The organism is Sphingopyxis sp., assembly GCF_965227415.1.
In the GTDB taxonomy this organism is placed as follows: domain Bacteria; phylum Pseudomonadota; class Alphaproteobacteria; order Sphingomonadales; family Sphingomonadaceae; genus Sphingopyxis.
Genome location: NZ_OZ245749.1, coordinates 2,395,866 through 2,507,150 on the forward strand (window position 1 = coordinate 2,395,866; position 111,285 = coordinate 2,507,150).

General features: G+C 65.3%; 115 protein-coding genes, 1 tRNA gene and 1 riboswitch (1 of these 117 cut by a window edge). Of the genes, 58 read left to right on the forward strand and 58 right to left on the reverse strand.

Features of this window, described 5'->3' with window-relative positions; translation table 11 throughout:
• A protein-coding gene (locus tag ACO055_RS11675) for a thiolase family protein (RefSeq protein ID WP_422059045.1) crosses the window boundary here: on the reverse strand, window positions 1-135 show its beginning. Its footprint begins 1,050 nt before the window's first position; the window shows 135 of its 1,185 coding nt (coding positions 1-135); the start codon lies at window positions 133-135; its stop codon lies beyond the left edge, outside the window.
• Window positions 132-536, reverse strand: a complete 405-nt coding sequence (locus tag ACO055_RS11680) for a Zn-ribbon domain-containing OB-fold protein (RefSeq protein ID WP_422059046.1) — start codon at window positions 534-536, stop codon at window positions 132-134. The genes ACO055_RS11675 and ACO055_RS11680 overlap by 4 nt, the downstream gene beginning before the upstream one ends.
• A gap of 105 nt (window positions 537-641) precedes the next feature.
• On the opposite strand from ACO055_RS11680, the gene ACO055_RS11685 reads away from it, so the two are divergent.
• The 5 genes from ACO055_RS11685 to ACO055_RS11705 are packed head-to-tail and all read left to right on the forward strand — an operon-like array spanning window position 642 to window position 7,102.
• On the forward strand, window positions 642-1,955 hold the full coding sequence (locus tag ACO055_RS11685; RefSeq protein ID WP_422059048.1) for an amidohydrolase family protein: 1,314 nt from the start codon (window positions 642-644) through the stop codon (window positions 1,953-1,955).
• Window positions 1,956-1,968: 13 nt separating this feature from the next.
• A complete protein-coding gene (locus ACO055_RS11690) occupies window positions 1,969-3,246 on the forward strand; it encodes a cytochrome P450 (protein WP_422059049.1) in 1,278 nt (425 codons plus the stop codon).
• Window positions 3,247-3,256: 10 nt separating this feature from the next.
• Complete coding sequence (locus ACO055_RS11695; protein ID WP_422059050.1) at window positions 3,257-4,732, forward strand: aldehyde dehydrogenase family protein; 1,476 nt, start codon at window positions 3,257-3,259, stop codon at window positions 4,730-4,732.
• Between the two features lie 11 nt (window positions 4,733-4,743).
• Window positions 4,744-5,976: a CaiB/BaiF CoA transferase family protein gene (locus ACO055_RS11700; protein ID WP_422059051.1), complete on the forward strand. Its 1,233-nt coding sequence runs from the start codon at window positions 4,744-4,746 to the stop codon at window positions 5,974-5,976.
• A 13-nt stretch (window positions 5,977-5,989) separates the two neighbouring features.
• The gene (locus tag ACO055_RS11705; protein ID WP_422059053.1) at window positions 5,990-7,102 is read left to right on the forward strand and encodes a Gfo/Idh/MocA family protein; all 1,113 of its coding nucleotides are present in this window, start codon (window positions 5,990-5,992) and stop codon (window positions 7,100-7,102) included.
• 17 nt (window positions 7,103-7,119) lie between these two features.
• On the opposite strand, the gene ACO055_RS11710 is transcribed toward ACO055_RS11705, so the two are convergent.
• From ACO055_RS11710 to ACO055_RS11725, 4 genes are read right to left on the reverse strand one after another with little or no spacing between them, the layout of a single operon-like run.
• Window positions 7,120-8,289 carry a thiolase family protein gene (locus tag ACO055_RS11710; RefSeq protein ID WP_422059054.1) on the reverse strand — a complete coding sequence of 390 codons (1,170 nt, stop codon included), beginning with the start codon at window positions 8,287-8,289 and terminating at the stop codon, window positions 7,120-7,122.
• A complete protein-coding gene (locus ACO055_RS11715; protein WP_422059055.1) occupies window positions 8,286-8,681 on the reverse strand; it encodes a Zn-ribbon domain-containing OB-fold protein in 396 nt (131 codons plus the stop codon). Before ACO055_RS11715 ends, ACO055_RS11710 begins: the two co-directional genes overlap by 4 nt.
• Window positions 8,678-10,075: an MFS transporter gene (locus ACO055_RS11720; RefSeq protein WP_422059056.1), complete on the reverse strand. Its 1,398-nt coding sequence runs from the start codon at window positions 10,073-10,075 to the stop codon at window positions 8,678-8,680. The genes ACO055_RS11715 and ACO055_RS11720 overlap by 4 nt, the downstream gene beginning before the upstream one ends.
• Window positions 10,072-10,851, reverse strand: coding sequence for an SDR family oxidoreductase (locus tag ACO055_RS11725; protein ID WP_422059057.1), 780 nt, complete (start codon window positions 10,849-10,851; stop codon window positions 10,072-10,074). The genes ACO055_RS11720 and ACO055_RS11725 overlap by 4 nt, the downstream gene beginning before the upstream one ends.
• A gap of 115 nt (window positions 10,852-10,966) precedes the next feature.
• On the opposite strand from ACO055_RS11725, the gene ACO055_RS11730 reads away from it, so the two are divergent.
• The gene (locus ACO055_RS11730; RefSeq protein ID WP_422059059.1) at window positions 10,967-11,641 is read left to right on the forward strand and encodes a TetR family transcriptional regulator; all 675 of its coding nucleotides are present in this window, start codon (window positions 10,967-10,969) and stop codon (window positions 11,639-11,641) included.
• 41 nt (window positions 11,642-11,682) lie between these two features.
• Here the strand turns inward: ACO055_RS11730 and ACO055_RS11735 are convergent, their stop codons facing one another.
• Both ACO055_RS11735 and ACO055_RS11740 read right to left on the reverse strand, forming a co-directional pair.
• Window positions 11,683-12,507 carry a coniferyl-alcohol dehydrogenase gene (locus ACO055_RS11735; RefSeq protein WP_422059060.1) on the reverse strand — a complete coding sequence of 275 codons (825 nt, stop codon included), beginning with the start codon at window positions 12,505-12,507 and terminating at the stop codon, window positions 11,683-11,685.
• Between the two features lie 276 nt (window positions 12,508-12,783).
• Window positions 12,784-12,857: transfer RNA gene (locus ACO055_RS11740), tRNA-Gln, on the reverse strand.
• Window positions 12,858-13,013: 156 nt separating this feature from the next.
• Between ACO055_RS11740 and ACO055_RS11745 the strand changes: the two genes are divergently transcribed.
• The gene (locus ACO055_RS11745) at window positions 13,014-14,318 is read left to right on the forward strand and encodes an FAD-dependent oxidoreductase (protein ID WP_422059061.1); all 1,305 of its coding nucleotides are present in this window, start codon (window positions 13,014-13,016) and stop codon (window positions 14,316-14,318) included.
• A complete protein-coding gene (locus ACO055_RS11750; protein ID WP_422059062.1) occupies window positions 14,315-14,731 on the forward strand; it encodes a DoxX family protein in 417 nt (138 codons plus the stop codon). Before ACO055_RS11745 ends, ACO055_RS11750 begins: the two co-directional genes overlap by 4 nt.
• A gap of 30 nt (window positions 14,732-14,761) precedes the next feature.
• Here ACO055_RS11750 and ACO055_RS11755 read toward each other — a convergent pair whose 3' ends face one another.
• Window positions 14,762-16,033: a dipeptidase gene (locus tag ACO055_RS11755; protein ID WP_422059063.1), complete on the reverse strand. Its 1,272-nt coding sequence runs from the start codon at window positions 16,031-16,033 to the stop codon at window positions 14,762-14,764.
• A 78-nt stretch (window positions 16,034-16,111) separates the two neighbouring features.
• On the opposite strand from ACO055_RS11755, the gene ACO055_RS11760 reads away from it, so the two are divergent.
• The 3 genes from ACO055_RS11760 to ACO055_RS11770 are packed head-to-tail and all read left to right on the forward strand — an operon-like array spanning window position 16,112 to window position 18,734.
• Window positions 16,112-17,290 (forward strand): acyl-CoA dehydrogenase family protein, encoded by a 1,179-nt coding sequence (locus ACO055_RS11760; protein ID WP_422059064.1) that lies wholly within the window; start codon window positions 16,112-16,114, stop codon window positions 17,288-17,290.
• A complete protein-coding gene (locus ACO055_RS11765; protein ID WP_422059065.1) occupies window positions 17,287-18,492 on the forward strand; it encodes a M20 metallopeptidase family protein in 1,206 nt (401 codons plus the stop codon). The genes ACO055_RS11760 and ACO055_RS11765 overlap by 4 nt, the downstream gene beginning before the upstream one ends.
• Complete coding sequence (locus tag ACO055_RS11770; protein ID WP_422059066.1) at window positions 18,489-18,734, forward strand: GlsB/YeaQ/YmgE family stress response membrane protein; 246 nt, start codon at window positions 18,489-18,491, stop codon at window positions 18,732-18,734. Before ACO055_RS11765 ends, ACO055_RS11770 begins: the two co-directional genes overlap by 4 nt.
• 176 nt (window positions 18,735-18,910) lie before the next feature.
• On the opposite strand, the gene nadB is transcribed toward ACO055_RS11770, so the two are convergent.
• The 3 genes from nadB to ACO055_RS11785 are packed head-to-tail and all read right to left on the reverse strand — an operon-like array spanning window position 18,911 to window position 21,865.
• Window positions 18,911-20,497 (reverse strand): L-aspartate oxidase, encoded by a 1,587-nt coding sequence (gene nadB, locus ACO055_RS11775; protein WP_422059067.1) that lies wholly within the window; start codon window positions 20,495-20,497, stop codon window positions 18,911-18,913.
• A complete protein-coding gene (locus tag ACO055_RS11780; protein ID WP_422059068.1) occupies window positions 20,494-20,949 on the reverse strand; it encodes an endonuclease domain-containing protein in 456 nt (151 codons plus the stop codon). The genes nadB and ACO055_RS11780 overlap by 4 nt, the downstream gene beginning before the upstream one ends.
• Window positions 20,942-21,865 carry an ABC transporter ATP-binding protein gene (locus ACO055_RS11785; protein ID WP_422059069.1) on the reverse strand — a complete coding sequence of 308 codons (924 nt, stop codon included), beginning with the start codon at window positions 21,863-21,865 and terminating at the stop codon, window positions 20,942-20,944. The genes ACO055_RS11780 and ACO055_RS11785 overlap by 8 nt, the downstream gene beginning before the upstream one ends.
• A 111-nt stretch (window positions 21,866-21,976) precedes the next feature.
• Here ACO055_RS11785 and ACO055_RS11790 point away from each other — a divergent pair, with 111 nt between their 5' ends.
• The 12 genes from ACO055_RS11790 to ACO055_RS11845 all read left to right on the forward strand — a co-directional run bounded on the left by ACO055_RS11790 (window position 21,977) and on the right by ACO055_RS11845 (window position 31,239).
• Window positions 21,977-22,537 carry a DUF4402 domain-containing protein gene (locus ACO055_RS11790; protein ID WP_422059070.1) on the forward strand — a complete coding sequence of 187 codons (561 nt, stop codon included), beginning with the start codon at window positions 21,977-21,979 and terminating at the stop codon, window positions 22,535-22,537.
• A 128-nt stretch (window positions 22,538-22,665) separates the two neighbouring features.
• On the forward strand, window positions 22,666-22,863 hold the full coding sequence (locus tag ACO055_RS11795) for a zinc-finger domain-containing protein (RefSeq protein WP_422059071.1): 198 nt from the start codon (window positions 22,666-22,668) through the stop codon (window positions 22,861-22,863).
• Between the two features lie 108 nt (window positions 22,864-22,971).
• On the forward strand, window positions 22,972-23,523 hold the full coding sequence (locus ACO055_RS11800) for a DUF4402 domain-containing protein (RefSeq protein WP_422059072.1): 552 nt from the start codon (window positions 22,972-22,974) through the stop codon (window positions 23,521-23,523).
• 61 nt (window positions 23,524-23,584) lie between these two features.
• The gene (gene tldD / locus ACO055_RS11805) at window positions 23,585-25,027 is read left to right on the forward strand and encodes a metalloprotease TldD (protein ID WP_422059073.1); all 1,443 of its coding nucleotides are present in this window, start codon (window positions 23,585-23,587) and stop codon (window positions 25,025-25,027) included.
• Window positions 25,028-25,232: 205 nt separating this feature from the next.
• Complete coding sequence (locus tag ACO055_RS11810; protein ID WP_422059074.1) at window positions 25,233-26,432, forward strand: hypothetical protein; 1,200 nt, start codon at window positions 25,233-25,235, stop codon at window positions 26,430-26,432.
• A 77-nt stretch (window positions 26,433-26,509) separates the two neighbouring features.
• Window positions 26,510-26,911, forward strand: coding sequence for a hypothetical protein (locus ACO055_RS11815; RefSeq protein WP_422059075.1), 402 nt, complete (start codon window positions 26,510-26,512; stop codon window positions 26,909-26,911).
• 137 nt (window positions 26,912-27,048) lie between these two features.
• Window positions 27,049-27,618 (forward strand): DUF924 family protein, encoded by a 570-nt coding sequence (locus tag ACO055_RS11820; RefSeq protein WP_422059076.1) that lies wholly within the window; start codon window positions 27,049-27,051, stop codon window positions 27,616-27,618.
• Window positions 27,619-27,646: 28 nt separating this feature from the next.
• The gene (locus tag ACO055_RS11825; RefSeq protein WP_422059077.1) at window positions 27,647-28,204 is read left to right on the forward strand and encodes a pyridoxamine 5'-phosphate oxidase family protein; all 558 of its coding nucleotides are present in this window, start codon (window positions 27,647-27,649) and stop codon (window positions 28,202-28,204) included.
• Window positions 28,204-28,416, forward strand: coding sequence for a DUF2007 domain-containing protein (locus ACO055_RS11830; RefSeq protein WP_422059078.1), 213 nt, complete (start codon window positions 28,204-28,206; stop codon window positions 28,414-28,416). The genes ACO055_RS11825 and ACO055_RS11830 overlap by 1 nt, the downstream gene beginning before the upstream one ends.
• A 118-nt stretch (window positions 28,417-28,534) precedes the next feature.
• Window positions 28,535-29,233: an endonuclease/exonuclease/phosphatase family protein gene (locus ACO055_RS11835; RefSeq protein WP_422059079.1), complete on the forward strand. Its 699-nt coding sequence runs from the start codon at window positions 28,535-28,537 to the stop codon at window positions 29,231-29,233.
• Window positions 29,234-29,434: 201 nt separating this feature from the next.
• A complete protein-coding gene (locus tag ACO055_RS11840; RefSeq protein ID WP_003043080.1) occupies window positions 29,435-29,773 on the forward strand; it encodes a P-II family nitrogen regulator in 339 nt (112 codons plus the stop codon).
• Window positions 29,774-29,790: 17 nt separating this feature from the next.
• Entirely contained in the window at window positions 29,791-31,239 is a 1,449-nt protein-coding gene (locus ACO055_RS11845) for an ammonium transporter (RefSeq protein ID WP_422059080.1), read from the forward strand.
• A 491-nt stretch (window positions 31,240-31,730) separates the two neighbouring features.
• On the opposite strand, the gene ACO055_RS11850 is transcribed toward ACO055_RS11845, so the two are convergent.
• From ACO055_RS11850 to ACO055_RS11895, 10 genes are all read right to left on the reverse strand, one after another.
• Complete coding sequence (locus ACO055_RS11850) at window positions 31,731-33,317, reverse strand: GMC family oxidoreductase (protein ID WP_422059081.1); 1,587 nt, start codon at window positions 33,315-33,317, stop codon at window positions 31,731-31,733.
• Between the two features lie 120 nt (window positions 33,318-33,437).
• Complete coding sequence (locus ACO055_RS11855; protein WP_422059082.1) at window positions 33,438-34,352, reverse strand: sterol desaturase family protein; 915 nt, start codon at window positions 34,350-34,352, stop codon at window positions 33,438-33,440.
• A complete protein-coding gene (locus ACO055_RS11860; protein ID WP_422059083.1) occupies window positions 34,345-34,752 on the reverse strand; it encodes a hypothetical protein in 408 nt (135 codons plus the stop codon). The genes ACO055_RS11855 and ACO055_RS11860 overlap by 8 nt, the downstream gene beginning before the upstream one ends.
• The gene (locus ACO055_RS11865; protein ID WP_422059084.1) at window positions 34,749-35,183 is read right to left on the reverse strand and encodes a TIGR01244 family sulfur transferase; all 435 of its coding nucleotides are present in this window, start codon (window positions 35,181-35,183) and stop codon (window positions 34,749-34,751) included. Before ACO055_RS11865 ends, ACO055_RS11860 begins: the two co-directional genes overlap by 4 nt.
• A 159-nt stretch (window positions 35,184-35,342) precedes the next feature.
• The gene (locus tag ACO055_RS11870; RefSeq protein ID WP_422059085.1) at window positions 35,343-35,936 is read right to left on the reverse strand and encodes a hypothetical protein; all 594 of its coding nucleotides are present in this window, start codon (window positions 35,934-35,936) and stop codon (window positions 35,343-35,345) included.
• A gap of 71 nt (window positions 35,937-36,007) precedes the next feature.
• Window positions 36,008-36,820, reverse strand: a complete 813-nt coding sequence (locus ACO055_RS11875) for a sterol desaturase family protein (RefSeq protein ID WP_422059086.1) — start codon at window positions 36,818-36,820, stop codon at window positions 36,008-36,010.
• A 74-nt stretch (window positions 36,821-36,894) separates the two neighbouring features.
• Window positions 36,895-37,953, reverse strand: coding sequence for a helix-turn-helix domain-containing protein (locus ACO055_RS11880; protein ID WP_422059087.1), 1,059 nt, complete (start codon window positions 37,951-37,953; stop codon window positions 36,895-36,897).
• A 50-nt stretch (window positions 37,954-38,003) separates the two neighbouring features.
• Window positions 38,004-38,309: a UrcA family protein gene (locus ACO055_RS11885; RefSeq protein WP_422059088.1), complete on the reverse strand. Its 306-nt coding sequence runs from the start codon at window positions 38,307-38,309 to the stop codon at window positions 38,004-38,006.
• A 143-nt stretch (window positions 38,310-38,452) separates the two neighbouring features.
• Complete coding sequence (recQ, locus tag ACO055_RS11890; RefSeq protein ID WP_422059089.1) at window positions 38,453-40,240, reverse strand: DNA helicase RecQ; 1,788 nt, start codon at window positions 40,238-40,240, stop codon at window positions 38,453-38,455.
• 140 nt (window positions 40,241-40,380) lie between these two features.
• Window positions 40,381-41,145, reverse strand: a complete 765-nt coding sequence (locus tag ACO055_RS11895) for an SDR family oxidoreductase (protein ID WP_422059090.1) — start codon at window positions 41,143-41,145, stop codon at window positions 40,381-40,383.
• Window positions 41,146-41,263: 118 nt separating this feature from the next.
• Here ACO055_RS11895 and ACO055_RS11900 point away from each other — a divergent pair, with 118 nt between their 5' ends.
• The gene (locus ACO055_RS11900; protein ID WP_422059091.1) at window positions 41,264-42,184 is read left to right on the forward strand and encodes a LysR family transcriptional regulator; all 921 of its coding nucleotides are present in this window, start codon (window positions 41,264-41,266) and stop codon (window positions 42,182-42,184) included.
• Between the two features lie 9 nt (window positions 42,185-42,193).
• Here the strand turns inward: ACO055_RS11900 and ACO055_RS11905 are convergent, their stop codons facing one another.
• The 4 genes from ACO055_RS11905 to ACO055_RS11920 form a co-directional block, all read right to left on the reverse strand.
• Entirely contained in the window at window positions 42,194-44,008 is a 1,815-nt protein-coding gene (locus tag ACO055_RS11905; protein WP_422059092.1) for an ABCB family ABC transporter ATP-binding protein/permease, read from the reverse strand.
• A 371-nt stretch (window positions 44,009-44,379) separates the two neighbouring features.
• On the reverse strand, window positions 44,380-44,955 hold the full coding sequence (locus ACO055_RS11910) for an LptA/OstA family protein (RefSeq protein WP_422059093.1): 576 nt from the start codon (window positions 44,953-44,955) through the stop codon (window positions 44,380-44,382).
• A complete protein-coding gene (gene lptC, locus ACO055_RS11915; protein ID WP_422059094.1) occupies window positions 44,952-45,593 on the reverse strand; it encodes an LPS export ABC transporter periplasmic protein LptC in 642 nt (213 codons plus the stop codon). Before lptC ends, ACO055_RS11910 begins: the two co-directional genes overlap by 4 nt.
• A gap of 15 nt (window positions 45,594-45,608) precedes the next feature.
• Complete coding sequence (locus tag ACO055_RS11920; protein WP_422059095.1) at window positions 45,609-46,226, reverse strand: ribonuclease D; 618 nt, start codon at window positions 46,224-46,226, stop codon at window positions 45,609-45,611.
• A 262-nt stretch (window positions 46,227-46,488) separates the two neighbouring features.
• Here ACO055_RS11920 and ACO055_RS11925 point away from each other — a divergent pair, with 262 nt between their 5' ends.
• On the forward strand, window positions 46,489-47,295 hold the full coding sequence (locus ACO055_RS11925; RefSeq protein WP_422059096.1) for a cold-shock protein: 807 nt from the start codon (window positions 46,489-46,491) through the stop codon (window positions 47,293-47,295).
• 100 nt (window positions 47,296-47,395) lie between these two features.
• Here ACO055_RS11925 and ACO055_RS11930 read toward each other — a convergent pair whose 3' ends face one another.
• From ACO055_RS11930 to ACO055_RS11945, 4 genes are all read right to left on the reverse strand, one after another.
• The gene (locus tag ACO055_RS11930; protein WP_422059097.1) at window positions 47,396-47,854 is read right to left on the reverse strand and encodes a Dps family protein; all 459 of its coding nucleotides are present in this window, start codon (window positions 47,852-47,854) and stop codon (window positions 47,396-47,398) included.
• 120 nt (window positions 47,855-47,974) lie between these two features.
• The gene (locus ACO055_RS11935; protein WP_422059098.1) at window positions 47,975-48,535 is read right to left on the reverse strand and encodes a hypothetical protein; all 561 of its coding nucleotides are present in this window, start codon (window positions 48,533-48,535) and stop codon (window positions 47,975-47,977) included.
• Window positions 48,536-48,579: 44 nt separating this feature from the next.
• Window positions 48,580-48,900, reverse strand: coding sequence for a hypothetical protein (locus tag ACO055_RS11940; RefSeq protein ID WP_422059099.1), 321 nt, complete (start codon window positions 48,898-48,900; stop codon window positions 48,580-48,582).
• A 98-nt stretch (window positions 48,901-48,998) separates the two neighbouring features.
• Window positions 48,999-49,643, reverse strand: coding sequence for a diguanylate cyclase (locus tag ACO055_RS11945; protein ID WP_422059100.1), 645 nt, complete (start codon window positions 49,641-49,643; stop codon window positions 48,999-49,001).
• Between the two features lie 190 nt (window positions 49,644-49,833).
• Between ACO055_RS11945 and purE the strand changes: the two genes are divergently transcribed.
• The 10 genes from purE (at window position 49,834) to ACO055_RS11995 (ending at window position 59,703) form a co-directional block, all read left to right on the forward strand.
• On the forward strand, window positions 49,834-50,331 hold the full coding sequence (gene purE / locus ACO055_RS11950; RefSeq protein ID WP_422059101.1) for a 5-(carboxyamino)imidazole ribonucleotide mutase: 498 nt from the start codon (window positions 49,834-49,836) through the stop codon (window positions 50,329-50,331).
• A 5-nt stretch (window positions 50,332-50,336) separates the two neighbouring features.
• Window positions 50,337-51,410, forward strand: a complete 1,074-nt coding sequence (locus tag ACO055_RS11955; protein ID WP_422059102.1) for a 5-(carboxyamino)imidazole ribonucleotide synthase — start codon at window positions 50,337-50,339, stop codon at window positions 51,408-51,410.
• On the forward strand, window positions 51,407-51,901 hold the full coding sequence (locus ACO055_RS11960) for a dihydrofolate reductase (protein ID WP_422059103.1): 495 nt from the start codon (window positions 51,407-51,409) through the stop codon (window positions 51,899-51,901). Before ACO055_RS11955 ends, ACO055_RS11960 begins: the two co-directional genes overlap by 4 nt.
• The gene (locus ACO055_RS11965) at window positions 51,901-53,091 is read left to right on the forward strand and encodes a dipeptidase (RefSeq protein ID WP_422059104.1); all 1,191 of its coding nucleotides are present in this window, start codon (window positions 51,901-51,903) and stop codon (window positions 53,089-53,091) included. The genes ACO055_RS11960 and ACO055_RS11965 overlap by 1 nt, the downstream gene beginning before the upstream one ends.
• Entirely contained in the window at window positions 53,088-54,017 is a 930-nt protein-coding gene (locus ACO055_RS11970) for a bifunctional riboflavin kinase/FAD synthetase (protein ID WP_422059105.1), read from the forward strand. Before ACO055_RS11965 ends, ACO055_RS11970 begins: the two co-directional genes overlap by 4 nt.
• A 91-nt stretch (window positions 54,018-54,108) precedes the next feature.
• Window positions 54,109-55,155: a glycerophosphodiester phosphodiesterase family protein gene (locus ACO055_RS11975; RefSeq protein WP_422059106.1), complete on the forward strand. Its 1,047-nt coding sequence runs from the start codon at window positions 54,109-54,111 to the stop codon at window positions 55,153-55,155.
• 64 nt (window positions 55,156-55,219) lie between these two features.
• The gene (locus ACO055_RS11980; RefSeq protein ID WP_422059107.1) at window positions 55,220-55,507 is read left to right on the forward strand and encodes a GIY-YIG nuclease family protein; all 288 of its coding nucleotides are present in this window, start codon (window positions 55,220-55,222) and stop codon (window positions 55,505-55,507) included.
• 156 nt (window positions 55,508-55,663) lie between these two features.
• Window positions 55,664-58,732 (forward strand): isoleucine--tRNA ligase, encoded by a 3,069-nt coding sequence (ileS, locus tag ACO055_RS11985; RefSeq protein WP_422059108.1) that lies wholly within the window; start codon window positions 55,664-55,666, stop codon window positions 58,730-58,732.
• On the forward strand, window positions 58,729-59,256 hold the full coding sequence (gene lspA, locus ACO055_RS11990) for a signal peptidase II (protein WP_422059109.1): 528 nt from the start codon (window positions 58,729-58,731) through the stop codon (window positions 59,254-59,256). Before ileS ends, lspA begins: the two co-directional genes overlap by 4 nt.
• A 27-nt stretch (window positions 59,257-59,283) precedes the next feature.
• Window positions 59,284-59,703, forward strand: coding sequence for a DUF3035 domain-containing protein (locus tag ACO055_RS11995; RefSeq protein WP_422059110.1), 420 nt, complete (start codon window positions 59,284-59,286; stop codon window positions 59,701-59,703).
• 123 nt (window positions 59,704-59,826) lie between these two features.
• On the opposite strand, the gene ACO055_RS12000 is transcribed toward ACO055_RS11995, so the two are convergent.
• The 3 genes from ACO055_RS12000 to ACO055_RS12010 form a co-directional block, all read right to left on the reverse strand.
• Window positions 59,827-60,495, reverse strand: a complete 669-nt coding sequence (locus ACO055_RS12000) for a hypothetical protein (protein ID WP_422059111.1) — start codon at window positions 60,493-60,495, stop codon at window positions 59,827-59,829.
• Window positions 60,496-60,530: 35 nt separating this feature from the next.
• Window positions 60,531-62,459 carry a 1-deoxy-D-xylulose-5-phosphate synthase gene (gene dxs, locus ACO055_RS12005; protein ID WP_422059112.1) on the reverse strand — a complete coding sequence of 643 codons (1,929 nt, stop codon included), beginning with the start codon at window positions 62,457-62,459 and terminating at the stop codon, window positions 60,531-60,533.
• Window positions 62,460-62,536: 77 nt separating this feature from the next.
• Entirely contained in the window at window positions 62,537-62,761 is a 225-nt protein-coding gene (locus tag ACO055_RS12010) for a hypothetical protein (RefSeq protein ID WP_422059113.1), read from the reverse strand.
• A 161-nt stretch (window positions 62,762-62,922) separates the two neighbouring features.
• Here ACO055_RS12010 and ACO055_RS12015 point away from each other — a divergent pair, with 161 nt between their 5' ends.
• Window positions 62,923-63,927 carry a MipA/OmpV family protein gene (locus tag ACO055_RS12015; RefSeq protein WP_422059114.1) on the forward strand — a complete coding sequence of 335 codons (1,005 nt, stop codon included), beginning with the start codon at window positions 62,923-62,925 and terminating at the stop codon, window positions 63,925-63,927.
• 11 nt (window positions 63,928-63,938) lie between these two features.
• Here the strand turns inward: ACO055_RS12015 and ACO055_RS12020 are convergent, their stop codons facing one another.
• A complete protein-coding gene (locus ACO055_RS12020) occupies window positions 63,939-64,832 on the reverse strand; it encodes a LysR family transcriptional regulator (RefSeq protein WP_422059115.1) in 894 nt (297 codons plus the stop codon).
• 145 nt (window positions 64,833-64,977) lie between these two features.
• Between ACO055_RS12020 and ACO055_RS12025 the strand changes: the two genes are divergently transcribed.
• The gene (locus ACO055_RS12025; protein ID WP_422059116.1) at window positions 64,978-65,604 is read left to right on the forward strand and encodes a pyridoxamine 5'-phosphate oxidase family protein; all 627 of its coding nucleotides are present in this window, start codon (window positions 64,978-64,980) and stop codon (window positions 65,602-65,604) included.
• Window positions 65,601-66,011, forward strand: coding sequence for a VOC family protein (locus ACO055_RS12030; protein ID WP_422059117.1), 411 nt, complete (start codon window positions 65,601-65,603; stop codon window positions 66,009-66,011). The genes ACO055_RS12025 and ACO055_RS12030 overlap by 4 nt, the downstream gene beginning before the upstream one ends.
• A gap of 60 nt (window positions 66,012-66,071) precedes the next feature.
• Here the strand turns inward: ACO055_RS12030 and ACO055_RS12035 are convergent, their stop codons facing one another.
• The 3 genes from ACO055_RS12035 to ACO055_RS12045 all read right to left on the reverse strand — a co-directional run bounded on the left by ACO055_RS12035 (window position 66,072) and on the right by ACO055_RS12045 (window position 69,371).
• On the reverse strand, window positions 66,072-66,530 hold the full coding sequence (locus ACO055_RS12035) for a DUF6265 family protein (RefSeq protein WP_422059118.1): 459 nt from the start codon (window positions 66,528-66,530) through the stop codon (window positions 66,072-66,074).
• Between the two features lie 33 nt (window positions 66,531-66,563).
• Entirely contained in the window at window positions 66,564-67,808 is a 1,245-nt protein-coding gene (locus ACO055_RS12040; protein ID WP_422059119.1) for a cytochrome P450, read from the reverse strand.
• 108 nt (window positions 67,809-67,916) lie between these two features.
• On the reverse strand, window positions 67,917-69,371 hold the full coding sequence (locus ACO055_RS12045) for a hypothetical protein (RefSeq protein WP_422059120.1): 1,455 nt from the start codon (window positions 69,369-69,371) through the stop codon (window positions 67,917-67,919).
• A gap of 78 nt (window positions 69,372-69,449) precedes the next feature.
• Window positions 69,450-69,560: riboswitch (TPP riboswitch) on the forward strand.
• A gap of 44 nt (window positions 69,561-69,604) precedes the next feature.
• On the opposite strand from ACO055_RS12045, the gene thiC reads away from it, so the two are divergent.
• Both thiC and ACO055_RS12055 read left to right on the forward strand, forming a co-directional pair.
• Window positions 69,605-71,509: a phosphomethylpyrimidine synthase ThiC gene (gene thiC, locus ACO055_RS12050; RefSeq protein ID WP_422059121.1), complete on the forward strand. Its 1,905-nt coding sequence runs from the start codon at window positions 69,605-69,607 to the stop codon at window positions 71,507-71,509.
• A 310-nt stretch (window positions 71,510-71,819) separates the two neighbouring features.
• Window positions 71,820-72,542: a hypothetical protein gene (locus ACO055_RS12055; RefSeq protein ID WP_422059122.1), complete on the forward strand. Its 723-nt coding sequence runs from the start codon at window positions 71,820-71,822 to the stop codon at window positions 72,540-72,542.
• Window positions 72,543-72,878: 336 nt separating this feature from the next.
• Here the strand turns inward: ACO055_RS12055 and ACO055_RS12060 are convergent, their stop codons facing one another.
• Both ACO055_RS12060 and ACO055_RS12065 read right to left on the reverse strand, forming a co-directional pair.
• Window positions 72,879-73,049 (reverse strand): hypothetical protein, encoded by a 171-nt coding sequence (locus tag ACO055_RS12060; RefSeq protein WP_422059123.1) that lies wholly within the window; start codon window positions 73,047-73,049, stop codon window positions 72,879-72,881.
• The gene (locus ACO055_RS12065; RefSeq protein ID WP_422059124.1) at window positions 73,046-73,960 is read right to left on the reverse strand and encodes an IS1595 family transposase; all 915 of its coding nucleotides are present in this window, start codon (window positions 73,958-73,960) and stop codon (window positions 73,046-73,048) included. The genes ACO055_RS12060 and ACO055_RS12065 overlap by 4 nt, the downstream gene beginning before the upstream one ends.
• Before the next feature lie 79 nt (window positions 73,961-74,039).
• Between ACO055_RS12065 and ACO055_RS12070 the strand changes: the two genes are divergently transcribed.
• From ACO055_RS12070 to ACO055_RS12080, 3 genes are all read left to right on the forward strand, one after another.
• Window positions 74,040-74,435, forward strand: coding sequence for a hypothetical protein (locus tag ACO055_RS12070; RefSeq protein WP_422059125.1), 396 nt, complete (start codon window positions 74,040-74,042; stop codon window positions 74,433-74,435).
• Window positions 74,432-75,178: a hypothetical protein gene (locus tag ACO055_RS12075; protein WP_422059126.1), complete on the forward strand. Its 747-nt coding sequence runs from the start codon at window positions 74,432-74,434 to the stop codon at window positions 75,176-75,178. Before ACO055_RS12070 ends, ACO055_RS12075 begins: the two co-directional genes overlap by 4 nt.
• 119 nt (window positions 75,179-75,297) lie before the next feature.
• A complete protein-coding gene (locus ACO055_RS12080) occupies window positions 75,298-75,822 on the forward strand; it encodes a 2'-5' RNA ligase family protein (RefSeq protein ID WP_422059127.1) in 525 nt (174 codons plus the stop codon).
• A gap of 182 nt (window positions 75,823-76,004) precedes the next feature.
• On the opposite strand, the gene ACO055_RS12085 is transcribed toward ACO055_RS12080, so the two are convergent.
• Entirely contained in the window at window positions 76,005-76,244 is a 240-nt protein-coding gene (locus ACO055_RS12085; RefSeq protein WP_422059128.1) for a hypothetical protein, read from the reverse strand.
• Between the two features lie 215 nt (window positions 76,245-76,459).
• Here ACO055_RS12085 and ACO055_RS12090 point away from each other — a divergent pair, with 215 nt between their 5' ends.
• From ACO055_RS12090 to arr, 3 genes are all read left to right on the forward strand, one after another.
• Complete coding sequence (locus tag ACO055_RS12090) at window positions 76,460-76,768, forward strand: hypothetical protein (protein ID WP_422059129.1); 309 nt, start codon at window positions 76,460-76,462, stop codon at window positions 76,766-76,768.
• 206 nt (window positions 76,769-76,974) lie between these two features.
• Window positions 76,975-77,541, forward strand: a complete 567-nt coding sequence (locus ACO055_RS12095) for a PEPxxWA-CTERM sorting domain-containing protein (protein WP_422059130.1) — start codon at window positions 76,975-76,977, stop codon at window positions 77,539-77,541.
• A 157-nt stretch (window positions 77,542-77,698) separates the two neighbouring features.
• Complete coding sequence (arr, locus tag ACO055_RS12100; RefSeq protein WP_422059131.1) at window positions 77,699-78,115, forward strand: NAD(+)--rifampin ADP-ribosyltransferase; 417 nt, start codon at window positions 77,699-77,701, stop codon at window positions 78,113-78,115.
• A 47-nt stretch (window positions 78,116-78,162) separates the two neighbouring features.
• On the opposite strand, the gene ACO055_RS12105 is transcribed toward arr, so the two are convergent.
• From ACO055_RS12105 to ACO055_RS12115, 3 genes are all read right to left on the reverse strand, one after another.
• A complete protein-coding gene (locus tag ACO055_RS12105) occupies window positions 78,163-79,044 on the reverse strand; it encodes an arylamine N-acetyltransferase family protein (RefSeq protein WP_422059132.1) in 882 nt (293 codons plus the stop codon).
• Between the two features lie 126 nt (window positions 79,045-79,170).
• Window positions 79,171-79,578, reverse strand: coding sequence for a DUF1801 domain-containing protein (locus ACO055_RS12110; protein ID WP_422059133.1), 408 nt, complete (start codon window positions 79,576-79,578; stop codon window positions 79,171-79,173).
• A 10-nt stretch (window positions 79,579-79,588) separates the two neighbouring features.
• A complete protein-coding gene (locus ACO055_RS12115) occupies window positions 79,589-80,038 on the reverse strand; it encodes a DUF1801 domain-containing protein (RefSeq protein ID WP_422059134.1) in 450 nt (149 codons plus the stop codon).
• Between the two features lie 181 nt (window positions 80,039-80,219).
• On the opposite strand from ACO055_RS12115, the gene ACO055_RS12120 reads away from it, so the two are divergent.
• The 4 genes from ACO055_RS12120 to ACO055_RS12135 all read left to right on the forward strand — a co-directional run bounded on the left by ACO055_RS12120 (window position 80,220) and on the right by ACO055_RS12135 (window position 83,028).
• Window positions 80,220-81,119, forward strand: coding sequence for a hypothetical protein (locus ACO055_RS12120; RefSeq protein ID WP_422059135.1), 900 nt, complete (start codon window positions 80,220-80,222; stop codon window positions 81,117-81,119).
• 21 nt (window positions 81,120-81,140) lie between these two features.
• On the forward strand, window positions 81,141-81,680 hold the full coding sequence (locus ACO055_RS12125; protein ID WP_422059136.1) for a hypothetical protein: 540 nt from the start codon (window positions 81,141-81,143) through the stop codon (window positions 81,678-81,680).
• A 107-nt stretch (window positions 81,681-81,787) separates the two neighbouring features.
• Entirely contained in the window at window positions 81,788-82,375 is a 588-nt protein-coding gene (locus ACO055_RS12130) for a hypothetical protein (RefSeq protein ID WP_422059137.1), read from the forward strand.
• 68 nt (window positions 82,376-82,443) lie between these two features.
• Window positions 82,444-83,028, forward strand: a complete 585-nt coding sequence (locus ACO055_RS12135) for a 2'-5' RNA ligase family protein (protein ID WP_422059138.1) — start codon at window positions 82,444-82,446, stop codon at window positions 83,026-83,028.
• A gap of 27 nt (window positions 83,029-83,055) precedes the next feature.
• Here ACO055_RS12135 and ACO055_RS12140 read toward each other — a convergent pair whose 3' ends face one another.
• Together ACO055_RS12140 and ACO055_RS12145 are read right to left on the reverse strand one after the other, a co-directional pair.
• Window positions 83,056-83,484 carry an OsmC family protein gene (locus ACO055_RS12140; protein WP_422059139.1) on the reverse strand — a complete coding sequence of 143 codons (429 nt, stop codon included), beginning with the start codon at window positions 83,482-83,484 and terminating at the stop codon, window positions 83,056-83,058.
• 148 nt (window positions 83,485-83,632) lie between these two features.
• On the reverse strand, window positions 83,633-83,974 hold the full coding sequence (locus ACO055_RS12145; RefSeq protein WP_422059140.1) for an Mpo1-like protein: 342 nt from the start codon (window positions 83,972-83,974) through the stop codon (window positions 83,633-83,635).
• A gap of 97 nt (window positions 83,975-84,071) precedes the next feature.
• Between ACO055_RS12145 and ACO055_RS12150 the strand changes: the two genes are divergently transcribed.
• On the forward strand, window positions 84,072-84,293 hold the full coding sequence (locus ACO055_RS12150) for a hypothetical protein (RefSeq protein WP_422059141.1): 222 nt from the start codon (window positions 84,072-84,074) through the stop codon (window positions 84,291-84,293).
• A gap of 49 nt (window positions 84,294-84,342) precedes the next feature.
• Here ACO055_RS12150 and ACO055_RS12155 read toward each other — a convergent pair whose 3' ends face one another.
• The 5 genes from ACO055_RS12155 to ung form a co-directional block, all read right to left on the reverse strand.
• Entirely contained in the window at window positions 84,343-84,801 is a 459-nt protein-coding gene (locus ACO055_RS12155) for a YaiI/YqxD family protein (RefSeq protein ID WP_422059143.1), read from the reverse strand.
• Between the two features lie 13 nt (window positions 84,802-84,814).
• Window positions 84,815-85,096, reverse strand: a complete 282-nt coding sequence (locus ACO055_RS12160) for a DUF427 domain-containing protein (protein WP_422059144.1) — start codon at window positions 85,094-85,096, stop codon at window positions 84,815-84,817.
• 34 nt (window positions 85,097-85,130) lie between these two features.
• Window positions 85,131-85,262 (reverse strand): hypothetical protein, encoded by a 132-nt coding sequence (locus tag ACO055_RS12165; RefSeq protein ID WP_274520282.1) that lies wholly within the window; start codon window positions 85,260-85,262, stop codon window positions 85,131-85,133.
• Window positions 85,263-85,621: 359 nt separating this feature from the next.
• Complete coding sequence (locus ACO055_RS12170; protein ID WP_422059145.1) at window positions 85,622-86,380, reverse strand: sulfite exporter TauE/SafE family protein; 759 nt, start codon at window positions 86,378-86,380, stop codon at window positions 85,622-85,624.
• Window positions 86,377-87,093, reverse strand: a complete 717-nt coding sequence (ung, locus tag ACO055_RS12175; protein ID WP_422059146.1) for a uracil-DNA glycosylase — start codon at window positions 87,091-87,093, stop codon at window positions 86,377-86,379. Before ung ends, ACO055_RS12170 begins: the two co-directional genes overlap by 4 nt.
• Window positions 87,094-87,170: 77 nt before the next feature.
• On the opposite strand from ung, the gene ACO055_RS12180 reads away from it, so the two are divergent.
• The 5 genes from ACO055_RS12180 to ACO055_RS12200 all read left to right on the forward strand — a co-directional run bounded on the left by ACO055_RS12180 (window position 87,171) and on the right by ACO055_RS12200 (window position 97,988).
• Window positions 87,171-87,503 (forward strand): phosphoribosyl-ATP diphosphatase, encoded by a 333-nt coding sequence (locus tag ACO055_RS12180; RefSeq protein WP_422059147.1) that lies wholly within the window; start codon window positions 87,171-87,173, stop codon window positions 87,501-87,503.
• An 11-nt stretch (window positions 87,504-87,514) separates the two neighbouring features.
• The gene (locus tag ACO055_RS12185; protein WP_422059148.1) at window positions 87,515-87,892 is read left to right on the forward strand and encodes a histidine triad nucleotide-binding protein; all 378 of its coding nucleotides are present in this window, start codon (window positions 87,515-87,517) and stop codon (window positions 87,890-87,892) included.
• Window positions 87,893-88,027: 135 nt separating this feature from the next.
• Entirely contained in the window at window positions 88,028-93,880 is a 5,853-nt protein-coding gene (locus ACO055_RS12190) for an alpha-2-macroglobulin family protein (protein WP_422059149.1), read from the forward strand.
• A 286-nt stretch (window positions 93,881-94,166) separates the two neighbouring features.
• On the forward strand, window positions 94,167-96,323 hold the full coding sequence (gene pbpC / locus ACO055_RS12195) for a penicillin-binding protein 1C (protein WP_422059150.1): 2,157 nt from the start codon (window positions 94,167-94,169) through the stop codon (window positions 96,321-96,323).
• 123 nt (window positions 96,324-96,446) lie between these two features.
• Complete coding sequence (locus tag ACO055_RS12200) at window positions 96,447-97,988, forward strand: amino acid permease (protein ID WP_422059151.1); 1,542 nt, start codon at window positions 96,447-96,449, stop codon at window positions 97,986-97,988.
• Between the two features lie 66 nt (window positions 97,989-98,054).
• On the opposite strand, the gene ACO055_RS12205 is transcribed toward ACO055_RS12200, so the two are convergent.
• The 4 genes from ACO055_RS12205 to ACO055_RS12220 form a co-directional block, all read right to left on the reverse strand.
• Window positions 98,055-99,266 (reverse strand): multidrug effflux MFS transporter, encoded by a 1,212-nt coding sequence (locus ACO055_RS12205; RefSeq protein WP_422059152.1) that lies wholly within the window; start codon window positions 99,264-99,266, stop codon window positions 98,055-98,057.
• Between the two features lie 157 nt (window positions 99,267-99,423).
• Window positions 99,424-99,726, reverse strand: a complete 303-nt coding sequence (locus ACO055_RS12210; RefSeq protein WP_422059153.1) for a hypothetical protein — start codon at window positions 99,724-99,726, stop codon at window positions 99,424-99,426.
• A gap of 24 nt (window positions 99,727-99,750) precedes the next feature.
• Window positions 99,751-102,636: a M16 family metallopeptidase gene (locus tag ACO055_RS12215; RefSeq protein ID WP_422059154.1), complete on the reverse strand. Its 2,886-nt coding sequence runs from the start codon at window positions 102,634-102,636 to the stop codon at window positions 99,751-99,753.
• Window positions 102,637-102,728: 92 nt separating this feature from the next.
• A complete protein-coding gene (locus ACO055_RS12220; protein ID WP_422059155.1) occupies window positions 102,729-104,882 on the reverse strand; it encodes an acylase in 2,154 nt (717 codons plus the stop codon).
• Between the two features lie 129 nt (window positions 104,883-105,011).
• Here ACO055_RS12220 and clpB point away from each other — a divergent pair, with 129 nt between their 5' ends.
• A complete protein-coding gene (gene clpB / locus ACO055_RS12225) occupies window positions 105,012-107,591 on the forward strand; it encodes an ATP-dependent chaperone ClpB (protein WP_422059156.1) in 2,580 nt (859 codons plus the stop codon).
• Between the two features lie 54 nt (window positions 107,592-107,645).
• Here the strand turns inward: clpB and ACO055_RS12230 are convergent, their stop codons facing one another.
• The 4 genes from ACO055_RS12230 to ACO055_RS12245 form a co-directional block, all read right to left on the reverse strand.
• A complete protein-coding gene (locus ACO055_RS12230; protein WP_422059157.1) occupies window positions 107,646-107,978 on the reverse strand; it encodes a hypothetical protein in 333 nt (110 codons plus the stop codon).
• Window positions 107,979-107,991: 13 nt separating this feature from the next.
• Complete coding sequence (locus tag ACO055_RS12235; RefSeq protein WP_422059158.1) at window positions 107,992-108,348, reverse strand: hypothetical protein; 357 nt, start codon at window positions 108,346-108,348, stop codon at window positions 107,992-107,994.
• Window positions 108,349-108,381: 33 nt separating this feature from the next.
• A complete protein-coding gene (locus tag ACO055_RS12240; RefSeq protein WP_422059159.1) occupies window positions 108,382-108,717 on the reverse strand; it encodes a hypothetical protein in 336 nt (111 codons plus the stop codon).
• Window positions 108,718-108,836: 119 nt separating this feature from the next.
• Window positions 108,837-110,021 carry an aspartyl/asparaginyl beta-hydroxylase domain-containing protein gene (locus ACO055_RS12245; RefSeq protein ID WP_422059160.1) on the reverse strand — a complete coding sequence of 395 codons (1,185 nt, stop codon included), beginning with the start codon at window positions 110,019-110,021 and terminating at the stop codon, window positions 108,837-108,839.
• 43 nt (window positions 110,022-110,064) lie between these two features.
• Between ACO055_RS12245 and ACO055_RS12250 the strand changes: the two genes are divergently transcribed.
• Complete coding sequence (locus ACO055_RS12250) at window positions 110,065-111,090, forward strand: hypothetical protein (protein WP_422059161.1); 1,026 nt, start codon at window positions 110,065-110,067, stop codon at window positions 111,088-111,090.
• Window positions 111,091-111,285: the final 195 nt, after the last annotated feature.

Sequence of the window (111,285 nt, forward strand, 5' to 3'; positions counted from 1 at the left end):
CGCGAGGCCGGCGTCGGCGATCGCTTCGAGCGCCGCGTCGACGGTCAGCGCCAGCGCCGACCGGCTGGCGCCGCGCGACACCTCGGACATGCCGACGCCGGTGATCGCGCAATCCTTCTCGGCGAAACGGGTCACGCGCGCACCGGGCGGAAAAGCGGGACCCACAGATCCTCGGCCGGTTCGAAGACGACCTCGACCGCCATGTCGAAGTCCACCGTCTCGGGCGTGCAGTCGACGATGTTGCAGGGAATCCGCACATCGTCCTGCTCGGCGATCGCGACGAGCGCGAGCACATAGGGCTCGGCCAGATCGGGCACCCACGCCTTGTGATTGACGGTGAACGTCACGACCCTGCCCCGCCCCGACACCGCCTGCGGACCGACGTCGCGGCTTTCGCAGCGCGGGCAGAAGGGAACCGGCGGGTGGACGAAATAGGCGCAGGCGGCGCAACGATGGATCGCCAGCTTCCCCTCGCGGCCCCATGTCCAATACGCCTCATTGTCGCGGTCGATCACCGGCAAAACGCGCGCTACCATTTTTCTCTCCCGACTTATCACACCAGGTCATAATCCAAGAGTTGACACATCGTCAATTTTTGCGATGATGCGCGCAACAATAAGCAAATGGAGAGGAGAGTCGCCATGCAGATGGACGATATGGTCATCATCAGCGTCGACGACCATGCGGTCGAACCCCCCGAGGCCTTTATCCGCCACTATCCCGAGGGGAAAAAAGACCGCGCGCCGCGCATCGTCCAGGACAATGGCAAGGACATCTGGTCGTGGAACGGCCAGCGTTTCCCGACCATCGGGCTCAACGCCGTCGTCGGCCGCCCGCGCAGCGAATATGGCATGGAGCCGAGCGCGTTCGATCAACTCCGTCCCGGCACCTATGACCCGCTCCTGCGCGTCGACGACATGAACGCCAACGGCGTGCTCGCCTCACTCAATTTCCCGACGATGCCGAGCTTCGCCGGTGGCACCTTCGTCGCGATGGCGCAGAAGGATCCCGAAGAATCGCTGCTCGCCTGCCGCGCGTGGAACGACTGGCATGTGCAGGAATGGTGCGCGGCCGCGCCTGGCCGCTTCATCCCGATGTGCCTGATCCCGATGTGGAACATGGACGACACGCTGGCCGAGCTGAAGCGGATGAGCGACCTGGGTGTCCATGCGGTCAGCTTTTCCGACAATCCGTCGAACATCGGCCTGCCGAGCATACACAATGAATATTGGGAGCCGTTCTGGAAGGCGTGCAGCGACTATAAGATGGTGATCAACTGCCATATCGGCACCGGCGCGCGCGCGATGCATCCCTCGCCCGAAAGCCCGATCGACGCGTGGATCACCGCGATGCCGATCTCGATCGCCAATTCGGCCGCCGACTGGACCTTCGCCAAATTCTGGCAGCGCTACCCCGATCTGCGCATGGCGCTCAGCGAAGGCGGCATCGGGTGGATCCCCTATTTCCTCGAACGCGCCGATTTCACGCACGAGCATCATCACGAATGGACCTTCACCGATTTCAAGGGCGAGCGACCGTCGGACCTGTTCAAGCGCCACATCATCTGCTGCTTCATCGACGACCAGTTCGGGGTGAAGAACCTCGAATATATGAATGAGGAGATGGTCTGCTACGAATGCGACTATCCGCATTCGGACACCGTGTGGCCCAATGTTCCCGAATATCTGTGGGCGTCGGTCAACGGCCTGTCGAAGGCGACGATCGACAAGATAACCCACCAGAATGTGATGCGCGAATACAGCTTCGACGCGTTCGCGCTCAACGGCGGGCGCGAGAATTGCACCGTCGCGCACCTGCGCGAACTGGGCAAGGACGTCGATGTCAGCCCGCGCCACAACCTCGGCGGATTGAAGTCCGACAGCATGGACGCGATCGGCCAGGCGCGGCGCCCGGTGACGTCGGGCGACATCGAACGCATGTTCGCTTCGGCCTGAGCGGAGGACGTCGATGACCGAGACTCTCGCGCGCTGCCCGATCGCCCGTGCCCCGGCGGACGCGCCGGCGGTGCCCGCGCATGTCCCGCCCGAACTGGTGCTCGATACACGCTTTGCACAGGGGCAGATCGCATACGACCTGCCCGATCCCTATCAGCCCGCCGAGGTGATGCGTTCGCCCGCGGTGCCGCGCATCCTTTATTATCCCTGGCCGACGAGCGGGCGGCAGCATGGCGCGTGGACGGTGTCGCATTATGACGACATCCGCCGCGTCTATGAGGACAACGACATCTTTTCGACCGAAGGCGCGGCGCAGTTCCAGGTGCTGGCGGGCGAGAGTTTTCCCTCGATCCCGCTCGGCATCGATCCGCCCGACCACGGCCGCTATCGCCGTTTCCTGAACCCCTGGTTCACGCCGGTCGCGATGAACGCGATGGAGCCGAAGATCCGCGCGATCGTCACCGAAATGATCGATGCGGTGGTCCAGGATGGCGAGGTCGACATCGCCTATGACTTCGGGCGCATCTATCCGGTCCGCGTCTTCCTGAACCTGATGGGGTTCCCCTTCAGCATGTTCGACCAGTTCCTCGAGTGGGAATATGCCATCCTGCACAATCCCGACATCGGCGCCAAGGCCGAGGCGGTGAAGGGCATCCTCGCCTATCTGCGCGGGTTCATTGCGGAGAAGCAGGCGAAGCCCGACGAGACGCTGGGCAGCTATATCGCCAATGGCCAGATGGACGGGCAACCGCTGACCCCCGACGAGACGATCGGCATGACCTGGTTCCTGTGGCTCGGCGGGCTCGACACCGTCGCCTCGACGATCAGCCAGATGTTCCGCCGCATGGGCATGGATACCGAACTCCAGGCCCGCATCCGTGCCAACCCGGAGATCATCAACAGCGCGGTCGAGGAATTCCTGCGCGTCCAGCCGCTCGTCAACAGCGGCCGCCGGATCAAGAAGGACTTCACCTGGCACGGCGTCGAGCTGAAGGAAGGCGACTGGATCGCGTGCATCAACAGCGCGGGCAATTTCGACGAGAAACAGTTCGCCTGTCCGCGCGATTTCGATCCCGAGCGCAAGAACAACCGGCATTTCACGCTGATCGGCGGCGTGCATATCTGCCTTGGCGCGCATCTGGCGCGGCGTGAGCTGCGCGTGTTGCTTCAGGAATTCCTGTCGCGCGTGCCGCCCTTCACGATCAAGGCGGGTGCCGATACGACGGTGATCCCCGGGCTGCTGTCGATCCGCAACCTGCCGATCGTCTGGGACGCAAAAGCCGTTTCATAAGGACAAACATATGGCTTTCTTGAAATATGACGACGCCATCTATGTGGGCGGCGAATGGCAAAAGACCGACCAGCGCGAGGCGGTGATCAACCCGGCCGACGAAAGCCTGCTCATCGAGGCTCCCGTCGGCAGCGCAGCGCAGGTCGATGCCGCGATCGGCGCGGCGCGCACCGCATTCGACCAGGGCGACTGGCCCTATATGCCCGTGGCCGAGCGGCAGGCGGTGCTGACGCGCTTCCTCAACGCGCTCGACGCGCGCAAGGGCGCGATCGTCGACATGATCGTCGCGGAAGCGGGTGCGACCCGAATGCTCGCCGAGTTCCTGCAATATGGTATCCCGATGAAGCATGCACGCCGGACGATCGAGGTGGCGTCGCGCCCGGCGGTCTCGTCGCTGCCGGTCGAACTGACCCCCAATGCGCAGGGCCGCACGACGCTGGGCACAGGGGTGGTGAGCCGCGAGCCGGTCGGCGTGGTCGCCGCGATCTCGCCGTATAATTTCCCCTTCTTCCTCAACATCGGCAAAGTCATCCCCGCGCTCGCGGTCGGTTGTACGGTCGTGCTGAAACCCTCGCCCTACACGCCCATGCAGGCGTTGATCCTCGGCGAGATCGCCGACGAGGTCGGGCTGCCCAAGGGCGTGCTCAGCATCGTCACCGGCGATATCGAGACGGGCAAATTGCTCACCACCGACCCGCGCGTCGACCTGGTCCACTTTACCGGTTCGGACAAGGTCGGGGCGATGATTCAGGCGCAGGCCGCGCCGACCTTGAAGCGCATCGTGATGGAACTCGGCGGCAAGTCGGCGCTGATCGTACGCGCGGACGCCGATGTGCAAAAGGCCGCGGCGGCAGGGATCATGGGCTTCACCACCCATGGCGGTCAGGGCTGCGCGCTGACGACGCGCCACCTTGTCCACAACAGCATTCGCCCGCAATTCGTCGCGGCGATGCAGGCGATGCTCGGCCATCTCAAGATCGGCAATCCAGCCGACCCGACGGTCAACTATGGCCCGCTGATCCGCGAAGTCGCGCGCAAGCGCACCGAGGATTATGTGGCGATCGCACAGGATGAGGGCGCGACGCTGGTGGCCGGGGGCAAGCGGCCCGAAGGGCTCGACAAGGGCTATTATTACGAGCCGACGCTGTTCGACAATGTGAAGAACGACAGCCGCCTCGCGCAAGAAGAAGTGTTCGGTCCGATCGGGGCGGTGATCGGCTTCGACGACGACGATGACGCGATCGCGATGGCGAACCACAGCGATTTCGGGCTGTCGGGGGCGATCTATTCGGCGGATGCGGGACAGGCCTATCGCATGGCGCTGAAGCTGCGCACGGGCGGGGTGGCGATCAATGGCGGCGCCGGGACGATGCAGTCCGACGCGCCATTCGGCGGCATCAAACGCTCGGGCTACGGCCGCGAATATGGCGAGGATGGGCTCAACGAGTTCACCTATCAAAAGGTGATCGGCTTCCACGCCGAATAAAGGAAAAGCGCATGACCAAAGTGATGTCCGGCATCCGCGTCCTCGAGGTCGCGCAATTCACCTTCGTTCCCGCGGCCGGCGGCGTGATGACCGACTGGGGCGCCGACGTGATCAAGATCGAGCACCCGGTGCGCGGCGATGCGCAGCGCGGCATCCAGATGCTCCAGCGGCTCGCGGTCAATCCGCAGCGCTCGTCGCTGATGCAGCATCCGAACCGCGGCAAGCGCAGCGTCGGGATCGACATTTCGACCGCGGAAGGGCAACAACTTCTCTATGAAATCGCGGCGACCTGCGATGTCTTTCTCACCAATTACCTGCCGAACCAGCGGCAAAAGCTGAAGATCGACGTCGAGCATATTCGCGCGGCGAACCCGAAGATCATCTATGCGCGCGGATCGGCGTTCGGCGACAAGGGGCCCGAGCGCGACAAGGGCGGGTTCGATTCGACCGCCTATTGGGCGCGCGGCGGTTCCGCCATATTGGTCACGCCAAAGGCGCTCGACGGTCCGCTGACCCAGCCGGGTCCGGCCTATGGCGATACGATCGGCGGCATGAATATCGCGGGCGGCATCGCCGCCGCGCTGTTCCACCGCGAGCGCACCGGCGAGGCGACCGAGGTCGATGTGTCCTTGCTCTCGTCGGGCATCTGGGCAACCGCCTGTTCGGTCGATGTCGCGATGGAGCTGGGCACCGATCCGTTCGAGAATCAGATGCCGGGCGGCAGCCAGGCCGTCGGCACCAACCCGTTCATGGGCGTGTTCAAGACGTCCGATGGCAAGTTCATCAACCTGACCGTGCTGTCGCCCGGCCCCTATATCGAGGATGTGTTCGGCCATCTCGGCATTCCGGAATTTGCCAAGGACGACCGTTTCTCGACCGCCGAGGCGATCATGGCGAATGCGACCGAAGCCTATCCGCTGGTCAAGGACGCCATCGCAGGCCAACCCTATGCCTATTGGATCCAGCATCTCAAGACGATGAAGGGTCAATGGGCCGCCTATCAATCGGTGCACGACGTCGCGAGCGACGAGCAGGTGCTGGCGAACGACCTGATATTCGAGGTCGAAAGCGCCGACGGCGGAGCCCCGATCCGGCTGGTCGCGAACCCGGTGCAGTTCGACCATGCGGGCGTCGAAAACACGCGGGCGCCCGAGGCGTCGGAGCACACCGAATTGTTCCTGATGGAACTCGGGCTCGAGTGGGATCGTATCGAGGATCTGAAGAACAAGAAGGCGATCGCCTGACGGCAGGCGCCGCATGATCGCTCGCCCCCTCCGCGTCGGGATCATCAGCGCCGCCTGGGGTGCGAGGGCGCATCTGCCGGCATGGCGCAGTGTCGACGGGATCGAGGTCACCGCTATCTGTACGTCGCGGCCCGAGACCGCGGCCAAGGCCGCGAAAGACTTCGGCGTCGCGCGCGCCTTTCACGATTTTTGCGACATGGCGGCAGACCCCGATATCGATATCGTCGATTGCGGCACCCGCCCGCCGCTGCGCTATGCGATGGTGATGGCGGCGCTAGGCGCGGGCAAGCATGTCTATAATGGCGTCCCGTTCGCCAAGGATCTGACCGATGCGCGGGCGATGACCGCGGCCTGGCGAGCGGCCGGGACGGTCGCGGTCGTCGATGCCTTCATGCAGGCTGTGCCTGCGATGGTGCAGATGAAAGCGATGGTCGACGCGGGCTGGCTCGGCGGCGTCTTTGGCGCGGACATTGCGTTCGAAGTGCCGCTGTTCAGCGCGGCGCAGACCAATGTGCCGGGCTATGTCTGGTTCGCCGACGCCGCCAACGGCGCGAGCGCGGGGCGCAATCTGGGCAGCCACATGCTGAACCTGCTCGTCCATTTCTTCGGCCCCGTGGCGTCGGTGGCGGCCGATATGTCGCTGGCGCTGAAGGAATGGCCGGCGGACGGCGATCTCATCCGCCCCGAGGTGCCCGATCGCGCGTCGATGCTGCTGCGCCATGCGTCGGGCCTGCCGACGCGGGTCGAGGCAAATTGGTGCAAGATCGGTGGCGACGGGTTTCGCTTTTCGGTGTGGGGATCGAAAGGGCGGCTCGAAGCGCGTGCGCCTGTGTTTCCGATGGCGCATGATACGCAGTTGTTCGGGACGCGAAATGCAGCGCTGGGCAGCGCGCCGATGGACGCCATCACGCTGGAGCCGGACTATCTTCGGATTCCCGGCTGTCGCGCCGTCGCCGACCGGCCCGAGACCGGGCTGTTCGCGCTCGCCTCGATATTCGCCGCGATGCGCGACGCAATCCATGCCAAGGGCGCCGCGTCGCCCGATTTCGCGCAGGGCCTGCATGTACAGGAGGTGGTCGAAGCGGCGGTACGGGCGAGCGACGAGCGAAGCTGGGTTAATGTCTGAACTCCATCGCGCGGCGGTCAATCGCGCCGGATCAGCATCGACCCCGCGATGAATCCGCCGCCCATGCCGCAGACCGCGGTTTTCGCACCCGCGACCTGTCGTCCACCGCCCTGCCCCCACAATTGGGTGCAGGCCTCGTGCAGCAGTCCAAAGCCGTGGAGTCGCCCACCCGACAATTGGCCGCCGCCGGTGTTGACCGGAAAGCGTCCGCCGGGGCCGATATGGCCATCGGCAATGAAATCCTTCGCCTCCCCGTGCCCGCAGAAGCCAAAGGCTTCGAGCCAATAGGGCACGAAGATGCTGAACCCATCGTACAGCGCGAGCATGTCGACATCGGCGGGCTTTATGTCGGTGCGCTTCCACATGTCCGCCGCGGCATCATGCGCGCCCATCGTCGTGAGATCGGCGCGCTGGTCCCAAGTCTCCTGCGAGTCGAGCGCCGCGCCCATCGCTTCGATCGCCAGCGGCGCGCGTGCGCAATCCCTGGCCGCGTCGGCGGCGGAAACGATGATCACGCACGCGCCGTCGATCGGGACGTCGCAGTCGAACAGGCCGAGCGGCGACGAGATCATCCGCGCGCCGAGATAATCTTCCATCGTCAGCGGCGCCTGCATCACGGCCGACGGATTATGTTGGGCAAAAGCGCGCTGGCCCGTCGCAACTAGGCCGAGATGCTCGCGGGTCATGCCGAACTCGTGGAAATAGCGCGTCGCCATCCAGCCGGCCCAGTTCGACGCCGACATCGCATTGGCGGGGACGAGATAGCTGTACCAGCCGCCGAGCCGTGCCCGCCCCGCCCCCGGAATGCTCGCGCGCTGCCCGGCAGTTTGCGAGCTGCTTTCGGTGAGCGCGCGGAAGCAGAGGACGTGCCGCGCCTGCCCCGTCGCGACCGCCATGGCCGCGACCATCAGCGGCGCCATCTGCGACGGACCGTCGGGGACGGCGCTGTGCCAGCGCGTCTTCAGGCCCAGCGCATTGCGCACCTCGCCGGTGCCGAGCGGCGACATGCCGGGCGAATTGTCGGCTTTGCCGGGATAGGTCGAGATGCCGTCGATATCGTCTTTCGTCAGGCCCGCGCATTCGAGCGCGCGCTTCGCCGCTTCGGCGAGATGCGCCATTGCCGGGCGCCCGGTCTTGCGTCCGATGTCGGACATGCCGACGCCGGTGATCGCTGCATTCAGGGTCATCGTGCCGGCTCCCATTGCGGGAACCAGATATCGTCTATGTTGGCGAAGGTTATGCGCATCGCTTGTCCGATCGCGATCGTGTCGGGGTCGGTGCCCACCACTTCGGCGGTGACGCGGACACCTGGGGCGCCGTCGAGATCGACGACGGCGAGCGCGAAGGGAACCTGCATGCCGGGGGCCCATGGCTGGTGGTTGACGGTGTAGCTGTAGACGGTGCCCGTACCCGGAACCGCCTGGCTTTCGACCGCTTCGCTCCAGCACTCCGGACAGATCAGCTGCGGCGGGTGGATGGCGTGCCGGCAGTCGGCGCAGAAGGCGATCATCAGTTTGCCCCCGGCGCCGCCGGTCCAGAAGGCGGTGTTTTCGGGCGTGAGTTCGGGAAGCGGTCTCATGTCTGTTCCTGCGATGGACGTTGTCGGGGGAGCGCGAACGCGACGAGGATCGCCGCGAGGCACAGCGCGATGATGACGGTGACGGTCAGGTCATAGGCAAAGGGCGAGGGATAGGTTTCCGGGCCGCGGCGCACGACGTCCACCGCGAGCAAGGTCGTCACCATCTGCGCGCCGATGCCGAGGAAGAGCTGGCGGATGACGGTGAGCATGCCCGAAATCTCGCTGATCCGTTCGGGCGGCGAGGCCTGCGCGATGATCGTCGGCGCGACCGAGAACAGCATCGTCGCGCCAAAGGAAATCACGATGAGTTCGGCGACGACGATCGTGAAGCTGCTCGCGTCGAGCAGGACCAATATCCAGCCGGTCGTGGTGATAAGCCCGCCGACCACAAGCGCGATACGCCCGCCGCCCCTGCCCGCGAGCCAGCCGCCGAGCGGCCCCGCGAAGGTCGAACTGAGGTTCGAGGGCAGTTTGGCGAGCCCGGCGACGGTGGCCGACAGGCCAAGGCCGGCGACCGTCCATGCCGGCGCCTGTAGCAACAGCGAGAAGAAGACGGTGATCTGAAGCGTGCTCATCGACACAAGCGCCGTGACCGCGCCGCCGACCGCGATGGTGCGATTGGCGAAGCTGCGAACCGCGATCAGCGGATTGGGGCTGACGAGGCTCTGCCGCATCCACCAGGCAATGAGCGCCAGCCCCAGCACGAGCGCAGCCAGCGACCAGCCATTGGCCCAGCCCCAATCCTTGCCGGTGCTGAAATAGACGAGCACGAGCGCGACGCCGGGCGCAAAGGCCAGCCCCGAGAACCAATCGACCGGCGCGGCGGGCGGTTGCCGTTTCGAGAGCGGCACGAACGCCAGCGTTGCGAGCGCCGCGGCGACACACAGCCCCGCGCTGGCGAAGAAAATGCCGTGCCAGCTGAAACTGTCGACGATCAGCCCGCCGACGACCAGCCCGGCAGCGGTCCCGATCGACGCACCCGAGATCATCAGCCCGATCGCCATCGGCGCGCGGTCCTTGCCCAGATTTTCGTGCACGAGCCCAATGCAGAGCGGTAGGATCGCGCCGGTGACGCCCTGCATCAACCGGCCGGCCAGCAGCACGGGGAAATTGGTCGACAGCGCGCTGATCAACGATCCGACGGCGCCGATCGCGAGGACGACGATCAAGGTCTGGCGCCGCCCGAACAGGTCGCCGAGGCGGCCGACCACCGCCGCAATCGCAGCGCCGACGATCAGATAGCCGGTGATCAGCCAGCCGACCATCGCGGGATTGCCGAAATCCTGGATCAGCCGTTTGAGCGCCGCGAGGATCATCGCGGTTTCGAAACTGCCGGTGACCTCGGCGATCCAGAGCGCGCCGATGAGGAGAGGGAGGTTGGGGCGGGAGGTCACCCGGCGGTCTTCGCGCCATCGGGCACGCCGACGTGCGCCGCGCGCACCTCGATCAGGTCGACGCCGATGTCGGCGGGCAGGCCGATGACCGAGAGCAAGGCCTGCGCCATCGATTCGGGAGTCGCGCCCTCGCCCGTCATCGACGCATGGCCGGTCTCGACGATCTTTTTGTAGAAAGCGGCGATCGTATCCGGCGACCAGGCCTTGCCGCCCGAGCCGCCTTTCACCGAACCCGACCGCAAGATGGTGACGCGGATGTCGTCGCTGCGCAGTTCGTCGCGCAGGCCGTTGCAGAGCGTTTCGACGGCGGCTTTCGTCGCGGCGTAGAGCGCGAGCATCGGAAAGGGCATCCGCACCGATTCGCTGCTGATCGCGACGATCTGGCCCTTGCTGGCGCGCAGATGCGGGATGCTCGCGCGGATCAGCCACGCGACGCCGAGGATGTTGATATCGACATGGTTGCGGACGATGTCGTCGCTGCCATGTTCGAACGCAAAGGGGTGATAGACGGCCGCATTAGCAATGACGACGTCGATACGCCCGAAACGCTCGACCGTGTGTGCAACCGCCGCATCGACGGCCTCGGGCGCGGCGACGTCGCAGGGTAAGGCGAGCACGGCATCGCCGAAGTCCGCCGCGAGCGTATCGAGTTCGTCTGACGCCCGCGCCAGACAGGCGACGCGCATCCCGGCCGCCACCAGCGCCGCCACGAAATGCCGCCCCATCCCTTTCGATGCACCGGTCACGACCGCAACCTTGCCCGCCAGCCTCTCCATCCCGAATCCCCAATTTCCGTTGGTTTCTTGTTATTTCTGACGATACGTCAATTTTTTGCCTTATCGCAAGTCTGCTGTTAGGATTGCGACGAATTTTCGGGGCAGGACAGACATTTTGACGCAGCAGCAAGCAGTATTGGACGACCGTGGCGCGGCAGGGGCCGCCCCCGACAACGGCGCACGCAAGCTGGGTGCCAAGGGGCAACGGACGCGCCAGCAATTGATCGACGCGACGGTCGCGCTGCTCGAAACGCACGGCCTGCGCGACGTTTCGGTGGTCGATGTGGCGCGCGCCGCGAACACCTCTCCGGCGACTTTTTACGTCTATTTCAAGGGGGTGCCCGAGGTGGTGCTCGCCGCGCTCGAGAGCGCGACGCAAACCTCGCCCGAGCTGGAAGCGATCGTCGCGCGCGACTGGCTGACGCCGGGCGCCGCACGCGAGGCGCGCGCCTTCGTCGAACATTATACCGACATCTGGAACCGCAACCGGACGATTTTCGTCGTCCGCAACCTGGCCGCCGAAGAAGGCGACGCGCGATTCTATGAGGCGCGGATGAACCTGGCGCGACCGATCATGGGCGCAATCAGCGAACAGGTCGAACGCGCGCAAGCGGCGGGGCGCATCCCCGCCGACCTGTCATCGCGCTCGTGCGCGGGCACGATGCTGATGCTGCTTGAACGGCTGTCGGCCATCGGCCCGATGAGCCGCGACGACGATGGCGTCGGCTATTCCGACCTCAAGGCGGCGGCAGCGCACAGCATCGCGATGATGCTGGGCGTGCGCGATTAGGCCTGTCGATCCTCGCCGTCGCTGCGCGACAGAGAGGAAATCTAGGCGGCGCTCGCTTCGGCAATCATCTGTTGGATATTGAGCACGCCGGTCGCGAGTCCCCCGGCCAGGCCCGCATCGACCGGCAGGCACACGCCGCTGATGAAACGCGCGGCATCGCTGTTGAGCAGGATCAGCGGCAGCGCCTGTTCCTCGGGCGTCGAATAGCGGCCCTTGGCCTTGGCAAAGGCGCCGAGCACCGCATCGCCCGCGATCTTGCGGAATTCGCCGAGCATCGGTGTGTCGATCGGTGACGGCATCGTGCAGTTGATGCGGATGTCGCGGCCGATCAGGTCGGGCGCGCTGACCTGGGTCCAGGTGTTGATGAGTTCCTTCGACAGCGTGTACGGATCGCCCAGATCGGTCGCGTTATCGAGATAATGGCGGCGGGCCGTAGCGAAATCGGGAAGCGCCATGAACGCGCGCAGCAACGGCTGGCGCGCAAGATAGCCCATGCCCGCCAGCGACGAGACAGTGACGATCGCAGCGCCAGGGTTGAGGTGCGGCAACCAGCCCTGGGTCCACGCGCGAATGCCGAGGAAGTTGACGGTAACGACATCCTCACCGGGAAACGTCTGCGGCAGGCCCGACACGTTGAACAGCGCATCGACCTTGCCGCCGATGCTGGCGATCCCTGCGCCGATCGCGGCAGGGTCCTTCAGGTCGACTTGCGTAAAGCTGGCGAGGTCGACCGGTGACGGCTTTATGTCGGCGCCATGCACTTCGGCACCCAGATCGACGAGCGCGCGGGCGCACGCTTCGCCCGTTCCGGAGAAGCAGCCCATCACGACGACACGCTTTCCCCGATAACCCAAGATATCCTTCATCGTCGCATCCTCGATCTTGCTATGTTTTAGGACGCCTCGATAAGCCCGCGGAATGCCGCCCGCAAGAAAAAATTGACACTTCGTCAATAATGGCCAGCCGCTGGCTTCGATATTCGCAAAGCAGCCCTCTCTCGCCCGATCGCAACGGCGGGACAGGCGGTCAACGCCCCGCGATGGACGAGGTTCGGCGTGCACGGCGCATGTGGAGGGGGACCCGGACGGGCCAGCGGACGGCGCGCCAATGCGCCGGCCATTGTGAGATTTCAGGAGATTTTTTGGATGCCCCGCGAGGATTCGAACCTCGATAGGCGGTATCAGAAACCGCAGTCTTACCATTAGACGACGGGGCACCAGAGGCGGGCGCAATATGATTGCGCGCGCTCCGTGTCAAGACCGCTGCGGCCATCTGTAACAGCCCGCTTGCCCTTGCGCATTTCGCCGCTAGCATCGTCCGATAACAAAAGTGGCCGCGCCCCGGCGCAGGCTGCACATATGGAGGTGGGCTGATGCGTCATGTCGCGATCGTCGGGTCGGGCCCGGCGGGATATTATACGGCCGAAACGCTGCAAAAGGCCGAGGATATCGCGATCGACGTCATCGACCGCCTTCCCGTTCCCTATGGCTTGATCCGCACCGGCGTGGCCCCCGATCACCAGTCGATCAAGGCCGTGTCGCGCCGGTATGAAGGTGTCGCGCTAGCCGACAATGTCCGTTTCGTCGGCCATGTGTCGGTCGGCACCGACGTCAGCATCGACGAACTGGTCGAGCTTTACGACGCGGTCATCCTCGCGACCGGCGCCCCCCACGACCGACCGCTCGACATCCCCGGCGGCGATCTGCCCGGCGTGATCGGCAGCGCGGCGTTCGTCGGCTGGTACAATGGCCATCCCGATTTCGCGACGCTCGATCCGCCGCTCGATGCCGCGGGCGTCGTGGTGATCGGCAACGGCAATGTCGCGCTCGACGTGGCGCGCATCCTTGCCAAGACTCCGGCCGAGTTTGCCGGCAGCGACATCGTCGCGCACGCTCGCGCCGCGCTCGCAGAAAGCGCCGTCCGGCACATCCACATCCTCGGCCGCCGCGGCCCGCACCAGATCGCGATGACCCCGAAAGAGCTGGGCGAGCTCGGCCACCTCGAACGCGCGAGCCCGCGCGTCGACCCCGTCGATATGCCGCCCGAAGGCGACGACGCCGTGCTCGAACCCGGCATGCGCAAGTCGGTGACGCATCTGCGCAGCTTTGCCGCCAACCCCGTCGCCAAGCCGGTGACGATCGATTTCGACTTCTTTGCGATGCCCGTCGCGATCGAGGGTGCGAGCGAAGACGGGGGCCGCGTCCAGCGAATCATCGTCGAGCGCACGACGCTCGACGCCGACCTGCGCAGCCATGGCACCGGCGAAACCTATGCGATCGACGCGGGGCTGGTGATCAGCTGCATCGGCTATCAGACGCCGCCGATCCCCGGCGTTCCCTATGAGCATGGCCGCGGCCGTTTCGCGAGCGATGAAGGGCGCGTCCTGCCCGGCCTCTATGCCGTCGGCTGGGCGCGGCGCGGGCCGTCGGGAACCATCGGGACGAACAAGCCCGACGGCGCGCGCATCGGCGAAATGGTGCTCGAGGACATCGGCCGCGGCGCCGGCAAGGCGGGGCGCCCGGCGCTCGACGCGCTGCTTGCGAGCCGCGACGTCGTACCGGTCACCTTCCGCGACTGGCGCAAGATCGAAGCGGCCGAGATTGCTGCGGCGCTGGACGGCAATCCCCGCGAAAAATTCACCAGTGTCGAGGCGATGCTCGCCGCGATCGGCCGTTGAGCGAGCGGGTCCGCACGGCGCTCCGCTGGCTGCTGGCCGCCGCTTACGCTTATGCGGGCTATCGCCACCTTGCCACGCCTGCGCCCTTCCTGGCGATCACGCCGTCGTGGGTGCCGCAGCCCGACGCCGTTGTCGCGGCGACCGGCGTGGCCGAGCTGGCGGGCGCGATCGGCCTGATGATTCCGCGCGTGCGCCAAGCGGCAGGCTGGGGCCTTGCGCTCTATGCACTGTGCGTATGGCCCGCGAACTTCCACCATGCGCTCGCGAACATCGCGATCGGCGGCGAGACGCTGAGCTGGTGGTACCATGGCCCTCGGCTTGCGTTGCAGCCGCTGATCATCTGGTGGGCGCTTTGGGCGAGCGGCGCGGTGGATTGGCCGTTCGGGACGAAAGAACACCCCCCTCTCGCTTGATCGGGAGGGGGCTGTCTCCTTTGCGACCGGCTATTTCGCGACCGGCGTTTCGACCGGCGGCTGGCCCTTCTGGCTTGCCGCATAGGCTTCGACCGCCTTCAGCACGCGCAGCATATTGCCGCTCGCGATCTTCTCGAGCTCGGCCTGGCTGTACCCGCGCTTCGCCAGCTCGGTGAACAGCGCAGGATAGCCCGACACATCCTCCATCCCGACCGGTGCCGAATCCATGCCGTCATAGTCGCCGCCGAGGCCGATATGGTCGACGCCGATCATCTTCTTCAGATGATCGATATGGTCGGCGACCTTCTGGACATTCGTCGTCAGCGCCGGATTCGCCGCATCCCAGGTCTTGAGTGCAGCCTTTTCCGCCGCCGGATCGCCCGGATACAGCGCCTTCAGCCGCGCCTGCTCGGCCGTCCGCGCCAGCCCCTGCGCGCGGACGTCGGCGTCGAGGAAGGTCGGCAGGAACACGATCATGACGATCCCGCCGTTCGCCTTGACCAGCGGCAGCACGCTGTCGGGAACGTTGCGCGGATGCGGGTTCACCGCGCGCACGCCCGAATGGCTGAACATCACCGGCGCCTTCGACACCTCGAGCGCGTCCTTCATCGTCGCTTCGCTGACGTGGCTCAAGTCGACTATCATGCCGATGCGGTTCATTTCGCGAACGACCTGCCGCCCGAAATCATTGAGCCCGTCGAGCGCGGGCGCGTCGGTCGCGCTGTCGGCCCAGGGGATGTTCTTCGAGTGGGTCAGCGTCATGTAGCGCGCGCCGAGGTCGTACATCTGGCGCAGCACCGCCAGCGACGAGCCGATCGACTGGCCGCCTTCCATCCCCATCATGCCTGCGATCTTGCCGGCCTTCATCGCCTTTTCGAGGTCGGCCGAATTGGCCGCGAGAGCGAGGTCGTTCGGGTAGCGCGCGACCAGGCGCTTGGTGACGTCGATCTGTTCGAGCGTCTGTTGCACCGCCTGCTGCTCGTTGGTGTTCGCCGGCACATAGACCGACCAGAATTGCGCGCCGACATGGCCCTTGCGCAGGCGCTGGAGGTCGGTGTGCATCGCGATCACCGGCGGCGTCGCATCGGGCTTGGCAGTGTCGGTCGTGTCGACGAAATCGAAGCTGTTGATGACATTGTCGGCGCGCCCGCGCAGCGCCCAGGGCACGTCGTTATGCCCGTCGAACACCGGCGCTTTCTTGAGCGCGGCTTCGGCGGTCGCCTCGGGCGACTTTTGCGCCATGGCGGGGGTGGACAGGAGGGCGAATGCGGCGAGGCCGGCGAGCAGGGGGGCTTTGTTCATGGCGTGCGACCTTAAGTGGTTGAGCGGGGGGCGCAAGCCTCACTTGACGTTCGCGTCAACGCCGCGCAGCATCGCCGCATGACAGCCTTTGACGACTGGCGCGCCCGATCGCCCTATTATGACGAAACCCACGAAGCGCTGGCGCAAAGCGTCCGCCGCTTCGTCGCGCGCGAGGTCGCGCCGCACATCGACCGGTGGGAAGCCGAAGGCGAGCTGCCGCGCGCGCTGCATAAAAAGGCATCCGACGCCGGGATCCTGGGGCTGCGCTATCCCGAACAATATGGCGGACATTCAGAAGGCTTCGACATTTTCCATGGCCTCGTCCTGACCGAAGAGCTTGCCGCGGTCGGCGCGGGCGGCCTTGGCGCGTCGCTGATGACGCATGGTATCGGCCTGCCGCCGATCCTGGCGCTTGGCACGGAGGAACTGAAGCAGCGCGTCGCGCCGCCCGTGCTTGCGGGCGACAGGATCATCGCACTCGGCATCACCGAAGCGGGCGGCGGCAGCGACGTCGCCAACCTCAAGACGACCGCAGTCCGCGACGGCGACAGCTATGTCGTCAATGGCGGCAAGATGTTCATTACCAGCGGCATGCGCGCCGACTGGCTGACCTGCGCGGTGCGCACCGGCGGCCCCGGCGGCGCGGGCATTTCGCTCCTCCTCATCGACATGGCCAGCCCCGGCGTCGAGCGCACGCGGCTCGACAAGATGGGCTGGCGCTGCAGCGACACCGCCGCGATCCATTTCAGCGACGTGCGCGTCCCCGCATCCAACCTGATCGGCCAGGAAAACGCAGGCTTCATCGGCATCATGCGCAACTTCAACAGCGAGCGGCTCGGCATGGCGATGGGTTGCTGCGCCTATGCCCGTGTTGCGATGGCCGAGGCCGCGGAGTGGGCGCAAAACCGCGAGACCTTCGGCAAGCCGCTCGTCGGCCACCAGTCGATCCGCATCAAGCTCGCCGACATGGAACGCCAGATCGAGGCGACACAGGCGTGGGTCGATCTTTGCGCGTGGCAGGTCAAAGAGGCCAAAGACCGCCCCGCCGACTTCGCGATGCTGAAGGTCCAGGCGACGCGGATGCTGGAAAGCGTCGCGCGTGAAGCCGCGCAGGTGCTCGGCGGCGCAAGCTATATCACCGGCAGCAAGGTCGAACGCATCTACCGCGAAGTCCGCGTCAACGCGATCGGCGGCGGCAGCGAGGAAATCATGCTCGATCTGGCGGGGCGGCAATTGTTCGGCGGAGGAAAGACATGAACGACATTACCCGAAGCTGGCCCGCCGAGGCCGAAACGCTCCTGGGCGACCTGGTCGATCTGCGCCGCGCGATTCATCGCGAGCCCGAACTCGGCCTGCAAAACCCCAAGACGCTGGCCAAGATCAAGGCGGCGCTCGCGGGCTTGCCGCTGGAGTTTCGCGAGGGGCCGTCGACGACCGGGCTGGTCGCGATCCTGCGCGGGCCCGCGAACGGGCGCACCGTGCTGCTGCGCGGCGACATGGATGCGCTGCCGCTGGTCGAGGATACCGGCCTCGATTTCACGTCCGAGACGAGCGGCGCGATGCATGCGTGCGGGCATGATACGCATGTCGCGATGCTCGTCGGCGCCGCGAAGCTGCTGTGTGCCGCGCGCGACCGGCTGCCCGGCACCGTGATGTTCATGTTCCAACCGGGCGAGGAAGGGCATCATGGCGCGCGCTTCATGCTCGACGACGATCTGCTCGACCCGCTGCCCGATGCGGCCTTCGCGCTGCATGTGATGCCCAACGCGCCGCACGGGATTTTCGCCGGGCGGGCGGGGCCGTTGCTCGCCTCGTCCGACGTGCTGTCGATTACCGTCAAGGGCGCGGGCGGGCATGCCTCGATGCCGCACGATGCGATCGATCCGATTCCGGTCGCCTGCTCGATCGTCACTGCGATCCAGACGATGGTAACGCGCCGCATCTCGGTCTTTGATCCCGCGGTCGTCACGATCGCCAGGATCGCCGCAGGGACGACGAACAATATCATCCCGGAAACCGCCGAAATGCTGGGCACGATCCGAACCCTGTCGCCCGAGCGCCGCGGACACGTCGCGCGCGAATTGAAGCGCCTCGCTCCCGCAATCGCCGAAGCGCATGGCTGCACTGCCGAGGTGACGATCGAGGAAGGCTTCCCCGTCACCATTTGCGACGCGCGCGCGGTGGCTTTTGGCCAGTCGGTCGTCGAGGAGACGTTCGGCGAAGCCGCCTGGCTGACGATGGACAATCCGGTGATGGGGGCGGAGGATTTCTCCTATGTCCTGGAGAAGGTGCCCGGCGCGATGTTCTGGCTCGGCGCGAGCGAAGCGGGCAGCGACTGGCGGGCGTGCTGCGGGCTGCACAGCAACCATATGGTGCTCGACGAAAAGGTGATGGCGCGTGGCGCCGCGCTGCACGCCGCGCTGGCCGAGCGCTTCCTGAACGAAGGATTCAACGCATGATCAACATCATCAGCGCCATCATCTCGGGCCTGCTCATCGGCGCGCTGGCGCGCTTCTTTTATCCGGGCGCGGTCCAGATGGGCTGGATCGCCACGATATTGCTCGGTGTAGCAGGCTCGCTGCTCGCCGGCTTCGTCACCTCGCGCGGCCAGCGCGAATTCCACGGCGCGGGCTGCTTTGCGTCGGTGGTGGGCGCGATCGTGCTGATCTTTGTGGGACGGCTGCTGGGGATTGGCGGATAAGAAGAATATCTCACACAAAGACACAAAGAGGTCTGTGATAACGGCAAATGTCGAGCAGCTGGCGAGATTTGTTGTCGATTGCAAGGAAGGTGTACGCCGCAAGCCAATGGCGATTCGGGTCGATAAGCGCGCGCCATCTTTGTGTCTTTGTGTGAGAATATTTCGCTAAACCGCCCTTATGGCACCAGCACCGTATCGACCGCCTTGGGCAGCATGGCCGGATAGTCGAGCGTGTAGTGCAGGCCGCGGCTTTCCTTGCGGTGGAGGGCGCTTTTGACGATCAGGTCGGCGCATTGCAGCAGGTTGCGCAGTTCGATCAGGTCGGTGGTCACGCGGAAATGGCCGTAATAATCCTCGACCTCGCCCGTCATCATCTTGATCCGGTGCTGCGCGCGTTCAAGGCGCTTGGTCGTGCGCACGATGCCGACATAGTTCCACATGAAGCGGCGGATTTCGGTCCAGTTCTGCTTGATCACAACCTCTTCGTCGGAATCGGTGACGCGGCTGGCGTCCCACGGGCGAATGGCCGGGGGCGGTTCGAGCTGGCCCCAGCGCGCGATGATGTCCTTCGCCGCCGCTTCGCCAAAGACGAAGCATTCCAGCAAGCTGTTCGACGCCAGGCGGTTCGCGCCGTGCAGGCCGCTCTCGGTGCATTCGCCCGCAGCGTAAAGTCCCGGCAGGTCGGTGCGCCCGTCGAGGTCGATCAGCACCCCGCCGCAGGTATAATGCTGCGCGGGCACCACCGGGATCGGCTGCTTGGTCATGTCGATGCCGAGCGTCAGCAGCTTTTCATAGATGTTCGGGAAATGGCCCGCGACGAAATCGGGGTCCTTGTGGCTGATGTCGAGGTGGACATAGTCGAGGCCCGAGCGCTTGATCTGATCGTCGTTTGCACGCGCGACGATATCGCGCGGCGCCAGTTCGGCGCGCGGGTCGTAATCGGGCATATAGCGATGCCCGGTGACGGGATGCTTCAGGATGCCGCCCTCGCCGCGCACCGCCTCGGTAATCAGGAAGTTCTTGACCTCCAGATTATAGAGGCAGGTCGGGTGGAACTGCATCATCTCCATGTTCGAGACCCGGCAGCCGGCGCGCCACGCCATCGCGATTCCGTCGCCCGTCGCGCCGCGCGGGGCGGTCGAGAATTGATAGACACGCCCCGCCCCGCCGCTCGCGAGGATCGTCGCGCGGCCGACATGCGCGTGAACCTTGCCGGTCTTCTCGTCGAGCGCATAGACGCCCCAGACGCGGCCCGAACCCGAATAGCGTTGCTCGTGCCGCCCGGTGATCAGGTCGATGCATGCCTGCCCCGGCAGCAGGCTGATGTTCGGATGCGCCTCGGCAGTCTTTAGCAACGCCGCCTGCACCGCCCAGCCGGTCGCGTCGTCGACATGGACGATACGGCGGTGCGAATGCCCGCCCTCGCGCGTCAGGTGCAGCGCTTCGGCATCCTTGTTGAACGGCACGCCCATTTCAACGAGCCGCTCGATCGCGTGCGGTGCATTCTCGACGACGAACTCGACCGTCTCGCGCCGGTTCAATCCCGCGCCCGCGACCATCGTGTCCTCGATATGATTTTCGAACGTGTCGCCCGCGTCGAGCACCGCAGCGATCCCGCCCTGCGCCCATGCGGTCGAGCCGCCGGTCAGTTCGCCCTTTGCGAGCACCAGCACCCTGCAATGATCGGCGAGCGCGATCGCGGCGGTAAGGCCCGCGGCGCCAGAGCCGACGATGATGACATCGTGGGGGGTGGTTTGGGTCACTCTTCTCCCCTCCCGCAGGCGGGAGGGGTTGGGGGTGGGCCTGAATTCAGCGCTTCCACTATCGTCATCAACACACCTTCAAGATTGGACATCACATCGGCGTTGGAAAAACGTAGCGTCCAATAGCCTTGCGCGCGCAGATAGCCATCCCTGCGGCGGTCTTCTTCCTGCCGGTCGTCGTGGGAAATGCCGTCGAATTCAATGACAGGCTTGGCCTCGCGGCAGAGGAAGTCTGTGACGTAAGGGCCGATGGGCATCTGGCGGCTGAACTTCCAGCCTTCGAGCTGGCGTCTTGAAATGGCGCGCCACAAGGTTCGCTCGGGCGGTGTGGCTTCGCGGCGAAGTCGCTGCGCGTTCAGCGTCTCGCGTGGCCGAAATTTACGGACAGGCCCACCCCCGACCCCTCCCGCCTGCGGGAGGGGGGAAAAAGCGTCGGCCTTTTCCTCAGCCATTCGCCGCGCGCGTCAAATTCAGGAATACATCCTCCAGATCGGCCTCGCGCGTTGACACGTCGACGATGCCGTGCCCCATCGCATTGACCGCCGCGAGCACTTCGCCCGCGTTCATCCGGTCCTTGTTATAGCTGATCGCGAGCCCGCGCTCGCCCTCGCGCTCGATCTTCTCGAACGCCGGATGCGTCGGCAGCACGGTGACATCGGCGTCGAGCGTCACGACGACGATCTTCTCGCGCGCCATGTCGACGAGTTCGCGCGTCGGCTTGTTCGCGATCAACCGACCATGGTTGATGATCGCGATCCGGTCGCAAAGCTGCTCGGCCTCCTCCAGATAGTGCGTCGTCAGCACCACGGTGACGCCGCGGTCGTTGAGCGACTGCACATATTCCCAAAGCTGCTGGCGCAGTTCGATGTCGACCCCCGCGGTCGGCTCGTCGAGAACGATGATGGGGGGCGAATGCACCATCGCCTTGGCGACGAGCAGGCGGCGCTTCATGCCCCCCGACAGCGTGCGCGCATAGGCGTCGCGCTTGTCCGACAGATGCACCGCGGCGAGCAGGTCGTCCGAAATGCGCTTGCCTTTCGGCACGCCATAGAGCCCGGCCTGATTCTCCAGCGTCTCGAACGGCGTGAAAAAGGGATCGAAGACGATTTCCTGCGGCACGATGCCGATCGAATATTTGGCGTTTCTGGGATCGGCGTCGATATCGAAGCCCCAGATGCTCGCCGACCCGGCGGTCTTGTTGACCAGCCCCGCGAGGATGTTGATCAAGGTCGACTTGCCGGCGCCGTTCGGCCCCAGCAGCCCGAAGATCTGTCCGCGCGGCACGTCGAAGCTGACGTTGTCGAGCGCCTGCTTCCCCCCGGCATAGGTCTTTGAAACGGCGTCGATGCGGATGGCGGCTTCACTCATGGCCGCTTCCATAGCCGCGCATACTCCTGCGCGAAAGCCCTCTCTCCGGCACCGATCGGCCCGCGCGGCGCGTTAACGGTAAATTGGAAAATCGCCGCTAGGGACGACGGTGTGAGGACCAGACACACCCATCGCCCGCTGCGTTCGCAGCGCGGCCTAGCCATCTTTGCGCTCTTGCTCGCGCCCGTCGCCGTATCGCCGGCGTTCGCGCAGAACAATACGCAGGCCCAGACCGACGCCATCGTGCTTCGGCCGCTCAGCTTCTTCAAGGTCAATGACCTCGATTTCGGGAGCATCATTGCGTCGGGAACGGCCGGAACGGTGCGGATCGCGCCCGACGGCTCGCGCTCGCGCACCGGCGGCGCGACGCTCGCCGGCAATGACGGCGAGCCCGCACGTTTTGCCGGGCTCGGCACCCCGAACCGCCAAGTGAATATCTCGCTGGGGTCGAACACGATCTTCATCACCGGGCCGGGGGTGCGGATGCGCGTGCGCGATTTCGAGATCGGCTCGACGCCGACCGCGATCCTCTCGACGACGCCGACGCGCTTCACCATCGCGAGCGCGCTCGGCAATTATAATTTCCCTGTCGGTGCGACGCTCGAAGTGGGCGCGAACCAGACGCCGGGCGATTACTCCGGGACGTTCACAGTCACGTTGAATTATCTCTAGCCATGGTTCGTCACCCCGGACTTGATCCGGGGTCCAGGACCTCAGCGCCGCAGTAGATGCCGGATCAAGTGCGGGATGACGATCGAGAGCAATTGCCCACTCCGCCCGGCCTTGCTAAAGGCGCGACGATGACCCAGCCCGCTCCCGAAACGATCCGCACGCCCAAAGCCCGCATCGCCTGTGACGGCACCGGCGACGGGCTCGCCAACGCCGCGCTCGGCCATCCGCGCGTGTGGCTGGAGATCGATCCCGACCAGGGCTATGCCGACTGCGGCTATTGCGACCGGCGCTTCATTCTCGCCGGAGGCGTTGCCGACCACAGTTGAGCGCCGGGCCGCCGACCACGCCGAAACGTTAAGCGCCGCTTTACCATCCCCGCGCATCATCGATTCATGCCCTGGCCCTATCACTCTGTTCCAGACAGGAGCAGAATCGTGGGGATTCCAGGGACCAGCTATCCGCGAGCGGCGCTCCGCCGCCTCGCCATCGTCGCTGTTGCGGCGGGCACGCTTGCGTGTGCTCCGGCCTATGCCGCGAACCAGACCGGCACCGCGACGTCGGTGGTCGTACGCCCGAACACGCTCGTCAAAGTCGACGACCTCGATTTCGGCACGCTGACCAGCGGGCCGACTGCGGGCACGGTCACGGTCAACGCCGTCACCGGCGCGCGCACGGCTACCGGCGGCGCGACCCCGATCGGCGTCGGCTTTCAGCGGGCGGTGTTTCAGGGCACGGGCGGCGTCCTGCTGATCACCGTCAGCGGCGATACCAGCGTTACCCTGACCCGCGCGGGCGGCGGCGGGACGATGACCGCCAGCCTCGTCCGTGCCGCGAGCACCAGCGGCGGCGGCATCACCCTGCTCGGCGGCACTCTGCTGCCCAGCGGCGTCCAGACCTATTATATCGGCGGCACGCTCAACGTCGGCGCGAACCAGGCCGCAGGCGATTACAGCGGCACCTTCACGCTCACCGTCAATTATCTCTGACAGTCGCGACTGAGTATAACGCCGGTTTGCGCGTGGACACGCGCGCGCCTATATGACGCTCATGACCAGTCCTACCGATCCCCGCCGCTTCCTCTATCGCGCCGACGCGCTCGACCCCGATCTGGCACAGAAGCTGGCGCGCGAAGCGCTCGCCAAGGCCGACGACGGCGAGCTTTACCTGCAATATCGCGCGACCGAGAGCTTCGGCTTCGACGACGGGCGGCTCAAGACCGCCGACTATTCGACCGACGCCGGCTTTGGCCTGCGCGCGGTATCGGGCGAGATGACGGGCTTCGCGCACGCCAGCGACATCAGCGCGGGAGCGATCCGCCGCGCCGCCGAAACGCTCGCGCTGCTCGATCCGGCGAAGGACGCGCATGCCGCGCCGCCACCGCACACCAACCGCCATCTGTATGACGAAGCGAATCCGCTCGACCTGGTCCCCTTCGCGAAGAAGGTCGCGCTCTGCCAGGAAATCGACGCCGCCGCCCGCGCGCGCGATCCGCGCATCGTTCAGGTCTCGGTCGCGCTGGCAGGAAGCTGGTCGGTGGTCGAAATCGTCCGCGCCGACGGCTTCCTTGCGACCGACATCCGCCCGCTCGTCCGCCTCAACGTCTCGATCGTGGTCGAAGAGAATGGCCGCCGTGAATCCGGCTATTTCGGCCTCGGCGGCCGCTATATGTACGATCATCTGTTCGACGAAGCGCAGTGGAACCGCGCGATCGACGAGGCACTGGCACAGGCGCTCGTCAACCTCCGCGCGGTCGACGCGCCTGCCGGCGAATTCACCGTGCTGCTCGGTCCCGGCTGGCCTGGCGTGCTGCTGCATGAAGCGGTCGGTCACGGGCTCGAGGGCGATTTCAACCGCAAGGGCACCAGCGCCTTTTCGGGCCGCATTGGCGAGCGCGTCGCGGCATCCGGCGTCACGGTGGTCGACGACGGCGCGATGGAAAGCCCGATCGGCGGCGGTCGCCGCGGATCGCTCAGCATCGACGACGAAGGCACGCCGACCGGCGAAACGATCCTGATCGAGGACGGGATCCTAAAGGGCTATATGCAGGACCGCCTGAATGCGCGTCTGATGGGGGTCGAGCCGACGGGCAACGGCCGCCGCGAAAGCTTTGCGCATGCGCCGATGCCGCGGATGACCAACACGTTCATGAAGGGCGGCAACGACGATCCAGCCGAACTGCTGAGCCGCGTCAAGACCGGCATCTTCGCCAAAAGCTTCGGCGGCGGGCAGGTCGACATCGTGTCGGGCAAATTCGTCTTCAGCTGCACCGAGGCGTACAAGATCGAGAATGGCAAGATCGGCGATTCGATCAAGGGCGCGACGCTGATCGGCGATGGGCCGAGCGTGCTCACCAAGGTGATGGGCATCGGGAACGACATGGCGCTCGACGAAGGCATCGGCATCTGCGGCAAGGCAGGCCAGAGCGTGCCCGCCGGGGTCGGCCAGCCAACCTTGCTGGTGAGCGGGTTGACCGTGGGCGGCACGGCGTAACAGTCGTCATCCCGGGCTTTGACCCGGGACCTGCCTGTTTCTTCAAGAAGGCATGCTCCGGATCAAGTCCGGCGTGAAGATGGTTATGAACGCCTGTGACCGCCCTCACTTGGCGCGGCGCCTTTCCGCGCTTATACCCCCTTCAAACACAATAAGAATCGGGTCGCATCATCCGCAGGGACGCCCCTGCAACAGGGAGGATTTCATGCGTTCGAGCCTGCGTTTCGTTTCCGTCACCGTCATCGCCGCAATGCTCGCCGCCGTTCCCGGCTCGGCGCAAAAGACCAGCGGTCCCAAGGAACGGTATGAGATGGACGTCGCGACGATGTCGGGCTTTGCCGCAATGAGCGGCGGGCGCGGCGGCCTCGGCGGTGCGATGAGCATGGCCTTTGGCGGCGACCCGTCGAGCCGCGTCGCCTATATGCTCAGCCTGCGCCTCGGCACCGATCAGGGGCCGACCGCGCCGCCGCCGAAAGCCGACCATTTCTTCCTGCCGCAGGCAAAACTGGGCAAATCGGTGCCGCTGATAGCGCCCGAGCGCAAGGAAGGCAGCTATCCGACCCAGTTCGAGCGCCCCAAGGGCCGCCTGCTCCTCTATTGGGGTTGCGGCGCCAAGGCGGGGCCGGGGCAGCCGGTGATCATCGACTTTGCGAAGGTCGCGGCAGGCCAGGTACCGCCGAACCTGTTTTCCAGCGCGGTGCCGGTCATCCGCGAAGTGTCGCAGCTGAACAGCAAATCCTATGTCGACTGGCCGAATGGCAAGAATGGCAAACAGCCCGGCGGCGGCTCGTCGCTGCTCGGCGCGCATCGTATCGCGAGCAATGTCGGATCGGACATCAACTTCACGTTGGCGCAGGATTATATGCAGGGGCTGTCGGCCTCGACTACGATCCAGGCCGACCAATCGGTGCTGCTGCGCTGGACCCAGGTACCGACCGCGACGGGCTATGCCGCCTGGACGATCGGCGGCATGGACCGGCAGGAAAAGGGTGGCGATATCATCTGGTGGACGAGCAGCACGTCGAAGGAGTTCGGCGGCGGCTTGTGGGACTGGTTGCCCCCCGCGACGGTCGCCAAGCTGATCACGCAGAAGATCGTGATGCCGCCGTCGCAAACGACCTGCCAGATTCCTGCCGAGGTCAAGAAGGCCTCGGGCGACATGATGATCGGCAACCTCAACGCCTTTGGCCCCGAGGCCCATTTCTCCTATCCGCCCAAACCCGCGGGCAATGCCGTGTGGAACATCGACTGGACCGCCAAAGTGCGGTTCCGCTCGCACACGATGCTGCTGATCGGTGCCGATTTCGGCGGAATGGGGGGATCGAGCGGCGGCAGCACGCCGGCCGAGCCCGAAAAGAAGAAAAAGTGCAAAGGCCCGCTCGGGATCCCGCTTCCCACCTGCTGATCGCGAGTCATTCACGGTTCATCGGCTTTCGCGTATAAGGTACGTGGGTAGGGTATGTTGAAGACAGGAGTCTAACCATGCGTCATCTTATCCCCACGCTTCTCGTTGCAGCAGCCGTTGCGGTCAGCCCCGCGGCGTCAGCACGCGAAAGGCTGTCGCCAGAGGATCAGCTCACCAAGCTGCTCGGCAATCGCGTCGCGGGCGAGCCGCAAAATTGCATCTCGCTGGCGAGCCTCGGCAGCAGCCAGGTGATCGACAAGACCGCGATCGTGTACAAGGTGGGCAGCACATATTGGGTCAATCGCCCGCGCAGCGGGGCCGAATCGCTCGACGATGACGATGTTCTCGTCACCAAGACGATCGGCAGCCAGCTGTGCAGCATCGACGCGGTCCAGCTGCACGACCGCACAAGCCATATGTACAGCGGCTTCGTCACGCTCGGCGAGTTTGTGCCCTATCGGCGCCCGAAGGCAGAATAGCCTTCGCGCAGATTTCGCGATGCCTCGCTAGAATCCATTCGTCATCCCGGCGCAGGCCGGGAACTCACCGGCGCGTTATCGCGTCAGGTGGATATCCCGGTCTGCGCCGGGATGACTCTGTATCGGGAATGATTGCCTTGTCCGAAAGGGAACCTCTTTCACCGCCCGCCGACTGGGCGCGACAGCTGCTCGGCTTCTGGTTCGATGGTCATGGGATGGAGGACTGGTACGGCGGCGGCGCGGACTTCGACCGCGACGTCGCGGACCTCGCCGCCGACTGGCACGACGCGTTGCGGTCGCAGCCCGCGAGCAGCTTTCTGACCGATCCCGACACGGCGCTCGCCGCGGCGATCCTGTTCGACCAGGTGCCGCGCAATATCCATCGCCATAACGCCGAAGCCTTTGCGACCGACGATCTGGCGCGGGCCATCGCGCGCGGGATCGTCGCGCACGGGTGGGACCGGGACTGGCCCGACGAGCGGCAGCAATTCGCCTATCTGCCGTTCCAACATAGCGAGGACATGGCCGACCAACGCGAATCGCTGCGGCTGTTCAACCAGCTCGCCGACCCGCTGTTCCATGACTATGCGCAGACGCATTTCGACATGATCGACCGCTATGGCCGCTTCCCGCACCGCAACGCGGCGCTGGGCCGGGCGACGCGCGACGACGAGGAAGCGGCAATAGAAGAGGGCAAGGATTGGTGATAGGGCGCGTGCGATACGGAGAGCAACCATGTCTGAATTCACCGACAGTCTGACCGACAAGCATATCGCCTTCATCGAGAAGCAGCCGGTCTATTTCACCGCGACCGCTTCCGCCGACGGCCGCATCAACCTGTCGCCCAAGGGCTATGCCGACAGCTTCCGGGTCCTGTCCGAAAACCAGGTCGCCTATCTCGATCTTGGCGGGTCGGGCAACGAGACGCACGCGCATCTGGCCGCCGATGGACGCATCACGCTGATGTTTTGTGCCTTCGATCGCACCGCACTGATCCTTCGCATCTATGGCCATGGCCGCCCGGTCCTGCCGCAAGACGATGAATGGGAGGCACTCGCCGCCCATTTCACGCTGATCCCCGGTACGCGTCAGATCTTCGTCATCGACGTCGAGAGCGTCCAGACGAGCTGCGGCTGGGGCGTGCCGATGATGGAGTTGCAGCACGAGCGCGATACGCTGCAGAAATATCACCGTCAGGCCGACCCCGACCGGTGGGTCGAGAAAGTCCGCGGGCGTACGGAAAGCATCGACGGTCTGCCGACGCGCGCCACCGACCGGTTCATCACCGGCTGATGGCGCTCGTCGAACTGGTGCGCCTGCCGAACGGCGCCGAAGCCGAGCTGCTGCGCGGCCGCCTCGAAAGCGCGGGCGTCCATGCCGTCTGCTTCGACGCGGGGATGAACATCGCCGAAAGCGTCGGGCTGCTGATCCCGGTACGGGTGATGGTGCTCGACGAGGATCTGGGCGATGCCAAGGCGCTGCTCGAAGAGTTCGGCGCGGGTTGAATTTGCAACCGAACCCCTCCCCCGTTCGTCCTGATCTTGTCGAAGCGTGTCCCGAGCGCCAACGAGGCAGTCGAGGGGCTCAGCACCAACGGATTAAAGGTCGGTCCAAAACTCACCCATGATCAAGGTCGCCAGCTATAATATGCGCAAGGGCATCGGGCTCGACCGGCGCCGCGACCCCGGTCGCGTGCTGTCCGTTCTGGCCGAGCTCGACGCCGATATCGTCGCGTTGCAAGAGTGCGACCGCCGCTTCGGCACGCGCGCGAGCGCGATTCCGCCGCATATGCTCGCCGAGCACAGCGACTATATCCCGGTCACCTTGACCGATCGGCCGCACAGCATCGGCTGGCACGGCAATGCGCTGCTCGTTCGCAAAGGGACCGAGGTCGAGGAAAGCCACGCGCTGCACCTGCCGACGCTCGAACCGCGCGGCGCGGTGGCGGCCACCTTGCGCATCGGCGACACGCGCCTGCGCGTCGTCGGCATGCATCTCGACATTTCGGGGCTCCGCCGCCGCCAGCAGGCGCGCGCCATCCTGTCGCACGTCGCCGAGGGCGAGGATCTGCCGACGATCCTGATGGGCGATTGCAACGAATGGCGCGCGTCGGGCGGCTGTCTCAGCGATTTCGGCGCGCGGCACCGGCTGGTCGACACCGGCCACAGTTTCCACAGCCGCCGCCCGGTCGCGAAGCTCGACCGCATCTTCGCTTCGCCCGAGCTCGAGGCGATCGAGGCCGGTGTCCACCAGAGTGCGCTCGCCGCACGCGCGTCGGACCATTTGCCGATCTGGGCGAGCTTCCAGGCGGTTTCGGGGTAGGCCCTTATCCGCTCCCGCAGGCGGGAGGGGAACATTTCTGCCCAAATAATAGGCAAATGCCTGCCTCGGCTGCCCACCGAACGAACGATCAGGTGTGCCGTTCGCCCCAAAACCGTCACAAAATGTTAACTTTTGCAGCATTCGCGCAATCTGGCACGGCTGTTGCACTGCACCATGATGCCATAATCAAAAGGGGGCATCATGAAGCTGATCCTGGCTATCATCAAACCGTTCAAGCTCGACGAAGTGCGCGAAGCGCTTACCGGGCTGGGCATCGCCGGCATGACCGTGACCGAGGTCAAGGGTTTCGGTCGCCAAAAAGGGCAGACCGAAATCTACCGCGGCGCCGAATATGCAACCAACATGGTTCCGAAGGTGAAGATCGAGCTCGTCTGCGACGACGCGCTTGCACCGCGGGTCGTGGAAACACTCCAGCAAAGCGCCGGGACCGGGTCGATCGGGGACGGCAAGATTTTCGTCCTCGACGTGGGTCAGGCCGTGCGCATCCGCACCGGCGAGACCGGCGAGGCGGCTCTTTAATGATAAAGGGGGAAGCAATGAAGTTCGCAAACAAGATTGCGGCGGGAGCCGGGGCCACGGGCCTCGCGCTGTTCGCCGCGCTGCCCGTTTGGGCCCAGGACGCTGTCGCGCCGGTTGCCGAAGCGGCGGCGCCCGCGCCTTTCACACCAACCGCCGAGATGGTCAACAAAGGCGACGTGGCATGGATGCTCGTCGCCTCGGCGTTGGTGCTGCTGATGTCGGTGCCCGCGCTGGCGCTTTTCTATGGCGGCCTTGTCCGCGCCAAGAATATGCTTTCGGTGCTGATGCAGGTGCTCACCATCGTCTGCGTCGCCGCGCTCGTCTGGTTCAGCTGGGGCTATTCGATGGCCTTCACCTCCACCGGGTCGCCCTTCCCCAAGCTGGTCGGCGGCCTCGACAAGGCGTTCCTCTCGGGCGTCGATGTGACGACCTTTGCCGCCACCTTCTCGAACGGGGTCTATTTGCCTGAATATGTCTTCGTGATCTTCCAGATGACCTTCGCCTGCATCACGCCGGCACTGATCATCGGGGCGTTCGCGGAGCGCGTGAAGTTCACGCCGCTGATCATCTTCACGGTGCTGTGGCTGACGCTCGCCTATTTCCCGATCGCGCACATGGTCTGGTACTGGCCGGGCCCCGACTTCCTCAATGCCGCGCCCGATGACACGGGCCTGCTGTGGGGCTGGGGTGCGCTCGACTTTGCCGGCGGCACCGTCGTCCATATCAACGCTGGCGTCGCCGGTCTGGTCGGCTGCCTCGTGATCGGCCCGCGCCTTGGCTATAATTCGGAACCGATGCCCCCGCACAACCTGGTCATGACGATGATCGGCGCCTCGTTGCTGTGGATCGGCTGGTTCGGCTTCAACGCGGGTTCGGGCCTCGAAGCCAACGCCTTTGGCGCGCTGGCCTTCATCAACACGCTCGTCGCCACGGCGGCTGCGGGTGCGACCTGGGCGATCATCGAGCAGATCGTGCACAAAAAGCCGTCGTTACTGGGTGGGGTTTCCGGCGTCGTCGCCGGCCTGGTCGCCATCACGCCGGCCGCGGGCTTTGCCCATCCCGGCACCGCGATCCTCCTTGGCGCCGTCGCCTCGCTGGGCTGCTTCTTCTTTGTCACCACGGTCAAGAAGAAACTCAAATATGACGACTCGCTCGACGTGTTCGGCATCCACGCCGTCGGCGGCATCATCGGCGCCATCGGCACTGGCTTCGTCGCCAATCCGGCGTGGGGCGGTCAGGGCTGGATCGATTACACCGCGCCCGTCGCCAAGGCCGGCGAGTTCGACCTGACCGGCCAGGTGATGACCCAAATCTGGGCCGTCGGCACCACCGTCGTGTGGACCGGCGTGGTCAGTGCGGTGCTGTTCCTCGCACTCAAATACACCATCGGCCTGCGCCCGTCGGCGGACATCGAGCAAGAAGGGCTCGACCTCGCCGAACATGGGGAGCGCGCCTACAATTATTGACGAGACAGGATACCCGCCGCCGCTCTCTCTCCTTTCAACGGCGGCGGGGTCCTACCGAGGTTCCTCCTGCGAACCACTGGCCGGGATGCGACAAGCTCCCGGCCATTTTTTTTGATTCGATTCGGGCCTTGCCTGCCGGTGCTCGCACCCCCGCGCAGCGTCGCAAGCCGATCCCCGCGTCGCGGGTTAACGCCGCCCCACCGCCCGAATCCGGCGCCGGATGCTGCACCAAAGGCTGCACAAAATTTAGGCGCACGTGCCGCAATTTTAGCCTTCCCAACATGACATTAATGTGGCATTCATTGCGTCAACAGTTTCAGGAGGGGAGAGCCTGAAAGGCTGGGCCGGGACGCAAGTCCCGGCCCTCTTTTTTTGTGCGCAGCAAACGCGCGCGCGAAAAGCCAAGGATTTCAGCTCGTTTTGCGCCGGTGCCGCGGCGAAGCGACCGGCCGCCAGCGGCCGCGTCGAAGCGCTGGCAGTGGGCGTTCAGATCAGGCCAAAGCCGCCTTCACGAAGTCCGCCGCGCGTTCGCCGATCATGATGCTCGGCGCATTGGTGTTGCCCGAAACGAGCCGCGGCATGATGCTCGCATCGGCAACCCACAGCCCCTCGATCCCGCGGAGCTTCAGGCCGGAGTCGACCACCGCTGCATCGTCGCTTCCCATGCGGCATGTGCCCACCGGGTGATAGACGGTGTCGGCGCGGCTGCGGATCAGCGCGTCGAGCGCGGTATCATCGTCGATACTCACCGGATGCCTGTCGGCGCCCGCATAGTCCGACAACGGCGGCGCGGCGACGACGCGATGCATCATCCGCACCCCCGCGCGCAGCGTTGCCACATCGCGCTCGTCGGTCAGGAAGCCGGGATCGATCACCGGCGCTGCCGCGGCGTCCCGAGACGCCAGCGTCACCGACCCGCGACTTTCGGGCCGCAGCACGCAGGCATGGCACGAAAAGCCGTGCCCCTTCACCTTGGTGCGGCCATGATCCTCGAGCATCGCCGGGACGAAATGATATTGGATGTCGGGCGCGGGCAGGTCGGGGCGCGATTTCCAGAAGCCGCCCGCCTCGGCAAAACAGGTCGTCATGATCCCGCTACGCTTCGTGCGATGCTCGAAGATCGCCTTGACCATCCGCCAGGTCCCGCCGAGGCTGTCGCCGAACGGATCGGTCGAGCGCGTCTCCCAACTCGACACATAGTCGATATGGTCCTGCAGATCGGCGCCGACGCTTGCACGGTCGATCGCGACGTCGATGCCGTGTTCCTTCAGATGCGCTGCGGGTCCGATCCCCGAAAGCATCAAGATCTGCGGGCTGTTGAACGCGCCCGCCGACAGGATCACGCCGCCGCGCGCGCGCAGCGTCTCGCGCTTCGAGCCGCGACGGATCACCACACCGGCCGCCCGGCCATCCTCGATCAGAATCTTCTCGACCAGCGCGCCGGTGCGCACCGCGAAGTTCGCATTTTCGCGGAGCGGCTCGACATAGGCGCGCGCCGCCGACCAGCGCTCGCCGGCCTTTTGCGTGACCTGATAAAGCCCGAAGCCTTCTTGCTCTGCCCCGTTGAAATCCGCGGTGCGCGGCAATTGCAGCGCTGCCGCGCTCTCGATGAAGCGCCGGCTCGTCACATTCGGCCAGCGCTGATCCATCACATTGAGCGGTCCATCGGCGCCGTGGAATTCGTCTGCCCCGCGCTCGTTATGCTCGGCGCGCTTGAAGTAAGGGAGCACATCGGCATAGCTCCAGCCGTTCGCGCCAAGCGACGCCCACTGATCGTAGTCGAAAGCGTGCCCGCGAATATAAACCATCGCATTGATTGCGCTCGACCCGCCAAGCCCGCGCCCGCGCGGCTGATATCCGGTACGGCCGTTCAGCCCCGGCTGCGGAACCGTGTCATATCGATAGTTCGACGACTTTGGGATGAAGGGCATGAAACCCGGCGTCTTGACCCGCACCGTGTCGTTGCGCCCGCCCGCCTCGACCAGGCAGACCGTCCGCGTGCCGTCCTCGGCAAGCCGTCCCGCAGCCGCGCTGCCCGCGCTTCCGCCGCCGATGACGATGATGTCGAACTGATCCATGAAGCGACTCTCCCTCGCGCCGCCTGTCGGCGGTCGTCCGGATGCTTACATGAATGTCATTAGCGGGCGAGGCAAGAGCGAGATCGCATGACCGCTGCGGAGGGCTTCCTGGTCCGCCGGCTACTCCGCCGGTTCCTCGACCGGCCGCCCCGCCGCCCACCGTTCCTTGATCATCGCGCTCGTCGCGCGGCTGCCATCGTGGCTCCAGCCGGGTTCGCGGATCAGATAGTTCAGCTTGTGCCGCCACGGCGCGCTCCACATATCCTTTGCGATCCCGACCCATTCATGCACCGCGGCCCAGAGAATGTTGAAGCTGCCCAGCTGTTTGACGATGCCGTATCGCACCGGCTCGTCGTCGCGTTCGGCGACGAAGCTGCCGAACATCTTGTCCCAGATGATGAACACGCCGGCGTAATTGGCGTCGAGATAGCGCGGGTTCACGCCGTGATGCACGCGATGGTGCGACGGGGTGTTCATCACCGCCTCGAACCAGCGCGGCAGCCGCCCGATCGCCTCGGTATGGATCCAGAACTGGTAGATCAGGTTGAGCCCGGCGCAGAAGAACACCATCGCGGGCGGAAAGCCGATCAGGAACAGCGGCAGGCGGAACAGGAAGGTCAGGCTGAAGAAACCGGTCCATGTCTGCCGCAGCGCGGTCGACAGATTATAATGCTGGCTGCTGTGATGGATGACATGGCTTGCCCAAAACCAGCGCACCCGGTGCGCGCTGCGGTGAAAGGCGTAATAGGCCAGGTCGTCGAGGAAGAAGCAGAGGATCCACGCCCACCACCACTGACGGAACGCCAAGCCGATATCGACGAGGTGGAACTGATAGACCCACACCGATATGCCGACCACCGCCGCACCGACAAGCGCGCCCGCGACCTGGCTCACCGTTCCGAGCATCAGCGAGGTCAGCGTATCGCGCGCTTCGTACCGGCTTTTGTCGCGCCGCAGCGAAAAGACCATCTCGACAATCAGCAACAGGATGAAGGCCGGGACGGCATAAACGACGGGGTCGGGCAACTTATCCACAGTTGAGGTCCCGCATCCGGCTCGCCCACATCCCCGCTTCCTTCCCCAAATGCAGCGTCACCGCACCGAACGTCTTTTCGGGCATCGCGAGCGTCAGAAAATCCTTGTCGAGCCGGCCCACCACCGCAGCGTCGACGGGGCGTGCCGCGAAATGATTGCCGTGCGCGCGCACCAGCATCATCCGTCCTTCGGCATTGCGCACGATCGCCGCAAAGCCCGCGCGGTCGCGCGCGACTTCGGTGCCGCCGAATCCCGCTTCGGCGTCTTCGGCAAGGCGGATCGCATGATCGGCGTCCTCGATGCGCGGATCGGCACCGAGCCCCATTTTGCGGACGAGCCAGGCGACGAAGAAGACCGCGATCAGCGACGCGCCGAGCTGGATCAAATCCTGGACGGTCATTTTTCGCCCGCGAGCGCGTCGAGCATCGGCCGCAGCCCGCTCAAATCATAGCCGGCCTTCGCCGCCGCATCGACGATCGCATCGACATCGTCACCCGCGCGGGCGCGCGTCAGCGCCCAAAGGTGCGTCGAGCGCGTGCCCGAGCGGCAATAGGCCAGGATCGGCCCCGTCGCATCTGCCAACAGCGTGTCGAGCGCGTCGATCTGCGCATGGCTGAAACCCGCGTGGCCGACCGGGATCGCGGCATAGGCGAGCCCTTCGGCCGCCGCGGCGTGCGCGATATCGCCGCCTTGCGGCGCCGCTGGCTCCTCGCCGTCGGGACGATTGTTGACGATCATCGCAAAGCCCTGCGCCTTGGCCTCGGCAACATCCTCGATGCTGATCTGCGGGGCGACGCTGAAGCCGGCGGACAGGGGTCTGAAATCGCTCATGGCTGCGATCTACTCCCGCCGCCGGCATGCTGACAAGCGCGAAGGCCGAATGCGATAGCATTCGTGTTCCGAACAAGCCGGGCATCGAGCTTCCGCCCTCGCCATTTCAATCGGGCAGGAATGGGTTCCCGCCTCTGCGAGAGCACGGCGGGTTTCCTCTCAGCCGTGCGGATATTGGCCGATGCAGTCCTGCATCTCTTCCCAAAGCCCGGTCGCGGCGGAAAGCTGGACCACCGCCGCCTCCTTGCCGAGCAGTTTGACGCGCATCTCCGTGCCCGCCTTGAGCCGGGACCAGACGGCCGACTGGAGATGGCCGAGCTTGTAGCTCGTCTTGCCGTCCGCGGTCTCGCCATAGACGAAGCGCGCGGCGACATGGCCGTCGACGAACAGCGCCGTACCGGGAAAGCTCGCATAAGTGACGCCGGCATCGAGCGCATCGGCAAAATTGCCGTCGGCATCCTCGACCGACCCCGCGCCCTTCTCATGCTTCGCGCCCTCGTCGTCGCCGATCGCGGGAAGCGCCTTGCCCGACAGCCAGACATATCCGTCCTCGAAATTGGTAAAGCCGAGCCGCAGCGTCAGGTCCTCGCCGAGCGTCCGCGTCGCGGTGCAATTGTTGCCGCGCGACTGAAAGGTCCAGCCATCGCCAAAGCTCAGATCTTTCTCGGGGATCGGCGGCGGGACCATCGCCGCCAACGGCGCGGCGGCGAGAAGCAAAGCGAGGGGCAAGAGCCGGAGCGGGGACGCGCGCATGAAATCTCCCAACTTCATCGCGACCCGTCGTTCTGACTATTCCCCTCGCCGCGCCTGTCAAGCGCCCGCCGTCAGGCGGCTGCCCCCGCCCGCTCGCCCGTCTGCACCGGCGCGCGCGAAACCACGTCGTGAAAGCGTTCGGCATAGTGCGGATGCTCGGTCCCCATCCATTTGTCCCACCAGGTGAAATAGAGGCCGTAATTGCGGTTGAAGCCGCCGCTGTGGTGCAGGTCGTGGTGCGTCGTCGTGTTGATCCAGCGCGTCGCCGGAGTCGACAGCCACCAGCGCGGATGCAGTTCGAATCCCGCATGCCCCATCGCGTTGCGGATGATCTGGAAGTTGATCCAAAGGAACATCACCCACACCGGCGTCGCGACGAAGAACAGCCAGAGCGGCACGAACAGGATCATCACGAATGCTTCGGGGATTGCGAAGCTGTACGCCGCCCACGGCGTCGGGGTGATCGATCGGTGGTGCGCGCGGTGAAAGGTCTTGAACAGCTTGGGATGGTGCATCGCGCGGTGCACCCAATAGAAATAGGTGTCGTGCGCCAGAACGATCGCGGCGAGCACCGCGGCGTCGCCCCAAAAGCCATAGCTGCCCTGAAAACGGTGCAGCACGCCGCTGTCGACGCCCCAGACGATGAACAACGCGACGAACAGATAGACGCCGACAGTCTGCAACGATTGCAGGAATTCGCGGCGCTTGTCGGCGGCGGTTGCTTCGCGCGCCTGAATCTTGCGCGCAGCGAGGCTCGATCGGCGCAGGCCCCACACGACCGCGCTCGTGACGCTGGCGGCGATGAGGTAGCGGCCGAAGTCGAAAGCGAACATCGCGGGCCCCTGTTTGAGCAGGATAGCGAGGGGAGGAATGGAGTCGATCATGCGGGCATCCTTTGAATGGCTGCCCCGGCTTCAGCAGATTCGCGCGGCGCCGGCACCGCACTGTCGAAAATCGGCTAGCCGATTCCGGAATCGGCCAGCCGCTCCGCGCGATACTCGCTCGGCGTCATCGCTTCGGCATCGCGAAACGCGCGGTTGAATGGCCCCAGCGAACCGAAACCCGCGTCGATCGCGATCGTCAGGATCGATACCTCGCGCTGGGCCGGGTCAGCGAGGGCGGCGCGGATCTCGTCGAGGCGGAAGCTGTTCAGGAAGGCAGTGAAGTTTCGAAAGCCCATCTCGCCATTGATCGCGCGCCGCACGCGATATTCAGGCTCGCCCAGCCGTGCGGCAAGCGCCGATATCGAAAAGCCTTCGGCGCGATAGGCGCGCTCGTCGGCCATCACCGCGTGGAGCCGCTGCGCAAGCGGCGAGGGTGCGGCGGACCGCCCGGCGCGCTTTGGCGGCGCTCCGGGCGCAGCGAACAGCTCGGCCGAGCGGAACCGATAGAGCCCCATCGAGACGATGAAGGTGGCGATCAGGATCGCGACCAGCGTCACGGATCGCCCAAGGTTGGGAGCCGCACCATGACCGTCGAACATCTCGATAAGGGTCACCAACAGGATGAAAACGCCGATCGCGCAAACGAGCGCGACGCGAAAGCCGCGACGCGCCTCGATCAGGTCGTTCGCACGCCCACGCCACGCGATCCACATTCCCGCCACTGCAAAGGCGAACATGCCGATGCGCACCAGCACCCAGATCTCCATGCTGAACGATCCCCTCGCGGTGATCAGCGCGACCTGGGCCAGCGGCAGGACACCGAACGCGGCGACGAGCATCCAACTGCGCCAGCCGATCCGCTGCTGGTCGTCGAACCACAGACGCACGAACAGCCAGAAAAAGGCCGGCACCATGACCGACAGCGCGTCGCACAGCTCATAGGGAAAGCGTGCCAGCCCATCGGGTTTGAGTATGCGCGTGAGCAGATAGGCAATGATCGCAAGGTTCATCGCGATCGCGACGCGCGCCGGCAACACGTCGCGATGGTCGCGCCACAGGATCGCGATCCACAGCAGGAACAGCGCCATGGCACCGCCACGAATCATCGGGTCAAAGATCAGGAGCGCCACCATCGCGTCCTGCTACTGCAAGCGATGCCGGTACGCCACCGGCAGGCCGCGGGTCATTGCGCCGCCATTTGCTGCGACTGACGGGTGCGCAATTTTTGCGCCGCCAGCTCGCGTATCGTCTGGCGGCACTGGCGCGCCGTACTACGCGCCTTGATAGTCAGATGTTCGACATCGTTGCGGCACGCCGCCTTGGCGGCGCGCGCAATCCGGAGGTGCGCGGTCGTGACGTCGCCGGGGTTCGCAAGGTCGAGCGCGCGCATATCGACGCGGATGGTCGTACTGTCGTCAGATGCCCGCGCCGTCATAGGCAGTATCGCGAGGCAGCAGGCGAGCAGCGTGCTGGTCAGGGGGAAGGCCATGTCATATCCTTTCATCGATCGACACCGCCAAAGAAGCAGGTGCGATGAAAGCGGACGTGACGATGGCGGACGCTCGCGTCGTGCCGCGTTCGGAATATGGCTAGCCGTTTGCGAAATCGATCAGCCGTGCCGACCGAATTGGCTCAATATTGGCGGATCACCGACAGGAAAGCATCGCCCCACGCCTCGAGCTTTTTCGCGCCGACCCCGGGGATCGTCCCCAGGTCGGATCGCGTTGCCGGCCGCTCGCTCGCCATTGCGCGCAGCACCGCGTCGTGGAAGATGACATAGGGCGGCAGCCCCGCCTCGGCGGCCAGCTCGCGCCGCATCGCACGCAGCGCATCGAACAGAGGGTCACCGACCGGGTTCGCTGCGGCACCGCCACCGCGCCCCGACCGTCCGCCTTCGCGCTGGGTGCGCTTGACCGGCGGCTCGGCGATCAGCACCGGCACCTCGCCCTTCATCACTGCGCGCCCGGCGGGGCCGAACATCAGCCCGCCATGATCGGTCGCCGCCAGCACTTCACGCGCCATCAGCGTGCGGACGAGCGGCTTGATCAGCCGCGCCTCTTCGCCCGCGACGATTCCGAACACCGACAATTTGTCGTGCCCGCGCTGCGCGATCCGCTCGTCGCTCTTGCCGGTGAGCACCGCTTCGACATGCCCCGCGCCATAGCTTTGCCCGGTGCGGTACACCGCCGAGAGCAATTTCTGCGCGAGCACCGTCGCGTCGATCTGGCTCGGCGGATCAAGGCAATTGTCGCAATTGCCGCAACGCTCGGGCGGATGTTCGCCGAAGTGGCGCAGAAGCAGGGCGCGGCGGCACTCGACCGTCTCGACCAGCGCGGCGAGCGAATTCAGCCGCGCCCGCTCGCCCGCCATGCGCGCCTCGGGAAGTTCGGACAGTCGCATCCGCGCTTTGGCAAAATCGTCGGCGCCCCACAGCATCAGCGCTTCGGCAGGGTCGCCGTCGCGCCCCGCGCGGCCCGTCTCCTGATAATAGCTCTCGATCGACTTCGGCAGCCCGGCATGCGCGACAAAGCGCACATCGGGCTTGTCGATCCCCATCCCGAACGCGACCGTTGCGGTGACGATGCCGTCTTCGGACGCCACGAAGTCATGCTGCACCTGCGCGCGCCGTTCGGGGTCGAGCCCGGCGTGATAGGCCGCGACCGGCCGCCCCGTCGCGGCGGCAAGCTTGGCCGCAAGCCGCTCGGTCCCGTCGCGCGTCGGACAATAGACGATCCCCGGCCCGGGATTGGCGGCGATAAAATCGGTGAGCTGCTTGGCGACGACGACGCGCGCCGCGACGCGGTACCGGATGTTCGGCCGGTCGAACCCCGCCAGGATCAGCCCCTCGGCCGGAATCCCGAGCTGGAGCAGAATATCCTCGCGCGTGTGCTTGTCGGCGGTCGCGGTCAGCGCCAGCCTTGGCACCGAAGGAAAGGCGTCGAGCAGCGGCCGCAGCAGGCGATAGTCGGGGCGGAAGTCATGCCCCCATTCGGACACGCAATGTGCTTCGTCGATCGCAAACAGCGCGGGCTCGCGCGCCGCCATCAGCGAGCGGAAGGCCTCGCCCGTTGCGCGCTCGGGCGCGATATAGAGCAGGTCGAGCTGCCCGTCGCGATACGCCTGGCGCGTGTCGGCAAAGTCGGCATCGACGCTGGTCAACGAAGCCGCGCGAATCCCCGCCGCGCGCGCACCGCGCAGCTGGTCGTGCATCAGCGCGATCAGCGGTGACACGACGACGACGCAGCCGTTCAGCGCCACCGCCGGCAGCTGATAGGTCAGCGATTTTCCTGCCCCCGTGGGCATCACCGCCAAGCTTCGCTCGCCTGCCATCACCCGGCCCACAACCTCGGCCTGCCGGCCGCGAAAGGCGTCGAAACCGAATGTGGATTTGAGGAGGGGGAGGAGAGCGTCGGCGGTCATTGCGACGGGCGATAGGGAGTTCGGCGGGGCGGGGGAAGCCCAGTCTCAACCAAAACAATCCTTTCCGTGGTTTCGCGAGAGTGGACGACAAGCGGCGGGGGCCGTCGCTGGCCCCCGCCCCCTTGCTGTCGTCGCCGCGATCAGCTGCGCGTGATCGACGCTCCGCCGTCCACCAGCGACGCGGTGCCGGTGACGAAGCTCGCATCGTCGGAGGCGAGATAGAGCACCGAGCGCGCGATCTCGTTGGGCTGCGCGACGCGTTTCAGCGCGTGCAGGTTGGTGACGAAATCCTGCTTTTCGGCGCTGTCGTTGACTGCCTCGAACATGTCGGTCGCGACGCCGCCGGGGAGCAGTGCGTTGACGCGGACATTCTGCGCCCCGAACTCGGCGGCGAGCGCCTGCGTCAGTCCGTTCAGCCCCGACTTGCTCGCCGAGTAAGCGGCGCTGCCCGGGAAAGCGAAGCTGTATCCGACGAAGGTCGAGGTGAAGATCACCGACCCGCCGCCATGCTTCACCATCTCGGCGATCTGGTGTTTCGCGGCGAGGAACGATCCGGTCAGGTTGACCTGCAACGCATCGTTGAAGCCCGCTTCGCTGACGTCGGTGCTCGGCCCGGCTTCGCCGAACACGCCGGCATTGTTGAACGCGACGTCGAGCCGACCGAAGTTGGCGACCGCGGCCGCGACCAGCGCTTCGTGGAAGGCTTCGTCGCGGACATCGCCGGCGACGGCGACGGCCTTGCCGCCCGCCGCTGCGATTTCGGCGACGAGCGTGTCGAGCTCGACCTGACGGCGCGCGCCGACGACGACCGAAGCGCCCTCGGCAGCAAAGAGTTTCGCGGTTTCGCGGCCGATCCCCGAGCTGGCGCCGGTGACGATCGCGACCTTGTTGAGCAAACGATCCATAGTTCATCTCCTGATTCGGCCGGGGCGGATTGCCCGTGTCGATGGTTGGAAGATGGACTTGATCGCTCGTTCGGTTTAGACAGCAAATCTTGGTTCTATAATTCGGGATTACCGAACAATGATCCGGATCGAAGGCATCGCCGCATTCGTCGCCACGGTCGAGCATGGCTCGATCAGCGGCGCCGCGCGGCAGCTTCGCCTGTCGAAATCGGTCGTCAGCGAACGCCTTGCCGAACTCGAACGCTCGCTCGGCAGCGCGCTGCTCCACCGTACTACGCGCAAACTCGGCCTGACCGAGGACGGCGCCGCCTTCCTGCCCCGCGCGCAGCGGATCACCCGCGACATCGCCGAGGCGGCGGCCGACATGGCCGAGCGCCGCGGCACCTTGTCGGGCCCGCTGCGCATCGCCGCGCCGGTGACCTTCGGCCATATGCACCTCGGCCCCGCGCTCTATCCCTTCCTCAAGGCGCATCCCGAGCTGCAACTGACGCTCGACCTCGACGACCGGCGGATCGATGTCGCCTCAAGCGGCCATGACGCGATCATCCGCCAGGGCGTGATCGACGACAACCGCCTGATCGTCTGGAAACTCGCCAAGAGCCGACGTATCCTCGTCGCGTCGTCTGCCTATCTCGCCGAACATGGCACGCCGCAGACGATCGAGGACCTGCGCCATCACCGCGGCATCTTCTACACCAACCGCGGCGTCGCCGACTGGCGCTTCCGCACCATCGATGGTCCGGTCGCGATCCAGGCGACACAGGCGCTCGGCGTCAACAACGGCGACATGATCCGCGACGCGGTGGCCGCCGGCCTCGGCATCGCGATGCTCCCCGCCTTCATCGCGGGACCGGCGATCAAGGCCGGCAAGCTCGTCGGCCTCCCCCTCGACCTCGCCCCCGACGAGGAGTGGATCTATATGGCGCATTCACAGGGGCGGAACCCATCGGCGAAATTGCGCGCGCTGCGGGAGCATCTGGAACAAGCGTTCGGCGAACCGCCTTATTGGGATTCTCCGTCCCCGACGCCGGTCGCCTGACGAAGGGGACTAGACCGTCCCCTCTTCCTTCTCCGCCTGCTGCCGCGCCCACATATCGGCGTAGAGCCCGCGCATCCGCAGCAACTGTTCGTGCGTTCCCGTCTCGGCGACACGGCCCTTGTCGAGCACGACGATGCGGTCGGCGCCCGTCACCGTCGACAGGCGGTGCGCGATCACCAGCGTCGTGCGGCGTGCGGCGATCCGTTCGAGCGTGTCCTGAATCGCCGCCTCGGTGCGGCTGTCGAGCGCGCTCGTCGCTTCGTCGAGGATCAGCACCGGCGGATTCTTGAGCAATGTCCGCGCGATCGCGACGCGCTGTTTCTCGCCCCCCGACAGCTTCAGCCCGCGCTCGCCGACCTCGGTGTCATAGCCTTGCGGCAGGATCGCGATAAAGCCGTCTATCGCCGCGCCGTCGGCCGCGGCCGCAATCTCGTCGGCGCGCGCGCCTTCGCGGCCATAGGCGATATTATATCCGATGCTGTCGTTGAACAGCACCGTATCTTGCGGGACGATGCCGATTTCGGCGCGCAGGCTTTTCTGCGTAACCGTCGATATATCCTGATCGTCGATCGTGATCCGTCCGCCTTGCGGGTCATAGAAACGGAAAAGCAGCCGCGCGATCGTCGACTTGCCCGCCCCCGACGGCCCGACGATCGCCAGCGTCTCGCCCGCGCCGACTGCAAAGCTGACGCCGTTCAGGATCGTGCGGTCGGGCTCATAGCCGAAGACGACATTCTCGAACGCCACCGCGCCGCCGTTCACCACCAGCGGCGGCGCATCGGGCGCATCGCTGATCTCGGGCGGCGTGTCGATCAGGCGGAACATCGCCTCCATGTCGATCAGCCCCTGGCGGATCACGCGATAGACCATGCCGAGCATGTCGAGCGGGCGGAACAGCTGCGCGAGCAACGTGTTCACCAACACCACGTCGCCGACCTTATATTCGCCCTGCGACCAGCCCCACACGGTGTACGCCATCGCCCCCGCCAGCGCGGCATTGGTGACCAGGCTCTGTCCGATGTTCAGCCACGCGAGGCTGTTCTCGCTCTTCACTGCGGCGCGCGCATATTGGTCGGCGACGTCGCGATAGCGCGCTTCCTCGCGGTCTTCGGCGCCGAAATATTTGACCGTCTCGTAATTGAGCAGGCTGTCGACGCTGCGCCCGATCGTCAGCGTGTCGAGGTCGTTCATCCGCGTGCGCAGCGCGTTGCGCCAGTCGGTCACCTTGCGCGTGAAGATGATATAGACGACGACCATCAACGCGGTTGCGCTGGCCAGGCCAAAGCTGAACTTGGTCCAGAAGATGATCAGCACGGCGATCAGCTCGATGATCGTCGGCGCGATGTTGAACAGCAGGAAATAAAGCATCGTGTCGATGCTCTTCGTCCCGCGCTCGATCACCTTGGTCACCTCGCCCGTCCGCCGCGCGAGATGGAAGCGCAGGCTCAGCGCATGCAGGTGGCTGAAGGTCGCGATCGCCAGCTCACGCGTGGCATCCTGCCCGACACGCTCGAACACGACGTTGCGCAGGTTATCGAACAACACCCCGGCAAAGCGCGCGCCCGCATAAGCGACCACGAACCCGATTGCGAGCGCAACGCCCGCTTCCATCCCCGGCGCCATCCGGTCGATCGCGGCGCCATAGAGAAAGCCCATCGACAGCTGGACGCCCTTCGATGCCAGGACGATGAGCCCCGCGGCGCAGATGCGGATCTTGTGCTCGGTCTGCCCCGCCGGCCACAAATAGGGCAGGAAACGCTTGAGCGTCGCAAGGATCGGCGGTTCGCGCGAAGCGTCGGCGGAGGTGGCGGTGTCGGGCGGCATGCGCGCCCCATGTAGGGCGCGCGCGGACGAACGCCAACTATTCCCCGGCAGCATCGCGATTCAAAATCTCACGCAGGGACGTGATGGCGCCGCGTTCGAGGCTTCAACCCTCGCCGCGTCGTTTCATATGCGTGATGATGCGGTCGAGCAGGCGGCGCTCTTCGCGCGTCGGCTGGACTGCGGGCGCCGGTTCTATCGGGTCGGCGCGGCGTCCGAACATGGGCCGGCGGCGGGGCAAAAAGGTTGCGTAACGCATGGGGGGACGCCTTGCTTGTGCGGCCGCCCCCCGGCACCGCAATGGGTTCTGGTCCCCACAGTCAGGATCGCCGTCGCCGCTTTCGCAAAGCTTAAGCTTTAGGGTTAGGGCGAGGTTACTGTTTTCTTGCCGGTACCGAAAAGCTGCCCGTGACGCGCCCGCCGGTCGTGCCCGTGATCGGGTTGCCGTCGGGGCCGCGCGCGGCGCCGCGGCCGTCGACCGTCGCCTTGCCGCTGTTGAGGTCGATCACCAGCCGTCCGCCGTTCAGCCGGTTCGCGCCCTGCGTCAGCTGGACGTTGCCGACCATCGTGATCAGGCGCTTGTCGAGGTCATAGATCGCGACATTGCCCTTCGCGACTTCATTGCCCTTGGTCACGACAACGCCGCCGGTCGCGTCGAGCCGGTTGACGTCGGTGCTGCCGCTGCGCGTGTAGGCGACGGTCATGCGCTGCGAGGTCACGGTCATTCCGGCCTGCCTTACCTTGACCCCGCCCGCGAGCACGACGCGGTCGGCGCGGTCCTGCACCTCGATGCTGCCCGCGTCGAAATCGACCGGCGCATTGCTGTTGTGGTTGGCGAGCGCCTGTGCCTGCGCCGGCGCGCCATTCCCTGTCGCGAGAATCGCCAGGCTGGTCAGCGCGAAACTCGCGGCCGCAAGCGCTGTGCTTTTCATCGTCCAAAGCCCGTTCATTTCTTCAGCGCTCCCTGATTGATCCTGAGCTTGGCATTGCCTTGCAGGCGCACGACGCGCTGGTCGAGATCGGCCGTCAGCTGATTGGCCGAAAACTGCCCGATATTCAATGCGCCGTTCACCCCGCCGCTCCCGGCGAGGCTGCGGGTCTTGAGGTCGATCGCGACATTGCTCGCGTCGAGCCGGTATCCGCTCGCGCTGCGCACCTTCACCGTCCCCGGCACCGTCACCTTTTCGGTGTCCATATTATATTGCCCTTCGGTCGCGGCGATCGTCGCGGGGCCGTCGTTGAGCTTGATCGCTCCCGACAGCTGGCTCATCCGCACCACCGGTTCGGCCGAGCTTTTCTGCACCGCGCTTCCCGCGAGCAGCGCAAAGGGCTGTCCTTTGGAATCCTGGCCGCGATATTCGGCGCGCGTCACTTTCATCCGTTCGCTCGCCATGTCGACCTTGTCCTTGGCGAGCAGAAAGCTGATCTCGGTGCGCTGGGTAAAGGGCGAGAAGATCAGGACCGCGGCAACGACGCCGATCACCAGCGGCAGGCCAAAGCGCAAAATGCGCACAACCCGGTCGTGGCTCGACCCGCTGGCCGCCCACATACGGCGCATCGTGCGATCATGATCGGCGCGTTCGGACACCCGCGAATCGTTCCCTCAGGTATGCGCGAAGATATCGACCTCGGGCCAACCCGCGAGGTCGAGCGCCGCGCGCGTCGGCAGAAAATCGAAACAGGCCTGCGCCAACTCGGTCCGCCCCTCACGCGCAAGCCGGACGTCGAGCACCGCTTTCATCGCGTGAAGAAAGCGCACGTCGCTCGCGGCATAATCGCGCTGCGCATCGGAAAGTTCCGCCGCGCCCCAGTCACTCGATTGCTGTTGCTTCGAGATGTCCTGGCCCAGCAATTCGCGCACCAGCTCCTTCAACCCGTGGCGGTCGGTGTAAGTGCGGATCAGCTTCGAAGCGATCTTGGTGCAATAGACGGGCGCCGTCACCACGCCGAGCGCCTGTTGCAGCGCCGCGATGTCGAAGCGTGCAAAATGAAAGAGTTTCAATCGGTTGGGATCGGTCAGAATCGCCTTCAGCACCGGCGCGTCATACGCGCTGCCCGGCTTGAACCGCACCAGATGCTCGTCGCCCGACCCGTCGCTGATCTGGACCAGGCACAATCGGTCGCGCAGCGGGTTGAGGCCCATCGTCTCGGTATCGATCGCCACCGCACCGACCCCGAGCACGCCCTCGGGCAGATCTTCTTCGTGAAAATATACAGTCATGGAAGCCGCCTTAGGCCAAGCCGCCCTGCCGCTCAATGACTGGATTCGTGCGGGACCCGCAAGCGGGCTGTCGGGGCGGTGGAGCGAGTATAAATGCACTTCATCCTTTTTAATTTTTCTGTTCGCAGCCTGTGGATAATTAGGCTATATCTCGTGCCGTTAGCGGCATAGGGCGAGTCTGTGCCCATGGTGAACTGCGTCCCCGTCCGGCGCAAGGAGCCGGTTCAATGGGGTGTGGACGACCGAAAGCGACTATTAGACTATGAGTTTCAACAAGGATCGCCGCGGCCAGCGGGGGCGCGGCAAGCGCGACGATTTCGGCAATTTCGACAGCTTCGAGCCCGCTCCCTATAGCGGCGACAGCTATGGCGGCGGCAATCGCGGCGGCGGCTTCGGCGACCGCAGCGGTGGCGGCGGCGGCTTTGGCGGTGGTGACCGTGGCGGCGGCTTCGGCGGCGGCGATCGCGGCGGCGGCTTCGGCGGCGGTGGCGGTGGTGGCGGCTTCGGCGGTGGACGTGGCGGCGGCATGCCGGCGCAGGTCGTTGGCGAAGGCAATGGCACGGTAAAGTTTTTTAACCCGTCGAAGGGTTTTGGCTTTGTCGCACGCGACGATGGCGGCGAAGATGTCTTCGTCCACATCAGCGCGGTCGAGCAGGCGGGGCTTCAGGGCCTGGCGTCGGGCCAGCCGCTCGGCTTCACTCTCGTCGAACGCAATGGCAAGGTGTCGGCCATCGATCTGAAGATCGAGGGCGAACCGATGCCGATCGAAGACGCCGGCCCGCGCCGCGACGACCGTGGCGAACGCCCCGGCGCCGCACCGGGCGGTGCCCGTGGTCGGCGTCAGCTGACCGGCGAGCGCACATCGGGCACGGTCAAATTCTTCAACACGACGAAGGGCTTCGGCTTCATCGCGCGTGATGACGGACAGGCCGACGCGTTCGTCCACATCAGCGCCGTGCAGCGCGCTGGCATGACGGGCCTCGAAGAAGGCGACCGCGTCGCGTTCGATATCGAGGTCGACGACCGCGGCAAGTTTGCCGCGGTGAACATCCAGCCGCATCAGGACTGATCTCGGTCCACGGCGGATAGGAAAAGGGCGGCCGAGAGGCCGCCCTTTTTCGTTGGGGAGGTAGGGGTTCAGCGTCGCCGCGCAATCGGTGATCTACCCCTCAATAGCCCAGCGTGGCCTCCAGGAACCAGATCCGCTGCTCGGCCTCGTCGGCCCACGCATCGACCAGCCCGCTCGTCGCGATATCGCTGCCGCTTTCCGCGGCCGCCTTCACGTCCCGGAGCTGCGCGAGCAACGTCTTGTTATCCGCAGCGAGCGTCCGGATCATGCCGTCGGCTTCGACCGTCGCGGCATCGTCGTCGCGGATCGACTGACGGCGCGACACATCGCCGATCGAACGCAGCGTCGCCGCGCCATTTTTGCGCACGCGCTCGGCGATCAGGTCGGTCGTCGCCAGAATCTGCGCCGCCTGCTCGTCGAACAGCAGGTGCAGTTCGCGAAAGCGCGGACCCTGAACGTGCCAATGGTAATTCTTGGTCTTGAGATAGAGCGCAAAGCTGTCGGCGAGCAGCGCGTTGAGCGCATCGGCAACGGCGGGCTGATTGTTCTTCTCGGACATGGGGAGCATCCTTTCTATTGCTCCAACCGATATAGGATCCGCTCCGCGCCAAGGCCCATTGATCCTGTCGGTCGCTATCATCGAGAAAAGCGATGACGCGCCATCCTTGATCGCGCGGGCCTATAAGCCGAAAGCGCCCATCGCTGTTCTAGCGCCCCATAGCGTCAGGATCGCCGCGGCGCCCCAACGGATCAGGCTTGCGCCGCGCCGCCCGTCGATATCCGCGCCAAACGCCAGGAAAGGCAGCATCGCGATCACCCAACCGATCGTGCCGCCCGCCGCCGCCCACAGCCCCGCGCCGCTCGTCGCCGCGAGCGCGCCGATCAGGAAATGGCTGCGATCGCCGAATTGCGCCGCTAGGACGCGCACCGCGAGCGACGCCGGCGGCGCAGCGATCGCGCCCGCGTCGGCGAGCAGCCGCGACCGCCAGAGCAGCGCCACCGCCGCCGAAAGCAAAGCCGCCGCGACGAGCAGCGCGACGACGCCCTGCCCGATCAGCCGGTTCGCAACCGCGCCAAAGGCAGCCGCGACCAGCGCATTCAGCAAAAAGGCGCCAAAGACGATCGGGACGACGCCCCGCCGGTCGGGGCGCGCGTTCAACAGATCCGAAAGGAAAATGCCCGCGCGTCCGTCGGCATTGGCAAGCGCGACCGCGACGAGAGCGAGCATGATGGCATCCATGGGGGAAAAGCCTGCGGCGTCAGCAGTTTGGCGTCAATGCCCGATCAATGACCGAGGCGCATCGCGACCGACGCCAGCCACGCTTCCTGCGCGGCGGCGGGCAACGGCCCGCGCGGTGCGGCGACCGCGTCGCTCATCGCGTCGAGATAGGTCAGGATTGCGGCGCGATAACCGCCCCCGGCAACCGCCGATTCAAGCCGGCTGGCGAGCGTTTCGACCGCCGAAAAGCCATTGTCGCGCGCCAGGCAGCGGATATCGTCGATCCCCTGCACGATCTGGGCAAGCGCGCAATGCGGCAAAGCTTCGGCGAGCGCGCCGATCTGACCGCTGATCCGGTCCTGGATATCGAGATACTGGTCACGCATGATCCACCCCCTGTCCCTGCGGCAAGGATGCGCTTCAATGGTTAACGGGTGTTTAAGCGGCGCAGCCTCCGAGAGCGGTGCGCCAGATCGGGGCAGTTTCAGCGCTGTCCGGGCTGGCCCGGCTGCTGCTGCTTGCTGCGATACATATCGCGGTCAGCGGCGGCCAGGATGTCGGATTCGGTCATCCCGGTCTGCAACATGGCGATGCCGAAGCACGCCGACAGCGTGATCGCGTGCCCGTCGTAGATGGCGGGTTCGGCGCTCAGCACATGACCCAGCCGGCTGACCTGGACACGCGCGCCGTCTTCGGTCGATTGGTCGAGGATCAGGCCGAATTCGTCGCCGCCGATGCGCGCCGCGACGTCGGTGGCACGGATCGACGCGTCGAGCCGCTTGGCAATCTCCATCAGCGCAAAGTCGCCTGCGGCATGACCGAAGCTGTCGTTGATGAATTTCAGCTGGTTGACATCGACGAACACCACGGCAGCGCTTTCGCTGTGCCGCTCGAAGCGGGCGAGACGCTGGTGGATTGCGGTGAGGAAATAGCGGCGATTGAACAGCGGCGTCAGCGTATCGCGCTCGGACACCCGCTCGAGCTCGGCAACCGCGATCTTCAGGATGCGGTTTTCGCGGCGCAGCGCATCGCGTTCGCGGCGAAGCTCGCGCACCTGGTCATCGATGGAGTCAAGCGACGCGAAGCCGAGCTGGTCGACAGCGATCCTTGCTCCTCCTACGCTATCCATTCCTAATCCCCGGTGCATACCAAAATGGTCCGCCGACGGACGCCGGCACGATATACAGCCAGGACGTTAGCCACGACTTCATACCAATCGGTAAACGCGCACCGAACATTCGTGCACGGCGTTGCCAGCAAGCGGGACAGACTCTAGGGGGATAGCGGCGGCGATTCATCGCCGGGGCAGGAGGGTATGGATGAACGGCAGCGCACCGCTCGTCGGCGTGATCATGGGCAGCCAGTCGGACTGGCCGACGATGGCGCATGCGGTCCATATCCTCGAAGAATTCGGCATCGCGCACGACGTGCAGATCGTTTCCGCCCACCGCACTCCCGACCGGCTCGTCGACTACGCCAAAGGCGCCGCCGGCCGCGGCCTGAAAGCGATCATCGCGGGCGCCGGCGGCGCGGCGCATCTGCCCGGCATGGTCGCCTCGATGACCCGCGTCCCGGTGCTCGGCGTGCCTGTCCAGTCGGCCGCGCTCAGCGGCGTCGACAGCCTCTATTCGATCGTCCAGATGCCCGGCGGTATTCCGGTGGCGACCTTCGCGATCGGCAAGGCGGGCGCGACCAACGCGGGGCTCTTCGCTGCCGCGCTGCTCGCGAACGAAAACGCCGATCTGGCCCAGAAACTCGACGCGTGGCGCACGAAGCAAAGCGACAATGTCGCTCCCACGCCGGTACGCGAGGGCTGACCGACTTGCTGCCACCCGGATCCACGATCGGCATTTTGGGGGGCGGCCAGCTCGGGCGCATGCTTGGCCTCGCCGCGGCGCAGCTTGGGTACAAGGTCCATGTCTATGCGCCCGATGCCGAAAGTGTCGCCGCCGAAGTGACCGCGCACCACAGCCAGGCGGCGTGGGACGACGAACCGCGCCTCGCGGCGTTCGCCGCCGCGTGCGATGCGGTGACCTTCGAGTTCGAAAATGTCCCCGTCGATACCGTCCGCTTTCTGTCAGGCCATGTCGCGATCCGCCCCGGCGCGCTCGGGCTGGAAATCGCGCAGGACCGGCTGGCCGAGAAGAAATTCGTGGCCGACCTGGGGGGGCGCACCGCGCCTTTCGCTTCGGTCCCCGACCGCGCTGCGCTCGATATCGCGCTGGCTGACATCGGCGCGCCCGCGATCCTCAAGACCGTGCGCATGGGCTATGACGGCAAGGGACAGGCTCGCCTCGCCACCCCTGCCGACGCCGACACGGCGTGGCAGACGATTGGCCGCCACGCCGCGATCCTCGAAGGATTCGTCGCGTTCGAGCATGAATTTTCGGTGATTCTGGTCCGTGGCATCGATGGCGAGATCCGCACCTGGGATTCGTCGGTCAACGTCCACGAAGGCGGCATCCTGGCGACCGCCAGCCTGCCGCCGCCGCCCGTCGTCATCGAACAGCAAGACGAGGCGCGCGCGATGATGGCGGAAATCGCCGACGCGCTCGACTATGTCGGCGTCCTCACCGGCGAATTTTTCGCGACCGACGCCGGACCCGTCTTCAACGAGATGGCGCCGCGCGTCCACAACAGCGGCCACTGGACGATCGAGGGCGCGGTCACGAGCCAGTTCGAAAATCACATCCGCGCGATCGCCGGCCTGCCGCTCGGCAGCACCGCGACGCGCCAGCTTCCGGTCATGATGCGCAACCTGATCGGCGCCGACATCGCGCTGATCCCCGACCTGCTCGCCGACGAAAACTGCCACGTCCATCATTACAGCAAGACCGAAGTCCGCGAAGGCCGCAAACTCGGCCACGCGACCTGGGCCGGAGCCTCTCCCACATGAATCGACCCGAAATCACGCTTGTCCTCGCGCGCGCCGCCAATGGCGTCATCGGCGCCGACGGCAGGATGCCCTGGCATCTGCCCGCCGATCTCCGCCGGTTCAAGCAGCTCACCATGGGCCGCCCAATGATCATGGGGCGCAAGACGTTCGACAGCCTGCCCGCCGTCCTCGAAGGCCGCCGGCACATCGTCCTGACGCGCGATCGCGAATGGCAGGAGGAAGGCGCCGAACCCGCCATGACCGTAGAGGACGCACTGAAGCTCGCCAACGCGCCGCATGTGATGGTGATCGGCGGCGCCGAAATCTACAACCTCTTCCTGCCGCTCGCCGACCGCATCGAATTCACCGAAGTCGCGCTGTCCCCTGCAGGCGACGCGACCATTCCGGTGCCTGCCGCCGCCGAATGGACCGAAACCGCCCGTGAGGATCACGCCGCCGACGAGGCGGGGCGCCCGGCCTTCAGTTTTGTCAGCCTGGTCCGGAAGCGCTGATGAAGCGCTGGCTCGTCGGTCTTCTGATCCTGCTGATCGTCGCCGCCGGCGCCTTCTTCGGCCTAGCGCCCGGCATGACCGAGCGCGGCCTCAACAAGATTGACGGCAAGCCGCTCGCCGCGGTCTCGGAGCATGCCCGGGCGCTCCACAAGTCGCTGACGATCGTCGACCTGCACAGCGACACCCTGCTGTGGCAGCGCAGCGTCCTCGATCGCGCCAACCGCGGCCATGTCGACCTGCCGCGCCTGCAGGACGGCCACGTCGCGCTGCAGATTTTTTCGAGCGTGACCAAGACGCCGAAGGGCCAGAACTACGACGCCAACAGCGGCGACACCGACAATATCACGCTGCTCACGGTGGCGCAGCTCCAGCCCCCGCGCACCTGGACCTCGCTGCTCCAGCGCTCGCTCTGGCACGCCGAAAAACTGCACCGCGCGGTTGCCGACGCCGACGGAAAGCTGATCGCCATTGCCGCCCCCGCCGACATCGACGCGCTGCTCGCCGCGCGCCGCGGCAAGCCGCTCGCGACCGGCGCGATGCTCAGCATCGAAGGGCTTCAGGACCTCGAAGGCGACATCGCCCATCTCGACACGCTCCATGCCGCGGGATTCCGGATGGGGGGGTTGGCGCATTTTTTCGACAATGATCTAGCGGGTTCGATGCACGGGCTCCAGAAATATGGCCTGACTCCGCTCGGTCGGCGCGTGGTGCCGCGGATGGAAGACCTCGGAATGATCGTCGATATCGCGCATTGCAGCCGCGCCTGCGTCGCCGACATCCTGCAGATCGCGCGCCGCCCCGTCGTCTCGAGCCACGGCGGTGTGCAGGCGACGTGCAAGGTCAACCGCAACCTCGACGACGACCAGATCCGCGGGGTCGCGGCGACCGGCGGCCTGATCGGCATCGGATATTGGGACGCCGCGATCTGCGACACCTCGCCCGCGAGCATCGCGAAGGCGATGAAGCATGTCCGCGACCTCGTGGGGATCGAGCATGTCGCGCTCGGCAGCGATTATGACGGCGGCACCACGGTCCGCTTCGACACATCGCAGCTGGTGCAGGTGACGCAGGCGCTGATCGACGCGGGCTTCACCGACGACGACATTCGCGCCGCGATGGGCGGCAACGCGATCCGCGTGCTGCGCGCCGGGATCATGCCCCTGAAGGCGCCAGCGAGCGCGGCGAAATGATCCGCCTCAACGGCCACGACCGCATCGAAGCGCCGCTGCGCGACGGTGTGATCGCGCTCGGCAATTTCGACGGCTTTCACGCCGGCCATCAGGCGGTCGTCGGTCGCGCCGTGCGCCATGCGAAGGACGAGGGTCGCCCGGCGATCGTCGCGACCTTCGACCCGCATCCGGTGCGCTTCTTCAAGCCCGACGTCCCGCCCTTTCGCCTGACGACGCTCGACCAGCGGCAGGAGCTGTTCGGCGCCGCGGGCGCCGACGCGATGCTCGTCCTCCCGTTCGACGCGGCGCTTGCAGGCACGACGGCGGAGGCGTTCATCGGCGAACTGCTGCTCGATCGCTATGGCGCGGCGGGGGTGGTGACCGGCGCCGATTTCGTGTTCGGCAAGGGCCGCGGCGGCGATGTCGTGACGCTCGCCGACCATGCGCGCCGCCTGGGCTTTTTCACCGAAATGGTCGCCCCCGTCGACGATACCGACGAAGTCGTCTCGTCGAGCCGCATCCGCGATGCGCTCCGCGCCGGCGACTGCGCGACCGCCGCGCGCCTTTTGACCCGGCCGTTCACCGTGCGCAATATCGTCCGCCACGGCGACAAGAATGGCCGCCTGCTCGGCTTTCCGACCGCCAATCTGGAGATGGGGCAATATCTGCGCCCGCGCTACGGCATCTATGCCGTCACCGGAAAGCTCCCCGACGGCCGCATCCTGAAGGGCGCGGCGAACCTCGGCATCCGCCCGACCTTCGACCCGCCCAAGGAATTGCTCGAACCGCATTTCTTCGACTTTGCCGAAGACCTGTACGGACAGGAAATCGACGTCGCGTTCCACGCCTTCATCCGCGCCGAAGCCAAGCTCGACAGCATGGACGCGCTGATGGCGCAGATCGCGGCGGATTGCGACGCGGCGAAGCTGTTGCTCGCGCATATATGATGTCGTCGTCACCCCGGACCTGATCCGGGGTCCATGCGGCAAGGCGGGAATGAATGCCGGATCAGGTCCGGCATGACGAAGAGGGGGATGGATGACCGACGACAGCGACTGGGCCTCCGCCCTCACCGGCCCCAAGAAAAAGCCGATGCGCCGCCGCACCAAAATCCTGCTCTGGCTGTTCACGGCGCTCGTCGCCTGGCTCACGCTCAGCAACGCGAGCTGGCTTGCCCCCGATCCGGTCGGCAAGCCCAGGCTGATCGCGCACCGCGGCGTCTATCACCTCTATGACAAGCGCCGCGCGACCGGCCGCGACACCTGCACTGCGCGGTTCATCGATCGACCGGTCGACGCGACCTTCGAGAATACGCCCGAATCGATGCGCCGTGCGGTCGGCCTGGGCGCCGCCATGGTCGAGGTCGACGTCGCGCCCACGAAGGACGGCCGCATGGTGCTGTTCCACGACTGGACCGTCGACTGCCGCACCGACGGCCATGGCGAGACGCGCGACCTGACGCTGGCGCAGCTGAAAGCTCTCGACATCGGCTATGGCTACACCGCCGACGGCGGCACGACCTTTCCGCTGCGCGGCAAGGGCATCGGCAAGATGCCGACGGTCGAGGAAGGCCTCGCCGCGCTGCCGGTCCACCCGATCCTGTTCAACTTCAAATCGAAGGATGCCGCCGAGGCCGATCAGCTGTTCGCGATCCTGAAAGCGTCGGGCCGCGACAGCGCGCGGCTCGGCGACGCCTTCTACGGCCATGGCGCGCCCGTCAAACGCATGCGCGAACTGCTCCCGCACAACTGGTCGTTCGACCTCAAGAGCGAGGCGAAGGCGTGCACCCGGGATTATGCGCTCTATGGCTGGACCGGCATCGTCCCCGACAGCTGCCGGAACGGCGTGATCGCGATCCCGGTCAACTATCAATGGGCGTTCTGGGGCTGGCCCGACCGCCTGATCGAGCGCATGGACCGCGTCGGGGCGAGGGTCATCGTCTTCGGCCCGTTTGAAAGCGGCAAGTCGAACGAGGGGCTGTCCGCCCCGCAACAACTTGCGAAGGTGCCCGCCAGCTTCAACGGCTATATCTGGGTCGAGAATATCCGCGACGTCGGCCCCGCGCTGCGGCCGCGGCAGAAATAGGATTGCTCCATAGCGGACAAAGCTGATCCCCAGCGAAAGGCGGGGCGCGCTATAACGGCGCATCATGAAGCAAGGCTGGATCTACATCCTCACCAACAAGCGCAATGGCACGCTCTACATCGGCGTTACCAGCAACCTTCCCCAGCGCATCCAGCAGCACCGCGAAGGATTGATCGGGGGCTTCACCAAGAAATATGGCTGCAAGATGCTCGTCTGGCTCCAGCATTTCGAGAATCTTCACGATGCCCGCCGACGCGAGGTGCAGATGAAGGAATGGAAACGAGCCTGGAAGATCGAGCTGATCGAGGCAGCCAACCCCGAATGGCGCGACTTTTCCGCTGACCGCGTATAACCCGCATGGGCCCCGGCTTTCGCCGGGGATCACAAACTGGCCGCTCCCCCTCGTGATCCCCGGCGAAAGCCGGGGCCTAGACGCCCGAAACAACCTCGCAGCCCGATATCAACTTGAACGTGACTTTTTCGCCCAAGTTACGCTAAGCGCCCGCGGATGACCGACAGCACCTCCGCCCCCGAAGCGCGCGATTATCGCGACACCGTCTTCCTGCCCAAGACCGACTTTCCGATGAAGGCCGGCCTGCCGCAGAAGGAGCCGGCGATTCTTGCCAAATGGCTCGAGGGCAATCTGGAAGGGCAGATCCGCGAAAGCCGCGCCGGGCGCGAGCAGTTCATCCTTCACGATGGCCCGCCCTATGCCAATGGCGATATGCACATCGGCCATGCGCTCAACCATATCCTGAAGGACATGGTCGTCCGCACCCAGACGCTGAAGGGCAAGGATGCGCCCTATGTTCCCGGCTGGGATTGCCACGGCCTGCCGATCGAGTGGAAGGTCGAGGAGCAGTATCGCAAGAAAAAGCTGAACAAGGACGAGGTTCCGGTCGAGGAATTCCGCGCCGAATGCCGCGCCTATGCGCAACATTGGGTCGACACCCAGCGCGAACAGCTGAAGCGCCTCGGCATCGGCGGCGACTGGGACCATCCGTATCTGACGATGGATTATGAGGCCGAGGCGACGATCGTCCGCGAACTGCTCAAGTTCGCGGCGAACGACATGCTCTATCGCGGCGCCAAGCCGGTGATGTGGTCGCCGGTCGAAAAGACCGCGCTCGCCGAGGCCGAGATCGAATATGAGGACATCGTCTCGACGCAGATCGACGTCGCGTTCGAGATCGTCGAGAGCCCGATCGCCGAACTGATCGGCGCGCATGCGGTGATCTGGACGACGACGCCGTGGACGATCCCGGTCAACCAGGCGATCGCCTATGGGCCGGATGTCGAGTATGTCCTCTTTTCCTTGGAGCAAGACGCCTATCCGCCGCTGACCGAGGAGGAAAAGCAGCAGCACGGTTGGAGTTGGTTGGGCAGCCGAGTGCTGATCGCGAAACCGTTGTTCACCGCGTTCATGGCCCGATTGTGGGGCAAGGTTCCAGTCGTCGATTGGCCGGTCGGCGATGATGGCTTTAGCAGCTACCGTACCTTTAAAGGCTCCGACCTCGCCGGCACCGTCGCGCGCCACCCAATGCACGCGCTCGGCGGCTTCTTCGCGCGCCCGCGCCCCTTCCTCGCGGGCGACTTCGTCACCACCGACAGCGGCACCGGGCTCGTCCATATGTCGCCCGACCATGGCGAGGACGACTTCGACCTGTGCAAGGCGAACGGGATCGACCCCGTGTTCGCGGTCGAGGGCGACGGCAAATATCGCGAAGACTGGGGCTGGCTCGGCGGCCAGGGATCGGTGATCAACCCGAAATTCAACGCCCCCGACGGCCCGATCTGCTCGGACCTCCGCGACGTCGGTGGCCTCCTCGCCGCCAGCGCCGATTACAAGCACAGCTATCCGCATAGCTGGCGCTCGAAGGCGAAGGTCATCTATCGCTGCACCCCGCAATGGTTCGTGCCGATGGACCGGGTGATGACGCATATCGAGCCCAAGGCGCCGCGCGAGCAGCGCTGGGAATCCGAAGGCGGCGCGATCAACCCCGCCGAGGAAGATCTGTGCGCCGCGCCGACGCTGCGTGCAGCAGCAATGCACGCGATCGACCGCACGCGTTTCGTCCCCGAAAAGGGTCGCAACCGCATCGGGTCGATGGTCAAGGACCGCCCCGACTGGGTACTCAGCCGCCAGCGCGCGTGGGGCGTGCCGATCACCTTGTTCGTCGACCGCAAGACCGGGCACTATCTGAACGACCCGATCGTCAACGACCGCATCGTTGCGGCGGTGAAGGCGGGCGGCGTCGATGCGTGGAGCGACACGCGCGCGCAGGAATATCTCGGCGACGCCTATGACGCCGCCGATTACGAACGCATCGTCGACATCCTCGACGTCTGGTTCGATTCGGGCTGCACCCACGCCTTCGTCCTCGAAAGCGGCCGCTGGCCCGCGCTCGTCCGCCACGACGGCGGCACGCACAGCGCCGACCTGTATCTCGAAGGCAGCGACCAGCATCGCGGCTGGTTCCAGTCGAGCCTGCTCGAAAGCTGCGGCACGCGCGGCCAGGCGCCGTACAAGGCGGTGCTGACGCACGGGTTCACGATGGATTCCAAGGGCTTCAAAATGTCGAAGTCGCTGGGCAACACGATCAGCCCGATCGACCTGATGCGCGACTATGGCGCCGACATCCTCCGCCTGTGGGCACTTTCGGTCGACTTCACCGAAGACCACCGCATCGGCAAGGAAATCCTGACCGGGGTCGCCGACCAGTATCGCAAGCTGCGCAACAGCTTTCGCTATCTGCTCGGCGCGTTGGAAGGCTTTACCGAGGAAGAGCGCATCACCGACGTTTCGGCGATGCCCGAGCTCGAGCGCTATATGCTGAGCCTCCTCGCCGACCTCGACGCGAAGCTGGCGCAGGCGGTCGATGACTTCGATTTCAACAGCTACACGCGGTTGCTGTCGGATTTCTGCAACGAGGATCTGTCGGCCTTTTATTTCGATATCCGCAAGGATGTCCTCTATTGCGACCTCGGCCCTGCGGCGCCGCTTGGCACCGACACGCGGCGCGCGTACCGCAGCGTGCTCGATATGCTGTTCCACGCGCTGGTGCGCTACGCCGCGCCGGTGCTGGTGTTCACGAGCGAAGAGGTGTGGGGCACGCGCTATCCCGATGCGGGCAGCGTGCATCTGCTGGAGTGGCCAAACCTCGACACCCTCCCCAACCTTCGTCATCCCCACGAAAGCGGCGACGCAGAGCTTGCGTCGGCTGGCTCCGCCTTGGGTTCCCGCTTTCGCGGGAATGACGAGTTTATGAAACGTTGGCGGGAAGTTCGCCAGCTGCGTAGTCAAGTAAACGAGGCCATCGAACCCCTCCGCCGCGAAAAGATCGTTCGGTCCAGCCTGGAAGCAAGCGTAGTCTGCGACAATATGTTGGCGTCGGAATTTACGTGGGCGGAGTTATCGGAACTGTTCATCACGGCCTCCGTCGAACGCCGCGCAGGCAACGTCGTAGAAGTTACCCCTACCACCGACCACAAATGCGGCCGCTGTTGGCGTCACCTGCCCGAAGTCGTCGAGGACGGCAGCTTGTGCAATCGCTGCGAGACGGTATTGGACGCATGATGAGTACGCGTTCCCCGCACCTGCGCTTTGGCCTGGCCATCGCCGCCCTCGCCTTCTTCCTCGACCAGCTCGCGAAATGGGTCGTCACGGTCCCGTTGTCGCTCGAAACCAAGCCCTATGGCTCGATCGAGCTCGTCTCCTTCTTCAACCTGACCTGGGCGCAGAATTACGGCATTTCGCTGTCGATGTTCTCCGGCCAGTCGCCGACGACGCGCTGGATCATCGTCGCGGTGACCGCGATCGTCGCGACCGCGGTGGCGATATGGATGGCGCGCGAAAAGGCGAAGGGCGACGTCATCGCGCTGGCGCTGATCCTGGGCGGCGCGCTCGGCAATATCGTCGACCGCGTTCGCCTTGGCTATGTCGTCGACTATGCCGACCTGCATTTCGGCAGCTTTCGGCCTTTCATGATCTTCAACGTCGCCGATGCGTGCATCACGATCGGCGTGCTTTTGCTGGTTGCGCGCGCGCTGCTCTTGGGCGAAAAGGCCCCAGCCGCGGACGGCCAGCCGTCCGCCGAATAAACGGGGCGCATTGGGAGTATGATTTACGTGAACCGGACCACCGCCATTGTTGCCGCCTCGATCCTTGCGACGACGCTTTCGGCCTGCGGGTCGAACAATCTGTTCAGCCGCGACCGTCCCGACGAATTCGCGGTGTCGCGTCAGGCACCGCTCGTCGTGCCGCCCGATTTCTCGCTGACGCCGCCCGCTCCGGGCACCGCACGCCCCGGCGGCGAATCGACGGCCGAACAGACGCTGCGCGCGCTGTTCGGCGGCGCCGCCCCGCGCAGCGCGACCGAAAGCTCGATCATCGGCAGCGCCGACGGCCAGCGCGGCGACCCCGGTATTCGCAGCAATGTCGGCAGTCCCGACACGCAGGTCGTCGACAAGGGCCTGATCACCCGCGACATCATCTTCGCCCCCGAAGGCGACGGCCGCGACGCACAGGCCGCGATCCCGGGCGCGTAAGCCGTCCGATCCGGCAAGGAAATCGGGCGGCCTTCGGTCGCCCTTTTTCATGCCCGGCAGACGGCGATGCGGGATGGTCGCGCCCTCTTTGTGTCTTTGTGTGAGAAACCTGGGGCCAGGACCCTAGTTGAACAGGCTGGATAGCAGCAGCACCGCCACCAGGCTCTCGACCATCGCGCGCGACGCATGGCCGAACGCCTTCAGCCGCCCGCATTTCAGATGCTGGTTGAACCACGCGGTTTGCAGGAAACCGAACCACAGCAACGCGAAGATCGCGAGGCCCGCACCCGCGAGCACTGACCATATATGCGCCAGCTTGATCAGGATTTCGCCGGCGCCGAGCAGGATCGCCAGCACCGCGGCAACATAGCATTGGCTGTAGAAGGGGGCGCGCAACGTGTCGCGATTGACCTGAACACTGCGCGCTCGCACCAGCCGCGTCGCCATCATCACCGGGAACAGGCTGTAGCTGACGATGCGCAGGATGATCAGGTCGGTGTTTGTGCTGACCAGCGCAGACAGCCCGACCTTGCTCGTCATCACGGCGTCGTTGCCGACGAGCGCAATCTCGGCCGCATGGACCAGGATCAGCGACAGCAGCAGGAAAAGCGGCGGGCTCAGCGTGTCGGCATATTGCTGCTCGGGCTTGTCGCCCTGCTCGCCGTCCGAATAATCCATCATCTTCAGCGGGCGGACCAGGGTGCGCCAAAGCGTGGCGGGATAAAATACCAGCCACGACATCACTTCATAGAGCAGCTCGTCGAGCGATTGCAGGAGGTTGAAGAAGTTCATGGCGCCCTATGCCCTCCGGCTTGATCGGCCCCCTATCAGGCGCGCGCGCCGGCCTCTTCGACACCCGCGCTGTTATGCCGCAGCGCCTTCAGGACACAATCGACGATCTGCGGCGCGTTGAGCCCCGCTTCGTCATATTGCAGCTCGGGCTTGTCCTGGTCCTGGAACACATCGGGCAGCCGCATCGTGCGCAGCTTCAGCCCCGCATCGATCAGCCCCTCGTCGCTCGCGAGCGTCAGCACATGCGCGCCGAGCCCGCCGATGCTGCCTTCCTCGATCGTCACGCACACCTCGTGACTGGCCAGCGTCCTGCGGATCAGATCCTCGTCGAGCGGTTTGGCGAAACGCAGGTCGATCACGCTGGTCGAAAGGCCCCGCGCCTCGAGCGTGTCGGCGGCCTTCAGCGCCTCGGCCAATCGCGTCCCGAGCGAGAAGATCGCGACGGTCTTGCCGCTGCGCACGACGCGCCCCTTGCCGATCTCCAGCTTCTGCGGAACGTCGGGCAAGGCGACGCCGGTGCCGTTGCCGCGCGGATAGCGGAACGCGATCGGGCCATCGTCATATTCGGCGGCGGTATAGGTCATGTGGACCAGCTCGGCCTCGTCGGCCGCCGCCATCACGACGAAATTGGGCAAGGTCGCCAGATAGGTCACGTCGAACGACCCCGCGTGCGTCGAGCCGTCGGCGCCGACCAGCCCCGCGCGGTCGATCGCAAAGCGCACCGGCAGATTCTGGATCGCGACGTCGTGGACGACCTGATCGTAGGCGCGCTGAAGGAAGGTCGAATAGATCGCCGCGAACGGCCGCATGCCCTGCGCCGCCAGACCCGCAGCAAAGGTCACCGCATGCTGCTCGGCGATCCCGACGTCGAAGGCGCGGTCGGGGTGCGCTTTCGCGAATTTGTCGACGCCGGTCCCCGACGGCATCGCCGCAGTGATCGCGACGATCCGTTTGTCGGTGTCGGCCAGCTTCGCGAGCGTCTCGCCAAAGACATTCTGGTACGAGGGCGGTCCCGGCGGGGCTTTCGCCTGCTCGCCGGTGATCACGTCGAATTTCTGGACGCCATGATATTTGTCGGCGGCGGCCTCGGCGGGGGCATAGCCCTTGCCCTTTTGCGTCACCGCATGGATCAGTACCGGGCCGTGGTCGCTGTCGCGAACATTCTCCAGCACCGGGATCAGATGGTCGAGATTATGCCCGTCGATCGGCCCGACATAATAGAAACCCAGCTCCTCGAACAGGGTGCCGCCCATCGCCATGCCGCGGGCAAACTCGTCGGTCTTCTTCGCCGCCTTGTGCAACGATTCGGGCAGTTTGCGCGCAAAGCGCCGCGCGATCTCGCGCAGTTCGACGAACGGCCGTGACGACACCAGCTTGGCCAGATAGGCGGACAGGCCCCCGACCGGCGGCGCGATCGACATGTCATTGTCGTTGAGAATGACGATCAGCCGGTTGCCCGCCTGCTGCGCGTTGTTCATCGCCTCATAGGCCATGCCCGCCGACATCGACCCGTCGCCGATCACCGCGATCGCGCGGCCGGGCTGGTCCTTCAGCTTGTTCGCGATGGCAAAGCCCAGCGCGGCGCTGATCGACGTCGAGCTGTGCGCGGCGCCGAACGGGTCATATTCGCTCTCGCTGCGCTTGGTGAAACCGCTCAGCCCGCCGCCGGTGCGCAGCGTGCGGATGCGGTCGCGGCGGCCGGTGAGGATCTTGTGCGGATAGCATTGATGCCCGACGTCCCACACGATCTTGTCGCGCGGCGTCTCGAACACATAGTGGAGCGCGACCGTCAGCTCGACGACGCCGAGCCCCGATCCCAGGTGCCCGCCGGTCGTGCCGACGGCAGAGATCATCTCGGTGCGCAGCTCGTCGGCGAACTGGCGGAGGTCTTCGGGCTTCAGCTTGCGGAGGTCGGCGGGGACATCCACCGTGTCGAGCAGCGGCGTATGCGGACGATCGGTCATCGCATCGTCATAATGGTAACCGCAGATACTGTCGAACGAAAAGCCAACCTCATCCCCTCCCGCAATCGGTAACAGCGCTATTCCTCGTCCTCCCGACCCTTCGCCGTATCGATCTGTTCATAAAGGCCGCGTACCATCAGGTCGGTGAACACCAGCATCACCCCGATCATGCCGACCAGCAGCACGACCGCAACCGACGGGAACGGGCCGATCGCGTCGACGCCGCGGCTGCGCGTCACCGCCGCGACCAGCACGGCGGCGGCCATCAGGCCATAGCCCGCAAAACGTCCCGCGCGGGTCATCGGGAACCAATGGCCGTGCGCGGGGATATCTTCAGGACAAAAGGGAGTTGGTGCATGAAAGTCACGATGAAGTGAAAAGCATCCCCCCGCAAGACGAAGTCTTTGCATTGTCCCGACAATCACATACACCCCCGCCCGGGGGACAAGAATATAGGATGGATATGCCTGATTTGACGTCGTTCTTTCGTTTTGCCGCGGTGCCGTTTGCCGCATCCGTCGCGGCCTTTGCCGCAGCGCCCGCCTCCGCCCAGGACATGGCGCTACCCTATGACCTTCCCGCCATCGCCGATGCCGGGCCCGCTGCCGAGACCGACGAATCGGTCCGTTTCATGCAGGACAGCGGCGACATCGACGAGAATATCCTGCTCCCGGCGCAGGGTCCGCATTCGGAGGACGACCGCAAATATGCGCGCGACTATTTCGCGATCGCCGGCGGCGTGATCACCGTGCCCAGCTATAACGGCTCGGACGAGCGCAATATCCTGCCGGCCTTCTATTTTCGTGGCCGTTTCAAGGGTTTTGCTTTCTCGACCCGCGGGACGAACTTCCAGGTCGATCTGATCCGCCAGAAACGCGGGCAAAAGACCGACATCAAATTCGGCCCGATCATCAACCTGCGCAGCGACCGCACCGGGCGCATCAAGGATGCCCAGGTCGAAGCGCTGGGCGACAGGAAACTGGCGGTCGAGGCGGGCATTTCGGCGGGCATCACGCATACCGGCATCGTCACCAGCGGCTACGACCAGGTCGGGCTGCGCGTCGTCGCGTTGAAGGACATCTCGGGCCGTCACGGCAGCTGGGTCGTCTCGCCGACCGTCGATTATGGCACGCCGCTGTCGAAGCGCGCGTTCATTGGCGTCTCGGCGTCGATGAACATCTATGGCAAGGGCTTCGGCCGCTATTATTTCGACGTCGATCCCATCGGCAGCGCCGCGAGCGGGCTTCCCGTCTATTCGGCCGCGGGCCGCAAGGCGACCTTCGGCAAATATACGTTCGGCGTCGCGGGCGCCTATGCCTTGTCGGGCGACCTTCGCAAGGGCTTCGTACTGATCGGCGGCGCGCAATATGGCCGGATGACCGGCCGCTATGGCGATTCGCCGATCGTCAGCATCGCGGGCAGCCGCGACCAGTGGCTGGCCGGCGGCGGCGTCGCGTACCAGTTCTAGGGTAGCGACTCTCAGGCGGCCAACCCCGCCATCCGCATCCGCATCTTCATCGCGTCTATGAACAGCCGCACCGCGGGCAGCGCCGCGCGCGATGGCTCGAACAGCAAATGGACGGGAAGCGGCGGCGGCATGTCGGCGGACAGCAACGCCACAAGCCGCCCCGCGTCGACCGCATCGGCGACCTGATAGCTCAGCAGGTTCGCGATCCCCAATCCCGCCTCGGCCGCCGCGATCACTCCGTCCACCGTGTTGACGACCAGCCGCGGTCGCCGGTCGAAGCGCCAGCGCCCGTTCGCGAGCTGCCACTCGTTCGCCGTGCGCGGCCCTTCCATGCCGATCACATCGTGCCCCGCCAGATCGGCGACGGCCGCGGGCGCGCCGCGCCGCGCGAGATAGGCGGGGCTCGCAACCAGCCGTTGCCGCACCGCGCCGATCCGCACCGCCTTCAGGCTTGAATCGGCCAGCGCCCCGATCCGCACGGCGACATCGATCCCTTCCTCGACGATGCGGACATTGCGGTCGATCAGCATCATCCGCACCGTCAGCGCGTCGTGCCCGGTCAGCAGCGCATCGACGACGGGCAGGACGTGCAGCCGCCCGAACATCACCGGTGCGGTCAGGTACAGCTGTCCGCGCGGCGCCGCCTGTACGCCGCGTACCTGGCGCTCGGCATCGGCCAGGTCGCCGAGCACCCGCCGCGCCTCACCCAGAAAGGCGCTGCCGGCATCGGTCAGCGCGACCGCTCGCGTCGAGCGGTGGAACAGCGCGGTGCCAAGCCGAGCCTCGAGCGCGGCAATCCCCCGCGTCACCGCAGGCGGCGAGATGCCAAGTTTGCGCGCCGCCGCCGCGAAGCCGCCCTCGCCCGCCACCGCGACGAACATTTCCAGCGTCTGCAACCGGTCCATAATTATTCCACTTTCAGGAATTATATCGTTCCCGTTTCGCCGATTATCATCCTCGGCGCAACGCCGTATATGGGAAGCGCGAACGGAGGGCAGCCCCCTCCTCCGGCCTCTTCGTTCGCACCTTTGCCCAGGAAGGCGACGAACGATGGCGCAGAATTACCGGCACACCCTGTTCAACGGCGCGGTGAAAGCGTTGCAGGAACAGCATGGATCACGCGCGTCCTATGCCAGGATGGATGCGGGCGCCGACGGCACCCCGGATCAGCTGACCGACAAGGAGCTCGATTTCATGGCCCTGCGCGACAGCTTCTATATGGCGAGCGTCAACGCGGACGGCTGGCCCTATATGCAGCACCGCGGCGGCCCCGCAGGCTTCCTGCGGCATATCGCGGGCAACCGCATCGGCTTCGCCGATTATCGCGGCAACAAGCAATATATCAGCACCGCCAATCTCGCGGGCAACGACCGCGTCTCGTTATTCCTGATGGATTATCCGAACAAGGAACGGCTGAAACTCGTCGGCCATGCCCACAGCGTCGAGCTCGCCGACGATCCCGCCGCGGTCACGGCGCTGATGCCCGAGGGCTATCGCGCGACGCCCGAGCGCGCCTTCTTCATCGACGTGATCGGCTGGGAGTGGAACTGCTCACAGCACATCACGCCGCGCTTCACCGAAGCCGAAATTTCCGCCGCGATCAAACCAATGGCGACCGAACTCAACCAGCTGCGCGCCGAAGTGGCCGCGCTCAGAGCAGAAAAGGAAACGACATGACGACAGCCTTCACCCAGGGCGCGCACCATATCGGCCTCGCCGTCCGCGACGTGAGCGAAGCGCGCGACTTCTTCGTCGAAGCGCTCGGTTTCACGGTCGCGGCCGAACGCCCGGATTATCCGGCCGCCTTCGTGTCCGACGGCACCACCTTGCTGACGCTGTGGCAGGTCGCCGACCCCGCGCACGCGACGCCGTTCGACCGCCGCGCCAACATCGGCCTCCACCATCTCGCGCTTGGTGTCGCCGACCTGGAAACGCTCCGCACCGTCTTCGCTCGCGTCCAGAACCACCCTGGCACCGTCGTCGAATTCGACCCCGAACCGATTCGCGAAGGCGCGACGACGCATCATTTCATCTGCGCGATGCCCGGCGGCATCCGCATCGAGTTCGCGACACCCTTCGCTTGAAAGGAAAAGCCGACGATCGGAACCCGACGTGCGCCCGCGTTCGCAGCGCTCATCGGGCCGTCACCGCCGCTTATAGATCCAGCTCTGCGCCTTCGACCCGTCGATCTTCGAGATGGTGGCCGTCATGACGTCACCGCCCCGCACATAGCGGATGCGCTGCGGGTAATCATGCGCCGCATTCTCGAAGGTCGCCGACATGGCGTCATGCTGCGCCAGCCGGAACGCGACGGGCGCGCCGCCGCCCGGCTGTGCGAGATAGGCGATCGTGCCGTCGGTGCCCGCCGCCAGCCGCAGAAATTCGAATTCGCCCAGGCGCGCGCCGCGCCCCGAGCGGCTCGCGCCCAGCATCACGCCGCCGCGCGGGACCGTCCAATATTCCTCGGTCCAGCGGACGCCGTTCGCCTCGTCGGACTTCTCCTCGACCCAGCTCCCGGCCATCCACGCCAGGTCGTCGAGCGTTGCCGCGGGTTTCGCCGCGATCAGCAGCAGACTTGCCGCCATCTGCATCCACCGCTTCATCACCCTCTCCCCCTCACATCGCCGGCGGCCGGCTCATCCCGCCTCGGACTCGCGCTCGATCCGCACCGGCATGTGCACAAAGCCATGCAGAAAGGGGCTCGGCAGTCGCTCCGCGGGGCCCTGCGGCGCGATACGGATGCCGCGATCCACGATTTCCTCGATCAGCGTGCACAGCTGGATCTCGGCAAGCCGCGCCCCGACGCAGCGGTGGATACCGTGGCCGAACGCGACATGCCGCCGCGCATTGTCGCGTCCGACGTCGAAGCGCTCGGCATCGGGAAACACGCTCTCGTCGCGGTTCGCCGAAATATACCAGAGGATGACCTTCTCACCCTTGCGCAGCATCTGCCCGCCCAGTTCGACATCCTCGGTGCAGGTGCGCCGCATGTGCGTCACCGGCGACTGCCAGCGGATGATCTCCTGCGCCGCGTTGGGGATCAGCGACGGATCGGCGCGCAGCCGGTCGAGCTCGCCGGGATAGCGGTGCAGCGCCTCGACCAGCCCGCTCATCGAATTGCGCGTGGTGTCGTTGCCGCCGACGATCAGCAGCGCGATATTCGCGAGCCGCTCCATCGGGTTGAGGCTTCCCATCGCGTCGCTGTGCACCATCCGCGACAGCAGGTCGTCGGTCGGCGCCATCGCCTTGCGCTTGGCGAACTCCTCGTCGAAGCGCGCGAGCATCGCGGTCATCTGCGCCATCCATTCGGCGCGATATTCCTCGGTCGCGGTGTCGGGCGAGACATTGCCGCCATAGTCCGACCAGCGCTTGAGGTCGTGGCGTTCCTCCCACGGGAAATCGAACAGGATGCACAGCATCCCGATCGTCAGCGGCACCGATACGCTTTCGACCCAATCGAACGTCTCGCCGACGGGCAGCGCGTCGAACAGTTCGCGCGTGCGCTGCTTCACCGTCTTTTCGCGCTCGCCCATCTGGCTCGGGTTGAAGGCGGGGGCGATCACCTTGCGCTGCGCAGTGTGAACCGGCGGGTCGGCAGCGATGAAGTTCGGCAGGTTCGATTGCGGCGGCGGGTCGGCGATGACGATATTGCCATTCTCCCACGACGAGGAGAAGACCATGGGCTTGAGCTCGACCGCCTGCACCAGCGCGTGGCTCGCGACCGACCAATATCCGCCATAGGGACTGTCGGGGCACCAGCTGACGGGCATCTGGGCGCGCAGTGCCGCAAAGGGTTCGCGCCAGCGATCCTCGACATAGAGTGCGATGTCGCTGACATCGACCGGGCTCACCGCACGCGCTTCTTCGACCACCGACGCCATATTGCTCTCCCGCTGCCCGCGCTTCGCGGGTCTTGCGGAGCCGACTATGCCATGCCCGGAAAACGAGTCCACCCATAGTGCACCGCGGCTTGCGCCGGGGATCACCAACTACATATCATGCTCGCGCAGATAGCGGTTTATCTCCGATGGCGACGCCGCGCCGCTGCACCCGCCCGGCCGTTCATAGACGCACATCCGCTGGCCGCCGCTGTCGCCGCAGCTTTTCCTGACGAACGCCGGCGACAGCTCCTTTTCGAAGCCCGGCCACACGACCGCGCTATTGTATAGCGCCGGATCGACCTTCGGATCGCCCTTGCCCCGGATGAAGATCGGCACGTCGCGCCGCAACCGCGCATAACCATAGGTCCCGTCGAACTCGCGCCCGACGAGGGCGAAGCCGCACAGGTCGGCACGCCCGCGCGCCGCGTCGATCGCCTGCGCGGTGAAGGGCGTGACGATGAAGGTATCGCGCGCCTTGTACACCGGAACCACCGTCGCCGCGGCGAGCAGCCAGGTGACGATGAGCAGCTTCGCCCGCCCCTCGATGCGTGCGCCGCGCCGCGCCGCCCACCATGCCGCAAAGTCGGCGGTCGCGACCCCGGCAAGCAGGACCAGCGCGCTGAGCGAGGGGATCAGGAAGCGATATTCCTTGTGGCCGATGGCGCTGTGCACGACGATGTTCGCGACCGCGAAGATCATCAGCAGCGGGTAGCGCCGCGCGCCCCAGGCTGCGAGCAGCCCGATCGGCACCGTCCACACCGACCAATAATCCCAGACCTCGCGCCCATAGCCGAGCGGCCCCGACACGCCATAGCGTGCCGACACATTGTCGACGAGGTTGCGGGTGAAATTATGGACCATCCATTCGAACGGATAGTCGCCGCCGAGCCAGTCGCTCCCCGCGCCGACCGCGAGCGCCAGCAGGCTGCCGCCGAGCAGCGACACGAACCCGGCAAAGCGCACCGTCCACAGATACCACAGCGCCGCCAGCCCGATCGCCGGCGCCAGGTGCGGGCGGAACAGAAACGCCAGCCCCAGCGCGAAGCCGATTGCCGCGAGCACCCGCGCGCTCCAGTCGCGCTTCGCGAGCAATGCGATCGCGGGCACCGCCAACAGCGCCGCCATCTGCTCGGTCAGCGGATGCGGCGCAAAACCGACCAGGTCGGTCCAGAGCGCCGCGACCAGCCCCGCGGTCCAGAAATGCGCCCGCGAAATCCGCGCCCCCAGCCATCCCGCCGCGCCGACGAGTCCCAGCGACAGCAGGGCCATCACGATTCGCGGCACCAGGATCGGCAGCCGGCTGTCGGGCGCGATCCACTCGCCCAGCCGCATCGGCCACGACAACAGCCACGGATACAGGTCCGCGCGCATCCCGTCGCGATATTCCCAGGTCATCACCGAATGGCCGTGCGTCGCGCGGAACGCGCCCTCGAGATACTGATACACCTCGTCGGGGTGCAGCACGGTCTCGACCCACGCCGACGCCAGCCGCAACGCCAGCGCCAGCGCCAGCACGACGATCCAGTCGCGCCGCGTCACCGTTCCGATTTGATCAGCCCCCATAAGGCGGTGGTAGCGGGCCCGATTCGCGCTGTCACCTTCCCTTCGCCATGGACATTCGCGCCGCCCCGCCCTAACGTCGCGGCATCCCCGGGGAGCCTGTGTGAAGCAGCAGGTTGAGAGCGGAACAGTCCGCGACCCGTTGAACCTGATCCGGCTAATACCGGCGGAGGGAGGGTTGGCGTTCCACGACCGGAATCCCATTCTCGCTCCGATAACGAACGGAGCGACTGCACATGGCCGACATCGATTCCCGCCTCGACGCGAAGAGCATTGGGCGCGCCGCAACCCCCATCGGCGTCACCACCGGCCCGATCCGTGGCAGCCGCAAGATCCATGTCGCGACGCAGACCGGCAGCGGCATCCGCGTCGCGATGCGCGAGATCGACCTCGACCCGCACAGCGGCGAGCCCCCCGTCCGCGTCTATGACACCAGCGGCCCCTATACGGACGCCAATGCGACGATCGACATCAACGCCGGCCTGCCCGAGATTCGCGCCGACTGGATCCGCGGTCGCGGCGACGTCGAGGAGGTCACCCAGCGCGAGGTAAAGCCCGAGGATAACGGCCAGCTCGGCCCCGACCGCAGCGGCGGCGTCCCCGCCTTCCCCAACGTCCGCCGCCAGGTGCTCCGCGCCAAGCCGGGGCAGAACGTCAGCCAGATGCACTATGCCCGCCGCGGCATCATCACGCCCGAGATGGAATATGTCGCCGAGCGCGAAAATCTCGGCCGCGCGCGCCTCGCCGAATATAAGCGCGACGGCGAAAGCTTCGGCGCGAGCATCCCCGACTATGTCACGCCCGAATTTGTTCGTGATGAAGTGGCAAGAGGCCGCGCGATCATCCCCAGCAACATCAACCACCCCGAGAGCGAGCCGATGGCTATCGGCCGCAACTTCCTCGTCAAGATCAACGCCAATATCGGCAACAGTGCGGTCGCATCCGACGTCGCGGCCGAGGTCGACAAGATGGTCTGGTCGATCCGCTGGGGCGCCGACACCGTCATGGACCTGTCGACCGGGCGCAACATCCACGACACGCGCGAATGGATCATCCGCAACTCGCCCGTCCCGATCGGCACCGTCCCCATCTATCAGGCGCTCGAAAAGGTCGGCGGTGTCGCCGAGGACCTGACGTGGGAGATCTTCGCCGACACGCTGATCGAGCAGGCCGAACAGGGCGTCGACTATTTCACCATCCACGCCGGCGTCCGCCTGCCCTACGTCCCGCTCGCGGCAAAGCGCATGACCGGCATCGTGTCGCGCGGCGGCAGCATCATGGCGAAATGGTGCCTCGCGCATCACAAGGAAAGCTTCCTCTACGAACGCTTCGACGAGATTACCGAGATCATGAAGGCGTATGACGTCGCCTACAGCCTCGGCGACGGCCTGCGCCCCGGCAGCATCTATGACGCGAACGACGAGGCGCAGTTTGCCGAGCTCTACACGCTGGGCGAACTCACCAAGCGCGCCTGGGCGCAGGACGTCCAGGTGATGATCGAGGGCCCGGGCCATGTCCCGATGCACAAGATCAAGGAGAATATGGAAAAGCAGCTGGAGGCGTGCGGCGAGGCGCCCTTCTATACGCTCGGGCCGCTCACCACCGACATCGCGCCGGGCTACGACCATATCACCAGCGGCATCGGCGCCGCGCAGATCGGCTGGTACGGCACCGCGATGCTTTGCTACGTCACGCCCAAGGAGCATCTGGGCCTGCCCGACCGCGACGATGTGAAGGTCGGCGTCGTCACCTACAAGCTCGCCGCCCACGCCGCCGACCTCGCCAAGGGCCACCCCGCCGCGCAGGTCCGCGACGACGCGCTATCGAAAGCGCGCTTCGAATTCCGCTGGCGCGACCAGTTCAACCTGTCGCTCGACCCCGACACGGCGGAGCAATATCACGACCAGACCTTGCCGGCAGAAGGCGCCAAGACCGCGCATTTCTGCAGCATGTGCGGCCCGAAATTCTGCTCGATGAAGATCAGCCAGGAAGTGCGCGAGTTCGCGGCGAAACAGAACCAGCCTGCCGAGAATTTCATTGCGGTGGAGGAAGCCGAGAAGGGCATGGCCGAGATGAGCGAGCTGTTCAAAGAGACGGGTAGCGAGCTTTATATGGGCGCGGGTGGCAGGGAGCATGATTGAGAATCACGTGAAAAATGCTCCGACCGATCTAGATTTGTCTCCGATTTAGACATTATCGATCCATCATTGCAGAATTCTACGGGGCCCTTTTGGGCCCCGTTTCATTAGGTGTCGGCGAAACCATGATACGCTGGCGATACGCAGTTAAACGCCTATTTCTACAATATATTGATATTACGTTATTTTTATAACACAAAAATGCGTCATATCCACCTTACTCCAGCGTATTATGGATACGCCGACACCTTCTGATGATTTTGGGGCCTATATACCTGTTTGACCCAACGGGATAATTCCGCAAAATGCGCCTATGACGACGGGCGATTCGGATGCGAGCAAGCTGCTCTATGAGTCGATCATAGAGAGGGAGCGAAAGCTGGCCGCTGCAAAGGCTGAGCGCGACAAGAAGCCGTTTGTGGTTCCCGATATCTCGGAGGCGTTCGACGATACCTATGCGCAATGCATTTTGCCCTCAGCGGCATTAGAACGCTTCAAGTTCAGCACTCGAGAGCTGTCGGTGACGCAAATGCACCGCGAGCTGAAAAGCTCACGGGTCCAAGCCGTTTGCCACGAAGCCATCAGTTTCATAAATGGGATGGGAACGCGGATTTCCCGCGCAATGCTGGACAGCTGGGTTTGGCACGTTGATGTTCCCGCTCCTGACGATGGCTTTTGGGAAACTGGATATTTCAGAATTCTGGTACCTGAGACGATGGGCCGAACAAGTTGGCAAGGCGAGATCGAGTTTTTTGGCATCCGATTTTGGCCTGATGGCCTGCCCGGCGGAGTAGACAATCCCCTCCCATCGCAGCGACAAGAGCCTAGCGGCGATGACGCCCTGAAGCCTGACGTTAGCCAAGCTGACCTTGACAGGTGGCACGAGATTTTCACTGCAATTCATCCAAATGCGGTTGAGGATTTTGCCATCCGATCCGCCCGCGCAATGTTCCCCGAGAACAAAGTAGCAAGGCAGAGAGTCCGCGATTTACGTGGACCACAAAAGCGCGGAAAACCTGCAATTCGCGACAAATGATGGCGATTTAGCCGCGAATTATCGGCGAATTTGACGCGAATATGGACGGCGATTTTCGTTCCACCCAAGGTCTCTCCATCAACCCGGAAAGCCGGGCAGCCGATGGAGCATGAACATGGGACCGTGAGATAGCAGAAACGAAAAAGGCCACCCTCGCGGGTGACCCTTCGTGCCGGTGCCGAAGCGACCGATCTAAGCAATCAAACAGTCGCACCAATCGGACCCGGACGCAACCCACATCATGCGATGGAGGGACCGATGGTCTATATCCAAGCATATTTCCGCATCAGGTTCGGGCGTGTTGAATACGTCCGCGCCCACTTCCGCAACCAGTAGCTAAGGCTGCTCCGCGTTTCCGTCGTCACCTGGCCCCCGCTTCGGCGGGGGCTTTTTTCGTGTCAGTTTCACCTTGTCGGGCAGTTCCTTGGGGTCGGTCCCGATGAACCGCTCCAGCGCCTCGTCAAATGGCATATCCAGCCCAAGGGGCCGCTCGCGCTGGCCGGTCATGCGATCAGCGCCTTGTAGGTCAAGCGCCCATGGGTCTGCGACAGGAGCGCGTTCACGCGGTCGCCCTCGTCGATCGAACGGAGATTGAAGCGCCACGTCATTTCGCCAAGGTAGGCGTTAATGTGCTTCGGCGAAAGCCAATGGTGGGTGCCGATGATCTGGCGCTTAAACAGCGCCCAGACGCTTTCGATGCCGTTGGTATGAAGGCAGTAGTTGCGGACATATTCACCCGCCGAATGATTGACGCGGTGATGGGTGTAATCGCGACCGAGGCCGACGAACGAACCATGCTCGTCGGTCATCAGGGAGGAACCCGGCTCGACTTGGCTACGGATGACGCTCTGGACGTTGCGCGCCGACAGCGTAGGGGTCGTGCCGGTGCGAAGTTCGCCGTCGCGCTCTAAGATGCCCAGCACCGCAATCTTGCCCTTACCGCCCTGCTTGCCGCCGGTGCGCTGCCAAGCGTGTTTGTTCTTTTCCTTGCCGCCGATGAACGTCTCGTCGGCCTCGACCGCGCCGGACAGCGGGCGGTTGAACGATTGGGTGCGGATGGCATGGCGAAGGCGATGGGTGACAAACCACGCGCTCTTTTGGGTGATGCCCAAATCCTTCGCGAGTTGGGTGCTGGCGATGCCCTTCTTGTGCGACGTGATAAGCCAGATTGCCAGCATCCAAGTGCGCAGCGGCAATTTGCTGTCCTCAAAGATGGTGCCGACGCGGATCGAGAACCGCTTGCGGCAGTCGCCGCACTTGTGCGTTTTGCCATCCGAAAAGTGATAGACCTTGGTTGACTGGCAATGGGGGCAGAACGCGCCGTTCTTCCAACGAATGCCGGTGAAATGGTCAATTGCCGCCTGCTCGTCGGGGATGGCTTGCATCATCTGGAGGAGGCTGTTGAAGGTTGTCGTCATCGCTGTTCTCCGTGTCGATGACGTTCTTATAGGTGTTTAATGGACCCACGTCAATGGGTCACACAAGTATATAGGCCCCATGATTTTCTTGTCCAAAATTTCTAGCAAAAGCGCCGGACCCAAAGCTTCGAAAAAGAGCAAGTCGGTAATTTCAATCGATAAACAGTTGAATCTCATGCCGAACGGCAAGGAATCTGCTATAGAATTTTCAAATAATAAGAGCCCTAAGAATCATCTAGAAAAAGTCTTGGTGGCAGTTTACTATATCAGCAAAATTCTTGAAATCGAAGCGGTCAATATTTCTCAAGTTTACACGTTCTACAAGCATCTGTCTTGGCAGGTTCCAGCGAACTTGGCGAACGCGCTGAGCAAGGCCGGCGTAGAGGGCTGGCTCGACACCTCTGATCAAAGCGATCTCAAAGTCGCTGTTGGCGGAGAGAATTACGTCGAACACAAGATGGGCGCTGGCACATGAGGAAGCTCCTTCTCAACGTTCCCGATGCATACGAGGACGAACTCTTTAAGCGATATAAAGAGATTGAGAGGAACTTTCGCGAACGGCGATGGGAGCCGGCAGAGTTGAACGGCGGCAAGCTATGCGAGGCCAGCTATGCAATCCTAAAAGGATATGTTGACGGCGCCTATCCAAGCATACCGAAAAAGCCAGACAGAATGCTTCCAGATTGCCAGAAGCTAGAGAATGCGCCCGTGAGCTTTGGCCGGTCGGTTCGCCTCCAGATACCACGCATGATCGTAGCGCTCTACGAAATTAGGAACGGACGAAATGTAGGCCATATCGGGGGGGACGTTGATCCGTCTCATATGGACGCCGTGTGCGTTCTACATATGGCTAAATGGATTGTTGGCGAGTTTATCAGGATTTTTCATGGTGTTCCCACCGACGAAGCTACACGCATCGTCGAATCTCTCACCGACAGGCATATCGACGTGGTTTGGAGGACCGGGGACAAGAAGCGGATTCTAAAGCCCGATCTGACCATGCTCAATAAGGCGCTACTGATGCTCTACAGTGAAGTCGAACCAATGGGCGAGGCTACGCTGGTAGACTATATCGAGCATTCCAATGCGTCTGTGTTTCGGCGAGATGTCCTCAGACCAGCCCACAAAGCGAAACTTTTGGAATACGACGTTAAATCAAAGACGGTGGAGATCTCTCCGCTTGGCGTAAAGCGGGTTGAGGAACAAATATTGGTTTAGCCGAGACCATCGGGATTACGTTGACAGGTACAGAGCTTCCAAATTTCCACTGATTGGCCGGGGCCCCACGGAACGCTCGACAGTCGGCCTCGTCGCCACACCATGCTACACTCCAACCCATGCGCGCCCGAAACCCCCTCTACGTCATGGTCAAGCCGCCGCCAGAGGTGCAGGCGCAGATCGCCGCGCTGCCGCGCAACGATCCTTCGCGCGGGCCGCACCTCCTCCATGTCACCCTCATCTCGCTCTACGACCTGCACTATGCGCCGCCCGAGTGGCTGCCCGCGACCATCGCCGCGCTGGACGGCTTCGCCGCCGCCCCCTTCCCGCTCCGCTTCGACCGGATCGAGAACCGCAAGGCGGTGACGCTGCGCACCCGCGATCCGCTGGCCGAGGCGCGGGCGTTTCAGAAGGCGCTGGTGAACCATCTGCTGCGCGAGAAGGCGCCGATCATGGACGGCACCACACCCGAACCGCACATCACGATCAACTATCGCGGCGACCGGCTGGGGGCCGAGACTCTGGGCAAGAAGATGCCGCCGATCGGCTGGACGGTGGGCGAAATCATCCTGATGGAAAGCATCGTCGGCAAGACCACGCATGTCGAACATGGCCGCTGGCCGCTGCGCGGGGATGCGGGCTGACAGCGACGGCGTTGGAGGGAAGAGCGGGCGTTTCGCCGTCCGACATTCGTCATCCCGGATTTGATCCGGGATCCATAACCGCGCGGTCATAGTGGATCCCGGATCAAGTCCGGGATGACGAGAGTGCGATATTCTCCCGTGCCGCAGACATGCCGGCCGCGCGACCGAAAGGCCCCTCCCCCTCAGCCGAAGCGACGACGAAACCAGCCCCACTTTTTCGGAACGACCGGCGATTGGCCGGAAATCCGGACCAGATAATTGCCCAGGATCGCCGCTTGCTGCTTGGTCATCAGGAACCGGAACAAGTCGGAGTCGTGCGTCTTGGCCGCTTCGGACGTCTGCACGCTTTCGATCCGGAGCATGATGTGGTCGCCCGCATCATGATGCTCCCATCCGACCAGTGCCCCAAAACTCTCCATCATCTCGCCTTGCCCCTCCCGATCGGCGCCCCTTCCGATCTGCACTTTTACCACGCCATCGGCATGTTGTCGTCCGGCGGTCGTTTCCGATCGAGCCGCGCTCCCTTTCCGTTCGTGTCGAGCGAACGGGGTTCATGGCGTGTTTTCGCCGGCCCGCGCCCGCTTGCCGATATCCGCGGCCCGGCCTATCCTCGGCCTTCCGCCCCAAGGACTTCCCCATGTCGCACCCCTCGAACATCGTCCATTGCGCCGGCCCGCACGATCCGCACGCGCTCGACGGTATTTCGCCGCGTCCGCGCACCGGCGACCTCGACGTGCGTTGCCCGGTCTGCGCGGGACATGGTCAGTGGAACAGCCAGATCGACCTGATCAGCCACCGCTCGATCCGCGTGCCCTGCCCCAAGTGCGACGGGCGCGGCTGGATCGAGACCGGGGCCGACATGGTCCCCAGCCACGACATCGCGCTGTCGCCCGAGGGGCATCCGGTCTGGGTCGTGCGGCTCGACCCCTCCGACGATATCGAATGATCTGCGCTCGGCGGATGGTCAGCGCCGTCCGCCGCGGGCGCGAAATCGCCGGAGCGACGGCGGCGCAAATGTCCCGTAACGGGACGCTATTCGCTTGTTCGGAATTGCTTTCCTGTTAAGAACGCTTAATAAATATTATCAGTCGCACGAATTCTTTGCTGCGAACGCCGGCTCTTTGCGGACCAGGCGATACAAAAGGGTGGGCTATGAAAAAGACGATCTTACTGGCGATGACCGCGATCAGCACGTTCGCTTCGCTTCCCGCGCAGGCTGCAACGGTTTTCGCCGGCAGCTGGACGGTCGATCAGGGTCCCAGCTGGTCGGGCTCGCCCCCGAACGGCCCGCTCGCCTATACCGGCCAGGAAGCGGCGGCGCTGCTTTTTGGCGGATTGGCTTCGGATTACGTCATTTCGACGGTCGACAATCTGGTCGCGAACATCAACAATATGGCCTGGTATTCGGTCATTGGGTATAACGGCAATCAGGGCGATGGCGGCTCGTTGCTCGCCCAGGACTATTCCAGCAAATATCTGGGCCAGTTTTACGGCCCGACGACGGGATATCCGCTTGCCACTCCGACCGCTGCGGCATCGGCCTATGTCAGTGACAATGCGAGGGGCGCGACGTTCACCAACTATGCATTCCGGATCGACGCCGCCCCCGGCGTTCCCGAACCGGCGACATGGGTGATGATGCTGGCTGGCATCGGCGCCGTGGGCGCAGCGATGCGCCGCCGCTCGGCGCAGCCGCGCGTGACGGTCTCCTTCGGCTGATCCATCGCCAGATCCGAAAAGCAGAACGCCCGGGTCACCCCCGGGCGTTTTCTTTTGGGCGCCTGGTCCGACGCCGACAGGGCACCGATTTATCTGGCAGCGACGCGGGAATTTTGACACGCTGGCCCGCCCAACGACAGCCGATGCGAGCCCGACGATGACGCACAGTCCCACCGGCCCCGACACGGGCGCGACCTTCTATCACGGCACCCGCGCCGACCTGGCGGCCGGCGACCTGCTCGCCGCCGGTTGGACCAGCAATTACCAGGCGGCGCCGATGTCGTGGATCTATTTCAGCGCCGCGCTGGAATCGGCGATCTGGGGCTGCGAACTCGCCGCAGGGGACGGCCGCGAGCGCATCTATATCGTGCAGCCGACGGGCGACTGGTTCGACGATCCCAATCTGACCGACCAGAAATTTCCCGGCAACCCGACGCGCAGCTATCGCAGCCAGTCGCCGCTGCGCGTGGTGGGCGAGGTCGAAAGCTGGGACCCGCACCCGCCCGAAATACTACAGGCGATGAAGGACAATCTGGCCAGGCTTCAGGCCGAAGGCGCGCCGATCATCGACTGATCGCGGCCGTGTCCGGCGGCGACGGCGGGCTGCACAGCGGGCCACGCCTAACGGATGATTTCCGCAGTCGCCGCGCGTTCGATGGCGTGGCGCCAGCCGGGCTCGGGGGTGAGCAGAAAGACGGTGGCCAGCGCGGCCTCGATCTCGTCGGCGGTCAGGTATCGCTGCTCGCTGCTGCCGTCGGCGCGGCGGATCGTCAGCCGGTTGTCGCGCAGACCGTGCCGCGCCTCGGCCGTCGTCCGCGCCGCGACCAGCTGGTTGCGAAAGTGCGAAGCCGGATGTTGCGACGTGTACCAGTTGCCGAGCTCGTAATCGATCGCCGGTGCGGGCGCATCGTCCAGGTCATACAGCACATGCCATTCGCCGGCGATGTCAGCCTCGACGCGGTGACCGCCGGCGCGGGGCCGGATGCGATAGCTTTCGTGCCGCGTCGGCTGCGCGTCGCCATGGTCCATCGCCAGCGGCTGCGGCGGCACTGCGGCGCCGAAACCGACATCGGCGAGCCACGGCCGCCCGTCCAGCCACACGCGCACCGTCATATGCGTGCGCGGCGTCGGCGGCGCATCGTCGGGCAGCATCCATCGCACCCGCCCGATCAATCCTTCGGCGCGAAAGCCCAGCGCGACCAGCACCCGCAGGAACAGCGCGTTCTGTTCGAAGCAATAGCCGCCGCGCCGCCGGTCGATCAGCTTTGCCGCGACCGCGTCGGCGCCGATGTCGACCCCCGCGCCGGTCAGCGCGTCGAGCGCCTCGAACGGGATCGCCGCGATATGCGCCGCCTGCAATTCGGCCAGCCCGTTCACCGTCGGCGCGGGCGCCGCGGGCAGCCCGATGCGCGCCAGATAGTGCGCCAGGAAATCGCTGTCGTCTGCGGGTTCGGCGGCGGGTGCCGCAGCGCCGGATCGCGGCGGCGGGCTGTCATGCAACATGGACGAATGCTCCTCTCGAATCACCTGCCGCTCCTTATGAAATCTCAACTTCGGTTGAGATCAAGCGCAAGCTTCGCCTGCCGTCGGACGCGGCGGGGCGCTGGGGGCATGGCGCTGGGCCGCCACCTATCCCTTCGATCGCGCCGGCTTCGCCAGATTCGCCGCAACCGCGCCGCGGACCAGCGCCTTGAACGCGTCCTCGTCGATGCCGTCACCTTCGGCGAAATCGATCGCGCGGCGGACATTGCCGTCGAGGCTCGCATTGAACAGCCGCTTCGGATCGTCGAGCGACGCCCCCTTGGCAAAGGTCAGCTTGACCTTGTCCTTGTACGTCTCGCCGGCGCACAGCACGCCCGCGCGTTCCCACGTCGGAACCCCCGCGGGATTGGTCGGCTTGCGCCATTTGACCGTTTCCTCGATCGCCGGATCGGCCGCGCGGATCAGCGCGCGCAGCGTCGCCAGCGTGTCGCCGCGCCAGTCGCCGAGCGACGCGAGCTTGGCATCGATCAGCGCCGAAGGGTCTTCGTCGTGCATGGCTGTCCTTTCACAATGCCTCGCCGGGGATCGCGCTCGCCTGGCGGATCCAGTCCGCAAACGCCGCCTCGTCGATCGTGTCGTCTTCGCGAATATGGACATAGCGCGTATCGCCGCTCTTCGACGCCACCGGAGGTACAGGCGTCAGCATCGCGCCGCGAAAGAAGGCGACCTTGATATATCGGTCGAAGCAATGGATGCTGAGAAACCAGCGGTTCGGCGCGTCGCCCGGCGCGCCATAGAGCGGCGAGTTCCATTTCACTGCCCTGCGCACGCCCGGCACCACGCGCTCGATCAGCGCGTCGAGGCGCGCCCAGGCCGCCGACTTCCACCCCGGCATCGCCGCAATATAGGCCTGCACCGGCGCATCGCCCTCACCCTTGGGAATCTGCGGATTGCCGCCAGCGAGCAGGACGGGCGCGCCATCCTTGGCGGAACCGGGGGAAATATTCTTGGCCATGTCGTTGCTCCCCGACCCAGGATATCCTGCGGAAAGGAAATGACAAGTTCGGTCAGCGCCACCGAACCGCCTGTCCGTCATCCGCTCGTCGATGCGTGCCGACCTCGCGTCGAAGCGCGCTGGGCTGCTGGGCGATAACGGCGCATTGCGGGGCGGCCGCCACCGGACCAGGGAGCCCATCATGCGTATCGCGCGTATCGCCGCCGTTCTAATCTTCACCGCCGCCGCGCTTCCTGCGTTTGCGGCGGCGCCCGACAAGGACGACGAGATCGTCGTCACCGGGCAGAAGGATATCGAACAGCAGATCGAATCGTTCGTCAGCGCGCTGACCCCCGGATCGCCGCGCAGCCAGATCAGCCGCTACGAACGGGCGCTCTGCCCCCGCGCGCTTGGCTTCACCGACGCGCAACGCGCCACGGTCGAAGCGCGGATGCGGATGGTGGCCGAAGGCATCGGGCTGGAGGTCGCCCCGGCTGACTGCGGCCCCAATCTGCTGATTATCGTCACTCCCGACAAGGCTGGATTCCTGGCCGGCTTGCGGCGCGATCATGGCTTCATGTTCGGCGATCGTTCGCCGGGCGAGATGCGCAAGATTTTCGCGCAACGCGGCGCGGCGACCGCGTGGCAGGTCGAGGGGAAACTCAACGCGGATGGCAAGCCGGTAATGTTCGAACAGGGCATTCCGGTGAACCGCACAACGAACAGCCCCTCGCGCATCACGGCGGCGGCGCGTCCTTATATTTCCGGCGCGGTCGTCGTGATCGACAGCCGCGCGCTCGAAGGCTTCACGACGACGCAGATTGCCGATTATGCGATGATGCGCGGCCTGGCGCGGATCGACCCCGAGAAACTGGGAACGACCGCGGCGCCGACGATCCTTCGCGCACTCGACGCGCCCGGCGACGCCGAAGTCCCGCTGACGCTGACGCAATGGGATTTTGCGTTCCTGAAGGGACTTTATTCCGGCGCCGACAATCTCTACGCCCCGTCACAGCGCGCGGAAATTCGCCGCGCGATGGAGGGCGACGTTGGTGGTAAACAGGATAGCGGCGACAAATCGCCCGACAAATCAAGGAGCTGAAACCGGCCCCGGAGCCCGCCCATGACCGCGGCCGATCCGGCTGCCGACAGCCGCACGCGACTGCGCCTCGCACTTCGCCCGCACGTCGCACTCGTCGGGCTCACATCCTGCGCGTTGAATGCTCCCGGCGCTCCCGAAGATCATATTGCGGTCACCGAACGCATCAGCCATGCCGACGCCGAGGGGCCCGGGCAGGATGCCTGGCGTGCGGATACGCGGGCGACTCTCCTTGCGCTCGACGCCGACCCCGATGTCCGCGCCCTTCGCCAGCGCCTGTTCGACGCCGGGATCGCGTCGGGCTTTGCCGCCGACCATGACAAGGATGGCCTTTGGGCCAGCCTCGTGCTGAGCTGCCCGCCCGAAGCTCTTCCGCGGCTCGAAGCCCTCGCCGCCGACGATGCCGGGATCGACCCCGACGAACGCGCCGAAGCGTCGGAACAATTTGTCATCTATATGCTGCGCAACCACCATCCCGAGTGGCAGGCGAACCGCCAGCAGATGCCCGACGTCGGCGACAGCCCCTACACGCCGGCCGAAGAGCGGACACTGCTGGACACCTGATCCCGGCATGGCGAAGCAGCGCCCGGCCGGCGCCGATGCATTCCTCCAGCGGATGTTTTTCGCGTCCATGCCATGATACACAAGGCGCGATAGCAGGAGAAAGCCGCATGCCGTTCGACCGCGTCCCGTTTCTCGCCTTCGCTGCTGCGCTGGCGCTTGCCGCCTGCGGCGCCAAAGCCGACAAGGCCGCAGCCGAGGCGCCGAGGTCCGGAGCGCCCCAGTCCGAGGCGTCCGCCACCGCCGCGCCCGCCGCCAGTGCGCCCTCTGCAAGTCCGCCCGCCGCCGGCACCACCGAAGCCGCAGGGCCGACCGTCACCTCGCCGCTGCCCCCGACCGCCGGTTCTAAGCTTGCCTCCTATGTTGGCAAATATCCGTTCGACAAGGTCGACGGCGTTGCATGGAACGACCATGTGCTCGTCAAGGCGGGAATCGCGGCAACCGTAAAGGATGCCGCCGTCCGCAAGGCGATCGCGACGACCGAGGGGCCGTCGGCCCCGATCGAGATGAAGGGCGACAAGGTGATGGCCTGGGCCTGCGAAGCGCATAATTGCGGGCCGCACCAATGGGCGGTGCTGATCGACCCGCGCACCGGCGCGGCCGACGTCTGCTATTATGACGAGGAAGCCGATGCCGCGAAATCGCGCTGGTTCCTCGCCGCGGGCAAGGAAGAGAAGCGCGCCGGCAATTGCCAGTGACGCAAGGATTCGACTCTCGTCGCGACTAGGAACATAATAGGAACATAATCCGATTCGGAGGAAGACCGATGACGCCGATGTTCCGCTATTTCCTGGGCTTTCAGGTCGCCGCAGATCGCGCCGGCTGGCTTGCGCGCCAATTGCCGCCCGTTCCCGGCGATCTGTTCGCCGGGCTGAAACCTCATCACTATCATCTGACGCTGTGCACGATCGCCGAGACGATGGCGCCGCATCCCTTCCTGCGCCAGCGCGTCGCCAGCGCCTTCGACGCCGGTCTGCCTGCCGCCAGTCCGATCCCCTTCGGCCGCATCGTCGGCAAGGAAATGGGTGCCGAACTGGTCACCGTCGGCAGCGTCGCCGACATCCGCCAGCTTTATGCCACGATCGTCGCGCTACTCGCGCCCTACGACATCGAACCGATGCACCGCCACTCGGGCCTTCGCCCGCATGTCACGCTCGGCCATGGCAAATGCGACTTCGAGCCCGTCCCGCTCGCGTGGAACTGGATCCCCGACCAGCTCGTGCTGATCGAAAGCCATGTCGGCCACCACCGCCACCGCGTGCTGCAAAGCTGGACGCTCGCACCCCCGGCGCAGGGCGCGTTCGACTTCATGGCGGACGAACTGCCTGCGCCGCTCCTGCGGGCCGCTTGATCCTCGAGGCCCGCTTCAGCGGGCCGCCTAGCTTTCGAGACTGTGCTCGAGCGTGATTTCACAATCGAGCAGCTTCGACACCGGACAGTTCATCTCGGCCTCTTTTGCGATCGCCGCGAATTCCTCGGCCGAAATCCCCGGCACCTTGCCGGTCAGCGTCAGCGCCGATTTGGAAATTTCGAAGCCGCCGTCGACCTGATCGAGCGTCACCTCGGCGCTGGTTTCGAGCGTGTCGCCCGAATAGCCCGCGCGCGCGAGCCCGAACGACAGCGCCATGGTGAAGCAGGCAGCGTGCGCCGCAGCGATCAGCTCTTCGGGATTGGTGCCGGGCAGACCCTCGAAGCGCGTGCCGAAACCATAGGGCTGCGCATTCAGCACCCCCGATTTGGTCGTGATCGATCCCTTGCCTTCCTTGCCGAAGCCTTCGTAGCGGGCGGATGCGCGATTGACGGTCATGGGCAATCTCCTCAGTTGGATCAGCGGGGGTTTAATCAGCGGGGGCTTGATCGGCGGGACTCGGGAAAGGGCCGTCAGGCCGCGAACAGCTTACGCGCAGCCCCGTCCAGCTTCCACGCCTTTCGGACGCGGCGTGGGATTTAGGGATTCAGCGCGACGTGCGGTCGACGCCCGCGCGATCGAGTTCGGGTCCCAGCCGCCCGGTCAGCCAGAGGCCCCACATCCTGAAGTCGGCAGCAAGGCTCCATAGCGGATAGGTAAAAGTCGCCGGCCGGTTCTTCTCGACCCCGAAATGCGCGATCCAGGCAAAGAAATAGCCCGCGACGGGTAGCACGATCAGCCACCCCAACCGCCCCGTCAGCACCGCCGCAATCGCGATCAGCACGACGAGGCTCGTCCCGACATAATGCAGCGCCCGCGTCGACGCCTTGCTATGCTCGCGCAGGTAAAAGGGCCAGAATTCAGCGAAAGTCGTGTAAATCCGGGGCATGGCGAAAATATGCGTCCGCCAGCCAGCGGGGTCAAACGGAATAGACCGCGCCCACCAATCTGATAGAATCATCCGAATTCACAAGGGGGAGTGTGTAATGAAGAAATCGATGCGTGCCCTGCTCGGGCTCGTGCTGCTCGACGCGATCGTCGTGTGCGGCGCGTGGTGGATGGTCGACCGGACCCGAAGCGGCGCATGGAATTCGAACAATCCGGCCGAATCGATCAACATGATCACGACCACCGCAGGGATGATGGTCGGGGTGATCTCGGTCGTGCTGTTGCTGGCCTTTTTCCGGCACCGCAGCGCGGGCAACTGAGCGGCCCGCACCGGCCCCGAATCGCGGGCCCCGGCGGCGGCGAGAAAATCTATCCGCGCTTCAACCGCACCAGCGCCGCGTCGAGTGCCTGCAAAAACTGCGAGCGGTCGGCCTTTGAAAAAGGCGGCGGTCCGCCGATCTGGTCGCCGCCGGCGCGCAGGTCGGCCATGATCGCGCGCGTCGCAATGGCCGGGCCGATCGAGGCCATGGTGAACGGCTTGCCGGTCGGCGCAAGCACGACCGCCCCGGCTTTCAGCGCGCGATCGGCGAGCAATATGTCGGCGGTAATCACGATGCTGCGCGCGTCGGCGGCCTCGGCGATCCAGTCGTCGGCGGCGTCGAAGCCATCCGACACCACGATCCGTTCGATCAGGGCGTGCTCGGGCACGCGCAGCCGACTGTTGCTCACGACTTTCACCGGCGCCTCGTGCCGCCACGCGACCCGATAGATTTCGTCTTTCACCGGACAGGCGTCGGCATCGACCAGGATGTGTGGGATATCGGCCATCGAAACGAACGGGTCAGCCGACCTCGACGCCCTTCCAGAAAGCGATGCGATCGCGAATCGCCGACGCCGCCTCCTTCGGGTCGGCATAATACCAGGCGGCATCTGCGTTCACGCGCCCGTCGACGGTGACATGATGATAATGCGCCACGCCCTTCCACGGACAGATGCTCGTCGTCGCGCTGTCCGACAGCAGCGACGCATCGACCGCGGCGCGCGGGAAATAATGATTGCCCTCGACGACCACCGTCTCGTCGCTGTCGGCGATGACGGCGCCGTTCCAAACTGCTTTCACCATGGCTGCCTCATGCTTTCCGCCGCGCGCGGCGCGGTCATTTCTTCATATTGTCGAGCCCCGCGACGACGCCGACCTTGGTCGACGGATTGCTCGCATTGGGCTTCTTCGGCTTTTCGGCCTTGGGCTTGCGGGCTTCGCGGCTCGATTTCTTCTGGCTTTTGGCCATGATCCATACCTTTGATGCGGCGGGCATGGATGCCCGTCGCCGGGCAGCTTAGGGTAAGGACCCATTGATTGCACGTTCGAGGCGTCGAAATGGCGAAGATATCGGGTTCGGGCGGGTGCAGCGGGTAGCATCGCTACCCGCAAGACCGCGCGGACCCGAGATCGAAGCCATTTCGGCGTCTCTTCGGGATTGGACCGATTTTGTCCATTGCTTCGTCGGAAAGTCTTGAGATATCGACATATCCCGGCGCCTTTCCTCCTCGCACTGAACAAAATTGCTTCAAACCTCGAACGTGCAATCAATGGGTCCTTACCCTCGACGCCATCGCCGGGGCCGTCGCCTGATTCCGGTGCGGGCGATCATCCGTGCAGCCCGTCCCACAGCAGTTTCGCACCGAGCAGCACCATCAGCACATAGATGAGCACATAAAAGCGCTCGGGATTCATCCGCTTCATCCAGCGCACCGTCAGCAAGGTCGACACGATCGCGAGCGGCATCAGCAGCAGCGCGGCGACGACCACCTCGTGCGGAAAGGCACCGAGCGCCAGATAGGCCGGGACTTTCATCCAGTTGATGATCGCAAAGAGAATCGAACTCGTCCCGATGAAGGCAAGGTGCGGCAGCTTGCGCGGCGTCACCCACATCTGGAACGGCGGGCCTCCGGCGTGCGCGATCTGGCTGGTCAGCCCAGTGACGGCGCCGAAGATCGTGCCCACCCATCCCGGCGATTGCGACGCCGCGACGACACGCCCGCCGCGCTCGACCCACAGCCGGTAGAGGCCGAACGCGAGGGTGATCGCACCCAGCGCCGCCATCAACTGCGCTTCGTTGACCCGTTCGGCAAAATACCATCCCGCCGCGACGCCGATCGCTGCGCCCGGCAACATCCAGCCGATGATCCAGCCGTCCCATGTATGACGAAACGACCAGACGCTGATGACGTCCTGCACGATCAGGATCGGCAGCAGCAACGCCGCCGCGGTCGCGGGCGGCAGCACGAGCGCGGCGAGCGGTGTCGCCAGCGCGCCGACCCCGGCCAGTCCGCCCTTCGCCATGCCGAGCAGGATTACCGCGACGATCAGGATCGCCAGCGTCGCCGGATCGGCCAACAGGCTCATGCCTCGGTGTCTTGCGCGCGATCGGCCGGCAGGCGCCAGTCGATCGCGCCGCGCCCGTGCGCCGCCAGGAAAGCATTGGCCTGGCTGAACGGCTTCGACCCGAAAAAGCCATTGTGCGCCGACAGCGGCGAGGGGTGCGGCGCGCGCAGGATCAGATGCGGGCTGCCTGTTCCCAGCTCCGGAACACGCGCCGCCTTCTTTTGCGCATGGCTGCCCCACAGGATGAAGACCTTCGGCGCCGGATCGGCCGCGACCGCGGCGACGGCTGCGTCGGTGAATGTCTCCCACCCCTTGCCCTGATGCGACGCCGCCTGCCCCGCTTCGACCGTCAGACAATTGTTGAGCAGCAGCACGCCTTGGTCAGCCCAATGCTTGAGATAACCATGGGGCGCCCGCGCGATGCCCAGGTCCGACTCCATTTCCTTGTAGATGTTGACGAGGCTCGGCGGCGTCCGCACCCCCGGCTGGACCGAGAAGCAGAGCCCGTGCGCCTGCCCCGGCCCGTGATAGGGGTCCTGCCCCAGGATCACGACGCGGACATCCTGTGGCGGCGTCGCGTCGAGCGCCGCGAACCAGTCGCGCGGTCGCGGATAGATCGTCTTTCCCTTGTCGCGCTCGCTTGCCAGAAACGCCTTGAGCGCAGCCATATAGGGCTGCTCGAACTCGCCGCCGATCGCGGCGAGCCAGTCGGGATGCAATTTGACCTCGGCCATGGGCGCGCTTCACCAGAGGCATCGCAGCTTGTCCAGCGCCTTTCCCGACGCTAGGCACGCGATCGAAAGGACGCGCGATGGCACGGGATATCGGCGAAACGCTGACACGGCTCGAAGCCGTCGTGCGCGAGCGGCTCGCCGCGGGCGACGCCGGCGCCTCCTATGTCGCGAGCCTCGCCGCAAAGGGCCGCGGCAAGATCGCCCAGAAAGTCGGCGAGGAGGCGACCGAAACCGTGATCGCGGCGCTGACCGAAAGCGACGCCGCGCTGACCGGCGAGGCCGCTGACCTGATCTTCCACCTGTCGATCCTGCTCGCCGAGCGCGGCCTGGGCTGGGGCGATGTCGCCTCCGAACTCGACCGGCGCCACGGCACATCGGGCCATAGCGAAAAAGCCGGCCGCAACCCTTAGGAGCCCTCCCCATGCCGATCGACGCGACGCTGCCCTATGACGAGACGAATATCTTCGCCCGCATCCTGCGCGGCGAGTTGCCGTCGAAGACCGTCTATGAGGACGAATATGCGCTCGCCTTTCATGACATCAACCCGCAGGCCCCCTTGCACATTCTGGTGATCCCCAAGGGTCCCTATGTCAGCTGGGACGATTTTTCGGAGCGCGGCAGCGACGCCGAAATCGCGGGCTTCGTCCGCGCCGTCGGCCGGGTCGCGCGCGATCAGGGCCTGGTCGCGCCGGGGTATCGCCTGCTCGCCAATGTCGGACTCGACAGCCATCAGGAGGTTCCGCACCTCCATGTCCATATCTTCGCGGGGCAAAAACTGGGGCCGATGCTCGCGCGCTGATTTCACGCTTGTCTATGACCGCGGTCACAGCGTTTCGCCGCCCTGCGATTAACCGTGCGCGCTGTGCGGCGACGGGTGGACTCAGCCCCCTGTTTCCAGCAGGATAGGTTCGGGTCTGACCGGGGAGACGACGCGATGGTGATGCGATGGCGGATGCTGGCGAAAACGCTCGCCGGCAAGGCGCGGCTGGCCCTGATCGTTCCGCTCGCCGCGGCGCTCGTCGCCGCCGGCGGCGACACCGTACCGCAGGTCACGCTCGCGACGCCCGGCAGTTCGGGCACCGGCGACGGCACGATCAGCCGTTTCACCCTGCGCTTTTCCGAAGACATGGTCCCGCTCGGCGATCCCCGCGCCCGCGCGCCCGCGACGCACGACTGCAAGACGCCGGCCGACGGCCGCTGGGTCGATACGCGCACCTGGGTGCTCGAATTCGAAAAGTCGCTCCCCGGCGGCGTCAGCTGCCACGTCGAATTGCGCAATGATCTGACCACCGCGCGCGGCGTCAACGTCGTCGGCAACAGCCGGTTCGAGATCGACACCGGCGGCCCCTCGGTGCGCGCCGTCCTGTCGGGCGGCACCTATGACGGGGTCGAGGAGGACCAGATATTCCTCGTCGCGACCAACGTCGCCGCCGATCGCGCCTCGGTCGGGCGCTTCGCCTATTGCTCGGTCGACGGCATCGGCGAAAAGATTCCGGTCGATGTGCTAAAGCGCGAGACCGCGGTCGAGATTCTGGACGGCCTGGGCAGCGACTATGCGGCGCAGTCGTTCGCCTATGACGCGGGCCTGCCGCTGCGCCTGCCCGCCGCGGGCAGCGACCGCGACGCGCTGCTCGAACGCGTCGTCCCCGTCAAATGCCGCCGGCCGCTGCCCCCGGGCCGCGAAATGGCGCTCGTCTGGGACGCGCGGATTGCGCAAGCCGGCGTGCCCGCCCGCACCGCGGGCCGCGACCAGCGCTTCGATTATGACGTCCGCCCCGCCTTCACCGCCAAAATGTCGTGCAGCCGCGTCAATCCGCAGGCGGGCTGCAATCCGCTCAAGGACATCAATGTCGTGTTCGCCGCGCCCGTGCCGCGCGACACGGCGCTCGCCGCGACGCTCAAGACCGCCGACGGCCGGACGCTCGCCGCGAAGTTCGACGACGACGACAAGAATGACAAATATCTGGAGCGCGTGCACTTCGCCGGCCCGCTGCCGCAAAATGTCGACGCGACGCTCGTCCTGCCCGCCGATGTCGCCGACCAGAGCGGCCGCCGGTTGCAGAACCAGTCGAACTTCCCGCTGAAATTCCACATCGACCGCGCCCCGCCGATCGTCAAATTCGCGGCCGAATTCGGCATATTGGAAGCGACCGAAGGCGGCGTGCTGCCGGTCACCGTGCGCGGGGTGGAGGCTTCGCTCGTCCAGGCCAATCTCAAGATGCCCGCAACCACGCTGAAGGTCGGCGACGACGATGCCGCGATTGCGCGCTGGATGAAGCGCGTCGCCGACGCCGACGACACCGACTATCGCGAGGAAAAGAACGCGAAGGGCGAGGACGTCACGGTCAATTACACCGGCACCAAATCGGTGTTCGCGGACGCGCCCGCGGGCGGCGAACGCCGCGACATGCAGCTGGCCCCCGCGGCGGGCGGCAAGGAGTTCGAGGTCGTCGGCATTCCGCTCGCCGAAAAGGGTTTCCACGTTGTCGAGATCGCGAGTCCCGAACTCGGCGCCGCGCTGCTCGGCCGCCGCGCGACGCGCTATGTCGCGACCGCCGCGCTCGTCACCAACATGGCGGTGCACTTCAAATGGGGACGCGAGAGCTCGCTCGCATGGGTAACCGCGCTCGATACCGGCCTGCCCGTCGCGGGCGCCGAAATCCGCATCACCGACAGCTGCACCGGCCGCTTGCTCGCGCGCGGCACCGCCGACAAATCGGGCCGCCTTGCGTTCCCGAGCGGCCTGCCGCAGCCCGAAACCTATGCCGGCTGCGAGGACGAACCCGATCCGACGAGCAGCGAGGGCCATGCGCTGATGGTCAGCGCGCGGTCGGCCGATGATTTCAGCTTCACGCTCACCGACTGGGGCGACGGCATCCGTCCGTATGACTTCGACCTGCCGTACGGCTGGTCGGAGCGTGAGGACGTCCTCCACACCCTGTTCGACCGCGCTCTCGTGAAAGCGGGCGAGACGGTGCATATGAAGCATATTCTGCGCCGTCCCGTCGGCAGCGGCTTTTCGACGCCAAAGCCGCTCGCCGGCAAGCTCCGCCTCGTCCATCGCGGCTCGGACACCGAGTTCGAAATGCCCTTCGCGATCGATGCGAACGGCAGCGGCGAAACGACCTGGAACGTTCCCGCCAGCGCGCCAATGGGCGATTATGAGCTCGTCTTCGTCACCAAGGACAAGGACGGCGAGGACAAGACGATCTGGTCGAACCAGTCGGTCAAGGTCGACGAATATCGCCTCCCGACGATGAAGGCGACGGTGACCGGGCCCAAGGCCCCGCCGGTGCGCCCGACCACCGTGCCGCTCTCTTTCTTCGTCGGCTATCTCTCGGGCGGCCCTGCGCCGAACCTGCCGGTCGAGATCCGCACCAATTTCCGCGCCAGCTGGAACGCGCCCGAGGATTATCAGGACTGGGACTTCGACGGCCAGCCGGTCAAGGAAGGCGTGATCCAGCTCGACGACAGCGGCGACGAGCCCGAGGCGGAGATGCCGCTCGCGCGCTCGAACCCGCTCAAGCTCGACGCGAACGGCAGCGCATCGACCAGCATCACGGTCGATCAGCCGATCACCGAGCCGACCGTGATGGCGGTCGAGATGGATTATGAGGACGCCAATGGCGAAACGCTGACGTCGAGCCGCCGCATCACGCTGTTCCCGTCGGCGGTGCGCCTGGGCGCCAAGTCCGACGGCTGGCTGATGCGCGACAACGACCTCCGCATGAAATTCGTCGCGCTCGACCTCAACGGCCGGCCGATCAGCGGCCAGCGCGTTCAGGTCGCGCTCTACAACCGCGAGATCATCACCGCCCGCCGGCGCCTGATCGGCGGCTTCTATGCCTATGACAATCAGATGCGCACGACCCGGCTCGGCGCGACGTGCAGCGCAACGACCGACAAGCTGGGCCGCGCGAGCTGCGCGATGGCGCCGGGCGTCTCCGGCGAGGTGACCGTCGTCGCCACGACGACCGACGCCGACGGCAACGAAGCGCGCGCCGTCCGCTCGGTCTGGCTCGCGGGCGACAACGACTGGTGGTTCGGCGGCGACAATGGCGACCGCATGGACGTCATTCCCGAAAAGCCGCGCTATGCCGCGGGCGAGACCGCGAACTTCCAGGTCCGCATGCCGTTCCGCGAAGCGACCGCGCTCGTCACCGTCGAACGCGAAGGCGTGCTGTCGAGCTTCGTCGTGCCGCTCAAGGGAACCAACCCCGTCGTGAAGGTGAAGCTTCCGGCAAACTACGCCCCCGATGTCTTTGTCTCGGTCATGGCCGTGCGCGGCCGCGTGACCGGCAATGAAAGCTGGTTCCGCCAGATGAAACGCGCCGTCGGCTTCAAGATCGAGAATAGCGAAGGCGCGCCCGCGACCGCCTTGGTCGATCTCGCCAAGCCAAGCTATCGCCTCGGCATCGCCAAGATCAAGGTCGGCTGGGACGGCCATCAGCTGGGCGTCAAGGTCAAAGCCGACAAGGAAAAATATGCGATCCGCGAAACCGCGAAAGTCGGTATCGAGGTCAAGACCCCGTCGGGCAAGGCCGCGGGCAGCGCCGATGTCGCGTTCGTCGCGGTCGACGAAGCCTTGCTCCAGCTCGCACCGAACGAAAGCTGGAAGCTGATCGATGCGATGATGGGCGAGCGCACGCTCGACGTCCTCACCTCGACCGCGCAGATGCAGGTCGTCGGCAAGCGTCATTATGGCCGCAAGGCACTCGAACCCGGCGGTGGCGGCGGTGGCGATCTGTCGGGCCTGACGCGCGAGGATTTCCGTCCCGTCCTGCTGTGGCAGGGGCATGTTCCCCTCGATGCCAAGGGCCGCGCGACGGTCGATGTGCCGATGTCCGACAATCTTTCGGGCTTCCGCCTCGTCGCCATCGCGACCGATGGTTCGCAATATTTCGGCACCGGCGAAACCAGCGTGCGTACCGTCCAGGATCTCGGCGTTTTCGCCGGCCTGCCCGAACTTGTCCGCACCGGCGACAGCTTCGATGCGCGCTTCACGCTGCGCAACGGCACCGACAAGGCGATGACGGTCACCGCGACCCCGACCTTGTCGCCCGCGGTCGCGACCGCGCCGCCGCTCACCGTCACGATCCCGGCGGGCGGCGCGGTGCCGATCAGCTGGCAGGTGACAGCCCCCGACCAGACCGGCCCGATCCAGTGGACCGTCGATGCGGTGTCAAAGGACGGAAAGGCGCGCGACCGCCTCGTCTTCGACCAGGTCGTCGAACCCGCGGTACCGGTCGAGACCTGGGCCGCCAGCCTGTTCCGCGTCGGTCCCGACACGACGCTGCCGATCGCGATCCCGACGGGCGCGCTTCCCGGTGGCTATGTCGATGTCGCGCTCGCGGGCACGCTCGCGCCGCCGCTCTCGGGCGTTCGCGACTATATGGCGATCTACCCCTACAACTGCTTCGAACAGCAGACCTCGCGCGCGATCGCGCTCGGCGACGTCGGCCGCTGGCAGGCGCTGGCGGGAGCGATGCCGACCTATCTCGATAGCGACGGCCTGCTTCGCTATTGGCCGAACGACCGGATGGAGGGTTCGCCCGAACTCACCGCTTATGTGATGGCGGTGACCGCCGCGAACGGCTTCGCGGTTCCCGATGCCTCGAAGGCGAAGATGGTCAAGGCGCTGCAGGCGGTCGTCGAAGGGCGCCTGACCCGCAAGGGCTATGGTCCTTACGACCTGCGCCCGATCCGCATCGCCGCGCTGGCTGCGCTCGCACGCAACAATGCGTCGAGCCCGGCGCTCGTCGCGGCGATCGACACGAAACCGGTCGACATGACCACCGGCACCCTCGCCGACTGGCTCGTCGCGATCGAGCGCACCCCCGGCGTCCGAAACGCCGTCGCGCTGCGCACCGCGGCCGAGGCCGAGCTGCGCAAGCGCCTCGTCTATGAAGGCACGCGCCTCGATCTCGTCGACGATGCCCGCGCCCCCTGGTGGATGATGACCAGCGGCGACGAAATGGCGATCAAGGCGCTCGAAGCCGTGCTCGGCCGCAAGGGCTGGGAGGATGACGCGGGCAAGCTGATGGTCGGCATCGCCCAGCGCCAGCGCAAGGGCCACTGGGACACCACCCCCGCCAACGCGTGGGGCGCCGTGACCGTGCGCCGTTTCGCCGATCTGTATCCCGCGAACGCGATCACCGGCGTGACCAATATCAGCCTCGCGGGCGGCAGCGCGTCGCAAAGCTGGCCCCAAGGGATTTCGGCGCCAGCCGAATCCCCCTCGCCGCTCCGCGTCGCGCTTGCCGCGGCAACGATGAGCCTCAAGCACGAGGGCACCGGCGCGCCGTGGGCGACGGTCACCGTCAAGGCCGCAGTGCCCTTGAAGGAACCGCTCAACGCCGGGTACCGCATCAAACGCTCGGTCAGCGTCGTGAAAGCCGCCGATCCCAGTCACCTGACCCGCGGCGATGTGATCAAGGTGCGGATCGAGGTCGTCGCGGCGGCCAGCCGGACCTGGGTCGTGATCAGCGACCCAGTGCCGCCGGGTGCCACGATCGTCGGCAACCTCGGCGGCCAGTCCGAAATGCTCGGCGCACAGGCGAGCGGGACCAACTGGCAACCGTCCTATGTCGAACGCGGCAAGGACAGCTGGCGCGGCTATTATGGCTGGATGCCCGCGGGCACGCATGCGATCGAATATGTCGTGCGCCTCAACGGCTCGGGCCGCTTCACCCTGCCCCCGACGCGCGTCGAAGCGATGTACTCGCCCGCGATCCGCGGCCAATGGCCGAACGCCTCGGTGACGATCGCCGCGTCGGCCGCGGAGTGAGGGGGGCGGAGTGATGGCTATCCGATCTCTAAGTCTCCGTTCGTGTCGAGCGAAATCGAGACACCCGGAAGGCATGCACGACCGATGGGCATCTCGACTTCGGCCGAAGGCCGAAGTTAATCCTGAGCCCCCGCCCTGTGGGCAGTCGAAGGGCTCGATGCGAACGGGAATTGGGCGACTCTCAAACCTCGTCACCCTGAACTTGTTTCAGGGTCCATGGCCTGACCTGTCCTTCGGCGTCGCGCTGAATGAGACCACAGACCATGGATGCTGAAACGAGTTCAGCATGACGAAGGTGGGAGAAGGGTGGACTAATACCCAGCGTAAACGCCGCTGGCAGGACGCCCTCGCCTGGCTCGCGCTCGCCGCGCTCATCCTTGTCACCGCCGCGCATCTTCTGACCCGCCCCCCCGCGATGCCCGCCTACGCCGCCGTCCGCGCCGAATGGCAGCCCAGCGAAGCCTGGCTCTATGACCGCGACGGCCGCCTGCTCGACAGCGAACGCGTCAATTTTCAGCGCCGCCGTCTGGCGTGGGTGCCGCTCAGAGATATCAGCCCCGCCGTCCGCGACACCGTCGTCGCGGCCGAGGATCATCGCTTCTGGTCGCACGGCGGCGTCGACTGGCTCGCGATCGCCAGCGCGGTCAAGACGCGCTGGACCGGCGGCAAGTCACGCGGCGCCTCGACATTGCCGATGCAGCTCGCGGCCTTCCTCGCGCCCGAACTGTCGCAACCCGGCCAGCGCGGCTGGCTCGCCAAGCTCCGCCAGATGCGCGCGGCGCAGGATCTCGCCGACAGCTGGACGCACGCCCAGATGCTCGAGGCCTATTTCAACCTCCTGCCGCTGCGCGGCGAAGCGCAGGGCATCGGCGCCGGCGCGCAGAGCCTGTTCGGCAAAAAGCCCGCGGAGCTGAATCAGACCGACGCCGTGCTTCTGGCGGGGCTGCTCCCCAATCCGGCGGCCAAAGCCGAAACGCTCGGCAAGCGCGCCTGCCGCATCGCCAGGGCCGCCGACTGCGGCGCGATCGACGCCGCGGCCGCAACGCTCGTCTCGGGCGAGCGTGCCGCGCGCTTCGACCCCGCGCTCGCCCCCCATCTCGCGGCGCGCCTGCTCGACAAGCCGGGCAAGCGCGTCGTCACGACGATCGATCGCCGCATCCAGGTCGCCGCGATCGTCGCGCTGCGCCGCCAGCTCGCCGGTCTCGGCTCCGACCGCGTCCGCGACGGCGCGGTCGTCGTGCTCGACAATGCCACCGGCGACGTCCTCGCCTATGTCGGCGGCGTCGGGCTCAAATCGACCGCCGCGATGGTTGACGGCGCCAACGCGCGGCGCCAGGCCGGCTCGACGCTCAAGCCGCATCTCTATGCGCAGGTGATCGAGCATGGCTGGCTTACGTCGGCGTCGATCCTCGACGACAGCCCGGTCCAGCTCGACACCGCCTCGGGGCTCTACGTCCCCAAGAATTACGACCACAGCTTCAAGGGGCCGGTCAGCGTCCGCCATGCTCTCGCCAGCTCGCTCAATGTCCCCGCCGTCCGCGCGCTCGTCATCGACGACGTCCAGGAATTCCGCGACCGCCTCTGGGCGCTCGGGTACCACGGACTCGTCGAGGACGGCGAATATTACGGCTTCAGCCTCGCGCTCGGGTCGGCCGAAGTTTCGCTCGTCGAACAAGCCAATGCCTTCAGAACACTGGCGAATATGGGAAAATGGTCTCCCGTCACCTTCGACTCTACGCGGCCCCTTCGCGAACATCCGCGTACGATCGTCAGCCCCGCCGCCGCCTTCATCGTCGGCGACATCCTCGCCGACGCCTCCGCGCGCGCCGACGCCTTCGGCGCCGACAGCGCGCTCCGCCTCCCCTTCTGGGCCGCGGCGAAGACGGGTACGTCAAAGGGCATGCGTGACAATTGGTGCATCGGCTGGTCGGACCGTTTCACCGTCGCGGTCTGGGTCGGCAATCTCGAGGGCGATTCGATGCACGCCGTTTCGGGCACCTCCGGCGCCGCTCCGGTGTGGCGCGACGTGATGATGGCGCTCCACGCGAACAGCCCCGGCAAGGCTCCGGCGATGCCGGCGGGCGTCGAGGCGCGCCAGATCGCGCTGCCCGGCACGCGCGAACCGCCGCGGCGCGAATATTTCCTCGCCGGCACCGCACAGAGCGAGATGGCCGCCGCCCCCGCCGCCGCCCGCCGCCCGCGCATCACCAGCCCGGTCAGCGGCAGCGTCTATGCGCTCGACCCCGACATCCCGATCGACCGCCAGCGGCTCGCCGTGATCGTCAGCGGCGACGCACCCGGATACCGGCTGATCCTCGACAAACGGATCCTCGGCGATGCCGATGCCGGACAGCAGATATTGCCACGCCCCGGCATCCACCTGCTCGCGCTCGTCGACCCCGGGGGACGGATGATCGACCGCGTCCGCTTCACGGTGCGGTGAACCGAGCCGGACCCCGCCGAAACCGCCTTCTGGTCCCATGAAATTAAGTTGCGCTGACGGGAGGAGTGGCTAGTCTGCCGGGTCAGAAGACGGGTCGTGGCGACCCGCAAAGGGGATATTTGGATGATATTTGGTCGCGTCAAGTCGCTCGACGCCATCTTGGCCACCGCCGAGAAAAAGTCGCTGCACCGCTCGCTCGGTGCCTTTCAGCTTACCATGCTCGGCATCGGCGCCGTGATCGGTACCGGGATTTTCGTTCTGACTGCCGAAGCCGCGCAGAAGGCGGGTCCGGGCATGATGGTGAGCTTCATCATCGCCGGTTTCGTCTGCGCCTTCGCGGCACTTTGCTATGCCGAGATGGCGGCGATGGTGCCGGTTTCGGGCTCGGCCTACACCTATAGCTACGCCGTGATGGGCGAGCTGATCGCATGGATGGTCGGCTGGGCGCTGATCCTGGAATATGCGGTCGCGGCGGGAGCGGTGTCGGTCGGATGGTCGGGCTATGTCGTCGGCCTTTTGGAAAATGCGCTATCGATCAACATACCCGATACGCTGGTCGCGGGGCCGTTCGACGGCGGCATGATCAATCTGCCCGCTATGGCGATCGCGGGCCTCGTCACCTGGCTGCTTGTTATCGGCACCAAGGAAAGCGCGACGGTCAATGCGATCCTCGTCGCGATCAAGGTTACGGCTCTCACGGTGTTCATCATCCTCGCCATTCCGGTAATGAACAGCGAGCAATTCTCACCCTTTGCGCCGACTGGCTTCGTCGGCATTTCCATGGCCGCCGCGTCGATCTTCTTCGCTTACGTCGGCTTCGACGCGGTTTCGACCGCCGCCGAGGAAACCAAGAACCCGCAGCGCAATATGCCGATCGGCCTGATCGGCAGCCTTGCGATCTGTACCATTTTCTACCTTCTCGTCGCCGCAGGCGTAATCGGAGCGCCGGGCCTCAGCTCGCAGCCGGTGACCGGCGTCGCGGGCGCAGTCCTCGACCCGGGCAGCCGCGAGCTCGCCGCGCAGTGCGCGACGCGCGCTGCCGAGGGTTTCAAGGACGTCGTCTGCTCGAAGGAAGCGCTGGCCTTCACGCTGCGTGAAATCGGCTGGCCGCAGATCGGCAATCTGCTCGGCCTCGCCGCCGGTCTCGCGCTGCCGTCGGTCATCTTGATGATGATGTTCGGTCAGACCCGCATCTTCTTTGTGATGAGCCGCGACGGCCTGCTCCCCGCTGCCTTCTCGAAGATCCACCCGAAGTTCAACACGCCGCATGTGATCACGATCCTCACCGGCATCGCGGTCGCGCTGTTCGCGGCCTTCTTCCCCGTTGGCCAGCTCGCGAACATCTCGAACTCGGGAACGCTCTTCGCGTTCGCTGCCGTGTCGATCGCGGTGATGGTGATCCGCCGGACCGATCCAAGCCGTCACCGTCCGTTCCGCACGCCGTTCGTCTGGGTCACCGCACCGCTCGCGATCGTCGGCTGCATCTATCTGTTCGCCAGCCTCGATCATAAGAGCATCATCCTCTTCCTGATCTGGGCGGCGATCGGCCTGGCGGTCTATTTCGGATACAGCCGGTCGCGCAGCCATGTCGGCCTCGGCCATGACGACGAGGTGCACGAACAGGATGCCGATGCGCCGCCGCCGCCGGTTCCTCCGGTCAATTGAGGACTGAGATCGCTAAGGGAAAGGGGGCTTCGGCCCCCTTTCTTTTGCCCGCCCCGTTCCTGCTGTTCAATAGGGCGTCTTGGGTGCCGTTCCCGGCCGCGTGAACAATTTGCCGCGCTCGGCCCAGGACACCACGGTCAGGCCGACCACGCCCGAAATGAGGAAGGCATAGGCCAGCGGCAGCGTCGTACCGTCATATTGCTGACCGATCAGCGCGCCGACTGTGGCCGCGAGCAAGGTCTTGGCGAAGCTTTGATAGGAGGAAGCGACGCCGGCCATGTGGCCGAAGTCTTCCATCGCGATCGACCCGAAATTGCTGCCGATGAAACCGATCAGCCCCACATTGACCATCATCAGCGCGGTGAACATCCACAAGGTCTCGGCCCCGCTCAGCGCGACTGCGATCTGGATGATCGACGTCGCCATGAAGGCAAAGGTCGCGCTCTGCGACACGCGCCGCGCGCCGAAACGCTCGACGATCGCGGCGTTGGAGAAGTTCGCGGTCGCGATACCCAGTGCCACGCAGGCAAAAACGAGCGGGAACCAGCTGCGCGCATGAAAGATGTCGGCGATGATCTGTTCGCTGCTGTTGAGATAGCCATAGAGCGCGCCCTGCATCATTCCCGATGCGATCATATAGCCCGCAGCGCGGCGATGCCGCGTCACCGTTGCCCAGCCCGCGATCATCGTCCTGAGATCGAGCGGGCGGACGTCGGCGGGGTCGAGCGTTTCGGGCAGGCGGCGCAGCCACAGGATCATCACCACGCCCATCACCGCCAGCACGATGAAAATCGCACGCCAACTTGCGAAGAGCGTTATGCCTGCGCCCATCGTCGGCGCAATAGCGGGGACGATCATGAAGACGAGAAAGATCATCGACAGCCGCTTGGCCATCGCGTCGCCCGAAAACAGGTCGCGGATCACCGCCACGACGATGACGCCCAAGGCAGCGCTGATCAGGCCGTGGCCGAACCGCAGCGCCAGCAGCATGGGAAAGCTCGTCGCCAACCCGCAGCCGATCGAGAATGCGACATAGGCGAACAGCGCCGGCACCAGCACCCCCTTCCGCCCGAAACGGTCCGACAGCGGCCCATAGACGAGCGATCCCGCACCGATGCCGAAGAGATAGGTCGAGATCACATATTGGCGATCATTCGCCACCGCGACGCCCAGCCCTTCACCGATCGCGGGCAAAGCCGGCAGCATCGAATCGATGGCGAGCGCATTCAGCGCCATGACCATCGCCATCATGAACACCATTTCGCGGTCACCGGGCATACGGGACCGCTGCGCAGATTCGGTCATTTTGTGCATTGCAGCGGCGCTATGCGCGCCCATGGCCGTTTTGGGTAGCCCCCTGCGGCCGAAAAGCTATGCAAAGCAAAAGGGCCGCTCCTTGCAGAGCGGCCCTTCGCTGGTTCCAGACAGGCTCGCGTCAGGCCTGACGCGTGCCGTTCATCGCCATCGAGCCGAAAGCGCCGGCCTTGATCGTGCCGGTCAGCGTATCTCCGTCGATCGTCGCTTCGCATTCGAGCGTCATCGGCATCGGCACCTTCATGTTCATGGTCCAGGTCAGCGTGTTGCCGTCGACCTTGCCATTCTCGACATCGAGCGAGCCCATCGCGCCGGCATTCTGGCCGGTGAAGCTGCCGCCGTCGCTGCTGACGGAAAAAACCGACTTTTGGTCGCCCATCGGCGACTTGGTTACGCAGTCATAGCTGCCATCGACCCCAGACATAAACCTCTCCTACTGAAACTGATGTTAGTTAGCGGGTTTCGCTATTTCCACCGGCAGGCCCAGTCCGTCAAGCTGCGGTTTCACCACTGCGGCATCGCCGACGATGACATAGACAAGGTCGCCCGTGCTGAACGCCTTGCGCGCCGCAGCGTCGATCTCGTCGGCGGTCATCGCCTCATAAGTCGCAGGCAGCGTCTCGTAATAGGTGTCAGGGCGGCCGAACTTCACGATCTGGCGCATCCCGCCGAGCACGTCGCCCGACGTCTCGAAGCTGCCAGGCAGCTCGCGGACATTGCCGTTGACCGTGCGTTCGAGTTCGTCCTTCGTCGTGCCGTTGTCGCCCAGATAAGACTTGAGGTCCTTCTGGAATTCGCGGATCGAATCGCCCGTGCGGTCTGCCTGCACCGGCGCAATCGCGACCCAGGTCAGCCGGTCGCTGTCGTTCGAGATGCGTGAACGCACCCCGTAAGACCAGCCCTTGGTCTCGCGCAGGTTCGTGTTGAACCGCGAGAGGAAGTTGCCGCCGAAAATATCATTCGCCGAGCGCAGCACTTCCAGCTCTTCGGTTCCCTTCACGCCCAGCACTTTGCCCGCCATGATCACCGACTGCGGCGACTTCGGCCGGTCGAACAACAGGATGCGCGGTGTCGGTGCCGGAATAGGCGTCTCGAAATGCTTGGTGCCCTTTGCCGCAGCGGGCGCCTTCCAATTGCCGAAGGCGGCGTCGAGCTGCTTCTTCACGTCCTTCAGCGTCGTGTCGCCGACGACAAAGATGCGCGCATTGTCGGGACGCACCCATGCCGAATGGAACGCCGCGAGCTGCTCGCGCGTCGCTGCGGTCACTGCGGTCGTCGTCCCGAGCCCCGACGGCGGAATACCATAGGGATGGTCGGCGCCATACAGCACCGGCATCAACACGCGGCTCGCGATCGCATTGGGATTGTTGAGCTCGGCCTTCAGCCGGTTGAGCTGCTGCGCCCGCACGCGGTCGAGTTCCTGCGCATCGAACGCCGGATTGCGGATATAGTCGGCAAGCAAGCCGAGCGAAGCCGCGAGATTCGGCTTCAGCGCGAACAGGCTGAACACCGTCTCGTCGGCGGTTGCCGATCCGTCGATCTGTGCGCCGAGGCGCTCCTTCGCTTCGGCGAAACTGATCGAATCGCGCGTCGTCGTGCCTTCGTCCATCAGGCTGAGCATCAGCGACTGGGTGCCGAGGGCGTTGTGCGGATCGGCGGCATAGCCCGCGTCAAAGCTGACTGCGACATTGACCGTCGGCACCGTCGCGCGGCGCGCGAAGACGACTTCGATGCCGTTCTTGAGCGTCGTGCGTTCGATCGCCGGAAAGTCGAGCGCCTTGAGGTCGGCCACTGCGGGCAGCTGCGAGCGGTCGGCGAACGACGTCGCGTTGCCGATACCCGTATCGGGGCCGATATCGCCCAGCGCCGGGTTCCAGTAACGGTCGGGCGCCACGGCTTCGGCCATCTTGCCTTCGGTCACGGCGCCGCCGCGATTTTCGCCGCCTTCGGTGCGCTCGCCAGGTGTGTAGGTCAGCGAAAAGGCCGGGCGCGACATCCATTTGCGCGCGACCGCTGCCGTCTGCTCGGGGGTTGCCTTGGCGAGCCGGTCGAGCTCGACCTTGTAATAGGACGGATCGTTCGAATAGAGCGCGCCCTCGGCCAGTGTCACTGCCTTGCCGCCGAAACCGCCAACCGATTCCAGACCCGAAATCGTGCCGCCAAGATAGCTTGCCGCGGCACGCTGCAATTCATCGGCGGTCGGGCCGTTAGCCAGGAATTTGGCGATTTCAGCGTCGAGCTTCTGCCCGACCACGGCCGGATCGACGCCGGGCTTCACATCGGCCTGGACGATTAATATGCCGGCATCCTCAAAGGTCTGCGCGCCCGCGCTGACGCTGACCGCGACCGGGTCCTTGCGGACCATCGCATTGTCCAGCCGCGACGAGGAGAGCCCGCCAAGCACCGTTGCCGCCATCTGCAGCGGCACCGCTTCGGCGTCGTTGAGGCCGGGGATCGCCCACATGCGATAGATGCGCGTCGTCGGGACCAGGTCCTTGACCTCTTTCGCCAGCGGCGCGGGCAAGGTCGGGACCGAAACCGGCGGCGCCTTGATCTCGGGGCCGCGCGGGATGTCGCCGAACCAATCGGTCACCTTGGCCTTCGCGGTCGCGACATCGATGTCGCCCGCAAGCACCAGCACCGCATTGTTCGGGCCGTAGTTGTCGGTGAACCACTTCTTCACGTCTCCAAGGCTCGCCGAATTGAGGTCGCCCATCGAGCCGATCGTGCTGTGGTGATAGGGGTGTCCCTTGGGAAACAGATTCTCGAAAATCTCGTAGCGCAGCAGGCCATAGGGGTTGTTGTCGCCCTGGCGTTTTTCGTTCTGGACGACGCCGCGCTGATTATCGAGCTTCTCCTGCGTCACGGCGCCGAGCAGATGCCCCATACGGTCGCTTTCAAGGAACAGCGCGCGATCGAGAGCGCCGGTCGGCACCGTCTCGAAATAATTGGTGCGGTCAAAGCTGGTCGTCCCGTTGCTGTCGGTCGCGCCGACCTGTTGCAGCGGTTCGAAGAAATCGCCCGGCGAATTTTCCGAACCATTGAACATCAGATGCTCGAAAAGATGCGCGAAGCCCGTCTTGCCAGCAGGCTCATGCTTCGACCCGACACGATACCACACCGACACCGCGACAACCGGCGCCTTGCGATCCTCGTGGACGATAACGCGCAGACCATTGTCGAGCGTGAAGCTCTGGTACGGGATATCGACGGCTTTCACCAGGTCGGCGACGGGAGCGGGCTTCGCTTCCTTCGCCTTGGCGAGCGCGGGACCGGCAGCGACGAGCGAAGTCGACACCGCAAGGGCGAGAGCGAAGCGATGAAAACGGGGCATGAATTTCCTTTTGGATGGCGGACCGAACGACCCGCGCGCGACCTGTGCCGGACGGCACGCTGTCACCGGTTTAGGGCGGCCCTTTCCGGCTTTCAAGGCCGATAGAAGCGCGCGCCGCTGGCGCGGAGTGCCGCCGGATCGAACAGCACCGGCTTCAGCTTGTGCGCGACGAACAGCGGCGCCTGGTCATTATAGTGCGGGCTGCCCGGCCGTGTCGTCGCGGCGCCGAATGGCTGGATCGATTCCGAATGCACCCGTCCCTGCGCGTCCCATGTCACGAACATGATGAAACTGTCGCCGTGACGGACCTTCAGCCGCCCATCGGGTTCGGCGTCCCACAGCGTCGACGCGCGCACCGTATCGTTGCCGCCATCGAGCGGCAGGTCGACCCGGTGTGCGCCCTCGCCGTGCCGCAGCCGCAGCACCGTGCCCAGCTTCGGGTCCAGTCCGGCGAAATGTTCCTGCAGATGATTGACTGTATCGGTCAGTATCTGGCGCGGATCGGGATCGGGCTTGCGCTGATAATGGCTGCCGTTCGCAGGGCGTAGCACCATCAGCGCCAGCGCATCGCCCCTCCCCTTGCCGTCGAGGTTCCAGTCCCATTGGCGGAGCAGGCTCTGCGCTTCGGCAAGCGCCGGATCGCCCTTGGTGTCGAGGGCGAGCAGCTTCGCCATCCACGCCTTGGCGTAGCCGGTTTTCGCATAGGCGGTGTCATATTTGATCGTCTTCAGCCGCGCTTCGTCGATCTGCCCCGGCGCTTCGAACAACTCGATCAGCCGCGTCGCGCGGTTGGTCATATCGTCCTCGACGCCGAGCAGCGGCGAAAAGGCGGCCGCGTCAAGCTCGTCGCCCGGCCCCGCCGCCACCCACGGCGTGTTGTTCGCGTTCATCACATAGCCCGAGCGCGGATTGACGAGCGCGGGGACGCGGTCGAACGGCAAGGTCTTTGTCCACACGTCCGCCGACGTGTCACCCGGCAGGATCCCGCGCCAGTTGAAGCCTGCGGGCCGATCGGGGAACATCGCATTATAGAAAAGGCCGATATTCCCTTTCGCGTCGGCATAGATGAAATTGGTCGCAGGCACGCCCTGCCCCGCCATCGCCGCGCGCCAGTCGGCGAAATCCTTCGCTTTGTTGAGGCGGTAATATTGGGTGACCATGGCCGACTGGTCCATCCCCGCATAGCGGATCGCGAACGCGCCCTTGTCGTTCTTGATCACCGGCCCGTGGACCGAGCGATAGATGGTGCGCGGCACGGGAAGAACGAACGGCCCGTATTTGACGCGCAGCCAGATGCGCTTTTCCTCGAGCGGCAACCATTTGCCGTCGAACCTGTATTTCTCGCCCGCGTCGTCGAGCACGAGCTTGTACACATCGATCAGATCGGGCCGGTTCACCGTGTTGGTCCAGCCGAGATACTTATTGTGACCAAGGAAGGGATAGGGCGCGCCGGGGAAGTTCGCGCCCGCGAAATCCCAGCCTTCGCCGCTATGGACGACCAGTTCGTACCAGGCCACGCCGCCCGTCCACGGCTGATGCGAATTGGACACGAGCCGCGTCGCACCGTCGGTCGACCGCGTCGGGGCGACCGCCATGCCGTTCGAGCCATTGGCCTCGGGGTCGCGCCCGACCGGGGTCAGTTCGCGCGGGATCGGCTTGCCCTTGGCATCGAGCGAGGGGCCGCCCTCTCGGCCAAGCGGCTTGTCCTCGGTCAACCCGCCGAGCACCGAATCGAGGCCGAAGAAGAAAGGCGAGCGCAGCACGAAGCCCGCAACGACATCCTCACCGGTCACCGGGAACAGCCCCGACATCCGCACTTCATCGGGATGCTTGTCGGCATAATGGTTGAGCCCGGCCGCATAGGCGGTGAACAGGATCTGCACATCCTTCGGCAATTGCGGCCAGTCGCGCGCGGTGGTCTTGCGGATATCGAGCAGCTGGGCCGCATAATCGACCTTCGCGCCATCGGCGCCGAGCATCGCCCCGGCGCGCCCGCGCGTCATCGCGAGCACTTCCTGCAGCGTCGAAAAATCATCCTCGGCATGGGCAAAAGCGATGCCGTAAGCGACGTCGGCGTCGGTCTTGCCGAAAATGTGCGGCACCCCGAACTTGTCACGCGCAATCTGCACGTCGGTCGGCTTGAAGGCGGGGGCCTTGGGCGCCGTGGCCGTCAACGGTTCCCATATCGCAAGGCCAATCGCGACCGCGACAAGCAAAAGCAGGAGGCCCATAAAAATTTTGCGCATCCGCTTTCCCGCTCCATGCATTATCAATCACGAAGCGACCTCATGGCGGAAAATTCGGCCGCCGAAAAGCCATGCTCTTGTGTTGCAAATGGGCAACACTATCTCTGTGCCGAGAAAGGGGCTTTCGACATGAACCTCGAGAAATTTACCGACCGCGCCAAGGGCTTCTTGCAGGCGGCGCAGACGATCGCGATCCGCATGAACCACCAGCGGATCAGCCCCGAGCATATCGCGAAGGCGCTGCTCGAAGACAATGAAGGCATGGCCGCCGGCCTGATCGCAAAAAGCGGCGGCGACGCCGCGCGCGCGGTCGCCGGCATCGACGCGCTGCTGGCCAAGGTGCCCGCCGTGTCGGGTTCGGGCGCGCAAGCGACGCCGGGACTCGACAATGATGCCGTGCGGCTGCTTGATCAGGCGGAGCAAGTGGCGACCAGGGCGGGCGACGGATATGTCACCGTCGAACGGCTGCTCATCGCGATGGTTCTTTCGGCCGGCACGCCCGTCGGCAAGGCGTTCGCCGATGCCGGCGTGAAAGCCGATGCGCTCAACGCCGCGATCAACGACCTGCGCGGCGGCCGCACGGCCGACACGGCAAGCTCCGAGGACCGCTACGAAGCGCTCAAGAAATTCGCCCGCGACCTCACCGAAGTCGCGCGCGAGGGCAAGCTCGACCCGGTCATCGGCCGCGACGAGGAAATCCGCCGCACGATCCAGATCCTCGCGCGCCGCACCAAGAACAACCCCGTCCTGATCGGCGAACCCGGTGTCGGCAAGACCGCGATCGCCGAGGGCCTGGCGCTCCGCATCACCAACGGCGACGTTCCCGACAGCCTGAAGGATCGCCGTTTGCTGTCGCTCGACATGGGCGCGCTGATCGCCGGAGCCAAGTATCGCGGCGAGTTCGAGGAACGGCTGAAAGGCGTGCTCGACGATGTGAAAGCCGCCGAGGGCGAGATCATCCTGTTCATCGACGAAATGCACACGCTGGTCGGCGCGGGCAAGGGCGAGGGCGCGATGGACGCATCGAACCTGCTCAAACCTGCACTTGCGCGCGGCGAGCTCCATTGCATCGGCGCGACGACGCTCGACGAATATCGCAAGCATGTCGAAAAGGATCCCGCGCTCCAGCGGCGCTTCCAGCCGGTGTTCGTCGGCGAACCGACGGTCGAGGATTCGATCTCGATCCTGCGCGGGCTCAAGGAGAAGTACGAGCTGCACCATGGCGTGCGGATCACCGACGCCGCGATCGTCGCTGCGGCGACCTTGTCGAACCGTTATATCTCCGACCGCTTCCTGCCCGACAAGGCGATCGACCTGATGGATGAAGCCGCAAGCCGTATCCGCATGGAGGTCGAATCGAAGCCCGAGGAGATCGAGACGCTCGACCGCCGTATCATCCAGATGAAGATCGAGGAATCGGCGCTCGGCAAGGAAAGCGACGCGGCGTCGAAGGACCGGCTTGCGACCTTGCAGGCCGACCTCGCCAATCTTGAGCAACAGTCGGCCGGGCTGACGCAAAGGTGGCAGGCCGAAAAGGAAAAGATCCACGCCGAGGCGAAGATCAAGGAAGATCTCGACGCGGCACGCAGCGCGCTTGACCAGGCGCAGCGCGCCGGCGATCTCGCGAAGGCGGGCAAGCTCAGCTACGGCACCATCCCGGGCCTCGAAAAACAGCTCGCCGACGCCGAAGCCGCGGCAGGCAATGCGATGCTGCGCGAGGAAGTCACCGCCGACGACATCGCCGCGGTGGTCAGCAAGTGGACCGGCATCCCCGTCGACCGGATGCTCGCCGGCGAGCGCGAGAAGTTGCTCGCGATGGAAAGCACGATCGCCAAGCAGGTGATTGGCCAGGACCATGCCGTCCATGCCGTCTCGACCGCGGTGCGCCGTTCACGCGCGGGCCTGCAGGATCCGAACCGCCCGCTCGGCAGCTTCCTCTTCCTCGGCCCCACAGGGGTCGGCAAGACCGAGCTGACCAAAGCGCTCGCACGCTTCCTGTTCGACGACGACAATGCGATGGTCCGCATCGACATGTCCGAATTCATGGAAAAGCACAGCGTCGCGCGGCTCGTCGGCGCGCCGCCGGGCTATGTCGGCTATGAAGAGGGCGGCACGCTCACCGAAGCGGTGCGGCGTCGGCCCTATCAGGTCGTGCTGTTCGACGAGGTCGAAAAAGCGCACCCCGACGTGTTCAATATCCTGCTCCAGGTGCTCGACGACGGGCGCCTGACCGACGGGCAGGGCCGCACGGTCGATTTCACCAACACGCTGATCATCCTGACCTCGAACCTCGGCAGTCAGGCGATCGCGGCGCTCCCCGACGATGCGCCGGTCGAACAGGCCGAGCCGCAGGTGATGGAAGTCGTGCGCGCGCATTTCCGGCCCGAGTTCCTCAACCGGCTCGACGAGATCGTGCTCTTCAACCGCCTTGCGCAGCAGCATATGGGCGGCATCGTCGATATCCAGGTCGCGCGGGTGCAAAAGCTGCTTGCCGACCGCAAGGTGACGCTCGACCTCACCGATGCCGCGCGCGCATGGCTCGGCCGCGTCGGCTACGATCCCGTCTATGGCGCGCGGCCGCTCAAGCGCGCGGTGCAGAAATATTTGCAGGACCCGCTCGCCGACCTCATCCTGAAGGGCGAGGTCAAGGACGGCGCGACGATCCGGGTCGACGAAGGCGACGGGGCGCTGAAACTCTCCCCGGCATGACAAAAGGGCGGCTCATAGGCCGCCCTTTTCTTTAGTCGCGCTCGCTTCAGCCTCTCAGCAGGTGCCCGTCGCGCGGCAATCCCCCGCCTTGCTGGCATAGGCGTCCATGGTGTCGCGCGAATCCTGGTTGCCCTGGACCCACAGCTGCTTCCACTCGTCGTTGGTGTGACAGACGCGTGCCTTTTTCACGAGCGAGCCGATTTCCTCGATCTTGCGGCATTTGATATATTGCGGATCGGTCGCCGCCAGCCCGACATTATAGGCCTTGATCTCGGCATTGGTCATCGTCGACGCCGGGCGGTCGAGCGGAGCGCGCTCGGCGCCCGACGCTGGCGCAGCCGGTGCTGTGGAAACGGCGAGTGCGAGTGCAATCACGATCTTGAGCATGGCAAAGCCCCTTCTATTGCGGCCGAATCTCGGGCCCGAGCTGGTCGGCGGGTTCGCGCGAATTGCTCCAGCCGCGCGCGACGACGTCCATCGTGTCGCGCGCGTCCTGATTGCCCTTGTCGGTGATCCGGCGCCACTCGGTATTGGTGTTGCAGACGCGCAGCTTCTTCACCAGCGAGCCGATCTGCTCGATGCGGCGGCAGCGGATATAATCGGGATCGCTCGCGGCGCGTCCCTGATTATAGGCGTCGATCTCGTCGCCCGTCATTTCCGACGGGACGCGCGCGAGTGGCGCCTCGGCCTCGGTCGCGGCAGCAACCGATGCGGCCGACAAAAGCATGACGATCCCCAGACTTGCGATTCGACGCATCTCATCCTCCCATAAAGGCACCGCGGACGGCGATCAGTTGGAGCCGCTGCCCGCCTTGCTCTGCATGGCTTCGGCGGTTTCGCGCGCGCTCGTGCTGCCCTTTTCCAGCGCAACTTTCCACTGCTCGTTGGTGTGGCAGACGCGGTTCTTCTTCACCAGCGAGCCGATTTCGACGCTCTTGCGGCACTTGATAAAATAGGGGTGGGTCGCCGGCAGCCCCTCATTATAGGCCTTGATCTCGGTCGGCGTCATCAACGACGGCGTCTTGGCCGGCGGCGCGCGATCGGCCGCGGCGGTGCTTTCCATCGCGAATGCGGCGGGAGCGGCGAACAGCGTCGCCGCGACGATTACGGGCAAAATTCGGGTCATCAAAATCCTCCTACCGCGGATCATCATCCGCAGCCTCAATGGCGCATCATATGGTTCATGCGGGCTTTCGCAAAGCTGAATTTCGGCGAAGGACAGACACCGGCCGACCAGCGCGCCCGTCAGCGCGGAACGGCATAACCCGAAGCATCAGCCGACGCGAAATAGCGCTGCAACAGGTCGCGTTCGCCCGGCGTCAGGTGCGGGTTCCACACGTCGAAGATCAGAACCGCGCGCAGATCGTCGCTGTCATTCCATGCTTCATGTTCGATCGTGTCGTCGAACGCGAAGGCCCTGCCCACGTCCCACGCGCGCGTTTCGCCGCCGACCCGAAAGCCGCAGCCGGACGGAATGATCAGCGGCAGGTGGATGATGGCGCGCGTGTTGGTAACGCCGGTGTGCGGCGGGATGCGCGTGCGCGGCTTGAGCATCGAGAAAAAGGCGCTGGGCGCGCGGCCCGGAATGCGCGCACCGGGGATGGCGGCCAGCGCCGCGGCGGTGACGGGGCAACGATCGAGCACCGGCTGGTTGGGCTCGCCATATTCCCACAGGAAACAGGCGCCCCAGTCGAGACGGTTGTCGAGATCGGTCCAGATCGATTCGGGCGTTCCGGCGTCCATCCGGACATAGGGGCGGAGCGCTTCGCCCGGATCGTCGAGCAGCGCGCAAAGCTCGCCGCGGATCGCGTCGCTCTGGGCCTCGATCTCGGCCATCCAGGGAAAATGGACGCGGTCGAAAAATTCGTCGGCCGGCAGAAAGGGGTAATAAATCCCCGCGCATTCATTCTGATAGATGCGGCGACGGCCGAGCGCGCCAGCGATGAAGGCCTCGCCCCGCCGCACTTCGGTCTCTGACAGCCCGCCCCGAATTTCGGCAAAGCTCCGCGAAGCGGCGGCGAACATGCTCCCGGTGGCGCCGTCGATGAACGCCTGCCCATGCGCAAGCAGGCGCGCGAGTGGCGGGGGAACGGGATCGAGCTGCCCGCCGAGTGCGACCGCTGCGCTCCACGCCGCAAGCGCCGCGCCTTTGTCGCCGAGCGCCTCGTGCCGCTCGGCCTTGCGAATCCAGGCCATCAGGTCGCGGCGGTCGATGGCCAGCGCTGCGTCGAGCGCGTCAAGTTCGCGGCCCTCGTCGCCCAAGGCGCGCCACGCCGACGCCAGATTTCGCTGGAGCGCTCCCGAGCGCGGGTCGGCCGCGGCCGCGGCGGAAAAATGATCGGCAGCGGCTTGCGGATCTCCCGATTGCAGCGCCGCAATACCCAGGCGATTCGCGTCGGCGGCAGAGGCGGGCGGGGTCGCGCTGGTCATGGCCATGCTTGCCATTGGCAAGGGCAATCGGCAAGGTCGATTGATGACCGCAGAGCCTTCCATCGCTGCCATAATGGGCGACGCCGAATGGCTCGCCCACCGATACGATCCGGGCCACGATGCCTTCCACTTTCGCCGCGTGGCGCGCGAAGCGCGAGCAAGGGTTCCGTTCCTTACCGATTTGCATCTGGGCGAGGAAAACACACCCGTCGTGCTGAGGCGAACCGATTGCCGTGGCGCCGCGAAATCGCCCGAACCGCCGATCCATTTCCTGTTCCATTCGGCCTATTGCGCGTCGACGATGCTCGTCCAGGCGCTCGACCAGCCAGGCGTCGCGACCGGCCTGTCCGAACCGGTATTGCTGAATGACATGGTCGGATGGCGCCGCCGCGGCGCCGATCCGCGTGAGCATGGCCGGGTGATGGACGACGCGCTCGCCATGCTCGCGCGCGGGTTCGAGGCAAGCGAAGCCGTGATCGTGAAGCCGTCGAACATCTTCAATCCACTCGCGCGCGGCGCCCTGATGCTGCGGCCGCACGCGCGCGCCGTCCTGCTTCATGCGCCGCTGCGTGTTTTCCTGCTGTCGGTCGCGCGCAAGGGCATGTGGTGCCGGCTCTGGTGCCGCGAGCTTCTCGAATCCTATCTTGCCGACGGATATGTCCAGCTGGGTTTCGAACCGCGCGACTATTTCCGCCAATCGGATCTGCAGGTCGCTGCCGTCGGCTGGCTCGCGCAGCAACAGGCCTTCGCTGCGCTGATCGGCTGGGCCCCCGACCGGATCGCGTCGCTCGACAGCGAAACGCTGACCGCCGACCCCGTCGCCGCCGTCGGTGCGGCGATGGCGCATTACGGCCTTGCAGGGGATCGCGATGCCATGGCCGCCCACCCCGCGCTCGGCCGCAACAGCAAGTCGGGTGCCGCTTTCACCGCTGGCGAGCGACAGCGCGATCTTGCCGTCGCCGAAGCGGCCTATGGCGAAGAAATCGATCAGGTCGTCGGTTGGGCCGAAGTCCTTGCGGCGCAAGCCGGCATTCCGCTCGTCCTGCCCGCGTCGCTACCGATCGGCTGATCCCGGTCCCCGATCTGGCCCCTGCTCCCTTTCCGTCGTCACCCCGGCCCCTTCGACAGGCTCAGGACAGGCTTGATCGGGATACATCCCATTGGAGCAAATATATGTTCCCCCGCGAAGGCGGGGGTCCAGCTTCGACGCGAAGCGTCGAAGGGCGCGATGCCGTGCGTCTTTCGTTGTCGCTGGACCCCCGCC

Coding starts and splice junctions, on each gene's coding strand:
- ACO055_RS11680 (WP_422059046.1), bottom strand. CDS start 536: ATGGTAGCGCGCGTTTTGCCGGTGATCGACCGCGACAATGAGGCGTAT.
- ACO055_RS11685 (WP_422059048.1), top strand. CDS start 642: ATGCAGATGGACGATATGGTCATCATCAGCGTCGACGACCATGCGGTC.
- ACO055_RS11690 (WP_422059049.1), top strand. CDS start 1,969: ATGACCGAGACTCTCGCGCGCTGCCCGATCGCCCGTGCCCCGGCGGAC.
- ACO055_RS11695 (WP_422059050.1), top strand. CDS start 3,257: ATGGCTTTCTTGAAATATGACGACGCCATCTATGTGGGCGGCGAATGG.
- ACO055_RS11700 (WP_422059051.1), top strand. CDS start 4,744: ATGACCAAAGTGATGTCCGGCATCCGCGTCCTCGAGGTCGCGCAATTC.
- ACO055_RS11705 (WP_422059053.1), top strand. CDS start 5,990: ATGATCGCTCGCCCCCTCCGCGTCGGGATCATCAGCGCCGCCTGGGGT.
- ACO055_RS11710 (WP_422059054.1), bottom strand. CDS start 8,289: ATGACCCTGAATGCAGCGATCACCGGCGTCGGCATGTCCGACATCGGA.
- ACO055_RS11715 (WP_422059055.1), bottom strand. CDS start 8,681: ATGAGACCGCTTCCCGAACTCACGCCCGAAAACACCGCCTTCTGGACC.
- ACO055_RS11725 (WP_422059057.1), bottom strand. CDS start 10,851: ATGGAGAGGCTGGCGGGCAAGGTTGCGGTCGTGACCGGTGCATCGAAA.
- ACO055_RS11735 (WP_422059060.1), bottom strand. CDS start 12,507: ATGAAGGATATCTTGGGTTATCGGGGAAAGCGTGTCGTCGTGATGGGC.
- ACO055_RS11745 (WP_422059061.1), top strand. CDS start 13,014: ATGCGTCATGTCGCGATCGTCGGGTCGGGCCCGGCGGGATATTATACG.
- ACO055_RS11755 (WP_422059063.1), bottom strand. CDS start 16,033: ATGAACAAAGCCCCCCTGCTCGCCGGCCTCGCCGCATTCGCCCTCCTG.
- ACO055_RS11760 (WP_422059064.1), top strand. CDS start 16,112: ATGACAGCCTTTGACGACTGGCGCGCCCGATCGCCCTATTATGACGAA.
- ACO055_RS11765 (WP_422059065.1), top strand. CDS start 17,287: ATGAACGACATTACCCGAAGCTGGCCCGCCGAGGCCGAAACGCTCCTG.
- ACO055_RS11770 (WP_422059066.1), top strand. CDS start 18,489: ATGATCAACATCATCAGCGCCATCATCTCGGGCCTGCTCATCGGCGCG.
- ACO055_RS11780 (WP_422059068.1), bottom strand. CDS start 20,949: ATGGCTGAGGAAAAGGCCGACGCTTTTTCCCCCCTCCCGCAGGCGGGA.
- ACO055_RS11785 (WP_422059069.1), bottom strand. CDS start 21,865: ATGAGTGAAGCCGCCATCCGCATCGACGCCGTTTCAAAGACCTATGCC.
- ACO055_RS11795 (WP_422059071.1), top strand. CDS start 22,666: ATGACCCAGCCCGCTCCCGAAACGATCCGCACGCCCAAAGCCCGCATC.
- tldD (WP_422059073.1), top strand. CDS start 23,585: ATGACCAGTCCTACCGATCCCCGCCGCTTCCTCTATCGCGCCGACGCG.
- ACO055_RS11810 (WP_422059074.1), top strand. CDS start 25,233: ATGCGTTCGAGCCTGCGTTTCGTTTCCGTCACCGTCATCGCCGCAATG.
- ACO055_RS11815 (WP_422059075.1), top strand. CDS start 26,510: ATGCGTCATCTTATCCCCACGCTTCTCGTTGCAGCAGCCGTTGCGGTC.
- ACO055_RS11825 (WP_422059077.1), top strand. CDS start 27,647: ATGTCTGAATTCACCGACAGTCTGACCGACAAGCATATCGCCTTCATC.
- ACO055_RS11830 (WP_422059078.1), top strand. CDS start 28,204: ATGGCGCTCGTCGAACTGGTGCGCCTGCCGAACGGCGCCGAAGCCGAG.
- ACO055_RS11835 (WP_422059079.1), top strand. CDS start 28,535: ATGATCAAGGTCGCCAGCTATAATATGCGCAAGGGCATCGGGCTCGAC.
- ACO055_RS11840 (WP_003043080.1), top strand. CDS start 29,435: ATGAAGCTGATCCTGGCTATCATCAAACCGTTCAAGCTCGACGAAGTG.
- ACO055_RS11845 (WP_422059080.1), top strand. CDS start 29,791: ATGAAGTTCGCAAACAAGATTGCGGCGGGAGCCGGGGCCACGGGCCTC.
- ACO055_RS11850 (WP_422059081.1), bottom strand. CDS start 33,317: ATGGATCAGTTCGACATCATCGTCATCGGCGGCGGAAGCGCGGGCAGC.
- ACO055_RS11860 (WP_422059083.1), bottom strand. CDS start 34,752: ATGACCGTCCAGGATTTGATCCAGCTCGGCGCGTCGCTGATCGCGGTC.
- ACO055_RS11865 (WP_422059084.1), bottom strand. CDS start 35,183: ATGAGCGATTTCAGACCCCTGTCCGCCGGCTTCAGCGTCGCCCCGCAG.
- ACO055_RS11870 (WP_422059085.1), bottom strand. CDS start 35,936: ATGCGCGCGTCCCCGCTCCGGCTCTTGCCCCTCGCTTTGCTTCTCGCC.
- ACO055_RS11875 (WP_422059086.1), bottom strand. CDS start 36,820: ATGATCGACTCCATTCCTCCCCTCGCTATCCTGCTCAAACAGGGGCCC.
- ACO055_RS11880 (WP_422059087.1), bottom strand. CDS start 37,953: ATGGTGGCGCTCCTGATCTTTGACCCGATGATTCGTGGCGGTGCCATG.
- ACO055_RS11885 (WP_422059088.1), bottom strand. CDS start 38,309: ATGGCCTTCCCCCTGACCAGCACGCTGCTCGCCTGCTGCCTCGCGATA.
- recQ (WP_422059089.1), bottom strand. CDS start 40,240: ATGACCGCCGACGCTCTCCTCCCCCTCCTCAAATCCACATTCGGTTTC.
- ACO055_RS11895 (WP_422059090.1), bottom strand. CDS start 41,145: ATGGATCGTTTGCTCAACAAGGTCGCGATCGTCACCGGCGCCAGCTCG.
- ACO055_RS11900 (WP_422059091.1), top strand. CDS start 41,264: ATGATCCGGATCGAAGGCATCGCCGCATTCGTCGCCACGGTCGAGCAT.
- ACO055_RS11905 (WP_422059092.1), bottom strand. CDS start 44,008: ATGCCGCCCGACACCGCCACCTCCGCCGACGCTTCGCGCGAACCGCCG.
- ACO055_RS11910 (WP_422059093.1), bottom strand. CDS start 44,955: ATGAACGGGCTTTGGACGATGAAAAGCACAGCGCTTGCGGCCGCGAGT.
- ACO055_RS11920 (WP_422059095.1), bottom strand. CDS start 46,226: ATGACTGTATATTTTCACGAAGAAGATCTGCCCGAGGGCGTGCTCGGG.
- ACO055_RS11925 (WP_422059096.1), top strand. CDS start 46,489: ATGAGTTTCAACAAGGATCGCCGCGGCCAGCGGGGGCGCGGCAAGCGC.
- ACO055_RS11930 (WP_422059097.1), bottom strand. CDS start 47,854: ATGTCCGAGAAGAACAATCAGCCCGCCGTTGCCGATGCGCTCAACGCG.
- ACO055_RS11935 (WP_422059098.1), bottom strand. CDS start 48,535: ATGGATGCCATCATGCTCGCTCTCGTCGCGGTCGCGCTTGCCAATGCC.
- ACO055_RS11940 (WP_422059099.1), bottom strand. CDS start 48,900: ATGCGTGACCAGTATCTCGATATCCAGGACCGGATCAGCGGTCAGATC.
- ACO055_RS11945 (WP_422059100.1), bottom strand. CDS start 49,643: ATGGATAGCGTAGGAGGAGCAAGGATCGCTGTCGACCAGCTCGGCTTC.
- purE (WP_422059101.1), top strand. CDS start 49,834: ATGAACGGCAGCGCACCGCTCGTCGGCGTGATCATGGGCAGCCAGTCG.
- ACO055_RS11960 (WP_422059103.1), top strand. CDS start 51,407: ATGAATCGACCCGAAATCACGCTTGTCCTCGCGCGCGCCGCCAATGGC.
- ACO055_RS11965 (WP_422059104.1), top strand. CDS start 51,901: ATGAAGCGCTGGCTCGTCGGTCTTCTGATCCTGCTGATCGTCGCCGCC.
- ACO055_RS11970 (WP_422059105.1), top strand. CDS start 53,088: ATGATCCGCCTCAACGGCCACGACCGCATCGAAGCGCCGCTGCGCGAC.
- ACO055_RS11975 (WP_422059106.1), top strand. CDS start 54,109: ATGACCGACGACAGCGACTGGGCCTCCGCCCTCACCGGCCCCAAGAAA.
- ACO055_RS11980 (WP_422059107.1), top strand. CDS start 55,220: ATGAAGCAAGGCTGGATCTACATCCTCACCAACAAGCGCAATGGCACG.
- ileS (WP_422059108.1), top strand. CDS start 55,664: ATGACCGACAGCACCTCCGCCCCCGAAGCGCGCGATTATCGCGACACC.
- lspA (WP_422059109.1), top strand. CDS start 58,729: ATGATGAGTACGCGTTCCCCGCACCTGCGCTTTGGCCTGGCCATCGCC.
- ACO055_RS12000 (WP_422059111.1), bottom strand. CDS start 60,495: ATGAACTTCTTCAACCTCCTGCAATCGCTCGACGAGCTGCTCTATGAA.
- dxs (WP_422059112.1), bottom strand. CDS start 62,459: ATGACCGATCGTCCGCATACGCCGCTGCTCGACACGGTGGATGTCCCC.
- ACO055_RS12010 (WP_422059113.1), bottom strand. CDS start 62,761: ATGACCCGCGCGGGACGTTTTGCGGGCTATGGCCTGATGGCCGCCGCC.
- ACO055_RS12015 (WP_422059114.1), top strand. CDS start 62,923: ATGCCTGATTTGACGTCGTTCTTTCGTTTTGCCGCGGTGCCGTTTGCC.
- ACO055_RS12020 (WP_422059115.1), bottom strand. CDS start 64,832: ATGGACCGGTTGCAGACGCTGGAAATGTTCGTCGCGGTGGCGGGCGAG.
- ACO055_RS12025 (WP_422059116.1), top strand. CDS start 64,978: ATGGCGCAGAATTACCGGCACACCCTGTTCAACGGCGCGGTGAAAGCG.
- ACO055_RS12030 (WP_422059117.1), top strand. CDS start 65,601: ATGACGACAGCCTTCACCCAGGGCGCGCACCATATCGGCCTCGCCGTC.
- ACO055_RS12035 (WP_422059118.1), bottom strand. CDS start 66,530: ATGAAGCGGTGGATGCAGATGGCGGCAAGTCTGCTGCTGATCGCGGCG.
- ACO055_RS12040 (WP_422059119.1), bottom strand. CDS start 67,808: ATGGCGTCGGTGGTCGAAGAAGCGCGTGCGGTGAGCCCGGTCGATGTC.
- ACO055_RS12045 (WP_422059120.1), bottom strand. CDS start 69,371: ATGGGGGCTGATCAAATCGGAACGGTGACGCGGCGCGACTGGATCGTC.
- thiC (WP_422059121.1), top strand. CDS start 69,605: ATGGCCGACATCGATTCCCGCCTCGACGCGAAGAGCATTGGGCGCGCC.
- ACO055_RS12055 (WP_422059122.1), top strand. CDS start 71,820: ATGACGACGGGCGATTCGGATGCGAGCAAGCTGCTCTATGAGTCGATC.
- ACO055_RS12060 (WP_422059123.1), bottom strand. CDS start 73,049: ATGACCGGCCAGCGCGAGCGGCCCCTTGGGCTGGATATGCCATTTGAC.
- ACO055_RS12065 (WP_422059124.1), bottom strand. CDS start 73,960: ATGACGACAACCTTCAACAGCCTCCTCCAGATGATGCAAGCCATCCCC.
- ACO055_RS12070 (WP_422059125.1), top strand. CDS start 74,040: ATGATTTTCTTGTCCAAAATTTCTAGCAAAAGCGCCGGACCCAAAGCT.
- ACO055_RS12075 (WP_422059126.1), top strand. CDS start 74,432: ATGAGGAAGCTCCTTCTCAACGTTCCCGATGCATACGAGGACGAACTC.
- ACO055_RS12080 (WP_422059127.1), top strand. CDS start 75,298: ATGCGCGCCCGAAACCCCCTCTACGTCATGGTCAAGCCGCCGCCAGAG.
- ACO055_RS12085 (WP_422059128.1), bottom strand. CDS start 76,244: ATGATGGAGAGTTTTGGGGCACTGGTCGGATGGGAGCATCATGATGCG.
- ACO055_RS12090 (WP_422059129.1), top strand. CDS start 76,460: ATGTCGCACCCCTCGAACATCGTCCATTGCGCCGGCCCGCACGATCCG.
- ACO055_RS12095 (WP_422059130.1), top strand. CDS start 76,975: ATGAAAAAGACGATCTTACTGGCGATGACCGCGATCAGCACGTTCGCT.
- arr (WP_422059131.1), top strand. CDS start 77,699: ATGACGCACAGTCCCACCGGCCCCGACACGGGCGCGACCTTCTATCAC.
- ACO055_RS12105 (WP_422059132.1), bottom strand. CDS start 79,044: ATGTTGCATGACAGCCCGCCGCCGCGATCCGGCGCTGCGGCACCCGCC.
- ACO055_RS12110 (WP_422059133.1), bottom strand. CDS start 79,578: ATGCACGACGAAGACCCTTCGGCGCTGATCGATGCCAAGCTCGCGTCG.
- ACO055_RS12115 (WP_422059134.1), bottom strand. CDS start 80,038: ATGGCCAAGAATATTTCCCCCGGTTCCGCCAAGGATGGCGCGCCCGTC.
- ACO055_RS12120 (WP_422059135.1), top strand. CDS start 80,220: ATGCGTATCGCGCGTATCGCCGCCGTTCTAATCTTCACCGCCGCCGCG.
- ACO055_RS12125 (WP_422059136.1), top strand. CDS start 81,141: ATGACCGCGGCCGATCCGGCTGCCGACAGCCGCACGCGACTGCGCCTC.
- ACO055_RS12130 (WP_422059137.1), top strand. CDS start 81,788: ATGCCGTTCGACCGCGTCCCGTTTCTCGCCTTCGCTGCTGCGCTGGCG.
- ACO055_RS12135 (WP_422059138.1), top strand. CDS start 82,444: ATGACGCCGATGTTCCGCTATTTCCTGGGCTTTCAGGTCGCCGCAGAT.
- ACO055_RS12140 (WP_422059139.1), bottom strand. CDS start 83,484: ATGACCGTCAATCGCGCATCCGCCCGCTACGAAGGCTTCGGCAAGGAA.
- ACO055_RS12145 (WP_422059140.1), bottom strand. CDS start 83,974: ATGCCCCGGATTTACACGACTTTCGCTGAATTCTGGCCCTTTTACCTG.
- ACO055_RS12150 (WP_422059141.1), top strand. CDS start 84,072: ATGAAGAAATCGATGCGTGCCCTGCTCGGGCTCGTGCTGCTCGACGCG.
- ACO055_RS12155 (WP_422059143.1), bottom strand. CDS start 84,801: ATGGCCGATATCCCACACATCCTGGTCGATGCCGACGCCTGTCCGGTG.
- ACO055_RS12160 (WP_422059144.1), bottom strand. CDS start 85,096: ATGGTGAAAGCAGTTTGGAACGGCGCCGTCATCGCCGACAGCGACGAG.
- ACO055_RS12165 (WP_274520282.1), bottom strand. CDS start 85,262: ATGGCCAAAAGCCAGAAGAAATCGAGCCGCGAAGCCCGCAAGCCCAAG.
- ACO055_RS12170 (WP_422059145.1), bottom strand. CDS start 86,380: ATGAGCCTGTTGGCCGATCCGGCGACGCTGGCGATCCTGATCGTCGCG.
- ung (WP_422059146.1), bottom strand. CDS start 87,093: ATGGCCGAGGTCAAATTGCATCCCGACTGGCTCGCCGCGATCGGCGGC.
- ACO055_RS12180 (WP_422059147.1), top strand. CDS start 87,171: ATGGCACGGGATATCGGCGAAACGCTGACACGGCTCGAAGCCGTCGTG.
- ACO055_RS12185 (WP_422059148.1), top strand. CDS start 87,515: ATGCCGATCGACGCGACGCTGCCCTATGACGAGACGAATATCTTCGCC.
- ACO055_RS12190 (WP_422059149.1), top strand. CDS start 88,028: ATGGTGATGCGATGGCGGATGCTGGCGAAAACGCTCGCCGGCAAGGCG.
- pbpC (WP_422059150.1), top strand. CDS start 94,167: ATGACGAAGGTGGGAGAAGGGTGGACTAATACCCAGCGTAAACGCCGC.
- ACO055_RS12200 (WP_422059151.1), top strand. CDS start 96,447: ATGATATTTGGTCGCGTCAAGTCGCTCGACGCCATCTTGGCCACCGCC.
- ACO055_RS12205 (WP_422059152.1), bottom strand. CDS start 99,266: ATGCCCGGTGACCGCGAAATGGTGTTCATGATGGCGATGGTCATGGCG.
- ACO055_RS12210 (WP_422059153.1), bottom strand. CDS start 99,726: ATGTCTGGGGTCGATGGCAGCTATGACTGCGTAACCAAGTCGCCGATG.
- ACO055_RS12215 (WP_422059154.1), bottom strand. CDS start 102,636: ATGCCCCGTTTTCATCGCTTCGCTCTCGCCCTTGCGGTGTCGACTTCG.
- ACO055_RS12220 (WP_422059155.1), bottom strand. CDS start 104,882: ATGCGCAAAATTTTTATGGGCCTCCTGCTTTTGCTTGTCGCGGTCGCG.
- clpB (WP_422059156.1), top strand. CDS start 105,012: ATGAACCTCGAGAAATTTACCGACCGCGCCAAGGGCTTCTTGCAGGCG.
- ACO055_RS12230 (WP_422059157.1), bottom strand. CDS start 107,978: ATGCTCAAGATCGTGATTGCACTCGCACTCGCCGTTTCCACAGCACCG.
- ACO055_RS12235 (WP_422059158.1), bottom strand. CDS start 108,348: ATGCGTCGAATCGCAAGTCTGGGGATCGTCATGCTTTTGTCGGCCGCA.
- ACO055_RS12240 (WP_422059159.1), bottom strand. CDS start 108,717: ATGACCCGAATTTTGCCCGTAATCGTCGCGGCGACGCTGTTCGCCGCT.
- ACO055_RS12245 (WP_422059160.1), bottom strand. CDS start 110,021: ATGACCAGCGCGACCCCGCCCGCCTCTGCCGCCGACGCGAATCGCCTG.
- ACO055_RS12250 (WP_422059161.1), top strand. CDS start 110,065: ATGACCGCAGAGCCTTCCATCGCTGCCATAATGGGCGACGCCGAATGG.